The organism is Candidatus Contubernalis alkalaceticus (assembly GCF_022558445.1).
Classification (GTDB): domain Bacteria; phylum Bacillota; class Dethiobacteria; order SKNC01; family SKNC01; genus Contubernalis; species Contubernalis alkaliaceticus.
In genome coordinates this window covers 519042-634384 of sequence record NZ_CP054699.1, presented here as the reverse complement: position 1 = coordinate 634384, position 115343 = coordinate 519042, and the positions used below count along the sequence as shown (strand labels likewise).

The following is a 115343-nucleotide window of genomic DNA, read 5'->3' as shown; positions in this document are numbered from 1 at the left end:
CACCCCAGTTCCAAAAACAATCTGGTGAGTTCTATTCCGTATCTTTCCGCTCCTCCATAAATACAGCGATTACCGTCAGCTTCAAAATGGCTGGTAGTAAGTATGCTAACAGTTTTTTTTCGCATAATTAACCTCCATGAATTTAAGTAGGAGCCGGAGCAACCGGCTCCGGGTAGTTAAATTGGGCTTTGGGTTGCTACAAACACAAAGTCCGTCAGTATTCCTACATCCTGCACCAGGTTAGTAGCATCCTGCTCAGCCAAAGCCAGGGTAAAAGTAAGGCCTTCAACGGGATCAGCTAATTCTAGTAATTGGCCGCCAGACGGCTGGTTAATCAATTGTGACAGCTTACCAATAAAAACCTCCTCATCATCGGGGCTGGTTACTACGCTGACTGTTAACCGGTTAGCCAGGATGGTAGCCATTTGTATGGAGGTACCTGGAGATTCTCGCCAGTCGGCGGAAATAAAATAGAATATATCTACGTCGCTGTTATTGGATACTTCCAATGAACCTGAATCTTCCTGTCCCCCGATAAAGTTAACAGCATTGATAATGCTGTCTGTAGGTGATACGACGATATCAATATTGGCTGTATCAAAACTATTGTTTAAGTTATTGGGACTGGCTTCCTGGGTAAAAGTAAATGGCATTTTACTCACCTCTTTTCCATATATAATTACTTTAATGTATGTCATTAATTTAATAAAGGTGAGTGCAATTCTTTATATATTTTTATATGTATATGGCTCTATATCGTTTTTTTTTAACGGTATATCACAGTAAGGGCTTTGATTCATATCATAAATTAAATCAAATTAAAGGAGAATAAAGAAATGGCTGAAAAAACCATTAGAGTATTATATCCTCCGGGAATGCAGTGGGAAATGATGATACAGCGGCCTCATCACCTTTTAAAGCTGGCCGCAGAAATAGGCTGGCAGGTGGTATGGTGTGAGGTAGGCCCTTATGGAAAACCTGTGGAAGTATTACCTAACTTTTGGGTAATTAGAGATCTACAATCCATGAAAGCATTTGCTCCATACCATCTGGCCTATATTACCGATCCCTTACAGTTAAAATATATTGATTCACGGATTCGGCCAAAGCTTTTGGTTTACGACCGATGTGACCCCCGGGGGCCGGCAGAATACCGTCTAATGAAAGAGGCAGATTTGGTCCTGTCTACTACCTCTTATTTAATGAAAGAAGCCCAACAGCATGCTGCCGGTAAGGTCCTTTTGGTACCCAACGCCGCAGACCCCAAACATTTTAAGGATGGCGAAAAGCGGAAGCCGGGTAAACCGCCGGTAATCGGGTATGTTGGAGTGCTGGCGGCTCACCTGGATTATAGGCTGCTGAATGATTTAATCATTGCCAGGCCCAATTATAACTGGCTTTTTGCCGGCCAAGAAAAGGCAGTGCATTTACCACAGAATCCTGCTGTGCGAAGGTTAGGACACGTACATTATGAGGAGCTGCCGGCACTGTTAAGTCAAATGGATGCAGTCATGGTACCTTTTTTGGATACTCCCCATACGAGAATAGTAGAATCAGTAAAAATATTTGAGTATTTAGCCGCGGGCAAACAAGTTGTGGCGTCCCAACTAGCCCCCCTGGAAAAGCGGGACTGGCCCTTAAGGTTGGCTGCTGACACTCAGCAGTGGTTGGAATCTTTAGAGGCGGCCCTTGAGGCAGGCCCCTTTTGTGAACAGGCGCAGGCCTGGATAAAGAACCACACCTGGCGGCATCGGTTTGCACAAATGTACCAGGCAGTAATGGAGGTTTTATCCTAAAATAAGTCCTCCTACCTAATACAGCGGTAAAAAGGACGAGTGTATGTTTTCCAACGATAGCTGTCCCGGGTATAGCCTTTTAGCTGGATACTGGAAAAATAGTCATTCTTAAAAAGAAAAGAATAATCTTTTAAACCGGTGCCGGAGTGGCCTTCTAGATAGAGCACCTTTCCGGTGTTTTCTAAAATAGTTTCCACTAGAGCTCGGGCATTCCTTACATGACTGGTCAAAGAAAAGCAAAACACAGTATGGTATTTTTTAACTGTTTTAAAAGGTGTATTTAAATCGTGGATCAGGAAATCACAGGGCAGAGCATAGTAAGCATTGAGGCGCAGGGCTGCCATAATTAACCGGGGGCTGACATCGATCCCTACAGCTTTCTGGATCTGGAACTGTGCCGCCAGGAAACAGTTCATGCCCAGGTTACAGCCCAAATCAAGTAAAGTCTGATTTTTTAAGTCCTCTGCTTCTATTAGATTCATACGTTCCAGCAGATCAGGCCGTCTTCCCTTCACCATCACCTGTTTCCCCTCCAGTATACTTTGATAGGGGATATGGTTGTTCCCGGAACCGTAAAACTCATTTTCAACCAGACTGGTTCTACCCAGGTATTCCCGGGGGCTGATCTCTACTATCGGTAAAGTCATTTTCAGTGCCAGAGCAGTTGAAGCCCGGTGATTTCCATCCACAATAATTTGCCTGCCGTCCGGACGGGTGCAGATCATCACGGGTTTTAGAATTTTTCCTTTTTGCTTTATATCTTCATAAAGGTTGATAAACTTTTTAATTTGTTTTATGCGCCGTTGGTGAGAGTTAAGGGCACTGCCTAAAAGAAAATCCCAGCTGCGGCACAGGTAATCATAGTATATATGGCAATCCAAGGGGTTTTTATGCAGATGATTGACGAGGAAAAGATAATGGGGCATTTTGGATAACGGGACAGTATGGTAGTTTTCAAACTTTTGAGCAAAAAAATTTTTGGTGCCTGGATGCTGCTGGCCAAAAATTAGATTTTCTAACTCTAAACCTGAAATCATTTTTGGTACACCCTGATCATGGGTTATCATTTAATACCTCCTGTGAAAAAGATATGAACCTGCTTATCTGCTATTAACCTGGCAGATGGACACATTTATGGGTGAGATGCCTCAGCTTATTGCAGTAAAAATCTCTTTTATTCGAGATACGTCTGCCATAATGCTCCGGGTTTGCCACTATTATTTGGCTTAAGGATAGAATCTGTTCCGCTAGGTTCTCAGCCTCTGTTGAAATAACCAGTTCTTCAACTTCCAAAGACTCGGCAAAATCAAAGCATTTAGAACGATAACCCAGACAAATAAAAGGGTTACCCATGGCTGCAGTAAAAACGTTGGCATGCAGCTTAAAATTGATAGTGAATAAACATCCCTTTAACAAAGTGCATAAGAAGGGGAGAGAGGGGACACTTTCACAGATCATTACATTTTTTGAGGTACCTGCCTCATTTGCCAGTTCACTTAAAGGAGTAAGATCCGGGGGCCATACTGCATATAGAATCACCTTAAAATCCAAGGCCAGCTCACTGACTACCTGGGCCAGCTGCACGCGTACTTTCCTTTCACTGCCGCCAATCAATCTGTTTTGACTGGTTCCCCAGTTAATGCCCACGACAGGTATGTCATCACCAAAAAACTGGTCGTAATAAGCCCCTGGAGCCGGTTCACTTAACAGTAGACCGGGGTCACCACTCACCTCCAGGTTTTCAGCACACCCCAGGGCCCGCAGGTAGCTTAAAGTATGGGGGCCCCTTACTCCCACCTGCTTACAGTTGTTGATAACATGCCTGATCAGCTCTGCCTTACTTTCCTGTATCCGTCCCAGGTTTTCTCCTGACTGTATCCGACCCAACATTTCCGGTGAAAGATTGTCTACCCCTGACCCCCACACTGCGGTGGGAATACCATGCTCTTGGGCCCACAAAAGGGGAACCAGGTAATACGGGTCCACTAAAGAACCCCCTCCTAAGACCACAAGGTCCGGCCTATTCTTAATAAAATCATTGGCATTAATTTGCTGTGGGGACACTGTTTCTATACTCCAACTATTTCCCTCATACTTATTGATTTCATCTATAAAAATATCCCCGCAGAGGTCGTCTCCGAGATTTCCTTGGTCCACCCATCCAATGTAGATTATACGCCTGGGCATTTTATCATCTCCTGTTTTATTTATCTAAAATGGCTGCTGCCCTTTACCCTGTTGTTTTTCCACAGAAAGTGTCTACCTTACTGTGGAGCAGATCCAGGGATACTTCTGCCAACCCGTTCAGAGTAGGAGCCCCCGGCACGGGGCCAAGGTGTCTGTGCACTTCTTTCTGTAAAAGTTCAACTCTTTTATTTCCTCCATGGTCTAAAAATACTACCTCCACTTTCACCAGGTAACAAACCTCAAAGGAAATCAACCTTCTGGACCTTAAGGGGATAACCCGGCATTCTTTTACCCGAACTTCCTTTACTTCGCAGGAAAGTATCTCCTGCGGTAAAGAGGAATTTTCACTGCAGCAAGGATAATTCCACTGTAAGTTAATCAACTGCTTTTTGCGGTAGCATCGGTAGATTTTGTCAACCATAATGCAGACGATTTCTCCCGGTCTTTTTTTTACCACAAATGAGTTACGCTTGTTTACTGCCAGATTGGTAAAAGTCATTTTTATTCAAGCCTTCCAATTTATTACCATTATTCCCACCTCAGCCAGAAGTTGACAAAATCTTTAGTGTAGTAAACCTTTCTTCTACTAGCTGCTGTTCTTGTTGGCTGTAGGTGATTAACCTTTAGGTTATCCGGAAAATATGAGAGAACACCTTGGGCATTTTACAGTAATATTGCTGTCTATGGTAACGGATTCTTGATATTTGCACCGGGGGCAGATTATGATTGTATCCTTAGCTGTTTCTTTTCTGTTGATATACACAACAAAAATTGTTTTACAGTCGGGACAAAACACATTCCATTTTCCCCAAGCTTGGATATTTTCTGTTCGATTGCATTTGGGACAGCGAACTATGGTCATAGTAACCTCTCTTAACATTTAAGGATGAGTTTATAATATATAATATGACATATCTTTTATATTGTTAAAGCAGTTTCAGGAATTATGAATTTATGTTATTAGTCAAGGATGCCAAAAATCTGTTCTAAAATATCGGCTATCCTTTTACAGGCAAAACCATCTCCATAAGGATTACTGGCATGACTCATCTTTTTATAGTCAGTTTCATTTTCAAGCAGCAATTTGAGAGCCTTATAAATAACCTCTTCATCTGTTCCAACCAACTTTAGTATTCCAGCGGCTATTCCTTCTGGCCGCTCGGTTGTCTCCCGCATAACAAGTACCGGCTTACCTAAGCTTGGAGCTTCTTCTTGAATGCCACCACTGTCTGTCAAAATTAAATAACACCTGGAAAGGAAGTTATGAAAATCCAATACATCCAAGGGCTCAATCATTCTTATTTTGTCACAATTTCCAAGAATGTCATAAGCTATTTCTCTAATAACCGGGTTCATATGTATAGGATAAATGACCTTAATATTCGGTGTCTCGTCTATAATTCTCTTGATTGCTCCGAACATATTACGCAGCGGCTTCCCAAGACTTTCCCTACGGTGTGCAGTGAGCATAATGAGCCTGCTATCAGATGCCCATTCTAACTGCTCATGAAAATAGGTGTTTTTAACTGTAGTTTTAAGCGCATCAATAGCCGTATTCCCAGTTACATAAATGGTAGCAGGGTCCTTACCTTCTCTTATAAGATTCTCTTTGGACATATCAGTTGGTGCAAAATTATATTTTGCCACAATGCCTACAGCTTGTCGATTAAACTCTTCTGGATATGGAGAATAGACATTATAAGTCCTAAGCCCAGCCTCAACATGACCAACTGGAATCTGCATGTAAAAACAAGCCAGTGCTGTAACAAAAGTTGTAGTCGTATCACCATGGACCATTACAACATCAGGCCTTACTTTTTCCAAAACTGCCTTAATTAGTTTTAAGATACCTATAGTCAAATCAAACAATGTCTGTTTGGCTTTCATGATGGAGAGGTCATAGTCAGGCACTATATTAAACGCATTTAAAACTTGATCAAGCATTTCTCTATGCTGCCCTGTAACACAAACAAAGGGTTCTAAGTTATCTCTTGTTTTTAGTTCTTTCACTAAGGGACACATTTTGATGGCTTCGGGCCGAGTCCCAAAGACTAACATTACCTTTTTCTTCATCTAGTTCAACCTAATTTAATAATTTATACACAACATCAAAGTTGCCTATATTTTTAATATATTCAATGTAACCTTTTCTTTAGCTTTGTCCACAATATTTAAATAGGGTAATGGCTATAATGCCGTAAAAAGGAGCAGATAATTTAAGGATTCCCGCTTTGTGATTGTTAAAAATATGTTAACATAATAGTTAGGTTAAAAGTTTTTTAATGAATTCATTGGTTGCTCAGAGAAGTAGTTTCGCTCGTATATAGGGTCAGTTTCTTGCTAAAGTAAAAACACAACTTTTCAGTTGTGTTTTCTTTCACCATTTTTTTTCTATTATTTTCTCAAGTATCTTTATCCTAAAGTCATGATATCATTTAGAAGATATATGATGGACCCCAATGTCAAGACACGATTTTTAACTTTTTAAGCGACACGGGGACCTCCTTTCTTGTTTAGTCTTTAGGTCTTTAAATCTTTTAAAATATAAAAGTCTTTTTGTAAGTAGCAGAGGCTGTGGATATGTGGGCAACACGCAGTGTTGTCCAAGCAGGTGTGGAGCTTGTGGATAACCCTGCTTTTTGGGTTATCCATAAATCCACGCCTGCGGCATATCCACGGCCCAGGTTACGCAATCTGTTTCTGCTGCCAATAAGAATGGGCATAGTAGATATCTGCGGGTTTGCACTTATTCAGAGATTGATGCCCTCGCTCATAATTGTAGTAGCGGATAAAATCATCGATTCCCTGGCGGAGAGCTTTTGGTGTTTCATATTGCTTAATGTAGATATCTTCCCATTTAATAGTTCTAAAAAACCTTTCTGTAATCGCGTTATCGAGAGCCCTGCCTTTACCGTCCATACTTATCTTGATGCCGTGTTGTTTTAATGTATCGACATAGGTGGAGCTGGTGAATTGACTGCCCTGATCTGAATTAAGAATGATCGGCGCTCCGTGGTTGTTAACTGCTTTATTGACAGCTTTGATTACAAATTCTTTATTCATGGTTTGAGATAATTCATGTCCCACAATTTTCCGTGAATACCAGTCAATGATTATGACAAGATACATCCATCGGCCCTGCATAGCACAGTATGTAATGTCTATTCCCCAAACATGATTGGGGTGAGCCGGCGTAACGCTCCGCAGCAGGTAAGGGTAAACATATTGTGCCCTGTTGCGTTTGCTCAGATTGGGGCCGGGGCAAATGACTTTTATGCCCATATCCCTCATATAGCGTTGGATGCGTTTGCGGTTTACCTTAAAGCCCAGTTTCATGTCATTGATGTCATCCCTGATGCGCCTGGTTCCTTTAAATGGATGTTTTGTGTGAATTCTGTCGATCAGGTGCTTAATCTTAACTTCCAGTTCCGACGGTTCTTTCACTTTACGATACAGCCCTGTGCGGTTTAAGCTGAGAAGCTCAGCTTGTTCCTTAATGTTAGGGTCTGAATTATCCCAGTCTACCATTGCTGCCCGGTCCCTGACGGGGTATAATTCCTTTAGATTTTTTTTTCAGCCATTCCAACTGCGTAGTTAGACGGCCAACTTGAGAGTATAGGTTTTCAATTTCTTCTTCCTGCTGTTGTTTCTCTTTAGCAGCAGCTTTAGCGTTCTTAGAGGCGGCAAAAACTCTATCCGGATTTTCCAGCAATTCCTTCTTCCAGCGGTGGATCACGCTGGGATGGATATCATAATCTGAAGCAATATCAGTAACAAGGCGTTCTTCTTTAAGGGCCTCAAGGACTATTTTTAATTTTTCTTCTGGTGAATATTGGTTCTTTGGCATTGGGATATGCTCCTTTCCGGTTTGTCGTAATACTTCAACATCGGTGTCGCTTTTCCTCTGCCAAATCGTGTCTCATTTCCTGGGTCCATTATAATAGTCTCCCACTTATTTTCCCTGCCACACAGCGATTTGTATAATTATAGTGAGTCAGAATGAGATTATTGTGGTTTTTTTAAGCACACTATTTTTTCTTATCTCGAAGGTTATTGATAGAACGGGAATACACTTTAATTAGATCCTTCATATATTCCCCGGAGGGAACGCCCTTAAAGTTTTCTATTTCAGTAAAACGCCTGGGAATTACCGTTTCTTCCGGTGTGAATCCCGTAGAGAACTTAACCCTCCAGCGTAATCGGCGGATTTCCTCACCTAATTCTTCCAGGCTCTTCCCCTGGTTTTTGAGGCCAACTGCCTCCAGGGCCTCCTGCAGAACCTCCGGTGTATAAAGTTTTCGGGCGAACAGGCAGGCTACCATGGAGGTTAACAGCACTCTCTGCCTTTCTTCCTTCTCTAAAAGTTCCACAACCCTTTGAGGAGTAAATTCCTCGCGCATCTGGTCAAGCTGGTATCCCGCCGTGTCCAGGTGTGAAAGGCGAAAACCCATGGCCTGGGATACGAAGAAAATTGGCCCCGTGGCATAACCGGCCATTTCCTGACCTAACACGCAGGCAAAATCCTCACCTCCGTAATTAGATGCAGCAGCAGAAACCCCATCCCCCAACAGCCGGTAGAATTCATTAGTTCCTTCGGACAGGTACTGTATTCCCTCCAAATATTCTTTGCTGCTGCCGAACTTAAAGGGAGCCAGAGTCTCTTCCTTTGAAATTAATCCCTTCTCCAGGGCTTCCGTTGCCCAGGCCAGGGCCACTCCGGCGCTAATCACGTCCAACCCGAATTTCTCCACCTGGTCCAGCAGGGTGATGACTTCTTCCGCCCGGGAAATTCCCAGCATGCTCCCCATTGCAAAAACCGGTTCATGGTCATAGGAAACCTGACGGTAGCAGTATTCATGCTCCTCCCCAAACTTTTCCCGCAGCAGGCCGATATGTATACAGCCAATGGGGCAGCCGATACAGGCAATCTGCCTCAGGAGCAGTTTGTCGGCAAAGTATTCTCCGGAAATTCCTTCTGCTTCAGGGAAGGTCGTGGACTGCAGGTTTTTCACCGGCAGGGATTTCATCTTCTCTAAGAGAAGAACGTTTCCCGTTGTCCCAAGACCGTGGTATTTCGTCATCATATCTGACCCCACCAGCTCCTGGAACAGTTTCTTGTAAAGCTTTTTATAGGAAGGGCCAAAATCCAGATCAAAAGAGGAGTCCCCAATAAGCATTATGGCTTTAAGGAATTTTGAACCCATGAGGGCACCGGCCCCCAGCCTCCCAAAATGGCGAAAGGTGTCCACGTTAATACCGGCAATTTTAACCAGGTTTTCCCCGGAAACACCAATCCTCAAAATGCTGCGTTTCCCATGGCCCCTGGCTTCCTTCTGCCGGATCAGGCGGGCTGTTAAGGTAGTGTCCAGTCCCCAAAGGTGACGGGCGTCCTTTACGTTCATTTCCCGGGAACCCGCAACCAGGTAAGAAGGCCTTTGGGCCTTCCCCCGGATAACCAGGGCATCAATATCCGCAAAACGCATTATTGTACCCATGCGCCCCCCGGCATGGGTTTCGGCATAATGCCCGTTGTAGGGGGATTTAAATCCCAGCACTACCTTGCTCATCAGGGGGAAAAGTCCATTTAGGGGCCCTATGGCAAAAATCAGGGGTTGGTCCGGATGAAAGGGTGATTCTTCCGGAAGGCCGTACTCCTGGTACAGTGCTGCCGCCAGGCCGCTTCCCCCCAGGCAGTTTACCAGGTCCTCCCGTTTGATAACCCTCCCTTTTCCCTTGTCAAGGTTTACCTCCATTATTCTAACATAGCCATGAGAAAACACTATACCACATCTCCTTTGGTCTTTTTATCCTCCGTCATAATCAGACAGCTGTGAGGACAAAAAGGGACACAGCGTCCGCAGTGATAACAAACCACGGGTTCTCCGGTTTCCCGGTCCATGATTATGGCCTCCACAGGGCAGGCCTCCTTACAGGAGCCGCAATAAATACAGGCTTCCCTGCTGTACCGGACTCCTCCCTTTCTCTGACGGAAAGCACCGGTGGGACAGGCTTCTGCACAGGGTGCCGGCAGGCAGGCCAGGCAGACCACCGCCTGGAATCCCGCAGTCAAGCCTCCCAGGGTGCGAATGTGAATACCGGAACGATCTAAAGAAAGAGAGCTGTGTACCTGTCTGGCACAGGCCAGCATACAGCAGTAACATCCTATACATTTTTCCATCTCTGCAGCCCTCATTATTTTTGCCAAATCAATTCTCCTTTCCCGGGTTAACATACAATTTACTAAGCCATGGTTACTTAAATAATCTTCTTAAACCTCTACCTGTAGCTTTTCCTGTAGTCCTTCTGGCAATCCTTTTTGCATACCTATTGGACGTCGAAGTCTTTTAAATTATTTGTTAAAAAATGTAGAAACTATTTTTACTCCCCACTCTTCACTGATTACAAGTGACTAATTAATGTATTATTTTCTAATTACATTGTATTTCTACATACATACCGTAATCCCTTTGCAGCAAATTGTCTAGTTTTTGTTTTAAGAGACTTAATAGGAGTTTTAGGTAAAAACATGGGATGTTTGGAAAAATACAGTCTCGTAAACCGCAGTTTAGTCGAAAGGCTAATTGATCCCGATAATAGAAGGTATGTAAAGATAAGGTTAACTGAGGAAGGAGAGGGCGCTTTTGCCAGTATCAATACAATCTTTGATTCATATCTAAAAGGCATCTTTGAAAGCATCCCGGAAAACAAAAGGGCACAGGTTATGGAAAGTCTTGAAATATTAATTGAGGCTTGGGTTCAATATTAGGACTGTCATTTGGTTTTGTTGCTTTTAAGATAGTTAATAAGCTGGGATGGTACGAAAAACATTTATGGGAATAAGATTCAGAAATTTCAATTCCCCTGAACAGATGCTCCCCAGTGTTCATGCCAGGCTATGATAGTTATCCATTCTCTTTTGGAATTAATTTGAGATAATATATCCACAAGGGGTAGAGAGTATCTACCCTGCTTTTCAATTATCCGCACTGCTGGTCAACATGTGCACAATTTCCAGTACCAGGCCTGCCGTTTGTTCAATTTTGCGGGTATCCAGCAGGTCAATGGTATCATTTTCTGTGTGGGTAACCCTACCCAAGAGTTCCATACACATGGAGGTGAAAGCTAAGGTAGGAATCCTCAGCGGCCAGAAAAACCCGTGGTCACTTTCATAAAACGGTCCCTGAACAAAATCCCCATATGCTTTAGCGGTTTGGCTGATCCGGGCTGTCAGTTCATCGGAACATCCAAAAATAGCCATGGTAGTGCTGGCATTCACTGCACCGACGCCGTCAATATTAATGGCTGCGGCAAGGTCATCCGGAGGAAATTCTTGGATATATAAAGCATCTCCGGGAAACCAGCTGTCTTCACCCCCAAAGGCAACCAGCTCCACTGCCGCTTTGGTTTTCAACTTTCTCAGCTGCCATGCCAGCAGCAGTAAAGCCGCAACCCCTGACGCGTTATCCATTGCCCCCGGTGTCCCAGGTTTTGTATCATAATGAGCACATAACAGGATCTTTTTTCCCCCCTGCCCCCACCGGCCAATCACATTGGAACCGGTACCGGCTCTCCTCCGGGTAACAATTTTCAGTCTGGCCTTTTCCCCTGCACTTTCAACTACAAATTTCCCTTCATCCCTGTATACTGTCACCGAAGGAATATCCAATTCGCTGTCTTCAATTACCGGCAGCGGAATATCATAGTGGGATACGGTTATTACGGCAGCGGGCCTGCCTTTTTCCAAAAGCTCTATAAACCGATCCTTATTTTCATCCATGTATAAACGTCTATCGAAGTTTTTAGGCATAAAGCTGGTGGCCGTAATCTCTCCGTGAATCACAGCGATCCTGCCGGTTAAATCAAGGTTTTGAAGTTCCTCCACCGAAGTGACTGGAACCAGTTCTGCTTCCATATCACAGGAGGGAGAAAAGGTGTTTATAACTAACGGGACCTTTTTCCCCGCCACCGTCAGCTCTCCGGAAACAGCCTGCCAATCAGGGCAGGGGTACTTCTGCTCAACCACCTGGTATCCCGCCTGCTTCATTTCCCCGCCTATAAAGTCTGCCGCCCTCCTGTTGGCCTGTGACCCGGCCGGCCGGGCTCCAATTTCCACCGAAAGCCGATTTACACAGTACTCAACATACTTATCATGATTCATGTACATTTTTAATACCCTCCCTTTAGCTGATTTGCACTTTAATATTACATCAAATACAAACCCTGGTGCGCTAATGGAGGGTTTTTAACTCAAGGGGGAGGTCATCCTGTTGTGCCCAGGTTTATAATTAGTGATAATTAATGATTCGTTCCAGGCACTCAATCAATTCCCCGGCAGCCTGTTCTATTTTTTTAATTTTAGTAAGCCACCGGTTGGTATTATATACGATGTCCTCCTCCTCCGGAGGAAGCTGGTCCAAAATCCCGGTTAGCCCCTTTCTTACTCCCCGGTCATACTGCCTGAACATATGATGAATGGACATCAGGCTGAACCTTGCCTTGCGCAGCGCGCGAATTACATACAACCTGTGAAGCTCATCCCTACCATATATACGGTATCCGTTTTCAGGGTCCCGGGGAATATTTATCAACCCGTTGCGTTCCCAACTTCGAAGCGCATCTAATGTGATGTCCAGCAGTTCCGCTGCTTTATTGGTCTTCAAATACTGCCCTGGCAGCTCTATACGTTCATAATTATTTACAGCCCAGGCTTCTAAAATTTCAGCAGCAATTTCCGCCTTTTCTCTCTCCTTCTGCACCAGAGTCAGGTGTTCCAGTGCCCTCTCTACTGCCTGGTCAAAACTGCCGGCAGCAGATAGCTGCAGCACCGATAGTGCTTTTTTACGGATAGCACCCCCCAGCCAGGTACTGCAAAATGCTATTTTTACCATGCGAACATGCTCGAGATGAAGCCTGCTGAAAACCCGATAGCCGTTTTTTGCCCTGGGCACCGGCGGAATAAAACCCAGCTCCTCGTACTGCCTGACCGTATTGGGATGAATTTCACATTCAGCCGCAACCTGAGAGGTTGTAAAGGTATCTCCTTTTTCAAAACCTTGTTTCTTCTTATTTTTCATGATTTCCAGCATATCCTCTGCGCTGTTTTTAAACATTAGTCTATGGTTTTACACGATTGTAATTTTTGATAATCTTCTTCCGATAACATATCCCTTGCAGCCAGTAAATGCTTTAAATATTCTTTGCTGGGTTTCAGGCCAAAATATTTCAGCACTGCTTCTACTCCTCAGGCTAAGTAGCTACTGTTCCGATCTTTCATTCTTCTTGGGAGGAAGGTCCGTTTGAGTTATGCCCTTCAATCATTTTAGAATAAATGATCTATATGTTCCGGTGAACCTAAAATCACCAGGCGCGAACCCTTCTGCAATGAATAATTTAACGAAGGTTCCATAGCTTTATTGTTTTCCACAATGCATATTATCTTAAAATTCTCCGAATTTTTTATTGCCAGTTCCTGAATAGTTACCGGTTCACCTTTCCAGGTTACTTCCCGAACCACGTAGTTTGAAAGCTTTGGCAGTACACCCATCTTTACCATGGCAATCTGCAGAAGCTGAAAGCCAAGCATTGATTCCGAAAGGACATGATTGCTGCCTGCCTGGCGCTGGCGTTCGATGGCATCCACGTGGATAGCCCGGGCCATAATATTGATATGGGGGTTTATCTGCCTGGCGGCCAGAACGGAAAATATGTTGAGGCTGTCGTCATTAATGGTAACAATGAGAGTATTGGCTTTGTCTATGTTGACCTCCTGCAGGACATGAGGTTTTGTTGCGTCCCCCACTACCAGTTTACCCCGAAAATAAAGGGGGCGCCTCTTAATGTCTATTACATGGGGCTCAATGCCGGTATCATTTAATCTTTTTCCTGCTTCCTGCCCTACTTTTCCCCCACCAATTACAACAACATGCTCTCCGGGTCCGGGGCCGCCCATAAGGGAAGCCAGCCGGTCAACATTATCATGTGGCCCCAATACCAAAAGAGTAGATTCATTAAGCAGGCTTGATGGCGAAGGGGGGGATATAGTGCCGTCCTCCTCCCAGATTGCAGCTATGGTGGCCCCGGTTTCCGTGCGCAATTTAGCGTCACCTATTGTCTTTCCGCTGAATTCACTGTCGGCTCCCACATGGATGATACTTGGTTTTAACTGAGCCACAATCTCAGAGGGCACTTCCACATTTAGCAGTTCAAGGAAGCTTGTGGGGCTGGCATCGGCACAAATCCAATCCACCAGCTGCCTACCCAGCTCTTCTTCCAGGGGAACCACGTAATGAGCCCCTGCAGCATAAGCCAGCTCAGCCCTGTTTTCGTTTTCCATCACCGCCAGGATGAGAGTATCGCTTATGTTGGAAATACCTAAAGTGATATTGATATTTTCTGTATCTTCATTTACGGCCACAACGAGTCGGGCGTTTTCTATATTCAGTTTTTTCAAACCTTCATTATACCTGGGATCGGCACAGATACTTTGAATTCCCCTCCGCATCAGTTCCACAGCCTCAATTTGTTCCCTGGCAGCCACCACATAAGGGATATGGCAGCTCTCAAGCAGGGTAATAGTGCGGGCTACAGTTTCGTTATAAGAAGTGAACACCACGTGGCCCGCCTGATTCGTAAAAGTTGGAGCCCGGGGAGTGATGCGGCTTTCAATGAGGGAGGCCATCAAGGTTCCCGCAGTCATGAAAATTAGAAAGACCCCGGATATCATTAAGAGTATTGATATCATCACCATGGGAAATGAATGGAAGGGAAGCAGTTCCCCGTATCCGGTGGTGGTAATGGTTTGAAATATAAAAATCGCTGCCTGGCCGGCGGTTATTTCCCTACCTTCAAAAATGAGCATAAATTTTTTTACTACGGGAATAAGTATAAGAATCCACAGCACTGCCAGGAACAGGATTCGATACAGCAGACGCTTCGTATAGTCCGCTACTCGAAAATATTGGGCCTCTGTCCCGTCAAAGTGTTCCATCTGCTTCTGGGGAAAAAATAGATCTTTTAATGATTTCATAGTTTTGGCCTTTTCCGTAAGATATAATGATTGCAGGAAAATTCTGCTGTAAATATTATATCACAAGTGCATCATTACAAAAATTTTTCATTTACCGGATAAAGCTATATTTAGATAGATAATAAGCATTGACCTATACCCTACAAAGATGATCTTGACCGAATTTATATGCTGCACGTGCAGCACCAACCGCTTGCAATGAGCAGCTACAGCCAATTATTGTTGTTCAACGAAGAAAACCGCTGGAGGCTGCAGTATTGTATGAAAATTTTAGCGAGGACAGGTGGCTAGACTAAAAGGAAATAACCAGTAATTGCAGGCTGGTCCTCCCTTAACAAATTAGACGTTATTTTTTCCCTGGTATTCTAACAGCTCAGATACCGTTTTAAACGTATATCCCTCTGCCCTCAACGTATCAACAATTTCTTCAATGGCGTTCAACGATTCCATTCTACTTTCATACATGATATGTAAAAGAACTATTGATCCGGGCTTAACATTTTCAACAACATGATCAATAATTTTTTGTGAACTGGAGGCAATCTCTGGATATGAATCCGGCTCTATATCCCACATTATGGTTTTCATATCATTTTGTCTTAAAATATAGGGTAACAGAATTAGCTTTTTCCCATTAGGAGGCCTGAAGTGAATATCCCCTTGATACCCTGCTTCTCTAATCAACTGATTTGTTAATTCAATTTCTTTTCGTATAAATGAGGGCGATTTTAATACCATTCGTTTATGCGAATAAGAATGGTTTCCCAACTCATGACCGGCTAATACGATATTTTTCCCTTCCTCTTTATACTGCTCTAATTCCCTGCCGGTAACAAAAAATGTTGCTTCGACCTCCAAGCCCTCCAGGAGTTCTAAAATTTCACCGGTTTTCTCCGTAGGCCCATCATCAAACGTTAATGCCACTACTTTTTCCTGTGTATCAACCTGCTCTATTAAACCGCCAAAAAACTGAAAAGACCTGGAGCTGCTTATTTGTAATCCCGCAAAAGATATAACAAATACAATAGCAAACAGAGTTACTAATATTATTATATTTTTTTTCATGGCTTCCCCCTTTAATTTTTTGGCCTGCCACTAAAACAGGCCTGTCCTTTTCTTTCTGCTGCTTCGATAAAAACCCTTAGGGCTTTTGATACATGGATAACGCTGACTTAATAACCACCTGTTATTGAGGGAGCAGATTTAGCAAGTCGGAATCCAAGATCATCAATGCAAAATGATGGATGGCTGCGGCGTCGGCATGTTGCCCCACAACCTCTGGCCTTCTCTGCCCAGCCACCGCCACGAAAAATTCGATAGGAACCATACACTTCTTTATCATATATATCCCAACACCATTCCCAAACATTCCCTAACATATCATACAGGCCCCATGCATTTGGTTCCTTTCTGCCTACTTCTTGGAGTTTGCCTCCTGAATTATCTTTAAACCATGCAATCATATCCAGCTCTCCATATCTATACCCTGTTGTTCCTGCTTTACAAGCATACTGCCACTCTGCTTCTAAAGGAAGACGATAACCTTCTGCTTCCCAGTCACAGATAATATCTTTACCAGTATAATCTTTAGAATAACATTTTTTCAATCCTGCTTTCTGAGAAAGTAAATTACAAAAATTAATTACATCATTCCATGAAACATTTACCATTGGCTTCTGGTTTCCATCCAACGGAAGGGATGATTCTTTTGTAATAGCTAAAAATAATTCCTTAGTCACGGGATACTTTGAAAGAAAAAATGGTTTTATTTCAACTGTCCATTCTTTTTTTGTTCTATCATCTCTTAGTTGTATTTCTCCTCCATGAATTTTTATCATTCCATTATCAATATAATTCTTTATTTCATTGGACAACTCTACTGCCTCCTCAATTATTAATACATACTTTACTCTGAAAATTTTCAAGAGGGATTGGGCCTACCTACCTGCTGTCCCTGCTGGCATTCCTGTTATCCCCCATGACAAAAATATGGTTTTTAAGGAACTGCAATTACTTCGTCAATACAAATAATTTCTTCCTTAAATATAGTCCTCCACCAACAATAGACCATTTCGAAATACTCTGCCCTATCTAAATTCTAATATGTCACCTGACAGACCGACAACTGGTTTAATCCAAATATAATCGCGGTCAACGCCCGATATTTTGTTAATAATTGGGGCATTAACAATTTCGTCTTTAAAGATCCTTTCTCTTTCAACTCTACTGTCAATCATCACTATACCATCATAATCAGGTTCAAATTACCCGCCAAATTAAAAATTTATTTATTAAGGGAGAGCTGGAACAGATCCAGGCACTGCCTCCATTCGAAGCCTGGCTAAGATTTAACCTAAATTAGCAAGTCTTTTTAAATACCTGTTTTCCTATTTCCTCCCATATGGGCAAACATATAAACACATTCCACAAACTTCTATCTGGCTTTTTTCCTTCATTTTTTCAAAATATTTTTTACACTTTCTAGCGTCATATCTTTCTTCTCGAGGCTCTTCTTTGTGAAAAGGTTTACCAGTAAATGCTTTCATTGGACATACATCTACGCAAGCCGAACAATCGCCACATTGCTCTTCCATGAGTTGTCCAGTTGGTTCAATTGAAGCATCCGTCAAAATTGATACCCACCTTACTCGAGGTCCACTATCAGGCGTAATTAATAAGCAACTCTTACCTATCCACCCCAGTCCTGATAGACTTGCTCCCATCTTATGGGAAAAAGAGGCACAAATTCGTTCGTCATCAATTCGTTTTGATGCTGGAACAGGAAGTACAGTATACCCCTGTTGTTGTATGAAACTACTTACTATTGATGCAACCATATCTAACCGTTGATTAATAACATCAAAAGCATGGTGCCTATAGTTAAGTGCTGCAGATCGTTCAGATCTTCTTGGTAGTTGATCAACAATATGATTAATTAACGAAATACCTAAAGAAATAGAATAGGGAAAACTCGCAATCTCCGAACCACCTTGACTAAGAATGGCTTGTTTCGCTTTTGATAAATCCGCAACGCCAAAATAAGTAACACCGTTTTGAAGTGCCAATTCTTTTATTTGCTCGGTTAAATCCACTTTAATCATCCTTTCTACCCAAAAAAGCTTAAGAAATTAGAGTTTTGTCTTACTCGATTAAATTATTTAACCAGGAATTAGTATTTGATTTACCAAATATTTACTGCATGAAATAAAAAAAGGCAGACTAACTGCCCTTTTTTCTCCTCTGCTTTACACATTCGGTCAATAAATACTCAATCTGTCCATTGATAGAGCGGAAATCATCTTTCGCCCAGGCCGCCAGCTCCTGCCAAAGGGACGGTGATAACCGCAGTAACAGCTGTTTTTTGTTTTTTTCTTTATCCGCCATTCGGTTTACAATCCCTTTTAATTTAATTAATACAGTGAGCCGCTGTTAACAACCGGCTGGGCATCCCGGTTTCCGCACAGGACAACCAGCAGGTTACTGACCATTGCCGCTTTCCTCTCTTCATCCAACTGGACAACATCGTTTTGATTCAGCTTATCCAGCGCCATCTCTACCATCCCTACAGCGCCCTCCACAATCATCTGCCTGGCATCAATGATAGCTGAAGCCTGCTGCCTCTGCAGCATGGCGGCTGCAATTTCAGGAGCGTAGGCCAAATGGGTAATCCTTGCCTCTAATATTTCCAGGCCGGCAATCTCTACTTTATCCTGAAGTTCAACTTTTATCTTTTCTGCCACTTCCTGGCTGCTGCCCCGCAGGGACATTTCATTTTCCTCACCAGGTGTGTCATAAGGAAATTCTCTCACAATATTGCGGAGTGCGGAGTCACACTGAATAGATAAGAATTCCTTGTAGTTATCTACATTGAAAACAGCTTTTACCGTATTGACAACCCGCCAGATTACAACAATACCGATAATAATTGGATTACCCAGCTGATCGTTGATTTTTTGCTTTTCATTATTTAAGGTCATAGCTTTGAGCGAAATTTTCTTGTTTATTGAAACAATATTACTTGCCGCCTGCATTTCTTTTTCCCCGGATAATACGCCGGAGGAGGTAGTTGAAACAGCTGGACTGGCCGACATGACAAAGGGATTGACAAAGAAAAAACCCTCCCCTTTTAGAGTACCGAAATATTTACCAAATAGTGTTAATACCAGCGCTTCTTTTGGTTTAAGAACCTTCAGGCCAATAAAAATAATTGGTCCAACAATCGAAAAATAAATAGTTCCTGCAATAATTAATGCCACTCCCAAAACAGAGTCCCCTTCCCCCGTTAGCCTGATGCCCCAAATAAAAACAATCACTGCTAAAATCATCATAATTATGTTTCCCAGCAAAACCGGCATACCTTTTACTGCTCTTGGTTCAATTTCCTGGTCATGCGTTTGTTCCTGGATTATTTTTTCAGTTTCGGCCATTTTACCTCATCTCCTTTATGTAATTGTTATGATATTAATATAATATCATATTTATATAATATAGCAAATCCTTATAAATGTCAATAATATGTAAGCAGTTCTTGCCTGCTCACCCTGGATTCCAACCAGTGAACTGGTTTCAGCAAGCTTTAAAATCGGAGAATCAGGTGGAGACTCTACTTCACCTGATTAAAAGCCCCACCTACGCTAACGCTTAGAGGTGGGGGTCTTATACCCTAAAAAAAAGAGATAAAGAGCCTGGCTTTTTATTTTTAATAATCTAGCTGTCCGATGCCCATTATTACCTTTGATGTTTATTATAGAAAACGCGCTGCCGTCCCTCAAAAGACCCTCAGGCTTGACTGGTTAGTAACTTAAATTTAGAAAGTTCTCCCCCACAACCAGGACAGTAATTGCTTCCCCACTCTAATTGGAAACCACATGCTCCACAGAAACTTCTTTCTTCGAAAGCTAACCGAATACTAGCGGTTTTCTTTAAACTCAATATACCGCATGAACAGCAGTAAACATTTTCTACGGCATTGTCCTGACCACAATGATTACAGTACATCCTATAATTTCACCCCTTTTACTCTGACAGCAGCTGTCCACACGCAGTACAATATTTGTAACTCTCGTTTACCGGAGTACCACAGCAGCTGCAATTTCCCACAGTTACTTCCAGTTTAGGTTTTTCCACTGGGATGCCACAACCTGCACAAAACTTATCCTCCATGCTTACATTAGCTCCACAACTGGCACAGGCTAGAGAATCCACCTCTCTCTCAAACTCAGCAATTTGCTTATGTAAATTCCAAATTTTTTTATCTACTGCCTTCATATTTTCAGCAATTTCTTGCACTTCTTCATCCTTAAATTCTTTTCTGCGATACATATAATGGATCCGCTGACCAATCCGTGTAAGCTGGAGAGCCTTCTCTGCCTGCAGCTGCTGCAGGTCTTTCTTCATCTGGTTTATCTCTTTGGCTGTCTCTATTTTTTTCTTGCCGGTTTCCAGGCCCTCCTGAACCTTGTTTAATCCACTTCCTACCACACTCTGTAAATCAGCCATTTTAAAACCTCCCTATTTTTTTAACCTTACTGGTTAATAACTTACTTTGGGGCCTCCTGTGGGATCTGTTTGAAGAAGATTACCCCGGTTAAATTGCCTGATATTATTTATATCCCCAGCCTGGTCCAGCCAAAATATCTTGAACTCTTTACTCTCTTGAAAAATCTGCTTCCGGGCTGAACTTCCCTGAATCCCTGCTTTATAGGCAGTATAAATCCCATCCTTCTGCAGGACATAAAAAAAGTTTTCCCCTTCCCGGTCCCAGACCAGCTGCGTTATTTCTCCCCCTGTTTCATCAAAATCCCGTAGAAACATGTGTGACAAATCGTAAATCCATAGGGTCACCTGATTGTTTTCCCGGGCAGCCACCGCCATTGTCTGATTGTTTGGGGATACAGTTATCACGAGATTTTCTCCAGAAATTCCTGTCTCAAAAACAGCTTTTGTCTGCAAATCATAGATATACAGCTCCCCCTGCTGTTGATAAACCAGATAGGGGGAGGAAGGAATCATGGCCACCCCATCTATGTCTTTCATTTTTTCTATCCTTTCTGTTAAAGCATCCAGAACACTTACCTGCATATATCCCAGCCCGCTTTCTTCAAAAAAACCAATCACCAGCTGCGCTGTTTCCGGGTCATACATGGAACAAGAAAAATGTCCCTCCAGAAAAACATTGATTTCTTGTTTCTTCTGAATGTTAAAATCATAGATGATTACGGTTACGGCTGTAAAATTATCATGTAAAAAAACGGCTGTAATATGCTGCTTCTCTTCATCTAACCCCGCCTGAATCAACCGGTTTTCCTGGGGAGCTTCTCCCAATACCTGTCCGGTTTCTGCCTCAATTAGCTGCAGGATTTCACCGGCTTCCCCTCTTTTTTTACATACCAAAAAACTGCCGTTGGGAGAAATATCTACAACTTCCCCCGGGAGAGAAACCTGCCTGTAATCCATTTCGTCACTGTTCAGGTGATAAATTTCCCTTTGGCCTACGATAATCTTTTTGTTAAACCTGTTAAATAACGCTGTCCTGGGGTTGGCAGCCATGTAACGGCTTTCCCTTAAATCTCTCTTCAGTAAATCGTACTGCTTTACACCGTGCTTATTTCCCCGGGAAACCAATAAATTTATGCTCCGGTCCCCCGAATAATATAATGCTTCTACTTTTTCCTCACTGAAAAAGATGGGGTTTAATTTGTTCCTCCCAGGCTGAACGATACCCAGCAGAAAACCATCATTCTCTATCATCACCAGGTAATGGTCTCTGCAAATAATAGCTGTACCGTAGGCAATAGATATAAGAGAAAAAAAGCTAATGATGACCAGTAACAAAAGACAGCACTTCAACTTTCTGCTGATGTTCATATCTTTTTCTCCTGAAAAATTGATCGGAAAAAACGAAAATACTCCTTGCCACGGAAGAACTTATTTTTCCTCCACCGGATGGTCATTACCGTAATATTATCCCTGGCGCCAGCATTTACAGCTTCCTTCACCAGAAATTCGCTTATTTTTTGTAAGGAATAATTATTGACAGTCAATTGAGTTAAAAAAAACATAATATTATTATCTGAAAACATGGAAAAAAACCCATCGCTTGAGAGGAGAAACAGGTCTTCCTCACCAAAACGCCCCGTCTTATGAAAAATGTTTAATTCCGGAGTAATCCCCAGGCACTGCAGCAGTATATTCCTTTTGGGGTGTACCCGGGCCTCTTCCTTGGATAACAGCCCTTTTTTCATCTGGGAAGCCACCCAGGATTGGTCTTCTGTCAGCTGCTCAATACAGAAGTCAGTAATATCACCAGAAGCCGGGTAACCCCGGTATATCCTGCTGTCCCCCACATGAACCGCTAAGTATGAACTCCCATAAAGAAATAATACCGAAAGGGTCGTACCCGTATTTAACTGCTGTTTTTGTTTTAATTCCAGCAGCTTTTTGTTAACCTGACGAAATACCTCGGTCAGGCCTTTGTTTACTTCTTTTAAAAAATCTTCTGTTTTTATTAAAGCCGGAATCCGGTCATCCCACCATTTTTTTACATATTCTACCGCGATACTGCTGGCTGCTTCCCCGGAATTATATCCACCCATACCATCGGCAATCATGGCAATAACGAAACTCTTTTTTTCCGGCCCGGCAGCGATCCTAAGAAATGACCGGTCTTCATTTATTTTTTTTATATTTCCTACGTGAGTAGCCAAACCGTAATCCCAACCACTGTAATGTAAACGCACCTGTTACTTACCCCGTTTTAAAAGTATATTCTGTTTTTGCCAGCCTCAACACATCTTGATCCGTCAAAACATAAAGTTCGTTGGGCACCAGTTTTTGACCGTTTAAAAAGCTCCCATTCTTTGATCCCAGGTCTCTTGCCTGAAATCCTTCGGGGTTATAAATAATCTCCAGATGAATACGGGATATTCCTTTGGTCTCATCTAAATAATTGACCGCAGATAAATTTCGGCCGATCACAAAGCGGTCTCCGGTGATTTCAATCTTTTCAATTTCCTTGTTCCTGTTCACTTCCAGAAAAGCCCTTGCCTGAGAATGGATACTGTCTTCAAATAAAATTTCTGTATCCTCAGTATTAAAAAAAAGTTCTGTTTTATCCCCAGTAAAGTCATCCTCCCACTCTTCTTGATGTAGAACCGGCTGTTTTTCCGGAAGGATTTTTTCCAATACTTTAGGTTCCACATCTTTCTTCTGCACCGGCAGCTTATTTACTTCTTTTTCCTTTTCCCAATTTACCGCCATATACACTATACTGAGAACCAGAGTTACGGTTAAAGCCAAACCTAAAAATAGATTCTGTGTAGTCTGATTCCTGAGATAAAACACCCATGAAGCCACAAACAATACCAGAACAACGGAATATAACAGTAATTTATTTTTTTGAGAATTCATAATAGGCTTCGCTTTCACCCCCTGTCTAATTGATTGCTCCCCTCGCCTCGTCTTTTACCTCATAATACCGATTTAATATAACCATTTCAATATTTTTTGACAACCTGCATGTTTTTTGGAATGAACAGCAGTATTTGCCTCTGGTAATAAACGACCCTCTTTTTCTTCCTATTTTTTTATTCACTATCTTTCTTCTTTTTTTTCTATGCTCCCTAACATATCATGCCTGCTGAAGAACAGTATGGATGTTATCAATTCATTGATTAATAAATCCAACCCTTTGCTTTCAGTTCATTAATTTTATTTCTAGCAGTTTCTACTTCTCCCGGATTTTGATTTAGCTGTACCGTTTTGTTCAAGTACTTATAGGAGTTCTCATAGTTTCCGTTCTTTAATTCAAAAAGGCCGTAAACCAGGTTTGCTCTAGAACTGTTATCATCCAACTCCAGCGCCCGTACAAAAGCCTGGCGGGCATCCGGCAGCTGGCCTAACTTATCATATAAGATGCCAATGTTGACCAGAAGAGCCGAATCTTCAATACCCAAATTTTTTATTTTGTTAAAGGCCACCAGCGCGTCCCTGAACATCTGCTCACTTATGATGGGGTCCAGAGTCTCAAAAAACAGCCCCGCATCATAACAAATTCTCCCCAGGTCATTCAGGATGGTAATATTATTGGAATCTAACTGCTCCGCTTTCATTAAAAGTTCTATAGCATTTTTACAGTAATGCTGTTTTTCAGTGCTGCTGATACCCTGACTGCTCAAGAGATGATACAGCCTGGCTAAACTGAGAAGATACCTGGTATTAGAAGGATCCAGCTGTACTGATAATTTAAATTCATTTTGGGCTTTATCATAGTCCTGCTGAGCCAGGGCCAGCTCGCCCCTGACATAATGAATAATATGAACCTGTTCGTTTCTCCGGCTGAAAATTTCCTCCAGGACTTTCTCCGCATTTCCAAACTCACCCACTTTGCCATAGCTGACCGCCAGGTCCCGATAGGCATGGTCGCTCTCCGGCCCAGGATCATATTGGGTAACAGCCTGGTTAAAATACCAGATTGATTTTCGATAATCCGCAAGATTGAAGTAAGCAGTACCCAAAAGATATTTTACTTCGCCATTCTTCGTTAAAATTCCCTGGTTCATTATATCCAAGAGGTAGTCAACCATGTTTTCCTCACGATTTAACCGCAGCAGAACTCTGGCCAAATTTAAATGAGCCTCTTCCCCATCAAAATGTCCCAGGGCTTCTTCAAATTGCTCCAATGCCCGGGCATAATCCTCCCGGGCATAAAAAGTTTTCCCTTCCTCTATATAATAATTATACCGGGCAATACTCTCCTCAACCCTCTTTTCATACGCCAGGCCCACCAGGTAGTACCCCAAGGAAGCGGTTATTACTAAGAAAACCGCCGCAGCCAAAACTATTTTTTTAATTTTGGAAAATCTATATTCCTTGTTTAACGTGTGAATGTTATTTAAATTCTGCAGCAATTCCCCTGCGGAAGGGTAGCGGGCTGCCGGGTCCCTTTGAACGCATTTTTCTATGATGGTGGCAGCCCCTTCTGATAACCCTGGAAAGTTCCGCACAGAGGTCAGATCATCGAGAAATTCCCTGGGATTTATACCGGTGGCCGCGTGAAACAGGGTAGCCCCTAAACCATAGATATCCGCCCTTGCGTCTGTCCTGCCCGGCGTGTACTGTTCTGGTGCAGCATACCCCCTGGTCCCCACACCATATTCACTGCCCTGACCCTCAACATGTTCTTTCGCAATACCAAAATCAATTAGTTTTACATCTCCATTTTCATCAATAATAATATTGCCGGGTTTCATGTCCAGGTATATTATAGGAGGTTTTAAATTATGTAAGTATACCAATATTTCACAAAGCTGTTTCGCCCACTTTACTACCTCCTGTTCATGACACTTTCCCTGCCTCTCCAGGAGATCTTTCAAGGACTCCCCTTCAATGTAATCTTCTATGATATACAAAAATGAGTTGATCTTAATAATATCTACAATCCGAGGCAGGCAGCGATGATTTAGCTTTTTTAAAATTTCGGGCTCTGCCAACAGATTTAGTTTCGAAGCCCCTGCTGTATTGATCTCTTTGATGGCCCAGTAGTTCCCTAACTTAATGTTTTGTGCCAGGTACACACTGCTCATGCCCCCCTGGCCCAATGTCTTAATAATCCTATATTTTTCGTCTAATATCTCATTTGGCCGTACCATTAAGAATCCCTTCCCGGTCTCTTAATAAACACGATAAATCTTAACTCCTATCCAATACTTCTGTATTATCTGAAAAATATTCTGTTTCATCCTGATCATTCAATAATTCAGTCTCTTCCTCCAGAAATTCTGTTTTATCCTGATCAATTAACAATTCTGGCTCTTCACTGTCATTTAACAACTCGGTTTCTATATAATGTTCCTCGGCTTTTTCTATAATCAATAATTCCGTTTCTTCTTCCAAGGGTTCCTTTTTCCGATCTTGAATATTTTTGCTTTTTCCAGCACTAAGTTTCTGCATTTTTTCTACAAAATTCTGTTCTTCCACCTGCCGCCTTTTTGCGGCCATGATCAAGATACATGCGACAGCCAGACAGCTGGCTCCTAAAAACACCACACCCAGTAAGATATATCGTAAACCCCCGGAATAAAGCCATAGGTAACTCAATATAACTCCCCCATGAAAACCTTATTTCAATCTTTATAATCTGACAGATTAATTTTCTTTTTTCTTTGAAAGCCGCCTGCCTGGTATGCTCTAAAAAGGCTGCCCGATTAAATCCCTTACATTGTCCGAGGAAATGGCAAACACAGAACCACATCCACGGTTACATGAAGCTCATCCAAGCTATAATCACTATAGTAAAATATTGACATGCTGTGAGAAAAAACTATGACAATAAGGCTGGCAATAATAAGGGGCTGAAAAAATAAAAACATTGTGTTTTTTCGGTCGGCCTCTAATTAAAAACAGCAATCAACTGTAGAAACATTACATGAGTTGAATCCCTAAACCAATTTTTATTACTTTACCGTCTTGTATGGTTATGTGTAGACCTATCGAACCCATTCCGCCTGAATGTGGTCCATAGGATATGAATTCCGGTTCTCCTCTGTCATCATAACTAACATAACCATGAATACCATAACCTACACCAGTATCTACATATTCACTAGAATACAAAATTCGTTCATTATTATTTACAGGATATCCTTCATCTAAAAACCTACGAAGGACTGTTTCATAAAAATCCCCCACATGGATATTTCGCGGCCCATTTGCTCCCGGGCTGTGAATAGAAATGTGATAACAGTGATACCTGCCATCAAAATTTAAAAACCATAGTTCCCCCAAGGGATAAACTAGCTGTAAATGATATTCCTCAAACCCTTCGTCGTAGTTAAGATTACGCTGCAGGGGAGCCCCCAGTACAGCAATAATCTCATCTTCATCGTCCAGTAACTGTATTCCATAGGCTGTATTGTCATTTTGATTTAAAGGTTCCGTGCTTTGAGGTATGTCCTCCTCAATTTCCTCCGGCTCCACTCCCAGTTCTCTCAACCTGTCTAAATATAGTTCATCTCCTGTGAGCTCATATAAAAGCAGGTAACTTTCATAGACAAGTTTATCTATGGATAGAGCCCGCGCTGCCAGTTCAACAGCTTTTACATGATCCCCTTTATCTTTAAAGTAGTGGACTAAATCTAAAAGTATATTGGTCTCATCTAACGCATCAATATCCAAAAGGCTGATGAGTTCTTTTGCACTGTTTATCTCTTCTTCCCGTTGATAAGCTAAGGCCGCGAGAGACAGGACTTTCATACTTTCAGTTCTCTCATAAAGGTTTTCATACATATAAATTATTTCATTATACTGCTCCAGTTTAAATAGACTGTAGAACTGAAACATTAATCCTGTAAGGCTGTCGGGTTCTCCTTCTAACATCCCGTAAGCTTCCACCTGTAGTTCATCGAAGCTCTGAGAATAAATACTGTCCAGGACATAGAAAACATTATAGTGATTAATATCCAGTTTCAGGGCTTTCTTTACCATCTCCAGGGCTTTTTCAGCCATGTCATTTACCACATACGCTTCCGCCAACAGGCTATAGTTCTCCGGAAATTCCGGGTTCTTGCTTATGGCCTGCTCCAAAACTTCTATGGCTTTCCCTACTTCATGACAACGCTTGTAAACCCCGGCCAGGCCCCGGTAGGCTGACTGTTCGTTTTCATCTTCTTCAAGAATTTTCAGGTATTCTTTTTCCGCCTCTTCATATTTTTCCTGAGTCACATAGATATCTGCCAGGTCCCGGCGCAGGGGAATCTTTTGATCTACAATTTGAATCCCTTCGATTAAGACTTCTTCCGCAGACTCATAATCTTCTTGGACTGTATAGACCTTTCCCAGACCGGTATAGGCCCGTTCTTCTTTAGGAGCAATGTCTATGACTTCCCGGTAGGCTAAAATGGCCTGTTCATATTCCTGGTCCAGCAGATACTTCTCCGCCAGGGCCAGCTTATCCTCCATGGCTTTTTTCGTGCCGGTAGTTACCGAGTTTCTGGAGGCCAAAAGTACCAGGGGAATGATGATTAGAGCCGCAATAAGTATGAACACCGGCTTTGTTTTATTACTTTTGGTTTGGGCCACAGGCTGAACCGGGCCCTCTTTTGTTGGATAATTTTGAACAGAAAATCCGCAGCCTGCGCAGAACTTATCTCCTGGTTCCAGTTTGCCGCCGCATGAGGGGCAATATTGGTTGTTTTGTGACACCATAAATACCTCCAGTTTAAAATACATCTAATCATTACAATAATAGCATTAATTCAATTATTTGATAGTATTATCGTCTATAATCACGATTTAAGCGCTTATAATAACGATTATTATGATTAAAGTAAAAAACATACCCCCTTATTCAAAATAAATTCAACACACCCAACTTACATCTTAGCATTCTATATATATCTAACAGCAGACGATACTCATAATCACCAGTTTACCGCTTATTATTACAGTTTAAGAAATTAATATTGTTGACAGGTTTTCAAATATATCTAAATTATTGTATTATATGCCTCTGTTACGATTTTTTTTTATTAAAACAATCATAAGAAGGAATTATTCAATTTTGTAACGAAGGATAAGTATTACCATTAAAATGCAAATGAACCAATAAAACTTTGCGTTAAAATTATTATTGTTATTTCTAAATATAAATTATCTATCCCTATACGGAGGAAACAGATGCACCTTGAAGTTATTCGTTTTTTCGTTATTTCTCTTCCCCAGGCTATTTTCCCACTTATAGCAACTTTGGTTTTATTTCAAGAAGATGTAGTAAAGTTATGGAAGAAGGTGGTTTGCGCAAGTTTTTTATTTGCATTAGTAACTTTATTTAGCTTTAACTTTGTTAAAATAAATTCATTAAAAATGGCAATAGATATAATTTTTGTTATAATTATTTTAAAAATTTTGTTTAAAATAACCTGGCTTCGAACTTTACTGCTGGCTTTCGTTTATTATGTTATTACATTTCTTTCTACTGCAGGTGGTTTTCTGATTGCTGTATACTGTTACAAAGCACCCTTATCTGAAACAGTAATGGATCTATCTAATTTATTAAAAGCTTTTTTCCCATCATTTTTGATTACAATACCAATAGCATATGTAGTACGACCTCTGGGAAACTCAATTTATTCAATATTTGTAAAAGTAAATCTTTTAAAAACATCTACTTTTTATTATCTGCTGTTAGCCATCTTACTGCAGTTTTTTTTATCTTTGGGTATTTTTTCCCATATTTTTGAAGAAATAGGCTTTTACGAACCTTCTTACACAACCCCTTTGTTTACTTTAGCATTATTTGGTTTGATTATTTATTTCTTTTTTAAATTCATCAGCCTTACTGAGAAACGAGTCATGGCTCAAAGCCAGGAGGCTATCTCAGAAAATATTACAGGATTAATCAATTCCGTTCGCAGCCAACGACATGATTTCCTAAACAGCATACAGATCATAAACTCTCTTGTTCACAGCAAAGACAAAGAGGGACTAAAACAATATTTGTCCCAGGTAACTAAAAGCGTGTCTTTTTATAACACCCTGGCAGCTATAAACGAGCCCGTAATTTCCGCTATGCTGAACAGTGTAATTACCCGGGCCGAAACAAAAGGAATACTAGTGAAAATTCATAATAACGCTGATCTTTCTATCCTTTCAACGATGGCTTTTGATATTGCCCGTATATTAGGGATCTTGTTGAATGATGTAATGGATAAATTAAGTGATTACCAGGAGGATAAGCGATGGATTCAACTGATTATCGAGGATAAACATCTTCACCTTCATATTTCTATAAGTAGTCCAGGGGGTCTCCCTGAATCCATGGAAGATGAAAATTCTAAATCCTTTTTATATACCTGTAGTGATAACTACTTCAGAAATAAAATTCAAGAATTACAGCTTATCGCTAAAAAGGTAGGTGGAAGGATTGAATATAACGATGCAGATAATTTTAAACTTACCATATCCCTTATTTTAAAAAAACCTTAATTGTTTTTAACAGGTATTAAACTTAACTATTTGTTAACAGTGGAGGTCCAAAAATGCTGACTGATATTTACCGCTCCTTTTTCATATCCTTCTCCCAATTATTCTTTCCTTTACTGGCAGCACTGCTCCTGCTAAGGGAAGACATACAAAAAAACTGGACCAAAGTATTTTATACCAGTTTTTTTAGCGCTTTATTGGGATTGTTTACTATTCTATTTTTTAAAATAACTGACTTTATCACTTTTTTTAATATTCCTTTTGTAATTATTTTTATAAAAATATTTTTTAAGATAAAATGGTTTGATGTTTTTAAATTTGTTATAACTCAGCAGATATTTGTATTTAGTTTTACTGCAACAGGCAGTATGTTAGCTGTTTATTTATATAATGTCCCAACATCTGAAGCTTTCCTGGACACATCTCTTATGTTGAAAATATTCCTACCATTGTACATCCTTACAATTCCGGTTGCCCTGGCGATAAGACCGCTAACACACCCTCTAAGAACATTATTGACCAAAGTTGAAATCCACGGCAAACATTCCACCTACTACACCTTGATGCTAGCTATCATATTACAGTTTTTTTTAGTTATGATTATATTCGCTGAAAGTATGGGAAGCGGCCCTTCTAAATTCATCAACATTCCTTATATTAATATTTTCCTTTCCATATCATTATTTATTTCGATAATTTTTGTTTTTTTAAAATCGACAGAGCTAACAGAGAAGCGGGTTTTGGCCCAGAGCCAGGAGGCTGTTACCAATAATGTTATAAATTTAATCAATACAGCCCGAAATCAAAAATATGATTTTATAAACCATATTGAGGTAATTAATTCCCTGGTTGAAAATGATAAAGAAGATGAGTTAAAAGAATACGTGTCTAAATTAACTAGAAGCGTGTCATTTTATAACACTCTGCTGAACATAAATGAGCCTATAATCAGCGCCTTCCTAAACAGTAAAATGGCCCGGGCAGAGGCTAAAAAAATAAGATTTAAGATAAACATAGAAGCTGACCTGTCAAGGCTTTCTTCCCTGGCTTATGAAGTTATCCGGGTGCTGGGAAATTTAATTGACAATGCTTTAGATGAGGTAAGCCGCCAAAATGAAAAAGACCAGTGGGTTAAGTTAGTTATAGAGGAAAAAGGACCGCTTCTAATCTTCTCAGTAACCAACCCGGGGAGCATAACGGAAAAAGTTAAAAAACATATGTATACGCCAGGGTTCACCACAAAGGATGAATGTCACAGTGGGTTGGGCCTTTATATTTGTCAAGAATTAGCTGCAAAAATGCACGGTAAAATATATTGCAGTCCTTCGAATGAAGGGAATATAACCTTTTCTTTTATTCTGCCCAAGCCCTAGTTAGAAGAAGGTCTTATGTCACCTTGAAACCCCTAACTTCCTGAATACTAACGGTAAGCACTATTATCAGGAGTATTGTTAAAGTAGGAATTTGTATCCGGTTGAGGGGTATTAAAATTTGAACCTTTTTCTATCCAGATTGCTCCCCCGGTGCCTCCTGCATGATTATCATTTATTGTATTATCTTCCAGGTAAAGAACTGCTTCTTTCCCAATAAGAATTCCTCCGCCCTGCCTTTCAGAGCGGTTTCTGCTGATTATATTGCCGGTGAAATTATCCAGGGATAGTTCCATAATGTAAGCTCCCCCACCATATTCCGCCCAGTTATCAGAAATATTATTATGCCGGACTGCAGCTCTTGAATCAAATGCCAGGTACATTCCACCCCCGGATTCATCCGAGGTATTATTGGTTATATCGTTATTGGAAATAACGGGCGTAGAATCAATAATAACAGCTGCGCCGCCTCCTGACTTACTGGCAGAATTGCTGTCAATAACATTATCCGTAATGGTGGGCGAAGAACCATACCAAACAATGATTCCACCGCCAAAACCTTCCACGGCGTTATCTCTAATTGTATTGTTTGAAACTGTGGGTGAGGAATGATTTATGATGGCAATTCCTGCACCCACCCCCAGTATTTTTTTAGAATCAGCTTTTACAGTATTTCCTTGAATTACATTTCTCTCAATGGTAGGAGAACTTCCGTCTCTGACCAGAATCCCTCCGCCATAATACCTTTGATAATCGTATTTCTCACCCTTCCTGATAAAGCTGTATTCCCCATAGGTGCCGCTGCCCCCGGTGATGGTGAATCCCAGAAGGCTGGAACTATTCTGCTCACCACTTTGGAAGGTAACTGTTGAACCCTTGTTCCCACCATGGATAATGGTTGATGATACGATATAGGAATCATGAGGATCAGTGCTTCGTAAAATTACTTCTTTCCCCTTAAAATCAATATTTTCATAATATGTACCCGGCAGCACTTCAATTACGCTTCCCGCTGCCGCAGCATCGATGGCTACCTGAATGCTGGCGTAATTAGTCGGGACAACCAGCAGGAACGGATCAACTTCTGGTGATAATTCATCATTACTTTCCTCCTCCACCGGTTCATCATCCCCTGTATTCTCCTCTTCCACACTGCTTTCTTCAAGATCAGCGTTTTCTTCCTGCCCCCCGGCAACTTCTGACTGTTCGGAATCTTTAATAAAAAAGTGATAATATGTAAATCCCCCCGCCGTCAGCAGGAGAATCATGCAGACAGCAATTACCCAGGTCCAGCGCTGAACCCTTCCGGCAGCCGCAGGAACTTTCGCCTGAGTATCCAGGGACATCCCACAGTCAGGACAAAAATTGCTGCCGGTTTTTAAAGCCCCTCCGCAGTTTTTACAATATTTCAAAAGGGTTCCCTCCTTTCAAGGTTACCTGTTCTATTGAATCGGATTTCCACAATTATTACAGAAAACAGCCCCTTCTTTAAGTTATTTTCATTAAAACTGAATATTGAGTCCTGAACTAAGAGGGAATTTCTTTTTACCGTCTGTTTTCATTTTGTAAAGACTATTATATTCATTATTAGCATCATAGGCTAAATAATAAATCCAGTTCTCTGCAATAACAAATTTTTCAGGATCCACATTTCTGCGTAAAACAATCATATCAGTTCCATCAGTTCTCATTTTATACAAATTCTTAACATAAAAAAAAGAAAAAACATCTTAAAAAATACGGGCCTGTTCAGTGAAAGTGGAAAAGCCCGTTTTTTTTGCCCGGTAAATATTTAATTTCTTATTAAGATTGTGTTTGAAATGTAGATATAATTTCTGCCTTAATCTTTTCTTCCCTCTTTTTAATCTGGTTTCCCAGGGTAAATAAATCCCAAATAAGAAATATGCCCAGAACAAAGAAAAAGATAAGTCCAACACCGATAGGCAATGTCAACCATCCTAAGATATTTAAAATCGCATAAATAATACCAAATCCCCATTTACCCAGGTAAAACTTATGTACACCAAAACTGCCCAGTAAAATTAATAAAATATATCCCATTCCAACACTTCGCTGTTCCCTGGCAAGTTCTCCGTTTAAAATTGTCAACTGCTTTTCCGTCAGCCGTTCTTGAATTCTGACATCACTCATAACTTAAACTACCTCCTCTACATTTTTTGATTTTTAAATATCCATAAAAAATCTGTTTTGTGGCACCCTCAAAACCTCCATTTTATACATAAAATTCTTTTAATTTATTTATAAACTCAACCCTTTCTTCATCCTCATAACCTCTAAAAAATACCTCAAAGATATCTTCTTTATTAAATAAAAACTGGTACTCGGCTCCTAGATTTCCTTCCGGATATAAAACACCTACATAATCATATTCTATGTCATCATTGTCAGCATCTGTCTGTTTAATACCAAAAATCATGATTCTCTTCTGTCCATCTTTTAATAAAACTACAGAACCTATGGGCAGCAAATCCTCTACCATTTCACACAGCTCCTTTAGCCATTAGTAACCAAGCTCAGCCTTCCACTTTCCAATAGTAGGCCTTTGGGGATTATTGATACAATTAGTCGCGTTATTAAATGCTTCTTTAAACATGTCGTCATACGCCGCAGCAGCTGAATTCATCCTATCGATAGCCCATTCCCCTCCGTCAAGAATAAAATCCGATGCAAATTCAGTAAACTTTTTTTCTTCCCCGGCAAATCTATTGGTTGTATATTTTGTTCCACCATCTATCAATCCACCAGCGATGCCGGTGCCAGCTACAACTAATATTACCGGCGCACACTTTATGGTAGCCGCAAGTCCTGCAGTAACCACAGCTCCAACCAGGACAGTTTTACCAATATCGATAGCCGTTTCCGTAATCGTTTCAGCGACTGCACGCCTGGCAGATATTTTCCCGCTCTTAAATTCTTGTTTATTATCATATGCATTTGATATCCCAACTACTATTGTACTACCCCAGGCAAATGCAGCTTTTGCACCACCAGCGGTATAGTTTGCAACTGCCCCTTTTACCCCACTGCTTTTAAACCTGGTTATGGAATTATCAAGCTTATGGAAATTATTATAGAATCTTGTTCCCCACTTTCCTGCTTTCGAAGCACTGCCTTTCATAATATCATTTGTTCCAATCCATCTGGCCCTGGCTATTTTCTTCGCCTGCTCAGGCAGCATTCGAGAGAGTTTATTCAGCTGGGCGTTACTTTTATCCCACTCCCAAAAATGTTTAAGCACTTTGTTTGTAGATTTAAAAATATCCACAACTCTGCGGGCTCCTGTATTTGTAGAATAATCAAAAACACCATGATCAGCCCAATTAGCAAAAGGTTGAAGGGCGAATTTCATTGCCCCGCCTATCTGTCCTAAATTGCCAAGCCCTGACAGGGCAGCATTCCACGTAATTACCCTCTTAGATGTTTCAAAAGAATTATAACAATCTTTCTCTGCTTTCAGATACAAGTTGTTTATTTCCAAAACAACATTCCCCATGGATGTTACGCGTCCAGCAGTGGCAGAGATATCTTTACGGCAGCCTTGTATTTGGATTTTTAACAATGCCATGCTGCTGTTGCGACCATCCATTGAATTAGCAATAGAATTCAGGCTGCTTTCCAGTTCAACAAGCGTCTTGCCGATATTGTGGAATGGTGCGTCCTGACTTTGCAAATCATCATACCGGAGATAATATTTAACCATAACCTTCTCCCCCGACAAATTAAATGAAAGTAAAAAAATTACTCCTTGTTATCTTTTATGCCGAATTTATAAACCAGCTGAGCAAGCCAATCTTCCACAACTAAATCACCCCTGCTAATACAGGCTGTTGAAATGTTTATTGGATTAATGTTCTTTACTCCACTCATAATAGCGCTGGTACATCCTTCAACCAGCCCTACGGGCAGTTCCTCAACCAGACGCAGGGCATTATTTTCAGCCATGTAATACACATCAATTATCTGGTCCAGTGCAGAATGCATATTAAAGATGCGCATCACAACTTCTTTAATGTCCGAATTAGCCGCTGCTAAACTCTTCTGCAGGCTTTCATAAGATTTTATTTGAGAATCCAGCGAGTTCAAAACTGCGGTAAGCTCATGGGACAAAAGCTGAAGCTTGTTCCCTATTTTATGAATTTCATTATTTTGTGCTGATATATCGAAACAATTGTATTTTATGTAGTCCATAAATACCTTTCCTTATCTTTAGCGCAGCGGGCACACCTGATATTCAGGCGTGCCGTGCGTAATTACCTGGTTACACTCTGAAAACACCATCGGTGGGCAGCCCTTCTGCTTCACTCTTTGCATTTTTTTCCGCTGTAGAATAGACACTTGCTATTTCGTTTAAATCACTGATATATTCGGAAACAATCGCCAGCATATTATCAATGTCATTATATATCTGCTTGAACCGGCCTTGATACTCATCAGATGCCTGGCTTTTCCATACCCCGGCTAGAGAGTTAATATTGCTCTTGGTCTGATCCATAAGTCCCATTATGGTAGTTTTTTCGGTAGAAAGCTCTCCAGCCTTTGCAATCAATACGTCTGGTTGGACTTTTAAAGTAATATCCATTACGAAATCCTCCTTTTTCTGATTTTACCGGATTTTATTTGTATTCAGGATGTTGAGAGCATCGCTCTCGGCTTTGGCATAGATGGCGGCATCTCGCCTCAGAACTTCAACATAAGCGGTAAGCATCCTGGTCATAGCGTTAAAACGCTCCCGGTCGTTCCCGAGAGTGGCCATGAATTTGCTGCTGGCATCCCCATCCCACATGCCATCAATTTCTGCACCAATCTGATACATTTTAGTGACCGATTGGTTATAACGTCCAATAATATCCTCAACGTTTTTGGCAGCTTCCAGCATTCGGCCGGTTAATACTTCGGTTCCTGACATAATATATTCACTCCTTTAATATAATTCAGAAAAAATATAATGGTTACTGTACTAACGGCTAACGTCCGCCACCTCCTCCGCCGTTGGAAAAGTCATTTGCTTTGGCGGCGGCTGCCTGCTGACGCTGCAGCTCCCCTGCCCTCTCCTCAGCCTCCGCAATAATCCTTGCTACAGTTCTAATTCGAGCCGCCAGGTCCTGCAGCTTGTTAGCCTGGGTACGTATGTCTACTTGAGTACTGTGGCAGTAATGAAGAAATTGCTCTGAAGCATCTCCTCTCCAACAGGCCCCGATAGAGTTAATTGCTGCTTGAAGTTGTGTGTTTGCTGTTGTCAGCATTTCGCTTGCCACTGCATCCACCTCCCTGGACTGATTTATCGCTTTATTATAATTAAAATTAATTATGGTCATTTGCTCACCCCTTTACTTAAACGAGGAATACGCCATCAGTTGGCAGTGATTCTGCCTCCTGCTTTGCCTGTGTTTCACCTGCTTTATAAATCCCCGATACGTTCATTAAGTCTTGACTAAAAGCCAGTAAAACTTTCTCCATGTCCTCCCCTTGAACGCTTAATTCATTGATTTTATCCATATACAAATTAGAACTGTCACCCTGCCAGCTGGCTGTTAAGTTCTGGGATTTTCTCTTAATGTTTGCTATACTCCGGGTAAGACGTTGGTGCTGGTTTACCAAATTAACGGCAACAGCTAAAATCTTTTCCGGGTCAAATTTTATAAACACACTCATTTCTACCACGAAGCTGTAACCTCCTCCACTTTACCTGGGTATTTTCATTATTCTCTGCATTACGGAATCACCGGCTTTTTTATAAGTGCTGCCTGATGCTTTAAGCTGCTTGTTCAGGTTTTCGTAAGTACCCGCCAGTTTATTAAAAGCCTTCACATAATTATTAAGCTGTTTTTCAAAACTATCCTTAGCGGTCCCCTGCCAGTATGGGTTCAGATCTTTCATTATGTCACCAGATAGAACCGCACTAATGGATAACAGCTCATGAATATCTTCATCAATACTGCTGGATGTGTTTTGTATAGCCGTGCTATCTACATCAGTTATTTTAAAACCAGGCACATCCCTCACCTCCATTTGCTAACTTCATCATACTCAGGTAATTTAATCATTTCAATAGTTTTTGACAACCTGCATGTTTTTTGGAATGAACAGCAATATTTGCCCTGGCCAAAGGTTTCAATAATATTAAACACATTTTATTACATCAAATAAGCAAGTGATTGTGGACGAACTTACTTCTTACACAGGAGAAACAGAAGAATTTATATAATTGTCAATCAATAATTCCTCGCAGCCTTTAAAGTAGGGGAAATCTACTCCTATGATTAAAGTGGAAAAGATAGAGAGAAAAATAGACATCATAAAAAAATATGGGCCTGTTCAATGATAAGTAGAAAGACCCATATTTTTTATTTTTTGTGCAGTAATATTTAATTCGCCGCTGCTACTTCCCCAGCTGATTTCAAACTTAGCTTATCCAGTTCCTCAAAGATTCTCTGCTTCCTGGCTAAAGCCTTGTCACGGACTTCATAATAGTCCTGCAGTTTCAGGTCATAGCCAGGTTTTATTAAGAAATGATATACTGAATAACCGGCGGCAAAACCTAATATTAAGCTGAAAAAACCTGCTACGCTAGAAAAGATTCCCCAAGTTAAAGCGAATGCACCCATCATAAGAAACCATTGAAATCCAGTAATGTCTGGCTTTTTTGAAATATGAATGGAGTGGTACTCACTTTCAAGTTCTCTGATTTTATCCAGGTTAGGCAAATCCAAATCCCTGCAAAATGCAAGTTTAATATAGTGCTGTGAATTTTTAATCTGGTAAATTGAATCGCCCCTTTGTTCCAAGTAATTATCTATCGTTTTTATTTCCTGTGTGCTCATCATATTCCAGTGGAATTTTTGCATTAAATCAATTTGGGATTGTTCATCTTTTGGATGAACTTGAAATGATACGCTTTCAGTTCTTCCCATAATCTCACCTCCATTTTTAACCTCATGATACCGGGTTATTTAAATCATTTCAATAATTTCTGACAACCTGCATGTTTTTTGGAATGAACAACAGTATTTGCCCTGACAAAAGGTTTCAATAATATAAAACACATTTTGTTACATTAAATAAGCAAGTAATTGTGGATGAACTTACTTCTTCCACAGGCGAAACAGAAAAATTTATGAATTGTCAATTAATAATTCCTCGCAACCTTTAAAGTAGGGGAAATCTACTCCTTAAATTCTTAATATCAGCTGCCTACCAGTTTTAAATACCCTGAATCATCATCATTGATCTTTGTACGGCCACTGCCGTCCAAGCGAATTTTGTAGATACTCCCGCCATCGTCATAGTTTTTATAGTATATCCAGTCCCCGGAAAGTATAATATACCCTAAATAATTATCATTGATCTTTGAACGGCCGCTGCCGTCTGTGCGAATTTTGTAAATACAACAGTAATTTATTCCGTAATCGTCAGCGCTCCCATAGTATATCCAGTCCCCGGACAGTGTAATATACCCTGAAAAATCATCATTGAGCTTTGTACGACCGCTGCCGTCTGTGCGAATCTTGTAGATGCTATAGCCATCGTCAAAGTTACTATAGTATATCCAGTCCCCGGACAGTGTTAAATACCCTGAAACATCATCATTGATCTTTGTACGGCCGCTGCCATCAGTGCGAACTTTGTAGATGCTCCCGTCATCGTCAGCGTTCCCATAGTATATCCAGTCCCCGGACAGTGTTAAATAAAATGAAACATCATTATTGATCTTTGTACGGCCGCTGCCGTCAGTGCGAATTTTGTAGATGCTCCCGCCATCGTCATGGTTTCTATAGTATATCCAGTTCATTTCTTCTTCAGCAAGGTCTGCTATTGCCACAACCTTCTCGCTATTTGTGGCTTTGTATAATTCTTCATACAATGAGATTACTTCCTCATACCGGCCCACTTTAAAAAGCCCGTAAAACTGCAGCATCCTGCCTGTCAGCCTATCAGGATTTTCCTGAATCATTCTTTCGGCTTCTTTCAGCAGTTCATCCCATCTATCTTCATAGATAAGATCTAAAACATCATACACATCATCGTGATTTATATCCAGCTCCAAAGCTTTTATTACCATCTCCAGAGCTTTTTCATCCATCTCATTATACACGTACGCCTCTGCCAGGAGGCTGTAGTTTTCTAAAATATTGGGGTTTTCAATTATCACAACTTCAAGGATCTCAATGGCTTTACTCATTTGATTTAAACGTATGTAAACCAGGGCCAGACCCTGGTAGGCCAATTGTTCATTTTCATCTTCTTCCAGAATCACCAGGTACTGGGCTTCCGCCTCTTCATATTTTCCCTGAATCACATAGATATCTGCCAGATCCCGGCGCAGGGGAATTGTTTGTTCTACAATTTGAATCCCTTCGATTAAAACTTCTTCCGCAGACTCATAATCTTCCTGGACTATATAGACCTTTGCCAAACCGGTATAGGCCCGCTCTTCTTTAGGAGCAATGTCTATGACTTCCCGGTAGGCTAAAATGGCCTGCTGGTATTCTTCATCAAAGAGATACTTCTCCGCCAGGGCCAGCTTATCCTCAATGGCTTTTTGGGTGCCGGTGGTTACCGCCGTCCTGGCGGCCAGGAATACCAAGGGGATGATAATTAGAGCCGCAATAAGTATGAACACCGGCTTTACTTTACTCTTTTTCTGTACATCAGGCAGAACAGGGCTCCCTTTTGTTTCATTTCCCTGAATTGAAAAGCCACATTTAGCACAGAATTTATCTCCTATGTCCAGGTTACTACTGCAAGATGGACAGAATTTACTGTTTTGTTCCACTTAAAACCCCCCGATTCTAGAAATCACTTAATAAACCCGCTGCCTTTCACTACCGTCAGTCCTCATTTTATAGAGTCCTCCCACCGGGTTCCACTAACGGCCAATCGCCTCCATATTAGTAAATCCAATCTCCCGCTACATTTAAATATTGAGTCCCATCATCATTTATATGAGAATGATTGCTTCCATCTATTTGTATCTTATATATTTTTTCATCTTCTCTGTTTATGTAATAAGCCCAGTCCCCTGCATCCAGTTTGTTCCAGCGCTTTCTCCCTCGAATATAGATTTTTTACTAACATACTGGTTTATTGAAAAATATGAGCAATCTCTTCCCCTTGGGGTATAAGCTCAATACTATAAATAACGTGTAAGAAAAGATCATGATAAGAGTCATAATGTTTTTGGGAAGCCATACATCTAATTTCATATAATATAGAATCAAAATAAGTAATGCCTTCCATCACCATGACTTCCTTTCCCTCGCTTAGATATTTGTATTCAAATCTTCTTCCTTTTAACGTGATTGGTTTTTTTACTTGCATTCCATCTTTCATGTAATCTACTATTAAGTCTTTACTAATTTCTACGTCTGAAATTAACTCATACCCCTCTAATTCTTCCAAAATTTCAAAACTCCATTTCATGTATTCTTCAAAACCCATCTCTAAGGCTGACATTCCATGGGAACCCCAAACCGCTATATTAATATCTTCACGGGGATGCTGGAAACTTCTCCCATCATTGTTTTCCGGAGAGGAGGAAACAACCCATGTATTTGGAAATAAGACAGTAAAGCCAAATCTATGATTAACATATCGATTAAAGTCATTACTTATCAATTGCCCGGCTGATTCTTCAAGCTCATTTAAATATTTGTCAACCAGGGCCAGGCCCTGGTAGGCCAATTGTTCATTTTCATCTTCTTCCAAAATAACCAGGTAATGGGCTTTCGCCTCTTCATATTTTCCCTGAATCACATAGATATCTGCCAGGTTCCGGCGCAGGGGAATTGTTTGTTCTACAATTTGAATCCCTTCGATTAATACTTCTTCCGCAGACTCATAATCATCCTGGACTGTATAGACCTTTGCCAGGCCGGTATAGGCCCGTTCTTCTTTAGGAACAATGTCTATGACTTCCCGGTAGGCTAAAATAGCCTGGTCGTATTCCTCATCAAAGAGATACTTCTCCGCCAGGGCCAGCTTATCCTCAATGGCTTTTTGGGTGCCGGTAGTTACCGCCGTCCTGGCGGCCAGGAATACCAGGGGAATAATAATTAGAGCCGCAATAAGTATGAACACCGGCTTTGTTTTATTACTTTTGGTTTGGGCCGCAGTATGAACCGGGCCCTCTTTAGTTGGATCATCCTGACAAGAAATTCCGCAGCCTGCGCAGAACTTATCTCCTGGTTCCAGTTTACTGTCGCAAGAGGAACAGAATTGGTTATTTTGTGACACCATAAATACCTCCGGTTTATAATACATCTAATTCTTACAATAATAGCATTAATTTAATTATTTAATAGCATTATCGTTTATAATAACGATTTAAGCGCTTATAATAACGATTATTATGATTAAGTAAAAAACATACCCCCCTCATTACTGCAGATCTGGATTACGGAGGATGGAGTGATAACTTCCGAACCTGCCACCCGCTTCCCATTTACAAAAGTACCGTTAGTACTATTTTAATCATAAAGAATATATTGTCCCGCTTCATGTTCAATTCGTGCATGATTTCTGGAAACCATGGGGTGGTTCAGTACAAAGTCAATAGAGTGATCCCTGCCTATGCTTATGGTTTCCCGGACAGACAGAACCCGGGTATGATCCTCCTTTCCCTTTTGGGGACGACACTTTTCACCGGTAATGCTTTCCGATATGCTGTAAACTTTCATTTGAATACTGCCCCCCCGGAATATATCACCCGAGGAGAGAAAAACAGGTCCCTCAATCCTACGTTTCTTAACATAAATACCGTTCGTGCTGCCGCAGTCTTCAATCTGTACATTTCCATCGGGCAATATAATCAGTTAAGCATGAACCCGAGAATTCCCCTGCCGGTGACTGGAAACTGGCTTACGTCGGAATCCCGCCCAATACAGACTTGTTCCGACGTAAGCTCCATCTTTTTCCTTTTTTCAGTTCCGCTTATAATTTCCAGCCACCACTGCATTATATTCACCCCTGGTTTGTGGAAGAAGTATTTCTAATAATGGTTATTTCATTTAATGGATACAATTACTTACTCGGAAAATAAGTGAACCGAGAGAATTTATAATTTTAAGACCTTACATATCACTAATCAGCAAAAGCAATTCTTATATCACTTACCAATTCATTTTCTATCCTCAACCAAAGTACAACGAAGTCCTGTTTATAAAGAACTAAAGCAGGCTTTCCAGTTTTTTGATCATAATATACTCCCCCGCCATTTTCACCATGATCCAGGGAACCATATAAAACTTTATAGGTTTCATAACCATTATTAATTATAGGGTTATTATTATCCGGGAATTTCCTAATTACTGATTCCATGGTATCTCCAACTTGTATACCCCGCGGCCCCGGAACCCCTGGGGTATTCACTGATATGGCAATTACTTTAATAGCGTTTTCCAGGTCTGGAGCTACACTTACTTCTCCAAAGTTATAGACCATATCATCAATAAAGTCATAGTACCCATCTTCATCATACCGGGTGGTCGTGATCGGCTCACCTAAAATTTCTTTCACTTCATTCACAGTCATATTTAACCTAATAGCGGCTGCTGTAAAATCATCTCTGTTGAAGGGAAGGGGTACATTTGTTTCTTCCGAAGCCTGGTTGTTTTCAGGCTCCCTGGTAACCGGTTCCTGTTCCTGTTCCTGACCGTTACCCAGGGGAGCAAAAATTTTCTGCCGTTGAGAACCGTCCAGTTTCATTCTATATAGACTGTTATCAAGATTATTTGAATAATACAGCCAGTCTCCAATAATATTTATCGAATCTGATGCATCATTATTCAGTTGGGTACGGGAGCTGCCGTCCGTTTTCATTCTGTATATTGGGCCATAGTAAGGATCACCAATTATGAAATACACCCAGTCTCCAGCAACGTTTATGCTTCTTGACCAATCGTCGTTAAGCCGGGTACGGCCGCTGCCGTCAAGATTAACTTTGTAAACTCTGAATTCGTCTTGAAAGTGACAATAATATGCCCAGCCATCTGCGATAACAGTTTTTCCCCAATCGGAGTTTACAGCGGTATCCCCTGAACCGTCTATTCTTACTTTATACAATGCCCCACAATAAGAAAGCATGTGTTCATAGGTTGTGTAATATACCCAGTCTTCCATAACCATCATGGAACAGGCACTTCTATCATTCAACCTGTTACGTTCTGTTCCATCCGTTTTCATTTTATAGATTCTGGTAGCTTCATAACCATCATAATCACCATATTCAATATAATAAACCCACTCTCCAACAACGTTAATACTCCTGGAATAATCATCATTAAGCCGTGTGAGGCCGCTACCGTCTGTCTTTATTTTGTAAACTTTATAATCATCGTCGACATTTGCGTAATAAACCCAGCTTCCTACGACATTAATATATTTAGAATTATCTTCGTTTAAACGGGTGAGATCGCTGCCGTCGAGATTCATCCTGTAAAGCTTTCCACCGTCACCCTCGTTAGAGAAATACACCCAATTTCCCTGCAGGGCAGCCAATCCGTAATTGCTAATATTACCAGTGGTGTTGCCCCGCACCCATTCTTCTTTCCCCAGTACCATTAATAACTCCAGGTATCTTTCATCCTCCGTCAACTCAAACATTAGTAAATAGAAATAGTCTGTGTAAGAGTCCAGGTATATCGCTTTAACTGCCATCCGCTGGGCATTTGCCTGGTCACCTGTCTCCAGGAAGTAATGAGCCAGATAATTAAGGACAATTAGACTCTCCACGTGCTCAATATCTATTAAGCCTACAAGCTCTTCAGCCCTGTTGTCGTCATCCCTTCGCAGAAAGGACAGGGCAGTCAAAACAATTTCTATATCACTGCTGACAGCATCATGCAGTTCATCATGCAGGGCAGTTACGTCCTCATAACACTGGCTCTTGAAAAGGCCGTAAAATTTAAGCCTCATGCCCACAGCACTCTGTTTTTCCCGGTTTAGAATGCCTTCTGCCTCTATAAGAAGTTCCTCCCAGTTCCCCCCGTAAATCATTTCCAGAACAGCATAAGCATAATAATCTTCCATATCCATATCTAAAGCGGTTTTCACCATTTCCAGGGCCTCTTCAATCCTACCCTGCTTTACATATGCCTCCGCCAGCAGGCTGTAGTTCTGTGAATAACCAGGGTTTTCAAAAATGACCTTCTCCAGAATTTCTACCATTTTATCTATATCCCTAAGGGACTCATAAACCCGGGCCAACCCCCGATAGGCAGACTGTTCTTTTTCATCATCCTCCAGAATTTCCAGGAACACTTCCCGGGCTTCTTCCTGTTTTCCCTGTCTTAAGTATATCCCGGCCAGTTCACTGCGGAGGGGAATGGTGTTTGGAACAATTTCAATACCCTGTTTTAATACCTCTTCGGCGGAATCCATATTCCAAAGCCCCACATGGGCCTTAGCCAAACCAGTATAAGCCTTTTCCACCCTGGGATCTATTTCTATAACTTCGTCATAAGCCAGTATCGCCTGTTCATATTCCTGGTCCAGTAGATACTTCTCCGCCAAAGCCAGCTTATCCTCAATGGCTTTTTTGGTGCCGGTAGTTACCGCAGTCCTGGCGGCCAGGAATACCAGGGGAATTATAATTAGAGCCGCAATAAGTATGAACACCGGCTTTATTTTATTACTTTTGGTTTGGGCCTCAGGCTGAACCGGGCCCTCTTTAGTTGGATCATCCTGACAAGAAATTCCGCAGCCTGCGCAGAACTTATCTCCTGGTTCCAGTTTGCCGCCGCATGAGGGGCAAAATTGGTTGTTTTGTGACGCCATGAATACCTCCGGTATAATTTTATAAGAAGGTCTATACAATAAATATTTAATAGTCTGGTCTTTCTAATAATACTTTTTGTTATAATTCACTTCTATTTCGCCTGCGTTTCCGAAAGAAGACTTTCCATAAATATAGCCTTTCAAAGTATTTTCTTGTAATTGAATGTACCCATTCCTGATATCCACCATCTCATAATTTACGGGTTGCTCTATCCATTCCACTCCTTCTAAATCAAGACTATCACTTAGTTTCCCCGACATTTTAAATTTCCCGGATGGAATAGTAGGATTTCCCTCATGGGGACCAAAGTCGAATATCGAATTAGTTATTCTACCGTTTTCATCTACTTCAATTATTGTAAGTATTACTGCCGTTTTCCCCTGGCTTGCAGTATAAAACCCAACCCAATCACCAGTTAAGTCAATAGTAATTTCTGGTTTAGTATTTTCAGCTCTTTCTATATTGATTAATTCACAGAAGTTATCATTAACACGAAAAGTACAGTTGTATTTACCCGTAATATTAGCTATTTTGCTTTGTCCAAAATAATCTACGGTCATGAAATACAGCTTATCATCTGGTAATTCTTTTATGTCTAAAATTCTAATGTTCTCTACATCAGATTGTGTAATTTCCCAATAAAGATTATTAAATGAATTATTAACATCATAGATATCTAGTTCATGGCCGATGAAAATTTTTTTAATTTCGTTTTGATCTAATTCCCTTAAGGAAGAAGGCATTCTCTCGTCAGAAGCAAGTAGATCTGTGGATGTTAAAACATAGATTGCCAGTGGTATCATAATAACCACCATTAATAGAAACAAGTATACTAGTTTAAATCTTCTAAACGATTGTCCCGAAGTTCTCTCGCTTGTTTCTTCGACTGCTGCCCCTTGTATTGATCCACCACAATGAGGGCAGAATTTGTCTCCTGCTTCTAATTTACTACCGCATGAGGAGCAGAATTTACTTTGTAACATCTTAAACCCTCCGTTTTAAATTTAAGGATTTCCTCTGCCAGCAGGCTGTAGTTCTCCGCAATAACAGGATTTTCCACGATTCCACACTAATGTTATCAGAGTAGCTTAGTTTGTTGTTAGTAAATCCACTCCTTCAAAAATCGTTAGTGTCAGTACAACTCTTAATTCTTCATCAACCCATTTCAAAATATCCATATGCTTATATATTAATCCTGTATTGATTGAAAGAAATAATATAAAAAGGAAATCAACTCTAAGAAGATTGAAAAGTTTGAAAGAGCTGGTTTTGGGTGCCATCCATCCTCATTTTATAAATATCATCAAAACCATCGAAAGATGTAAAGTAATATATCCAACCATCTAACACGCAAATAGAGAAATCAGTTGATGAATCATAATTAAGAATGGTTCGACCACTGCCGTCCGTTTTTATCTTGTAGATTCTCCAACTGTCATCCCAGTTAACATAATATATCCAGTCTTCTACTACGTTAATATAAAACGATTTATCATCATTTAAACAGGTAAGACCGCTGCCGTCCGTTTTCATTTTAAATATTTTAAAATCCTGGTAAGGGTCAACATAATATATCCAATCACCTACCACGTTTATTTCGTGGGCAGAAAGACAAATATCATCGTGAAATCTCATTAGACTGCTTCCATCGGTTTTTATTTTATATATTCCAGGTTCAAACTGGGTACTATAATATATCCAGCCGCCTACTACGTTTAAACACAACGATTCATCATCATTTAACCGGGTACGACTGCTGCCATCGGTTTTTATTTTATAAATTTTATCGCCATCATCACCATTACAGTAATAAATCCAGTCATCCACTACATTGATATAGTATGATGAATCATTATTAAGTCGGGTACGACTACTGCCATCGGTTTTTATTTTATAAATTTTATCGCCATCATCACCATTACAGTAATAAATCCAGTCATCCACTACATTGATATAGTATGATGAATCATTATTAAGTCGGGTACGACTACTACCATCCTTTTTCGATTTATAAAGATGATGACCTTCGAAAAAATATACCCATTCATTATGTTGGGCCACCAAACCAAGGTTAGAAATGTTCCCTACCGTATTTCCTCGCTGCTCCACTTCAATAAGTTTGTTCTCTTCTCTTACTTCACCGGTGGCCTCCTTAGCATCTATCTGAGCTAGATTCTCTGTACTATTTTCTTTGCTGCCTAAGCTTGAAAAATCTACTGCCCTGACAGCAATAAATACCAACGTTATTATTAGAACAGCAATTAATATAAACACCGGTTTTGCTGTAGCTCCTTTAGTAGCTTGAACATTTTGAATTGCTTTTCCTTGATTTGAACTCCCACAGCTTGAACAAAATTTATCCCCTGCCTCCAATTTGTTGCCGCAGGATGAACAGAAATTATTTTGAGACACCCTCATCACTTCCATTTCATAGATATGGCTAGATATTTAAAAAACTGGTTGTAAATCTCCGCCATCTTTCTTTATTTTGTATAACCGGCCGTCAACGCTGTTTTCATAATACAACCATTCCCCTGCTATTTGAATATTCAAAGCATAATGATCACTTATTATTATAAATCCGCTGCCTTTCACTACCGTCAGTCCTCATTTTATAGAGTTCTGCCCACCCGGTTTTAATTGACAATAGATACATTTTACGGTTAGCTGTATGTTATTGAACCAAATTTCCACAACTGGTACAGAATAAAGCCCCTTCTTTTAAAACAGCCCCGCATTTTAAGCACTTCTTTTCATGATCCTGTAATTCTGTATCCGGAGGGGTGCTGGAATCAAGAGGCTCTTTATGAATCACTGCAGCAGGGATATTTTCCTCTTCTGCTCTGTCCACTGGAGAGCCTTCTACCACCTGGCCGCAGCCGGTGCAAAATTTTGCACCGGACTTTAACGCTGCCCCGCATGTATTACAGGCATTAACCTTCGCCGGGGATGACAGCACTTCTCCACAGGATACACAAAATTTAGAACCGGCTTTATTGCTTTTCCCACATTTGGCGCACAGTGAGAAACCGGCGCTTTGAACCGGCGCCGCTTTTTTTGTTTTGCTGAACAGTGCGGATATTGAATCGGTATTGCTGTAAACCGTAAATCCTAAAAGTGCCAGCATAGATAAAGACAGAGCTAAAAAGACCAGGGAATAAATCCAGTAATAATCGTCTAAATAGGGTAATGCCAGGGGCGCATAGGCATGGTACCCAATGACAGCGATGAATAAATATATTATGTATTTTATAATGGTACCGCCCTGGGGAAAGTCTTTGTGAATAAAGCCCAGGCGGAGCTCCAGACGCCTGCCGAAAACTCCCAGCATCCAGATTAAAATTGTTAAAATCAATGCCGTTAACAATTCGCTCAAACTAAACTTCAGGGGAAACTGAATATCATCCAGCATGGGCAGTATGGATATGATATACCAGGAGGCCAGGAGAATGGCCACACCGGTCCCCGTTTGTATAACTAGGGGCATAACTGCACCAATGGTTCCATTTCCCTGTGATTTTACATCCATAATATAATCACTCCTGTCAATAAAATAAATAATAATAAACTTAGTTTGATTCCTGGTAGCTGGCGTAGTAAGTACCCGTTAAACCTGTAAGAAAACTAATGATACCGATAGTTAACAGGGATTTTATCATGGGAAATCCAAAAATATAAAGGGCCTTTCCAGGAACCTGTTCCCCCATCATGCCCAACAGGGAGGCCGCCCTGCTCAAATCCAGGTGGCCCGTTACTTGTGAAACCAGGGCCACCGCCACAAACAACAGCGTGTAACTTATGGAAAAACTTAAGGCATTTTTCCAGGGAGCGCTTTTCTCCGGGGAATATTTTTGAGATTGAAATCCGCCGGCAAAACCTAAAATTATGGGCACCAGCAGTAACAGAAATAAATACCAGTACCAATAGGTATCATAAGGTGTTTGCACTCCTGTAAATAAAGAAGCAGAAATCGCATCGCTTTCCCCCGGCATAATATAACCCATCTGAAATACTGCTCCATTTAGTAAAAGCATTACAAAAGAAATCCCGTTAACAAATAGCAGGATACTAAAAATCAGTCCTGGAACAGCTCCAACAAACTCAAATACAGATTCATTAATTTCTAACGATATAATTGCTCCCAGGATTACTAATCCCGACAGCATAATGAGATATTTAAACATTTGAAAAGCTGCTCCAATACCGCTGCTGAAAACAGAATCATAATATCCGGCGATCCTCGCAAAGTTAAATTTTACTGAAGAGTAAACCGCACCGGCAGTGCTGAACAGGCAGCCCCAAAAAACCCCTAGAAACAGAGTATGGAAAAAAGGAAAACCGCTGGTAACCATGCCCGATGCTTCTGTATACCGTACTACTTCCATCAGTCCAAACAAATCCGCCACCTGGTCCATGGGCAGGTGAATTAGCCTTCCCAATAGTTTACTTAATATAGCTAATGTGATTCCATACAGCAGACCCTGCCCCAGCGCCAGCCTGATCCGGCCTGATAAGTCATTTTTATTCAAGTGCCCAGAATTGATATAGGCAGAAAAAAATAAAGCTAAAAAAGGAATAAACATTAACATTATAAGGCCAATACGGATAGTTAATGAAGCAGAAGCCTCTGATCCAAAAGCGTATATTCCCCCCTGCACATGCAGAGGAGCCCCATGGGCCTGGAAAAAGAGTGCCAGGGGGTTTACCTTGAAAAAGCTGCTGGTGATATAAAACTCCCTTAAAATATTCGCAACAAACTGTTCAAAAGCCAGCCCCACAAACCAGGCCAGAATAAGCCCAAAGGCCAAAGCCCCGACGGCGCCGAAAAAAGAACGCAGCAAAAAGCTTAAATCTTGAATCTCCCACCGGAGGGGTGCCAATCCCTGCCGCTGAACAGTTTTGCCTCGATTAATATTGAGCTTAATTGAACTCGGATCCGGCTTCGCTGATTCAAGAGTTAGTTTTGAAAGATCTTCCCCACAGCCGGGACAATATAAACTTCCCGTGATTAATTTAAAACCGCATGCACCGCAGAAACTCCTTCCCTCAATAGCTGACCTGATGTTTACCGTTTTTTTATAAACCAGTACCCCACATAATAAACAGTAAAGATTTTCAACATTGTTCTCCTGTCCACAATTATTACAAAACATCCTGCAGTGTCACCTCCTTCTAACTGCAATTTCCTGGATTACTTCACCCTGAAACTTTTTACAACTTCACAGAAAATGAGACCTCTGGCTGATCAATCCCCCTTTTCATTATTTTTATGGAATTAATTAAAAAAACCTGTATGCTGTCAGGTGAAGCTGGAATTAACATAGTGCATCCGTTTTCTAACCTCATGATACCGGGTTAAATCAATCATTTCAATAATTTTTGACAACCTGCATGTTTTTTGGAATGAACAGCAGTATTTACCCTGGCCAAAGGTTTCAATAATATAAACCACATGTTATTACATTAAATAAGCAAAAGACTGTGGCCGCTTTTTATCCCGGCATTTCTTAACGTCTCAGCCTCATCAAGCTGCTCCCTGGTATCTAAATTACAGAGCATGGTTTTTCCCAACTTTAACGTAATATTTCCACTCTCCAACTCGGTAATCTCATCAATCATCCTGGATTTGACCTGTCCTACAGTCATGATATTATCCAATTGAAATTCATAGGTTTTCCCGTTACCGGGAGTTATCACATCAACAAAAATTTTCGCCATAATGGTCCTCCTCCAGCCAGTTAAAGCTGCCGTCTGGTTTAATAATTTGTTGTCTGCCATCATCAGAGATAGTGGTTATTTGAACCACTGATAATATGTCATGATTATCCTTTTTTAGCTCTGCAGCATTAGGATATAGCGTAATCTTCCACGTTTCTACAGCTGGTGTGTAGTGAGTAATCAGTAAAAACAAGTGATGCGTACCAACAATCAGGATCGGTTCTGCCATGTCCATACAGTTCACTATCCACAATCGGTTCATAAATAATATTGATTTAACAATAAGTTCAATTACCGGCTCAATGATCAGTTTTCCTGATTCCTTATGAGCCATCTTTTTGGAAACCAGGCTTTCCAAATCATCTTCCGTCCAAATGCTGCCCGCCAGGTATTCCTCCAGAATGTAACGTGCCGGAAAAGCTGGTTTGACCGTCACAAAGCAGCTTAAAAGCAGCTGGACTTCACTTTTTGTAAGTATATAGGAAACCTTAAATTCCTGCACCTTTAGACCCCCTTCCCGTTTAAGAGGACTTTGATGTCATCCCGGTATGTACGGGAAATGGGTATCGTGCACTTGTCTTTTAAAGTTAAGTTCATGGATGTAAAACTCGCCTGCACTATCTGTTTAGTATTAACGACGTAGCCCTTGTGACAGCGTATAAACCAATCGGGGAGCTGTTCCAAAATAGCACTAAAATTTGAATAAAAAAGAATTTCCTGACCCCTGGTTTTTACAGCAATTTTCTTGCCCTTGCCTTCGAAAAAAGATATATCCTCCGTGTCAATAGAAAAATATTCTCCCCCGCACTTGATTGTGAAAACAGGCTGTTTCTCACGGCTGATGATCCGCATATATTCCATATAGATTTCCTTGATAGTTTGGTAAACTTTCAATTCATCCAACGGGATAAACAGAATACCTGCGGGACGAACGGAAGGACGAACACAAAAAGAAATATCTGTTTTATTGTTCACAACAAATATAATAAAGACGTTTTCTTTTTTACGTCGCAACGATTGCGATATATCTAAGTATTCCTGCGTAATCCTGCTAAATGATGCAATAAAGACATTGCACTTCTCCATGTGTTCCTTTGCTCGCTGCAGGAGCGGCAGTAACTCATATACAACCGCAAGGCTCTTAATTGGCAGTTCCCGCCGGACATATGCCTTTTTTAAAATACTCGAAATATTATTATCTTCTTGGTTAAGGGTATCCAATACGACCATATTGAGCATACCACCCCTCCTCTCCACATATACTGGCCTACCAGGTGGCATTGAACATTCTTAGCAGGCTATCACCCGTGATTTTGCGGCACAACCTATACTTCCGGCGTGACCACCTTCTTCGTCACCCCGTCTATTATAGTTTGCCCAATACCGGAGGGCAGTTTTTTGGAGCGTTCCATCACCGGAACATCGAAGTCAAATAACCGCTGATGTTCCACGTCACCACCAAGGTGGATGCCCTCTTTCCAACTAACAAACCCACGCATGAGACGTTTCATACTCAGTTCACCCAGCATATCGCTCTGGGATATACAGGCAAACAGATACACTATATGCTGGTCACCGCGGGAAACCATCTGTTCCATAAAGCCCTTCATATCCCGCTGACTTGAATACACCGCCTCACAAAAGGCCGTTATCTCCCCTATGAACAGGTAGATTTTTTGCTCGCTTTTGAGATACTCATCTACATCCTTGCGGCCGTTTTTAATAAACTCAGCTTTACCCTCGTTGCGACGAGTAAACTCTGGCAGCAATGTCATCTGCATGAAGTCGAACAGTTCATCAGAAGTAACCATATAATTATCCGTGGCGATTTCCCAGGAAAAGCTTTCCAGTTCCCTGGCGGTACCATCAAAAACATAAACCTTACTCCCTTGGGACTTGGCCATAATCATGAAAGCTTTGAGGAGATTAGTTTTACCGCTGCGTCCTGTACCGCTAATCGAGTAACAGTAGGTCTTTGCAAGATCAATACTTTCCAACGATGCTCCAGCCAAATCATATCCCAGCGGCAGATAACGGCTGCCTTGTAAAATCTTTGCAACCTCGGGCAGCAGCAAAAAACTGTTCAATGACATGTCCTCAGGTACTTGCGGGATAACGGGCGCTTTTTTACCCTGCCACGAATTTGTTATAATATCAAATTGTTTTTTTAGTGTCATGTTCAATTCTACGGCGTCACCTGCAGACAGGCACAAAGCCGTCTGAAATTCAAGGGGTTTTGGATAGCAAACTAACCCGCGCCCTGGAATTTTATTTTCAGCCGTAATATCGGTCTTCTCGTTCAGCACTTCTTCATATTCAAACCTGTCCGCAAGCTGCAAACCAATGCCAAATCCAATGTTTTGCCGTATTTTGTTTCTAATGTCATTTATATTTGTACAGGTTATGACAAGATAAATTCCATAACTGGCCGCCTCCCGCGAAAGCATTACCATATTATCCTCCTGCATGGGGCAGTTATCATTAAAGGCTGCGAAGTTGTCAACTGCCAATACAATGGCGGGAACATCGTCATACAGGCGAACATATTCCTTGAAGGAACCGATTCCCTTTTCTGAAAAAACCACTTTGCGTTTGTTTAATTCCTTTATCAACATGGCTATAAGCTTATTTATTTTGTCGGTCTCGTTGTCAAACACCACACCACCCACATGGGGAAGTACACCGAATACACCCATAGTCCTGCTGCCGTAGTCCGCTATGTAAAGGTTAAACCGATTCGGTGAATAAGTGGTCACCAGTGAATATAGTAAGGTTTGAAGAAAAGTGGTTTTGCCTCCTGAACCGGAAATTAATAAATGTCCCTCGGTTAACAGGTCAATAATCAGTGGAATTTGCCTTTGATTAACGGGGTCATCTACAATACCCACAGCAGGTTTAAGCTCCCATGGGGTTTTTTCCCAGGCACCATTGAAAAAAGCTCTTTCTGTGTATTCTTCAATATCCTGTAAACATATTCGAACAGGGAGCGGCGGCAGCCAGATATTATCAATGGGTCTTATGTTCTGTTTTTCCGAAATTTCAGCAATATGCAAAACAGCAGCTTCAAGCTGGGTCTGTTTTTTCGCTTTCTCTTCTTGGGGAGCAGTTTTTTTGCTTCTGACCACTTGAGGTTTTCCCCAAAGGTTAATTATTTTAACATCTCCTTGTTTTTCATCACTGTACTGTGTCTCAGGCTCATAAGGCGCTCCGCTCCAACCCGATTGAAAAGCTTCAAAGATTTCGTCATTTCCTACCTGGAAAAAACCTCGTCCGGCATTTGTGATATATGCTGCATCAGGGCGCTTTATCATCTCGTTGCTATCCTGCTTATCCTGAACCCGCAGACAAAGACGGGACTTAGAGTTACCCCAAATCTCATCATCAACTACCCCGGAGGGTTTTTGTGTTGCCAATATTAAATGTACTCCCAGGCTGCGTCCCACCCGCGAAGCACTCACAAGCTCTCGCACAAACTCCGGTTGTTCCTTTTTTAATTCGGCAAATTCATCGGCAATAATGAGTAAATGCGGCATGGGTATGGTGGCCTTGCCTGAGCGATATATTTCAATATAAGTATCAATATGCTTAATTTTGAATTCGTTGAAAATAGCCTGCCGCCGCTTTATCTCGCTGTTAATTGAAGCAAGGGCACGGTTCGTTTGGTTGCCTCCCAGGTTGGTGATGATGCCTGCCACATGGGGGAGTTTTTCAAAGCTGCCTGCCATTCCGCCCCCCTTATAATCAATTAATATAAAAGAGACCTCGTAAGGATGATAGTTAAGAGCAAGGGAGAGTATGTAAGTTTGCAGAGTTTCACTCTTACCCGAACCCGTTGTTCCTGCAACCAGTCCATGGGGACCGTGATACTTTTCATGAATGTCAAGATATAATGGGGTATCTGCGCCGCGATATCCAATGATGGCCTTCATACTTTCATAGGTTCGATTTTCCAGCCATCGACGCTGGATGTCGATATCTTCCAACCGGGTAGTTTTATACATATCTAAAAAGGTAAGCATCTCAGGAATAGCTCCTGCAGAATGTACCTCTCTAACCCGAACTCCGGACAGACCCCGGGCAAAGCTTGAAAGCATGGTTTCCTCCACATAATCAATGGTAACATCTTCATAACCTGTAAATGAGCTATCAAGGCTGTAGTATCCACTGTATTCATTATCATTTTGTATAATAACCGTACAGTTATTTGGCAGCTGTCCTATCTGCCCGTAAAGAAGAACCGTTGATATACCCATCTGCTCAGTGGGAGCCAACAGATGTTTCATTACTGCTTCATTCTCCACCAGGGAAGGATCTGTAATAAATACCACATAATGAGGAAGCGGGCGAACTGCCTCAGCGGGATTATCCCGCTCATCCAAACGCTGCCGCAGTAAATCTGAAAGGTGATAGAATACCTCCCCCACGCCATTAGAATCACAAGCCATCATGCGGAGGCTGCCATCAAGACTCCAGGTATGCGGCAGCCATTTAGGAAACTCAAAAAGGGCTGTATCCTTCTCGTTAAAAATGAATACCATTTTTACATCGGTATAACAATGATAGGCAGCGATCTGCGCCGCCATAACTTGAACTGTTGATATGCAGGTATTCATACTATCTCCGATTACTCCTACAAGTAAATGTTCTCTAAGGGAAATGCAGACCGGAATTTCCTTTAGTTTTCGGTATTCATTTTTAATATTTAATGGTTCTTCTGCAAGCACATCGTCGATAAGCGAAAAACGCTCTTTTGGTATAGTAACAGCATTTGGGGAAATCATATCTCCCCTGCCCAGCCGAATTGTCAAAAAATCTAAATGGTTTACGTTACGCTCCCAGAGCCTCCGGCTGTTCACCTGCATAAAGCGCAAGCATTCGTGAGTCTCAGGGTATTTCTTATCTAAAATCTCTTTGTTGTAACTATGTTTTTGAGAAAGCAAGCGGCGTATTTTGTCTAAATATTTACGGAATAAAACACATCTTCGTTCTTCACTTTCCCGTTCTATACTCTTATTGTAATTGTAGTTTGTAAGTGCCCAAAAGACACCGATAAAAGCAGCTGTTACGGAGGTAATGATCCCCATGAACATAAAGGGACTTGTCATCGTATGATTGGTCTGCTGCACACTCCACATGGCAAATAAAACACCGGTAGCCATGGGAATAACCATTGTCATCGAAGGACCAATGGTAAATATGAGAGGTTGGCGCCGGCTGAGGTTAGGGTTAGGAGGAGCTTCAATCTCAATAGTCTCATCATCAAGCAGTTCAATTCGGCGGGGAGATTGTTGGTAATACTCGTCTTTGAATGCTGTGCCGGCTTTCAGTTCTAATGACCCGGGTACCTGATACAGGTCAAACCCTTCCATTTTTGCAGGATTCTTAGGCTGGTTAATTGCAATTAAATCTCCCATATAGACAATTTTCAACCCAATAATATAAATGACATCCCCATAACTTAATTTATGGCTTCCCAAAATTCGTCTTCCATTTACAAATGTACTGTTACTGCTTTTCTGGTCAATAACAAAATAATTGCCGTTTGCATCTCTCTCAATTACAGTATGTTTTCTGGAAACCAGGTTACGGTTGTTGTATATGATGGAATTGCCCTCAGCGCTTCCAATTGTAATACGGGAATGATTCAAAATGTATTTATTGAAATCAGAATAACTCTCATAGCTTTCTTCTACAATAATAGAAAATTTTTGGCCGCTTGGGTTATGTTCACAGGCAAGTCTCAACCCTGCTTCCAGGGGACAGGGTGAGAGAATTCCTCCCGTTTTTAAAAATGACACCGACTCATTTTCTAATATGGTCCATGCATTGTTCCAAATCTCCAAAGAAAGCGGAATATCTACTGCGTAACCAGATTTGCTGGATGGGATTTCCATAACGACCTTTCTGTTATTAAGGCCCGGTAAAAACACTTCAAAAAAGCTGTTTTTGAAATGAACTGACATCACAAAGCTCATAAACGCTCCCCTTTAACTTAAATATAATTGCTCCAGGATGTTCTGTTTCCATTTTCCTCGCTGCAGTAATAATTCCAATCCCCCCTGTAACTATTGAACCGGATTTCTATAATTGGTACAAAATACAGCTTCTTGTTTTAAAATTACGGCGCCAATAGTACCGTTTTCTTGTTGTTTTATTTCCATAAAATAATCATTCCTGTCAGAAAACTTATAAACCCAATAGTACAGGGATCTTAACTATTTCAAATGATTGTGTTGAAAAACAGCGTTACTTTACAATTATAATCATAGCATTTTATTAAACATTTAATATCAAAAATGTACAAAATCACGATTATAGTGCCTAATATTACGATTTGTGTGTTTATTTAAGCATTTTTTGAAGAAATTATCTTATTTTAATGAATAAGGTGAATGTATGAATAAAACGATTCATAAAAGAATAATAGCTGCTATTGCCGAGGATCAGATTCCCATCCCAAAGCTACCTCAAACCTACCTGGAAACATTCTCTCTGTCATATCAGGAAAAACCCTATCCCCGGACAGAGTAATACAGGCTACCCTGAACCTCAATTCAAACATCTTTAAAAAAAACGCAGCCATTCAATGAAAAAATTTGAATGGCTGCGTAAACCTTATACGTCTCATGGCCCAACCGGCCCTGCCAGCCACTTAACTTAATCAACCACTTGATCTTTCCGCCACAGCGCCAACGTAGAAATCACGTAGAGTACAATTACGAAGGCCATCAGGACGAACCAGTGGCTGCTCATATCCCCGGTTAACGCTTCTACAGGGGTGTCCAGAGCAACCCTGCTGTTCACTTCAACTACAGCACCTCCGATTAATTCATACCCCCATTTACTGATGGCCAGGTAAAAAATATACTTGATAAACTCCGGGGAAATATCTTCAATGGGCACTAATGTCCCTGATAAAATCAGCTGGGGGATCAGCAGCAGAGGAGCAGCGCTGGTAGCTTTATTGCTGTCTGAAGAAATGGCAGATACCGATAGGCCCATCAATACGCTGGCCAGTGCAATGAGAAAAAAAGCAGCAAAATTTCCCCAATAATTGGGTAAATTTAATCCGTATGAAATAATGGTCACAAAGATTACCGTTTGAAAAAAAATCACAATAGACATCACCGTTATTTTTGAAAGCAGATAAGGGGCAATCTGCAAGTTGATCAGCCGTTCCCTCATATATATGTGCATCTCTTTTACGATTTCCCGGACTGTGTTGGACATCCCCAACCAGATTCCAGATAATATCATGGAAAGGATAATATTAATCATAAAGGAGCGCCGCCGGGTTTCCCCCTGGTTTGATTCCATCACTTCCTCCATCTGGCCGGACAAAACCACATCCTCCGTTACCTGCAGCTCTTCCGTTTCATAATCGCTGTAATTAAATATTGGTTTGCTGTGGGAAAAAACCATGACAATAAGAGCTGCGATAAGCAGGGGTTGAAGAAATAAAAGCAGTGTATTTTTTCGATCAGAAACCATAATATGTGCGTACCGCCTGGTTAAGGTCCACCACTGCCTCAGGGAGGAGGTCTTGACTTTCCTGCCAATGGGTTCTTCCATTCTTTTTTTCCCCGGGAGAGAAGGAGAGGAATGGGTCAACTTGCTCCTCACATGTCCATGGGACAGCGGTGATTCCATATACGCCTTCTTCCACCCCTGCGGCGGCTCTTCGGTAGATATTTTTTTATAAATTTCTGCAAAATCCCGGGCTCCAAAATAGGAAAGAGCCTCCTCGGGGGTACCATAGAAGGCCAGCTGCCCGTTTTCAGCCAGTAGAATTACCATATCACACATGTCTATATTACATGTAGCATGGGTTACCAAAATAATGGTCCGTCCCTGGTCGGTAAGTTCCCGTAAAAGCTCCATCATTACCTTTTCCAAGCCTGGATCCAGTCCGGAGGTGGGTTCATCCAAGAAAAATAAACTGGGCTTGGTCAGCAGTTCCACCCCTATACTCACTCTTTTCCGCTGGCCCCCGCTGAGGTTTTTCACCAGAACCTCCCGGTGCTGACCTAAATCCAAAGAGGTCATGACTTCTTCCACCCTTTGCTCTATTTCCTCTCTGGAGGTATCGTCCGGCATTCGAAGCCTTGCGGAGTATGTCAGTACATCTTTCACGGTTAAGCTCTCATGCACAATATCCTGCTGGGGGACATATCCGATCATACTGCGAAAAGAATCGTATTCTTTATAAAAATCCCGGCCGTTCACCAGGATTTCCCCTGAAGTGGCAGGCCTCATGCCGGTCAGGGTCCCCATCAGGGTAGACTTGCCGGAACCGCTGCCCCCTAATATGGCCACAAACTTTTGAGGTTCAATAACCAGGTTTATGTCAGTCAATAAATTTTTCTTTTCTTTGGATGGAAGAGTCACAGTCTTATTTATTTTGACTGCTTCAATTTTAATCCGGCCGGAGGTTTCGTCATATTCAATAAAAGCCTGTCCATCGAAAACATACCGGTAGCTGCAGATCTGAATTACAGAACCTGGGATAACAACCTCCGAACCCTCTACCCGCTTCCCGTTAACAAATGTGCCGTTGGTACTGTTTAAGTCGTAAAGAATATATTTCCCTGCTTCCTTTTCAATGCGGGCATGCTTTCTGGACACCATGGGATGGTTCAGCACAAAGTCATTGGAGGGATCCCTTCCTATACTTATGTTTTCCCGGGCAGACAAAATCCGGGTATGATCCTCCGTTCCCCTTTGGGGATGAGCCTTTTTACCAGGAATGCTTCCCGTTATCCGGTAAACTTTGATTTGAATACTGCCCACCCGGAATACATCCCCCGAAGAGAGGACAACAGGTCCCTCAATCCTACTGTCTTTAACATAAGTACCGTTGGTGCTGCCGCAGTCTTCAATCTGAACATTTCCATCAGGCAGTATAGTCAGTTTAGCATGAATCCGGGATATCCCCCTGCCGATGACTGAAAACTGGCTTACGTCGGATTCCCGTCCTATACAGACTGCTTCTGAGGTAAGCTCCATCTTTTTCCCTTTTTCAGTTCCGTTTATAATTTCTACCCACCACTGCATAGAAACACCTCTGATAATCATATATACTTAAAAAATCTCCTGCTTAGTTAAGCTGAATTACTAAATTAATATTGCTCACATGGCCATCTTGTATGGTTAGGTAGAGAGCAATAGAACCAAACCCACCACTATTAGGACCATAAAATATAAATTCCGGTTCTCCACTGTCATCATATTGAACATAACCCCAGATACCATAACTTACACCGGTATCCACATATTCATCATCATACAAAGTTCTCCTGTTATTAATCACGGGATGACCTTCATCTAAAAACCTGCGAAGGACTGTTTCGTAAGAATCCCCCACCTGAATGTTCCGCGGCCCATATGCCCCCGGGCTGTGGATAGAAATATTATAACAATTATAGCTGCCATTCCAATTTTCTAAAAGCCCTATTTCTCCGAAGGGATAAACCAACCTTAAGTTATGCCTTTCAAAATCTTCCCAGTAGTCAAGATGGCGCTGCAAGGGAGCTCCCAGGGCAGCGATAATCTCATCTTCATCGGAAATTAGTTTTACATCATAAGCTGTATGGTCATTTTGACTAAAAGGTTCTGTGCTTTGCGGTATTTCCTCCTCAATTTCCTCCGGTTCCACTCCCAGTTCTCTCAACCTGTCTAAATACAGTTCATCTCCTGTGAGCTCATATAAAAGCAGGTAAAATTCATAGACAAGTTTATCTATGGATAGAGCCCGCTCTGCCAGTTCAACGGCTTTTACATGATCCCCTTTATCCTTAAAGTAGTGGACTAAATCTAAAAGAATATTGGTTTCATTTAAAGCATCAATATCCAAAAGGCTGATGAGTTCTTCCGCCCTGTTTATTTCCCCTTCCCGTTGATAAGCTAAGGCCCCTAAAGACAGGACTTTCATACTCTGAGTTTTTTCATAAAGGTTTTCATACATATTTATTATTTCATTATACTGCTCCAGTTTAAATAGGCTGTAGAACTGAAACATCAGTCCTGTAAGGCCGTCAGGTTCTCCCTCTAACATCCAGTGAGCTTCCGCCTGTAGTTCATCCCAGCTCTGAGAATAAATACTGTCCAGGACATAAAAAGCATTATAGTGATTAATATCTAGTTCCTGGGCTTTCTTTACCATCTCCAGGGCTTTTTCAGCCATATCATTAAGCACATACGCTTCCGCCAGCAGGCTGTAGTTCTCCGGAAATTCCGGATTCTTGCTTATGGCCTGCTCCAAAATTTCTATGGCTTTCCCTACTTCATGAAAACGCTTGTAAACCCTGGCCAGGCCCCGGTAGGCCGACTGTTCGCTCTCATCTTCTTCCAGGATCTCCAGATATTCTGCTTCCGCCTCTTCATATTTATCCTGCTTTATATATACATCTGCCAGATCCCTGCGCAGGGGAATCTTTTGATTTACAATTTGAATCCCTTCTTTTAAGACTTCTTCCGCAGAATCAAAGTCATCCTGGACTGTGTAGACCTTAGCCAGGCCGGTATAGGCCCGTTCTTCTTTAGGAGCAATGGCTATGACTTCCCGGTAGGCTAAAATGGCCTGTTCATATTCCTCATCAAAGAGATACTTCTCTGCCAGGGCCAGCTTATCCTCGATGGCTTTTTTTGTACCGGTAGTTACCGAATTTCTGGAGGCCAGGAGTACCAGGGGGATGATGATTAGAGCCGCAATGATTATGAATACAGGCTTAATTTTTGAACTTTTGGTTTGTATTTCATGGGAAACCCGGGTCTCTCTAGTTTCTTCCTCCGAAACAAGGTTTCCGCAATTAGCACAGAACTTATCTTTAGCTTCTAAACTGCTGCCGCAGGAAGAACAGAATTTTTGTAAAATTTTAAAAACCCCCTTTTAGCCCCATTTAAAAGAGCTATGTAAATGAAGCGTAAAAACTTAATTAGAATACTTTTAGTTTGTAGCCGAAGATTCTATAACCGTAAAACTAAAAGAATCATCATTCCAAATATATTTTTTACTAGTTTTTAATTCTTGGGATACAATCATATCTGTTTTATGAAATTTGGTTATATTTGTTAATTTATATTCAAAATCAGTTAGAGGGCCTGTAATTTCCGAAGTTTCCTCGTAATACAAATGGTCAAAAGGATAATCAGATTCCCTTGAATAAATAGTTAGAAAATCTAATACATGTCTTAATTCCTTTCCGTCCCATCTCCAAAGGTCCATATACTCCACTAATATCCCTGTACCTCCACATCTTCGAATAATTCTCAAAAATCCATCAGAAGTAACTGCCTCGCTGCCATATTTCCCTCCGATTTCCTCTAAAATTATGCAATACTTTCCATAGAAGGATCGAACTACCACAATATAACTCCACCATTCAGGTGTAATTACCGCCTCATCCCGTCCATCTCCAGTCACGTCCATATAACTAATAGTGTACTCTTCATTAAAATGATTGAAAGCATCGAGTCCGCCATAATAATCTGGGAATATTTCCCTTAATGCTTGATCAATAACAAATGCTGTTAATTTTTCCTTGTCGTAAATATCCGGGCCTAATAATAGACTATCGGGTTCAACAATGCCCTGAAGTTGATTATAATAAGCTTCATCACCAGTTAACTCATAAAGCAGCAGATAAAAATCAACTATAAATTTATCAATTCTCAGGGCTTTTTTCGCTAAATCTATTGCTTTACCCTTATCCCCTGTTTCATTAAAATAATAAACAAGGTCTTTTAAAATATTTGTTTCCTCCATCCGATCAATATCAATTAAATGTACCAGTTCCCCTGCTTTTCTAGATTCTCCCGTCCGATGAAAAGCCAGGGCCGTAAGAATTAAGACTTTATCACTTTTTGAAGCTTCGTATAATTCTTCATGCATGGAAATCACTTCATTATATCGCCCCAGCTGGAAGAGGCCATAAAAGCGCAGCATTCTGCCTGCAGCAGAGTAAGACTCTTCACTGAGAATGCTATCCCCTTCAGCAATCAGGCCTTCCCAATTCTTTTCAAATATTCCGTCAACAACATAAAAAATATCATAATAATTAATATCCAGCTGCAGAGCTTTTTTCACCATCTCCACTGCCTCTCCAAAACGGTCAACTTTCACGTATAATTCCGCCAGCAGGCTGTAGTTCTCCGGGACATCTGGATTTTCCATGATGGCCCGCTCTAAAATTTCCATGAGCTTCCCCGTTTCATCAGTGCGCTTGTATACCCCTGCCAGACCCCGGTAGGCCAGTTGTTCGTTTTCATCTTCTTCCAGAATCACCAGGTACTGGGCTTCAGCCTCTTCATATTTTTCCTGAATCACATAGATATCTGCCAGGTCCTGGCGCACGGGAATCTTTTGATCTACTATTTGAATCCCTTCTATTAAGACTTCTTCCGCAGATTCGTAATCCTCCTGGACTGTATAAACCTTTGCCAGGCCGGTATAGACCCGTTCTTCTTTAGGAGCAATGTCTATGACTTCCCGGTAGGCTAAAATGGCCTGTTCATATTCCTCATCAAAGAGATACTTCTCTGCCAGGGCTAGCTTATCTTCAATGGTTTTTTTTGTGCCAGTGGTTACGGCGGTCCTGGCCGCAAGAAATACCAGAGGGATGATGATTAGAGCCGCAATAAGTATGAACACCGGCTTTACTTTACTCTTATTCTGTACATCAGGCTGAACAGGGTTCCCTTGTGTTTCGTCTCCCTGAATTGAAAAGCCACATTTAGCACAGAATTTATCTCCTATGTCCAGTTTACTACCGCAAGATGGGCAGAATTTACTGTTTTGTTCCACTTAATACCCCTCGATTCATAGAAATCGCTTAATAAACCCGGTGCCTTTCATTACCGTCAGTCCTCATTTTATAGTGTTCGCCCACCCGGGGCCACTGACAAAATATACATTTTCCGGTTAGCTGTATGTTATTAAACCGGATTTCCACAACTGGTACAGAATAAAGCTCCTTCTTTTAAAACAGCCTCGCATTTTGAGCACTTGTTTTCCCGATCCTGTAATTCTGTATCCTAAGGGGTGCTGGAATTAGCAGGCTCTTTATAAATCACTGCAGCAGGGATATTTTCCTCTTCTGCTCTGTCCACTGGAGAGCCTTTTACTACCTGGCCGCAGCCGGTGCAAAATTTTCTATCAGGTTTTAATGATGCTCCACATCCAGCACAGGTATTAGTTTCTTGTTGAGAAAACACAGGCGGAGCTCCAGGCGCCTGCCGAAAATCCCCAGCATCCAGATTAATATAGTTAAAATCAACGCCTTTAACATTTCACTTAAACTAAACAGAAGAGGAAACTGGATATCGTCCAGCATAGGCAGCATGGAGATAATATACCAGGAGGCCAGGAGAATGGCTACACCAGTCCCCGTTTGTATAACCAGGGCATTACTGCAGCAGCTGTACCACTTCCCTGAGATTTTACTTCCATAAAAAATCACTTCTCTTTAAAATAATAAGCTTAACTGGAACCAAATGAATAGGAGAAGACTTAAAATAATGCCAGAACCGGCTCCCAATTCCAGGAATAATGACTCTTTGACTTCTAACCACATAATTCCGCCCAGGATTGCGAATCCAGAGAAAATGATAAGGTATTTAAACATTTAAAATGCAGCCCGGATGCCGCTGCCGTAAGCGGTATGAAAATAATCATTGATTCTGTCAAAACTAAATTGCACAGGAGCGTGGACCGCGCCGGCTGTGCTGAACAGGCAGCCCCAAAAAACCTCAAACAGCAGGGTTTGGGTAAAAGGAAGGCCGCTGTTCATAATACCTGCCGTATCTGAATATCTCAATACATCCATAACTTCGACTCCAAAAAAATCCGCAACCAGCTCCATAGGTAATTGAATGAAGCTTCTTAAAAAATGATAGGATTTATATATTTTTTACCTGGCCAGGGCATTGAATACGGCCTCCATAATACCATTACTGCTCATGGTAGCGCCGCTCACAGCATCCACCTCATAGTTCTGGTCATTAATGATAGCCTGGGGAACAACTCGAAAGGCAGGATCCGATAGGACCGGAGTTTCGCTATGGCCCAAAATATCAATAGTAATAATTTTACACTCCCAGATAGTTACCTCAACGTGAATATCTCCACCATATCCAGTCCCTGTTCCGATGTATATTCCGTCCGCTAAAGCATTTAGATTCCGTTCCGGCCATGTAATTCCTAAGAAGACAGCTCCAATTTCATCTAAAGCGTCCCTTACGGCCGCAGCAACGGCCCTGCATGAAACAGTGGCCCCGGAAATATTGTCAATATCTGTACCGATGCTTATTGGGTCATTAATCCCTTTCCCAATAAACTGGGCAAGCCAGGACTGCTCTTCGATCTTGTCTCCAAGGCCCGGCGTTTCAGTGTGACCCGTGACTTCTACCGCAATCACATTCCCTTCCGTATCGGCAGTTACGTTAACCCTTACGTCACCACCGTATCCAGGTCCCCTGGAATCCAACATAATATAAGCTATTTCCCTGCCGCCATTGAGTGCTTTGTAAAATGTTTTCCCGTTTATTTCTAAGCTTTCGAATCTGTCAGCATCCGGCACATATGCATATAAAAAAGCGGGCACCTCTTCCTGCTCAGTATCTTTAGCAGACAGTAAACCAGTGGAAGTTGCTGCATAGATTGCTAGGGGCACCATAATTAACGCTGCAATTAATAGTAAATAGATCGGCTTAAAAGTAGACCTTTTTGGAGATTGAATGCCGGGTTTTTCAGACTTTTCATGAACTTCTGTTCCTTGAACAGCTCCCCCGCAGCCGGGACAGAATTTATCTCCTGCTTCTAATCTGCTGCCACAGGAGGAGCAGAATTTATTTTGTGACATTATAAGAACCTCCATCTCATAATCTTTGTTTGATAGATCAATCATAGCATTAATTCTATTTCTTAACAGTAATATAATTTATAATCACGTTTTAGATGTCTATAATCACGATTACCCTGTTTAAAAGGTATATGCTCTTCTATCCTTCACTTTTACACCTTATAATCGTGAATATAAGCGCCTAAACCGTGATTTTATCGAAACAATCTAGAAATTTGAGTGGTTAAACGTTACAGTTGTTATGGCTTATCTAAGATTTAAAAAAACGGGAGGGATTACAATTGAATAGAAATATCCTCAAAGTAATTTGCTTGTTGGTCCTTATTTTTTTTGTTTTTCCTTTTTTTACGGTATCATGCGGCAGACAGGAAATAGCTACTCTATCCGGGCTCAATCTGGTAACCGGCACCACCGTTCGAGGAGACAGGGTAGATGCTTCCCCATTTATGATTATTGTTTTTCTACTGGCTGCGGTGGCATTTGTCTCGTCCCTGGTAAATACTCACAAGGCTTTGTTAGCTCCGGCCGCCCTTGGAGCGGTTAACTTAATACTTCTTTTGGTATTTAAATTACATCAGACGCTTATGAGCAGGGCCTTTATGTAGATTTTAAGTACGGCTATTATTTGACAATACTTATGATGATCGCCTCCGCCCTGTACAGCGGATACCTGTATTTCACGGAAAATGAGTCAACGTAATAAATATCATAATATAATGAAAGAGCTTGTACTTTAAAAATGTATCGAATAATTAAAAAGAGACTCAGTGGAAAAACGAGAGTCTCTTTTTTAGTTCAATAAGTTGTCGGTCATCTACTGTGTCATCTACTGTATTGTAATATGTGCCGGTTGCACCAATTTTACAGCCTTTAAAAAATTATAAATATCAGCTGTCTCCTAGTATATCATTGTTGACCTTTCATCCAAGTTGGCATAATACACAAATCATCCGTTACATTATGTTAAAATCAGTTCTAAGCTGAAGATATATTAAAATACTGGCTGAAAATCACTCCCATCTGTTTTGATTCTAAACATATTGACATGAAAATAAATCCAATCTTCTATTATTTGAATGTCATCTGAGTAGATATCTATTAAACGGCTGCGCGCACTGCCATCAGTCCTTATCTTATATAGAAAATGTTCATCATCTGAATTAGAATAATAGATCCAATCATCCTTTACATTGATAAACCATGAATGATCATTATTTATGCGACTACGTTCGCTGCCATCCGTCTTTATTTTGTAAATCTTGTCTCCATCGTCCTTGTTAATATAATAAACCCAGTCATCAACTACGTTAATACAAATTGGATGGTCTTCAATTAATCGGGCTCGCTCACTTCCGTCCGTTCTAATCTTATTTATTCCATCGCTGTCATAATAAACCCAATCATTAACTACGTTTATACCATATGATTTGTCATCATTTAAACGAGTAAGTTCACTACCATCCGTTCTTACCTTGTAGATTCTCCGACTGTCATCTAGGTTGGAGTAATATATCCAATCACCTGACACGCTCACACAACATGCTTCTTCTTCAAGGAATCGAGTACGACCACTTCCATCTGTTTTAATTCTATAAATTCCTTTTTCATTCTTGGTACAGTAATAAATCCAGTCACCAACAACATTAATAAAGTAAGGTTTATCACTACTTAATTTGGTACGGCCACTCCCATCTGTCTTAATCTTATAAAAGCCTGCTTCATAAAAGCCTGCTTCATCATGGAAATTACCATAATAAATCCAATCATCCAGTTGTGCTGCTGTTCCTCCATTGACAATATTACCTGCAGTATTTCCCCGTTTTGATTCTTTTGCAAACAGATCCGTAGACTGGAGCTTAGATATACCAGGTGTATCTTTTAGAAGGAATATGCCTGTGGACTTAACTGCATAGATTACCAGGGGCACTATAATTACCGCCGCAATTAATAGTAAATAGAACGGCTTAATAGTAGACCTTTTTGGAGTTTGAACACCGGGTTTTTCAGTTATTTCATGAGCTGTTGTTCCTTGAACAGCTCCCCCACAGCCGGGACAAAATTTATCTCCTGCTTCTAATCTGCTGCCACAGGAGGAGCAGAATATATTTTGTGACAATATAGAAACCTCCTTTCTATATTCTTTGGGTTTATATTTAATCTTTAATCCACATACCCTCATTCTCATCATAAATTTATGCCCTGAAATTTCCCACTGAAATCAAACCAAACGCCCACTTGAGAACGATTTAGTTAATCCTTAAAAGAAAACAATCCTTCTCGCTGATAGTCACTGCTCCATAAAATGTAGCAGCCCATTGATTAAAAATAAATCAACAGTTCATAATTTCACAATACTTTAATAAACTAACTGTCTTTGGGTACCATCTATCTTTATTTTGTAATTGTAAGGCCAAGAACCGATAGGAGAGTGATAATATATCCATTCTCCTACAATACTTATTCTAAGCGGAATATCAAATTCATCATATAAACTGGCGAAGTTGCTGCCATCCGTACTGACTTTATTAAGATAACTTGTGTCATTACTCCAATAATAAATCCAATCTTCTACTACAATGATAATCATTGCGGGTTCTTCAGTCAGACAGGTCCGGTCGGAACCGTCTTCTTTAATTTTATAAATTCTTTTTTCATCACTGTCGTTGATGAAGTATACCCAGCCGTCTACTACATTTAAATCTGAGGTTTTATCAAAGTTGAAAGCGTTACGGCTGCTACCATCCGTCTTTATTTTGTAAATCTTGTCTCCATCGTCCTTGTTAATATAATAAACCCATTCACCTGTTACATTAAGACCTCTAGATGAATCATTATTTAACTGTGTACGGTTACTGCCGTCGGTACGAATTTTAAAGCGTTTAATTGTTGCGTTTTCCATAATAGGCAACTCAACAAGTAAGCAGGCTGGTGGTAATGCTGTCTTAAATGACGATATTATCGCATTGTAATGACTGGCAGTTGCAAGAGAATTATTTTTAGGTGAGCGATAACTTTATTAAACATGCTATATTTCTCCTTGTATACTATGAGCAGCAGACGATTTGGACGTAAATTTCCAGTTCGGATGGTGCTCATTTGTTCTTTGAAAACTTTATACAGAATCAAATCTTGTTATCTAACTTACTTATGATCTTTTTAAAAAAAGATTAAAAAAATTAGTAGTAGGGGTTGTGAATATGTGGTCAACGCGAAGCGTTGTCCAAGCAGTTCGTGGGGTCTGTGGGTAACTCGAAGAGTTATCCATCAGAATCCACAACTGCGGCATATTCACAAGCCTATCAAACAATACGTTTCCGCGTATCATGTCAAATTAATTGAAAAAAGGGTTTACAGTTCTGGGATGTCTTTGGGAAAATATAGCCATAGGTGTCTACCAAGGGAATGTTCAATTTTCTCCCGTTGCCCCGTTATCGGGTGTCTTCCTTTTTAAGAGTGTTCCCCTGGCCCCATGTTATAGACCAACACGCTGACTGTTTCCCGGTTGCCCCTCTCTCCTGCCAGCAGAGGGAGACCAGTGCACCGAGGGGAACCGGTGTATTCCAATAGCTCGCAAGGCTGTCGTTCATGGGTTTCCCAGGGACATCCCAGGACTGTAGACATCACATCCTTTTTCTAAGGAGGTGAAAACGACGATGACTATCCCTTTGTTTGTCGGTATTGATGTAAGCAGCAAGGAAAATGTAGTATGCTGTTTAACCGATGAAGAAGAGAAACGAGCTTTATGCCGCTTTACTGTTCTAAATAACCGACCCGGTATCATGGAGCTGCAGAAACGGATTAATCAGCTGGTAGATAAGCATAGTTTTGATGAAATTCGTTTTGGACTGGAACATACCGGCTGCTACTCGACTCACGCCGCCATATACTTACATCGGCATTTAGATTTTGGGTGCTCTAATGTTAAAGTCTATATGTTTAACCCGAGCCTAATTAAGGAGTATAAAAAGTCTCATTTCCTTTCCCCCCCTAAAAATGACCGGGTGGATGCCTGGTATATTGCCGCCAAGGTTCGGTCCGGCCACTTACCTCATCCCTTCACCTGGAGTGAACCGATGATGGCACTGCAGCGGCTGACCCGGACCAGGTACCATCTCATGAAGGCACTGGTAAGAGAAAGTAATTTCCTTATGACCAACCTGTATTTAAAATGCAGCGATTACACGCTTGTTTTTGAAAACAAGCTGTCGGCAACTTCTTTGGCCGTCATGGAGGAGTTTGAATCCACAGAAGCTTTAGCAGAAATCTCTGTGGACCAGCTGGTGGAATTTTTAATCCAGCATGGTAAAAATCGATTTGATGATCCTCAATCTGTGGCTAAGGAGTTACAGAAAGCAGCTCGTTCTTCTTACCGATTATCTAAGGCTATGGCTGATTCTGTTAACCTAGCTATGGCCTCCAGTATTCGGGTCATTCGGACAATTCAGGAACAGATTAAGTCTATAAAAAAGGCTATTGAAGACCATTTAAAAACGATTCCTCAAACTCTAGATTCTGTCCCGGGTATCGGTCCTATCTTTTCTTCTGGTATCTTGGCTGAAATTGGTGACATCCACCAGTTTGCCAGCCATAAGCAGTTGGCTAAGCATGCGGGCATTGCCTGGACTGAGAATCAATCGGGAAACTTTACGGCCAGCCAAACACGGCTAATTCACTCTGGGAACCGCTATTTACGATATTACTTAATGGAGGCGGCTAACAGTGTTCGGGTGCACGACCCTGTTTTTGCAGAGTATTATGCCAAGAAAAAGGCAGAGCCGAAACAGTTCGCCCATAAACGGGCCCTTGCTCTTACAGCACGTAAACTGGTACGGTTGGTCTTTCATCTGCTAAAGACGAACCAACTCTACCAACCGAGAGGAGGAAACCAACAAGAAATATTATAAAGATTAGCTGCGATTCCATCCACCCATAATTTACCGTTAATGTAATTTTAGTACTGTTAATTTGGGTGGCTTAGTTAAGTGATGCCTTTTTTGGGCATTAACTACTTGACATCACACCGCTGCTCTTTAAAAATAAGTATGGCTTTACTGATTTGATTTGAGCGTATGTAAACTAGGGCCAGCCCCCGGTAGTCTGACTGTTCCTTTTCATCTTCTTCCAGGATCAGCAGATACTCTTCTTTTGCCTCTTCATATTTTTCCTGAATCACATAGATACCTGCCAGGTCCCGGCGCAGGGGAATCTTTTGAACTACAATTTGAATCCCTTCGATTAAGACTTCTTCCGCAGACTCATAATCCTCCTGGACTGTATAGACCTTTGCCAGGCCCCGGTATAGGCCCGTTCTTCTTTAGGAGCAATGTCTTTGACTTCTCGGTAGGCTAAAATGGCCTGTTATATTCCTGGTCCAGCAGATACTTCTCCGCCAAAGTCAGCTTATCCTCGATGGCTTTTTTCGTGCCGGTAGTTACCGAGTTTCTGGAGGCCAGGATTACCAGGGGAATGATGATTAGAGCCGCAATAAGTATGAACACCGGCTTTATTTTATTGCTTTTGGTTTGGGCCGCAGGCTGAACCGGGCCCTCTTTAGTTGGATCATTCTGAACAGAAATTCCGCAGCCTGCGCAGAACTTATCTCCTGGTTCCGGTTTGCTGCCGCAGGAGGAACAGAATTGGTTGTTTTGTGCCACCTTGAATAACCTCCGATTCCCAAATACTAACGGTAAGCAGTATTATCAGGAGTATTGTTAAAGTAGGAATTTGTATCCGGTATAGGGTTATTAAACCGTGAACCTTTTTCTATCCAGATACCTCCCCCGGTAGCTCCCGCATGATTATCATTTATTGTATTATCTTCCAGGTAAAGAACCACTTCTTTCGCAATAAGAATTCCTCCGCCCTGCCTTTGAGAGCGGTTTCTGCTGATTATGTTGCCGATGAAATTATCCAGGGATAGTTCCATAATGTAAGCTCCCCCGCCATATTTCGCCCGGTTATCAGAAATATTATTTTGCCGGACTGCAGCTCTTGAATCAAATGCCAGGTACATTCCACCCCCGGCTTCATCCGAGGTATTATTGGTTATATCGTTATGGGAAATAACCGGCGTAGAATCAATAATAACAGCTGTTCCGCCCCCGGACTTACTGGCAGAATTGCTGTCAATGACATTATCCATAATGGTGGGCGAAGAACCATACCAGACAATGATTCCACCGCCATATCCTTCTACGGAATTATTTTTAATTATATTGTTTGAAACTATGGGTGAGGAATGATTTATGATGGCAATTCCTGCACCAACGCCCAGTATTTTTTTAGAATCTGCTTTTACAGTATTTCCTTGAATTACATTTCTTTCAATGGTTGGAGAACTTCCATCTCTGACCAGAATCCCTCCGCCATAATACCTCTGAAACTCGTATTTTTCACCCTTCCTGATAAAGCTGTATTCCCCATAGGTACCGCTGCCCCCGGTGATGGTGAATCCCAGAAGGCTGGAACTATTCTGCTCCCCACTTTGGAAGGTAACTGTTGAACCCTTGTTCCCACCATGGATAATGGTTGATGATACGATATAGGAATCATGGGGATCAGTGCTTCGTAAAATTACTTCCTTCCCCTTAAAATCAATATTTTCATAATATGTACCCGGCAGTACTTCAATTACGCTTCCCGCTGCCGCAGCATCGATGGCTTCCTGAATGGTGGCGTAATTTGTGGGGACAACCAGCAGGAATGGATCATCTTCTGGTGATGATTCATCATCACTTTCCTCCTCCACCGGTTCATCATCCCCTGTATTTTCCTCTTCCACTATGTCTTCTTCAAGATCAGGGTTTTCTTCCTGCCCCCCGGCAACTTCTGCCTGCTCAGAATCTTTAATAAAAAAGTGATAATATGTAAATCCCCCCGCTGTCAGCAGGAGAATCATACAGACAGCAATTACCCAGGTCCAGCGCTGAACCCTTCCGGCCGCCGCAGGAAATTTCGCCTGAGTATCCAGGGACATCCCGCAGTCAGGACAAAATTTGCTGCCGGTTTTAAGAGCCCCTCCGCAGTTTTTACAATATCTCAAAAGGGTTCCCTCCTTTCACTATTAACCTGTATATTATCCCAAATTTATAGAGAAACCTGTTTACTTAATTATTAATAAATGTACTACTTTTACCATTATTAATCATAGCATTTTATAAAGGATTTGGTACCCTTATTGCGTGAAATCACGACTTTAATGCCTATTATTACGATATGTGTGTTTATTTGTTATTTTTAAAGGAATTATCAAAATATTTATTGAATATAATATATAAAAATTTTATATACATAAGGTGAGTATATGGATAAGAGTATGAATAAAATAACTGTTGCTGTTGCTGAGGATGAAACCCCCATCCGGCAGTTACTACAATCCTACCTGGAAACTTTCCCACAAATTGAGATTACTGCAGTTGTTTCCAACGGAAACGAACTTATAAAAGTGATTAAAGAGCATAAAGTAACTGCTGTTTTTCTCGATATAGAAATGCCTGGTCTGGATGGGTTATCCACCGCTGCCAGAATTAAAAGACATCAACCCGATGTCTTTGTTGTGTTTGTAACGGCCCACCCTCATTACGCAGTGGATGCTTTTCAACTGAAAGCAGTAGATTATTTAATTAAGCCAATCACCAGAGAAGCCATCGCCGGCACAATAAAAACCTTAGAAAAATTTTTGCAGCTAAATATACCGGGTTACTCTAACGAAATCCAAAAGCGTATTTCCATAAAAAATAATCATGAACTTTATTTCGTAAATCCTTTTGAAATCATTTTTATAGAAAAAGAATTAAGAAAAACAGTTCTTCATACCACCCGGGGCAAATACCTTTCTACAGAGCCTCTGAATGCCCTGGAAAACAATCTGAGTGAGAATTTTTTCCGCTGTCATAAAGGTTTCATCATTAACCTGGATCGAATTGAAAAAATAATTCCCGTCGCAGACCGGATGTATGAAGTCAGTTTTTATGAATACTCCGGCAAGGTTACCATGAGAAGAAAGAAATACGAGGAACTGTGTAAAATTATGATTTCTCAAAATAACTGTTTATAATAATCGGTCTCTACATTGAACAAGTAACTCAATATAACTCCCACATCAAAAACATTTCAATCCTGATAACCTGACCGTTTGATATTTTACTTAAGGGCCACTTGTCGAATCTGTTTTTAACAGGCTGTCCCAATTAAATTCCCGGACATTCTCCACATTAGCACCATAATCCGGCCAAAATATATTAAACTCTCTGGTTTCTTGAAAAATCTGCTCCCGGCCTGTAGTTCCCTGGATTCCAGTTCTGTAAGCAGTATGAATTCTTTACTGTAAGCCCCTTCAACCAGCATTGTATATTACACCAAAAACGGTAGCAGTAAATATATAACTACATCGGCAGAAAAATGTGACAGCACCACCGGGTTACTATTTCCACCCGTTGAGAGATGACGAGAAGATGCAGAGCTCTGGTGTTATAAAAAGCAAATATTTGTTTGATTCTGCTAACTAAGGGAACGAATGCGGGAAGCTTACCCTCCTGGTTTACCGCGTTTTCCCTAATATTTCCCCGACAGTATTGATGCCCCTTTTTTAATATTTTGCAAAATCTCTCAAGGAAATTAATAGCGAGGCATAATCTGAATAATCCGAAGATCTTTTAGGTTTTCCAGCGCTTTTTCACTCCTAATCGGAATCATCGGCCAATAAGAGCTCAGGATTGAATTCTTTAACCGGGCCTTTGTACGGTTCTCCTCTTTTCAGGTTATGAGGTTTATTCATATACGTAATTGCTGACACTGGACAAAAACTGTAACAGCGAAGGCAAAGAATACAGATACCTTTCGTTTTCAATTCTTTGCCCTCAAATATCAGGTTTCCGGAGGGACATAAACGGGCACATTTCCTGCACCGGATACATAGACTTTTCTCATAAAAAATATCATCCCGTAATCGCTCAAAAAACCGCCGAAACGGCACTCTCTGAAATGCCCCTGAAGCCTCTGATATTCTGTTGAAGCCCCGGCGAAAAGGCCGCTCATTCATAATTTTATGGATGAAACCTCTAATCCTTTTTTCCGTTTTGGCCAGGGTTTTAGATATTTTCATTCTATCATTTGTATAGGGTAAAAACCTGGTGACTGAAACACAAACATTAGAGGGCATAAAAAAATGCTCTGCCCAGAAGATGTTAAATTGCTTTTCATCAAGGAACTCTTCCGCCACTCGGGCCCCATCCCCCGACCACATCCATTGAGTACAAAAAATAAAGGTTCTTTTATTCTTAACTGGAGGGAGTTCTTGAAAAAACTCCTTCATAATAAAGGGCAGGTCAGAACCATGGGTGGGAAAACCAAAACCAACCAAATCACTTTCGCTGATTATCCTGCCTGCTCTTGAACCATTTATTTTCTCTACAGAGTACGCTGACGCAGTGATTCCTTTTTCATTGAATATCCTAACAAATGTTTCCGAAACCCACCAGGTATTCCCTGTCCCAGAAAAATAGAATATAGAAGCTTTCTTCATCCTTGCTCCTTTCACAAAAAAAAAGTGAATTGCTTTCCCTGTTTCAATCATATACTATTTTTACTCTACTTAATACTAATTTTCAGCATATTAACAGGCAGCTTCTTCTTGCAGATATCCCGCACTTCTTGTGAACTCGTTTCAGCAAGCTTTAAAATCGGGGAATCAGGTGGAGATTCTACTCTTCCTAATTTTAGAGGAAATTGAGATGAACAATGTCCGGACAGTCAATGAATTTAAAGATGATTTAAAGGTTCTAGAAGAGATGTGGGCGGAGAAGTTTGATGCAGGAAAGTCCTATTAAGCTGTCTAAGTTGAGTCAAAGAACCGTCCCTGAATCAACTGACTCGATGATAATACGATATTGTTTACTCATCAAAGATGTGATAGCATTTATATTAGAATACAGCCTGAAACTTTAATAAATTAACTGGAGGATTGTTAAATGACCACTTTAATAAATCCCGCCCCTTTGAGCCCCAGGGGGAAAGTCATGGTATTATTGAATGTCTTAGGATTAATTATCATTTGGGGCATTGGTATTTACGCATTTTTTGTTTTTACTGACCCGATTCCTACTCATTTTGACGCAGCCGGGAGAGTCACCACCTATGGTAGTAAAACCACTTTTTTAATCGTTTCTGCGGCCTTTAGTATATCACCGGCCTGTTTTATTCTGCTGACTAAATACCGGTTCACTCTCATTAACAAATACCCTTACCTGGTTAACCTACCTGCTTTCTTTTTAAATATTAAAAATTTATCCCCGGAAAGACGCAGTTTCTGGACAAATCAATACTTTGAGTTGATGTTAATGTTAGGGGCTCTGCTGTCATTTTACATGGTTGCCCTGACTGCCATGATATTTCAGGGAACAACAGCGGGAAGCTTATTCTCCTGGTTTACCACATTTTCCATAATATTTCCCCTGGCAATATTGATTCCGTTTTTTATTGTTATGCAAAATCTCTCCCAAAAAATTAAAAACGAAGCGGAAGTTGAATAATCCTCGCCCCTGATACCTTGATCTAGTTACAATAATTAATTGTTCAGTGGATCTGGACTGTAATAACCAATTCATGACAAAAGAAAACCTCTTTGGTTATACGCGCTTCCCTATAGTCCAAATCTGTTGTGCTAACCCCGCCAGCTACCATAACATATGGTATATTTTGGTTGACAATATCTGTCCCAAATAATATAATGACATTAATTAGGGTGCCGGATATACTCATTAGTCATTTCAATTTTTATCTCAGAAGATTCGCAATAAAGTAGTACAACCTTCTCCAGCGCCTCAATGTACTGACCCTAATCTCCAACTGCATTTAGAGCACCTGTTAAACGGCGGATTGGTTATTCTTAGTAGGGAGGGGCTGCTTGTGGTGAAAAAAGAAAAACTAACTTACAGCATTGTTATTCTAAGTGCATTAAGTTTAATTAAAAGCAAATTTGAAAAAGCCGGCCTGGAGCTGGATACCCGCTATATGGACTATTTTGAGGAATGTCCGCGCTGCGGGAATACTTTCAAGATCTACCGGCAAGAGGTAAAAGATGCCGCTACTGTATCTGCATTTTTAAATATGGAACAGCAGAAAGGAATTGCTTATTGCCTTTGCAAAAAATGCGTACAAGAGATGTCCATATTCACTGCTAAAAGGGATGCGGAAATCACGGAAAATCGAATATTTGAAAAAATACACGATTTAAGACGCTCAAAAAAACCAACCAGAGCGGATATTCAACTGGAAAAACGAATGTTGCAGAAAATTTACGGTTTTTAACGCTCTTACTTTATAGATTAATGAAGAAGGTTGCAGTCATCCACCGGGGCAGGCCCCTTTTGTGTATAAATCAGAAAAGCTTAAGTTTATCTTCTGGTTTCTCTAACAAGCTGTTTCAAAGAAGGAATTATTAATAAAAACTTCAGGTTTAGTTATAATTCTAATGAGTAATAATAAGTCCTGCTTCGGCAGTTTCCAGAAACTCCTAAGGGGTCAGTTACTTACCAAGAAAGTAAAAACACAACTTTTCAGTTGTGTTTTTTGTTATCATTTTTTTTCTATTTTTTCCTCAAGTATCTTAATCCTAAAGTCATGATCATTGAGGCGATAGTCATGTAGATCAGTTTTTTCAAATAAAGCTCTGACTTTTGTACTCGAATCATTTTCCATCCTTAAGACAATTCGCTCTAATCTCTCTTGGTTTTGCCCAAAACTATCCAGCTTTTCATTTAGACCAGGAAATGGATTTAATGTCTCCTGGTCTCCTTGATTTGATTATCCCCTTGATTCCTACAGATTTTCTTCCTTCAATGCCTCCATAATATTTTCATTTTTTAATTTTGTACTGGAGTGTATCATGGTTATGAATACAATTATAAATACTCCGGCCACACAGAACAGGATTTCTTTCCAGGGCAGTACAAAACCGAATACAAACATGGCGCCAAAGGAGTTGTACATCCAGTAACTGATTAAAATGCTGACGGGCAGGCCGTACAGCAGAGCTTTTAAACCATAAAACAAACTTTCACACCGAATCATTTTATTAAATCCCCCCGGTGTCATTCCCACCGATTTCAACATGGCAAACTCCTGACGGCGCAGGGCCACATTGGTGCTGATGGTATTAAAAATATTGGTAACTCCTATTAACGTAATTAAGGTCACAAAGCCGTAAAGAAAAATTGAAATAACTGTGGTTGTTCGTTTCATGTCCTCCTGCTGAGCCGATATGTTCTGGAGATAAAGAGAGCCGTTAGGATATTTTATATCTAAAGTTTTTACCTGTTCTACAACTGAGCCTGCACTGCTGCCGGATTCAATATACAGCTGGGGGGAGATACTTGCGTGAATACTGTCAAACATCCGCAGTATTTCCTCCATTACTTCATCCGACACTACCATGATAAAGTTGGAGTATGCGGTATTCCCTGAGCTGATCATATGGTCTGAATGCAGGACGCCGAAAGGCAGGGTTTCAGTTATTCCCCCAATCTCCACAGGAAAATGAACGGCAGTGGCTTCTTCAGTGCTGTAGTCATATGTTGTTAAAGAAATCCGCTGGCCCTCTTTCATGTTCATCGGCTCATATTCCACATACTTATTCACCATAAGCATACCCTGATTAACCAGGATGCCCTGGAAATTTTTAATGTCTTTAAAGGCCGGGCCTTCCAGCCCATTTTCTTTCGCATATCGATTAAATTCTTTTTCACCCAAAGAAAGTACTCTAAAACTGATGTTGAGGCTTCCATCATCATTCTCAGGAAATAAACTGTTCTCCTTATTAAGATGGTTTTTCTGCAGATAGGAACCCAGATGAGAGGGGTTAAAACTTTCCGCATCACAGGTAAGGTTCCTGACTAAGGTATATCTTTTTATGCCGTCAAGAGATAAAACATCAGAAAAAAAGTTCAGCTGTTCCTCAATAGGTGTGTTGTATTTTGCCACCACTATATCATAGGGAATGTCTTCATAATACATTTCACTGCTTTTAAAACTGTAGGTCATAAAAGAGGAAAAGGTTATGAAGAGAACAATACTGATGAAAAGGGAGAACACCGTAGCCCGGTACCTTCTCCGATTTCTCTTTAGATTCTTCAGGGCTAATTCCCCTTCTATACCGAAGAGAGACCGGGTGACTCTGGAGGTTTTTAATATTTTCCTGTTTACTTGAATATCCTTATTCAGCCTGATGGCATCAATAGGAGAAATGCCGGCAGCCCTCCTGGCAGGAATGAAGGCAGATAAGAATATAATGAAAGATACAAAGAAAACAGTTAAAAGGATCGTTCCGGGAGAAACCACAAGCCGTAAGATAATGTTCTCACTGAACATGGAACCTATCATTAAACGATTTACCACAGAAAGGGTGATACCGATGCCGGTGAAGCCCGACAGGATTCCCAGGGGGATCCCCGTTAACCCCACTAAAAAACCCTCATAAAAAACCATCCTTCTGATTTGTCCAGGGGATGCCCCTGCACTGGACAGCATGCCGAATTGTTTTTTCCGCTCACTGACAGAGATAGCAAAAGAGTTGTATATTACGGCAATTGTGCCTACTGCTATCAAGAGTATGATAATCCGGGTAATGGAATCAAACATCTGGTTTGCCTGGTCACTTTGAGAGATACCCAGCCATTTCAGCAGTTCTCCGTTGTAAATATAGTTTTCGACCTCTGCATTATTTGCCATTTCAGGGACCGTTTCAAATATCTTCTTCGGAGCTTTCCCCAGTATAGATACATTTACAACATCCCCTGCTGTTAAATTTTTTTCCTCCATATAGGAAATAATTGTATAACCCGGGGCAAGGCCTCTTTCAAAACGAGGCTTTTCAATAAACCCGGTTATGGTGTATGTTTTGGCTGCAGTATTTTCCAGGTTTTCCGTTTCGGAATATTCATCATTGTAAAGTATCATTCCGTTATCATTTCTTTTGCCTATGTCCAAGGAGACGGTCTGGCCTATGCTGTAACGGTCCCCTCCCATGGAGTAAATTTCATCAGAAATTACCGCTTCCCCCTCCTTTACCGGAAATCTTCCCTTTACCAGGGTAACAGGCATATGGGTGAAGGCGGTATGATCATATTCTTTGATTTGGAAATATGGTTTGGATTCATTTTTAGATTCTTTGAAAAGCGCATAACCCAAATCCCGGCTCAGCATAGATTCTTCCGTGTGGGAACTGCCGGTAATATACTTTACTTTATCCATGCTGACATCATAAAACGTGGCGTGAAAATTCCCATCTGTTTCTATGGCTGATTGTACAAAAAGATCCTGGAAACTTGCGGAAATTGCAGAGGTTCCGCAGACCATGGCACTGGCTATAATAATTCCAATTATGGTAACAATGGTACGCTTTTTGTTAAGCTGCAGGTTTCTTAGAGTCAGCTTGTTTAAAATGTTCACAGCCGAATCACCTCATCTTTGACAATACGGCCGTCTTCCAGGGTGATGATTCTGTCAGCCTGCAGGGCAATTTCATGTTCGTGGGTGATGGTTATTAGGGTTTGATTGAAGCGCTTGTTTGAGTATTTAAGAAGTTCGACGATTTCCCTGGAATTTTTGCTGTCCAGGTTGCCGGTGGGTTCGTCCGCCAGAACCAGAGCGGGATGAGTGATCAGGGCTCTTCCGATAGAGACTCTCTGCTGCTGTCCTCCGGAGAGCTCATTAGGCAGGTGGTGTACTCTTTCAGTTAAGTCCAAAGTCTTCAGAATTTCCTCCAAATCTTTTTTTTCTACCTTTCGCTGGTCCAGCAGCAGGGGCAGTGTCATATTTTCTTCTACGTTTAGTATGGGGATTAAATTATAAAACTGGTATATGAGGCCAATCTGCCTGCGCCTGAATATGGCCAGGTTAGTTTGATTCAGCTTGTATATGTCGGTATCCTCAATAAATACCCGGCCGCCGGAGGGGCGGTCTACACCCCCGAGGGTATGCAGAAGAGTGGATTTTCCCGAGCCGGAGGGCCCGACAATAGCCAGAAACTCTCCCCTGTTTACACAGAAAGACACATTATCCAGGGCTTTTACCTCTGTTGTGCCTTTCCCATAGGTTTTGGACAGATTTTCTACCCGCAGTATTTCCATCATATCTTACTCCTTTTCTTTTGATGTCTTTATTATATCTGCCCAATATGACTTTACGGTGACTATTTTGGTGACATTTTTGTTATATTCATTTATAAAATTTAACTGTAAATTCCGATCCCTTTTCCCTGTCACTTTTGACGGTAATATCTCCTCCCTGTTTTTCCACGATGGCACTGGCCATGGCCAGGCCGATGCCCACACTGTCCTCTCCCGCATTTTTGCCTTTGTAAAAACGGTTAAAAATATAAGGGATATCTTCTTTATCAATTCCAGGGCCTGAATCAGATATGGTAATCATCGTAAAAATTGGATTTTCTGTAAAAGATATATTTATAGATCCCTTTTCCGGAGTATGTTCTATGCAATTTTTCAATATATTTATAACGGCTTCACAGGTCCATTTATAATCTCCGGTGAAACTGGTGTTTTCCTCACCGGTTATAAGAACCTGCTGCATTTTTATGTCCAGAGGTATCTCCATGGTTTCCAGCACTTTATTCACCAAAGTTTTCATGTAAACTTTTTCTTTTTTCATGGTGATGGTTCCGGCATCCAGTTTTGAAAGTGTAAGAAGAGAAGTGACAAGCCACTGGATTCTTTCAAGCTGTGATTTCATCCTGTCAAGAAACTTATTCTTCACTTCCGGGGACTGGACATTGTACAGCAGGTCATTTAACATCAGCAGGGAGGTCATAGGAGTTTTAAGCTGATGAGAAATGTCTGCCAGGGAATCAGCCAGAGCAATTTTATCTTTTTTCTGGTGTTCTGCCTGTTTCTTCAGCATGGTAGTGATTTTATATATCTCATTTTTCAGTATACTTATATCCCCTTCATTGTTGTCCCGAATATCCAGGCAGTAATTCCCTTCCGCCGTTTGACCGGCGTATCGGGTAATCTCGTGAATTTGGCCATACTGTTTTTTTAAAAACCTCCCCATTACCAGGGTAACGGTTCCCCCGGTTAAAAGGGCCAGAAACAGGTAAAGAGCTGTATTTAATACAAAAATGTTTTGTATTGATTTTGTATTAAGCAGTATGTCGGGGGAATTAATACCATATCTCGTCAGCACAGCCTGTCCCATTGAAACAGCTTCGGGGTCGTCAGAAATAATCAGCCGGATGACATCTTGTTCCGCCTGAGGATAATTTTCTGTGACGGTACCCACCACGGCAGCATAGTGTCGGGTGATATTGGTTTTAATATATCCGATACTTATAATGCCTGCCACCAGTGTGAGTGTGGTAAATATGGCAAAGCAGATAATAAGAGTTTTTAATAATCCTGCCACTTCAGGGTTTTTCGTTAGTTTCATGCTACTCACCCACCCTGTAGCCTAAACCCCGAATGGTCTTAATTATTTCAGGTTTTCCAGGGTCATCTTCTATTTTTTCCCGAAGGCGTTTTATGTAAACTGTAAGGGTGTTGTCGTTGACAAAGTCTCCGGGAACATCCCATATGCTTTCAAGAATCTGATTTCTGGACAGCGTCCGGCCCCGACTTCCTGCCAGGATAAGTAAAAGCTTGTATTCCAGGGTGGTCAGGAGTATGCTTTTCTTCTTTTTATAAACTTTCGCCTCAGCGGTATTGATTCTGATATCGCCGATAATAATTTCTTTATCAAGAGACACTTGATGGTTATACCTTCGTAAAACACTTTTAATGCGAGAAATCAGTTCTCTTACCCTGAATGGTTTGGTAATGTAATCATCTGCACCTAGATCCAGCCCCATAATCACATTGACCTCTTCATCGCAGGCTGTTAAAAAAATTACGGGAATACTGCTATTCTGCCGGATCAACCGGCATAACTCGAATCCATCTCCGTCAGGTAGGGAAATATCCAAAATTACCATGTCAAAATTCTTATGATTGAGAGCCTGCCTGGCACTGTCAGCAGTATGACAGACACAGGTGTTAAACCCTTCCTGGACAAGGGAATACTCGACTCCCATGGCAATCGTCTTATCATCTTCTACCAGCAAAATAGAGCCCATATTTATTAACCACCTCTTAATCTTTAAATCCATAGATTAATGCTACTACAGTGTAATGCAGCAATTAGCTTCGCTGCGGAGACGGGTCCAGCGTCTTCCCTTCGGACGTAGTGATTCAAGATTCACAGCACCTTATATTGTCATAGGGTGTTATTTTTTTGCTCTATTGTGAATTTAAATAGTTTTCGATATCTTTATCTACTTCTGCCATCAAATCATTGTAAATTTTTCCAGCATCATTACTAAGTATATCACTTACTTTCTGAGGTACATAAGGAAACTCAGGAACTTTTATGTCATAATAATTTTCATATATGTATAAATTATCTTCTTTTTTAAATCCAATTTCACATAAACTACTTCCATCGGATACAGTATTACCATTTGTGTCTACCCATGTAGAGATAACCCAAGCGTATACAGTTACGCTTGAAGAAGTTTCTAACGTATCAATAATTCTATATCTTCCAGTAAAAAAGTTTCCCCTACGACCCATTGAAGGTTCTATCTCCCACAAATAATAATCCATAGCTTCTTCTAAAGTTTTTCCACCATTTATCTTTAAATTTTCTTCTGTATGTAGTGAATTTTCAGGTGCGTTTATGTTATGTAAGCGTCAAACTGTGCCCACATAGTAATCTTCCATAAAATATGCGATAATTTTCCTCAAGTAAACCAAGTGAGGAGGATTTGCATTTATGACAAAAGAAGAACTGAGAAAAATGTGGGAAGCACGGGTATCGGCTTTTAGAGTCAGTGGGCAGAGCACCACAGAATGGTGCGCTACACATGATATTAAACTTCATCAGTTACGCTACTGGCTTCGCAAATATAAAAACATAGAAAACTCTGCTGCTCCAGCACAATGGATGTCAATAGAAATAGACAGTTTAGGTTCCAACCCTGGGAACGCCATGCTAGTAAGAATAGGCAAAGCAGCCATAGAAGTAAAACCAGGATTTGACAAACAGCTACTCTCAGACCTGGTAATGACATTAGCAGACATATGCTGAACGAAAATACCGTAGAACGGGTATACCTGGCCTGCGGAAGCACGGATTTGAGAAAGGCGATCGACGGATTGGCAGTTCTGGTAAAAGAAGGCTTTGAACTGGACCCCTTCTCCCCCTGTTTATTTGTATTTTGCAACAGAAAGAGAGATAAGCTAAAGATTCTTCATTGGGAACACAATGGTTTTTGGCTATATTATCGACGTTTGGAGCGAGGCAAATTCCAATGGCCGGAACAGCCCAGCTTTAAGCCGATAAAAATCAGCTGCCGTCAGCTGCGCTGGTTACTGGATGGTCTGTCCTTAGATCAGCAACAGGCTCATTCGGCAGTAACAGCTCGTACGGTCATATAAAACATAGCAATTTCACAAAAAACCACTGTTTTTAGGAGGAATTAGCCTTATATTAGTCGAATTAATAATATATGAAAACAAAACCTAAAAATACCGCCAATTCTATAGATTACTATCAAAAACGCTGCGAAGAACTGGAAAAAGAAAATGCCGAGCTTAATGCCAAGGTAAACTGGTTTTTAGAACAATTTCGGCTCAACAAACAGCGGCAATTCGGATCATCCAGTGAAAAGACCAATCCAGATCAAATGCAGCTTTTTGATGAAGCAGAGGTAGAAGCACAGCCCCTTCTGGCTGAGCCTACAATTGAAACCATTACTTACCAACGACGTAAGAAAAAGAAGGGCCACCGTGAGGCCATGTTAAAAGATCTGCCCGTGGAGACGGTAGAGTACCGCCTGCCAGAAGAAGAGCAAATCTGCTCTTGTGGTCATCCTTTGCACGAGATGAGCACGGAGGTCAGGCAGGAGCTTAAAATCATTCCCGCTCAGGTAAAGGTAGTAAAGCATGTGCGCTATGTCTATTCCTGCCGAAACTGTGAAAAAAATGAGACAAACAACAGTCCTATAGTAACTGCTCCAATGCCTAACCCTGTGCTAAAGGGGAGCCTGGTTTCCCCGTCGTTCATGGCCTACGTTATGAGCCAAAAGTATTTAAATAGCATGCCTCTTTATCGGCAGGAACAGCAGTTTAAGTACCTGGGAATTGAATTATCCCGTCAGACCCTGGCCAACTGGGTGGTCTACGGAGCTGATAAGTGGTTAAAACTTCTATACGACCGTATGCACACTCACCTACTAAATCATGAAGTGCTACAAGCAGACGAAACCACCTTGCAGGTGCTAAAGGAACCGGAACGGCCAGCAGAATCAACTTCATACATGTGGTTGTATCGAACCGGTCGGGAAGGGCCGTCCATCGTCCTCTATGACTACCAAGAGACACGGGCCAAGGTCCATCCCCACAAGTTCCTTTCCGGTTTCAAAGGTTATCTGCAGGTTGATGGCTACGCTGGCTACAACGGTTTATCGGACGTTACCCTAGTCGGTTGTTTGAGCCACGCAAGACGGAAATTTGATGAGACGCTTAAGGCTCTGCCTAAGTCCAAAAAAAATGCTGAAGTAGCAGCAAAGAAAGGCCTGGACTTTTGCAACCGCCTATTTGCTATTGAACGTGATTTAAGCGAAAAAACCTTTGATGAACGTTATGAAAAACGCCTGGAGCGCAGCCGTCCTGTGCTGGATGCTTTTTTAGCATGGCTTAATCAACAAAAACCGCAGGTGCTCCCAAAAAGCTCTTTCGGTCAAGCTATTAATTACTGCCTAAACCAGTGGGATAAGCTTGAAGCTTTTATGCTGGATGGTCGCCTGGATATTGATAATAATCGTGCTGAGCGCTCCATCAAGCCTTTTGTAATCGGAAGAAAAAACTTCTTATTTGCTAATACCCCCCGGGGGGCTAAGTCCAGTGCTACTATCTACAGTGTCGTTGAAACGGCCAAGGAAAATGGATTAAATCCCTTTAATTACTTGAACTATTTGTTTGAGAAACTGCCTAACATAGATATTGAAAAACAGAATATTCTGGATCAACTGTTACCATGGTCTGATACTTTACCTGATAGTTGCCGGTTAAAAAATAGGTAGTTTAAATACCCTGCCTTAATTAAGGTGGGGATTATTTTACGCTTACCTTTCTGAGGTACATAAGGAAACTCAGGAACTTTTATGTCATAATAATTTTCATATATGTATAAATTATCTTCTTTTTTAAATCCAATTTCACATAAACTACTTCCATCGGATACAGTATTACCATTTGTGTCTACCCATGTAGAGATAACCCAAGCGTATACAGTTACGCTTGAAGAAGTTTCTAACGTATCAATAATTCTATATCTTCCAGTAAAAAAGTTTCCCCTACGACCCATTGAAGGTTCTATCTCCCACAAATAATAATCCATAGCTTCTTCTAAAGTTTTTCCACCATTTATCTTTAAATTTTCTTCTGTATGTAGTGAATTTTCAGGTGCGTTTATGTTATTACTACAAGCAGATAATAAAAAAGCAAAAATTATAGTGATAACAAAATATTTGGATACCCTTTTTCTCATGTCCGTTTCTCCTTGAATTTATAAGACTTTGAGGCGATATCTATAAGCTCTATTCATAGCTTTTCACCTTGACTTTCAATATATTGCTTGACAACTTCAATAGGTGCAACACCACTAGTAAGCAAACAAAAACTTCTTGCCCAAAAGTATTCTTTCCAGAGAAATTTGCGTAATTGTTGATTTTCTTTTTTAATCAAGCGAGATGATGCACTTTTGTAGGCATTGATGAATTTTGATAATTGGGTATTGGGATGCGCTTTGAACAAGATATGTACATGGTCTTTATCGTGGTTCCATTCTTGTAATGTAATGTTATACTTGGGGGATATATACTCAAATATATCTTTGAGCCTACTAGAAGTTGCTTCATCAATTACTTCTCTGCGATATTTTACAACAAGAATAAGGTGATAATACATGAGGAATACTGAGTGATTATTGCTGTCTAACTTCATTGACATGTCTCCATTAGTTGTTATTACTACTGACTATATTTTATCTTTTTCAAGATGGTTTATCAATAAGTATTGAGATAAAAAAGCAGCAATTCATCTCCCGCCTACACACTCACTAGCGTGAAGCAAGGTAGGCTTAGAGGCGGGAGACTTCTTGCTTTATAATGTTAAATAAGTGCTATATAATAAAAAAGAGCATTGACAGTCAAGCGGGGTTGCTCTCCGGTATGCTATCCTGTTTGTAAGGAGGTGCTTACATATGCACGCATGGGAACAAATACAAAAAACCGTTGACTACATTGAGGAACATCTCGCTGAGGAAATAAGAATTGAACATCTGGCAAAGCTTGCTTCACTTTCACAGTTTTATTATCAGAGGCTCTTTAGCCGCTTAGTTAAAAAGCCGGTAAATGAGTACATCAGGCTGCGCCGCCTGGCAAAGGCAGCCGAGGCTTTGCAAAATAAAAACAAACGAATTCTCGATATTGCCTTGGATAATGGATTTTCCTCACATGAAATACTAACCAGAAGCTTTAAGGATGCATTTGGGATGACACCGGAAAATTATCGTGCAAACCCTGTACGGCTGAATAACATTGCAAAACCTCAGCAGCTCTTGAATTACACACTGATTGATGAGGACGTACCCCTAATTGCCGATGGGATCATTCTTGAGGTTACACGCAAAAAGATTTTAAAACCACAGTACTTTATTGGGCTTACAGCGGAAGAACCGGTTGATCAAATGCCCGGCGGCGGCGAAACAGGAGTGGACACACTGGGACAACTATGGGATTCATTTCATGAAAAGAAAGCTTCTCTCTCTGAATTGACAGCAAACGGTGACGAACTGGGTGTTGCCTCTGCCGGCACAAAAGAAGGTTATTACCGCTATTTTGCCGGTGCTGAAGCTGTAACGGAGAAAACGCCTACAAGCTTAACCTCCTGGGAGTTGTCTGCCGGAGAGTATATTGTCTGCTCTTTTGAGGCGGAGGATTTCGAGCATCTTATTATGGATGCGGTGTACAAAGCTCATAAATACCTGTTTGAGACATGGCTTCCCAAACATAAGCTCAATGTCAAACCATTTGCTGCGGAACGCTATGCCAGCCATAGGCCAGACACTACCCGCATGGAGATATGGGTAATGCCTGAGATTTAAGATTTCAGTGTCTTGACTGCGTTACGAGGTATTCGCAAAGTCAGAGTAGATGAACTAGTCCAGCAAGCAAACATCTCTTAAGGTGCTTTCTACAAATTCTTTGATTCTAAGGAAGATCTATATTTTGCTCTTCTTGACGAAGCTCTAGAAAAGTTTAAAAGGGGTATTCTTGATGCAGCAAAGAATACCCCTTCTGAAGCAAAAACCTCCCTAAATACAACCGAACTAATTACCTGCTGCTTCGGATAATGCCGCAGATCCTATGTAGGAATATAATCTTCCCGGACCGGGGAAAACACTTCAACAGCAACTGAATCCTCCACGATCTCTGCACTGTGTTCAATATTTCCGTGGATTATCCAGCTGTCCCCGGGACTCATGTCAAAGCTTTCCCCGTCAATGGTCAAGATTATATGCCCGGAGACTAAATATCCGGTCTGTTCTTGAGGATGCTTGTGCACCGGCAGTTGTTTTCCTCGTTTCAGCCTAAACTCAGTGAGCAGTGTTTTTTCCCCGTATACCAGTGTTTTACGCTTAATCCCTTCCAGCACCTGAATAAACCCATCCTTTGATGCTTTTGCAGTAACATTATGTTTCATTTTTCATATCCTCATTTCAAAATATTCCTTAAAAGATATTCTAACACAAAAAAGTCCCAAAAATTTTTTTAAAATATATTGACCTGAAAATAATTTCCGTATATACTGTATATATAATCTATATACAGTATATACGATATGCACGGGAGGGGTGCCTTACTTGAAGATAATTATCTCCAATTCGTCACAGGAACCTATTTATGAACAGATTACCCGCCAAATTAAAAATTTAATCATTAAGGGAGAACTGGAACAGGTCCAGGCACTGCCCTCCATCCGAAGCCTGGCCAAAGAACTGCAGATTAGCGTCATTACTACCAAGAGGGCTTACCAGGAACTGGAACGAGAGGGTTTTATTGAAACGGTCAGCGGAAAAGGCTCTTTTGTGGCGGCACAAAATAAAGAGCTGTTAAGGGAGAAAAAATTAAAGTTCATTGAAGAAAAACTGACAGAAGTTGTTTCGGAAAGCAAACTGCTGAAGCTATCCGAACAGGAACTGACGGAAATGCTTCAAATCTTATACAGAGAGGTTGATTGAAGGTGGAAAATTTACTGCAAATAAATAACCTGAACAAAAGCTTTTCGGACTTTTCTTTAAAAAACATTTCGTTTTCCCTGGATAAAGGTTATATCATGGGTTTTATCGGACCCAACGGTTCCGGGAAAAGTACTACCGTCAAATTAATTATGAATCTTATCAGGAAAGATTCCGGGGAAATTAAAATCTTTGGATTAGACCATATAGAACATGAGAAAAAAGTAAAAGAAAAAATCGGTTTTGTCTATGACCAAAACCATTACTACGAAGAGCTTCGAATTGAGGAAATGAAAAGAATTATATCCAGGTTCTATAACAGCTGGCAGGAGGAAACTTTTAAAAGATATATGAAAATATTTAACTTAAAACCTCAACAAAAAATTAAAGAGCTTTCTAAGGGAATGAAGATGAAATTTTCTCTGGCCGCAGCCCTGTCCCATGATGCTGATTTTATTATTATGGATGAGCCCACCTCAGGCCTGGATCCTATCGTACGATGCGAATTTTTAGATATTCTGTATACCATTATTCAGGATGAAAATAAGGCCATACTTTTTTCCAGCCACATCACCGCTGACCTGGATACCATTGCTGACTATATTACCTTTATCAATGATGGTGAACTGGTGTTCAGCAAACCAAAAGATGATGTATTAGAAGAGTACCGAATCATTAAAGGGGGAAATGATATCCTGACCGATTCATTAAAGAAACTTGTGGTGGGCATTCGAGAAGGAAAATTCGGTTTTGAAGCGCTGACCAAAAACATATCTGAGCTGAAAAAACTATGTAAAGACAATATCATAGTGGAAAAACCTACCCTGGATGATATCATGGTATATACCGTAAGGGGGAAAAAGCAGTGTTAAATTTGGTATTGAAGGATTTTATTGTCCAAAAAAATTATTTCCTTTTTGCCCTGGGATACAGTTTTTTTATCTTTTTCACCTTCGGATACAAGGGAGGGCCGTTGGCCTCCGCCGCTTATATTATGGGTACCGTAGCCATTATCTATATGTTCGTCCAAAACAGCTGTGCTGTGGATGAAAAAAATAACAGCGAAATAATCCTGCTGAGCCTGCCCTTAACCAGAAATAACATTGTCATATCCAAATACATTTCCAGCGTGATGTTCGCCCTGTTTACCCTGGCAGTCATAAGTATTGTGGGATTTGGGCTTCATACCCTGGGGGTGGGAGAAATATTAGCTATCACAATTCTGGAGACATCAGCAGCTGTTCTGCTCACAAGTTTTTTTATCGCTTTATACCTGCCTGTTTTCTTTAAGTTGGGGTACCATAAAACACGGTATGTTAGTATGTTTATGTTTTTCTTTTTATTTTTCGGCCCCAGCACCTTCATTAGTTATATCATAGAAAATCCTGAAATACAGTGGATTTTTAATGTAACAGAGATGCTGGTAAACTGCCCTGAATGGTATTTCTTAACAGCCGGGCTGGCTGCCGCAGGTTTTCTGCTAACCCTTTCCATACTGTTGTCTAACAAGTTTTATAAACACAGGACGTTTTAACTTTACAAACACAGGACTTGTAACTTCATCCTGCTGTTTTTAGAGCCCCCGGGGTATCACTGCCGGGTTTTAAGCCTCTTTCAGCACAGCCTGGAAAAAGCAAGCTAAGAGCTTGATATTTACAATATTTAAGGTTATGGAAAACAGCGGTGTAGTGCAGGTAGACAACCGGAGCACCTAAAAAAATAGCTATGGAGGAGTATATGTATGATTTATCTCATTTTAAAAGATATTTTAGTCCAAAAAAAGGCTTTGCTGGCAGCGCTTGCTTACAGTTTCTTCTTCCTTCTGGTTCTTGGCTGCCAGGGAAATCCTCTGTCTATTGGGGCCTATATAATTGGGGCCTTGGCCATTAATTATATGTTTGTCCAAAACAGCTGTGCCGCTGACGAAAAAAACAGCAGCGACATTGTTCTTAACAGCCTTCCCATCACTCGCAGGGATGTGGTAGTTTCTAAATATCTTTCGTCTATTCTTTTTATTATTTATAATATTTTTATCATAAATGCTGCGGGTTACTTTTTATCCACATTAAACATCGGGCAAATCACTCCCATGACCATCCAGATTGCAGCCATTATCTTCCCCTTAGCCGTATTTTTTACTGCCTTTTTCCTGCCGATTTACTTTAAAATAGGGTATGAAAAATCCCGACTTTATGTCATGTTCGGATTCCTGTTTTCCATATTCCTGCCCAGCTACCTGATCAGTTATATAATCGAAAACCCATCTGCAGCCTGGGTTATCACCTTACAAACATTTTATGAAAACAGCCCTGCCTGGATCATGGGGTTAATGGGAACAGCAGCCGTATTTGCCTTGTTCCTGCTGTCCATTTTCATTTCTATCAGATTTTATTTGAAGAGAGCTTTTTAGCATTATTTTTATTTTCTGTTCTATTTGATACTGGCTCTTTGATGGAAACACTGCTGCAGCCGATAAGCACCATGCCGATAATAATCAATACCCCGCCCCACCACTGCTGCCATCCCATTATCTCCACTAATAAAACTACAGACAACAGCATAGATGTAAAGACTGCCACCTTCATAAACGATGGCACGTTCTCCGCACCCACACGGATGTTCAAAACCCACCCCTGGAACAGGCGGCTTTAGCCGAGTTTTTACGAACAAGAAAATTTGATCGGCATGTCCAAAAAATGCGAAAAATATACGGCCAGCGGCGGCTGCTGCTGGATACGCTGCATGAGACATTTGAATGCCGTTGGTGCTCCTACGGCGACGCAGCAGGGCTGCACTTAACTATAGAATTTCCGGGCATGCGTTTTGATAGCTCTTTTAGAAAAAAGTGCCTTAAAAACGGTATAAATATAACCCCTGTGGAATACCACTGCATCCAAAAAGGCCGTCATGTTGACAAGCTGCTTATTGGCTACGGACATCTGGAACCTAAAGAAATTCAAAGCGGGATAAAACTGCTGCATGAACTTATCACACAGCAGTGAGTCAGGGAACGGTTCCTTGACTCACTGCAATTTATTCAAGCCTATAAGAATTTACACAAATGCCTGTATTACATAAAGCTAAAGGAGTGACCTTATGGGTGAATATGAAAAAAATCTGCTCAGCGAGACTGAGCATTTAGAGCAAACCCTGTCTATTATAAAGACTCAAATAGAAAATGAACTTGTTGAAACCGCAGAAAAAAAGAAAAAATTAATCGCATTCAGACGAGATATGTATGAAAATACGTCCCATTTTTCAAATGACTTCGATAAGCTAACTGAAATGGTTCAATACCTGAGCCCCCTAGAGGTTCAAACATACGACTATGAAGCGTCTCAAAAAAGAATTGAACAGTATAAGAAACTCTTATACTCCCCCTATTTCGCCCGCATAGATTTTATAGAAGAAGGCTTTGACAAAGAATGTATTTATATCGGTATGGGTAACCTGACGGATCATGAAACCATGAACACCTTTTGGACAGAAAAAAGACCACAACCTTATTTATGAGAAAAAGCTTCCGATCTTCCTATGAAATAAGCACATTTAGTTCTCAATTTGTGGACGGTGACACTGACATACAAGCCTTTGATAGGCATGGGAGCAAACCAAGAATAGTTGGAAAATCCTGTATAAAAGAACTTGACTATGCTGTCATACAGGATACAATAGAGTGTCAACAATCTGGCTGTAACTCAACAGCTATCCTTTGCAAAAGTATGAAGCAGGCCGGGGATCTATACGAAAGGATTAAAGGTAAAATCTCTGTGGAATTGCTAAACGAAGATACTGCCAATAAAACATCAGGAGTATTTATAATGCCAATATATATGGCAAAAGGGCTGCTAACCTTCTCTCTTGCCTCCTAACCGATTTTAAACTATTGCAGACTGTTTTGTTTTGTTCTTGCTATAGTTCCATTATCTATCTTTCTATCTCTGAGTGCTTCCACAGGATTCGGCTTATCCTCATATCTATAATCTTGGCCTTTTAAGTTCACCCTCTGGTTTCTTTATTGATGATATCCTGAAGGATAGCCAGGCCGCAGGCATAGACAGCTTCCAGTCCGGTCAGTCCCAATCTTCTGCTGAGCAGGCTTCCCCTTAAATTGTAAGGGGTATCGGAAGTATAATGCAATAACCCCAAAGAAAATCCATGCGGCATGCATGATTTCAGGTTTTTGTCCACCAAAGGTTTGTTGTTAAAAGTCTGCTCCAGAGAAACCATAATAGGTCCAGCCTCCATCTCAATTCCTGTAAAATCCTGTGAAATAAACTTGTGCACTGATTGCCGGCTATGTAGAAAAGCGCCGTGAACCGTTAAGCTTCGCTGCTCTCCAAATACAGCAATATTTTCTACAAAGGGCAGCACATTGCGCAGCCCAAGGCAATTATTCAGGATAAAGTGGTTGCCGGTATGAGAATCAAATACCTCACAGGGTATCAGGATATCTCCCAGGCGCCCTATCATAGCGGCGCTTTTACCCATAATATATAAGCCCTTCCATTCTTTCAAGCGGCTGGCCGCTTCATTAATCAAATGGCCGGCGGCCAAACCCAGGGGATAATCAAGATTAAGGATTACCGCACGGCTTTTTTCAAGAGAGTTCACCTGTGGCAGGTTTATCCTGGGATCCAAAAGTTCAGGACGCAGATGAGCCAACTCCACAATTTGAGCTTCAAGCATCAGGGGATGCCTGATGAATATTCTGGTCAGGCCGGCCTCCTTTTCAGCCTGGTAACGAGCTTTTTTTATCCGGGGTTGTTTTTGCTCCAACAGGTGGAGGAGGTAGTAATTCATATTGCGCCTTTCTCCCGGTAAAGCCTGTTTTAACCGGTTAAGCGCTGCTGCTAATTCCGGTTGAGGTTTGATTTCAGCCGACTGGATACCCTCTTTTTCATATGCCGGTGCAAAGCCTGTTACCAGGTTAGCCAGGGCATGGGTATTACTTGTAATCAAATAGACCGGGCGGCTTTCCAAATCAAACCGGGCTAGTTTATGAAAAAGCTTTTCCCACCATTTTGAAGCCGTCCGCCGAAAGTCCCCGACTGACACGGGAAGCATGGTCAGGGCAAAGTTTTTTGGGCCGGCGGCTATCCGGGCGACAAACCCTTGCCAATTATGGCCCTGAATATTCTGCAGGGCCTCAAAATCGGCCCGGCCCAATCCCAGAATCTTTCTCAAGGGTTCGGCAACCTGATAAGCTGAAATGCTGTTGTTTGCCAACATGACACCCAATTGATGACCGGCCAACAAGCGATGTATTTTATTCCATTCAATTTGGTATGCGCACAGGGCGGTAATCAAGTCATCCAAATCTGAAAAACTGGCAATTAAGATAGACAGTGTGTCCACACCGTCAAAGTAAATTGTTCTACGTCTGGCCTGGGCTTGTATCTTCTGCCAGTTGTGACCCGCTGCCAATGTCTGAAACAGAAATTCCTGATTACCCGATATCAGGATCCGGTTGGCCTGGTCAATGACTTTTGGCAACCGGGCCGATGAATAAAGAATGGCCGAAGGAGTAAGCCCGGGTTCACCGGCCCCCCGGTGGAGACTTGAATCAAGCCTGCAGTGTAACTTATGCAGGCTTTCCAGGTTCATTTCTTTAACTCCCTTTCCTATGAAGCGAAGAGATTTGAGATAATCGTTAACCGTCTGGTCATCGGCCATTGCCTTCTTTTCTCCTGATCTTATTATCTTTTTGCAGTCTTCTATCATCATTACTCTCTCGTTTCTGACCTGGACAAATCGGTAAAAGTGGATTATCTCCCGGCTTTTCAAACCTTGAGCGACGGGCAGGGACACCTTTAATGTGAAAACCCTGAACATGCCCTCCGCCTTTGGCGAACGGGTATCCCTAGTAAATTAAGGACTAATGTCCGTATTTATCGGCATTCAATAATAACCACAAAGCCACGGCATTAAGGAAAAGCATCACCGGGGTAATCCGGTTGAACTTGCCTCCAGCCACCTTAAGGAGGGTCCAGCTCAGAACGCCCCAGATTATGCCTTGGGTAATAGATTGGGTTACAGGCATAATAAACATGGCCATGAAAAAGGGAACTGCTTCATCAAAACGTTCCCAGCGAACATAAATAAGGGGTTTCAACATATAAACCCCGGCCAATATCAAAAGGGGAGCTGTAGCCAGGGACGGAACCAGGGTTAAAAGAGGCGAAAAAAACAATAAAGGCAGAAACAATAACCCGGCAATCACGGCGGTTAGTCCAGTGCGCCCTCCCACCTGGACTCCGGTGGCAGACTCGATATATGCGGTAGCCGGGCTACTGCCTAAAAGACCGCTCAGCGCCGCCCCGACAGCGTTAGCCTTCAGGCTCAGCTCCAGGTTATGCGGATTGCCTTGAGTATCTACCAGATCTCCGGCCTCACTGACTCCCACGAAGGTTCCCAGAGAGTCAAACAGGATACTGAAGGTAAGCATGAGAATAAAGGGCCAGCAGGCCGGTTGGGCCGCCCCCATCAGATCCATCCGGCCAAAGAGACTCACATCAGGCCAGGCCAGCCAGCCAGTATAATTCACAACCGGCTCCATTTCTCCCCACCAGCGTCCCAGGGGCCAGGCCAAAATGCAGGCCGCAAGAACTCCCAGAATTAAACCACCGGAAACCTTACGTAAAGCCATCACTAAAGCAATTACCATCACTATCAGAAAAGTCCAAAAATGGGCGTTTAAGGGCCCCAGGGATGTGCCTGTTTGCGGATTATAAACAATAAATTCTGCGGATTTCAGACCTAAAAGAGCAATAAACAGTCCGATACCCCCGGCAAAACCGAATCTCAGACTGTGGGGCACAGCTGAAAGAAGACGTTTTTTCCGGTCAACGGCCAGAATTATCAGCAGCAGCAGGCCAGCATAAAAAACGCAGCCCAAAGCGCTCTGCCAGGAAATATCTCCGGAACTTACCACTGCAGCCACAAACAGAGTATTAAGCCCCATTCCCGGAGCAATCAAAAAAGGATTATTACTGTAAAGACCCATACCAATACTGCCCAGAGCGGCAATTAGAACAGTGGCGGTCAGAACTGCTGCCGGAGGCAGACCCGCTGCGGCCAATATCAACGGATTAAGAGCAACGATATACATAGCCGACAAAAATGAGGTTATTCCAGCCAGAAATTCGCGGAATACATCACTTCCGCAATTTTTTATCTCAAAAAAATCCCTGATCATGATTTGTTTCTCCTTGAAAAACAGGATATACGCGATTATGTTTTCTATGCTGCTATAATATATTTTTTCTTCGTTTTCCTTCCCCGTTAGCAGCTTGCATGGCATAAACTACCATTTGTGGGGTAATCTCTCCTGCTTCATGATGAATACTTTCACCCGCAATACAGGCTTGGGAGGCAACTTTCCAAAGGTCATCCAGCGAAATGTCGGTCAATCCTATCTCGGCCAGGGTAGTTGGCAGACCTACACTTTCGCAGAAAGAATAGACTTCGTCAATTTGTGATTTTGATTTGCCCGTAAGAAATAATGAAGATAAAACCCCCATCGCCACTTTTTCGCCATGATAATAATTGTGTGTCTGGGGAAGAACCGTCAACCCGTTGTGAATGGAATGAGCCGTGGCCAGCCCGCCGCTTTCAAATCCCAGTCCGCTTAACAGGGTATTGGCTTCAATTACATGCTCCAAAGCAGGTGTAACGGCATTTGCCCGACAAGAGGTTATGGCGGCAACTCCGTATTCCAGGAGCGTGTCGTAACAAAGCCTGGCCAATGCATAAGCAGTAATAGAACCTAATTCTCCCGCCGCATTGTTAGACTTTGTTTTTTGGCAAGATTCAGCTTCAAACCAAGTTGCCAAAGCATCTCCCATACCGGCAATAAGAAAACGAACCGGCGCATTGGCAATAATCCCGGAATCCACCAGTACAAGGTCAGGGTTTTTTTTCTGGTATTCGATTCGGGTTACAACCCCTTCTTCACTATATACTACCGCACAGGCACTGCAGGGGGCATCCGTGGATGCAATTGTAGGTACTACCGCTACCGGAACATTCAGGCGGTCAGCGACAATCTTTCCGGTATCAATAGTTTTTCCTCCACCAATGGCAATGATAAATTGGGCCTGGCGTTCTCTTCCGATGTTTGCAAGCTGCTCAATTTCAGCGTCACAGCATTCCCTGTTAAATTCCTCAATAAATAACTCTACATTTGATGATTGTCCCTCCAACCTGTCCTTTAGCAAACTGAAGGCCGAAGGAGCCATAACAGACAAACCCCGTTCGCCAAACCTGGATAATGCACTTCCCAATTGCTCAATTACATCTGTTCCTTGTATGTAACATCCGGGAAACAATGTTTTAGTAATTATTGAAAAAACCTCCTTTTTAGATGTGTAATTATAAACGTTTTATTAACAAAACCATGAATCCTCAAGGCATCTCATGCTGCCTAATGTAACATATTCGCTTTTTTCCAAGGTCTGTTATGAAGAGAGAATATTGTAACACACTTTGTTTCATTTTGGTTGTTGCTATCAAACTAATTATACCAGAATACACGCCTTTTTAAGTGTGTTTTTACATATAATCCTTCCTTTAATGCAATTAGATGCCATTTTTAGGCTCTCAGAACTTTTTAATTTATGAAAAAATATAAATATTCTTGTCTGTTTAATCACCCACCTTTTTTAACAACTGCCTTTGAGGCATAAAGCCTATATAATAAAATACCAAACATGGCAAAAGAAATGGTTACAGCAAATAATATACTGTAATAAACCTGTTCTGTTATTATCCTTTGGACAGCAATACCGATGAAAGCCCAAAAGAAAACCAAAAGGAAAGCAATGTCCTTATGTATAAATGTGTTTATCGCAGCTAACAGGGCTCCTGTCAGTATTATCAGCACAGCCCAAAAGGCATCAGGCAGATTAAATCCCTGCCACTGAATACTAACTAGGTAAGTTGTTATGTTAGCTATCATGGCTATAGAAATCCACCCAAAATATACACTGAAAGGAATATGAAAGAAAATTAATTCTCCCCTGGAAGGTTTCTCTTCAACCTTCTTTATTCGTATATAAATCACCGCCAGGGAGATAAAAATCAGAAACATAAAAATGAGGGAAAGTCCTATTAGCCTGTAGTGCCAGGCAAAGACCCAGGCTATATTAAAAATAGATGATGCTGCAAAAAATATAGAAACCTTCTTCAAGACACCTTTAAACACAGAGCTTTTACGAAACAGGCCCTTTGCCTGATAAACTACAAAAGCTGCTAAAAGCAGGTAAATAACAACCCATATGGCAAAAGTAAACCCTGCCGGGGCAAAAAGATTCGGATATGAATCTGATACATCTCCTGTTGTAACACCATTAATGGGCAGGGTATTTGCCAGGAAATTAACTATAACCACCCCAGCAAAAGTCACAATATTAGTAATCTGTAATGATACCCAATTGTATTTCATTAAAACACCTCCATCATTTTTACTTAATGATATACCTTAACTGTGCAAACATTGCGGAGATCTTCTTCAAAATTACCCATATATTTTCCCCCACTGGGCCAGGTTATTATCCCTTTTCCATGTTTTTTACCATTTTTCCATTCTCCCTGATAGAGGGCACCTTTAGGATTAATTCTGCAATTATATTGTAATTCCTCTTATTTAATAATATTTATTATTTATATAAGTTATTTTTTTTTGAAGAAGAGGAAAATCTTTTCAGTGGAGCAGACCTGGAAGATCCCCATAGTGTGCTGGATGGTACCGGTAAGAAAATACTGCGTTCACCGGAACAGGCTGAGGAGAAGCGTGGCGCACCGCAAAGCTTGATAGAATGAGCGTCAAAACTGAATGATTAATACGCAGATAAAAAGGACAAGAAACCTTTCTCTTGTCCCGCCTTCACAATATTTAATCTGTACTTTGTTTTATTCTTTTATTATAACGCATTATTTGGATAGTTATAAAACCCATCATTATACTTGAAACGAAATGTAAAGGGATTAAAGATATCAAATAAATTTTATTAAAAGAAATAAAATGCAGCTGTACATCTAAAATCATCATAATTAAAAATGCCAGCGAAATAATAAAAAGAGTTATAAATTGAGGAAGAAGCCTGCTGTTCCTATCTATCAATGATGCTTTGTCTGTATATATATCTGGTTTTTCATTTTTATAAGGCTTTCGCCAAATATACCAGCCCCCGACTCCTTCCCTAAATAATTCCCAATTATCGTCCGTGAAAAGTGAAAAATAATTATCGTCGACTTCTGTTTGAAAATCTACGCAGTATCGAATTTGTCTTGCTTCTCCCTTTTGAAAATGGAACCTGAGTGAAAGATAATCAACTTGAAAAAGGTTCCATCCCTTTTTCTCCATCTCTTCCAGCCAGCATTCTATTTTTTCTGGATTCCAGCCCCACCACAAACGCCATTTTGTTTTAATGGACTTCATTTGAAATTCACCTCCTTCCTTTCCTGCCGTTTTCCAGCAATTCCTGAAGCCTGAACATTTCCAGTTCAAGGAGCTTCTCTCCCTGGCTGCTGATTATATAAATTTTTCTCCGGTCTTCCTCTTCTACGGGAACAATTATCTGGTCTTTTTCCATTTTAGACAAACTGCCATAAATGGTCCCTGCCCCTAACTTTACCCGTTGATTTGTAATTTTTGTTACATGCTGCATAATTCCATATCCGTGACGTGGTGTAACTAATGCAAGCAGGATATAATAGGCTGTTTCTGTCATGGGCAGGTATTTTTTAATTAATATTTCATCTTTCATAACTACATTCCCCCCCCCTCTATATCACGTCATGATATAATTAAATATAATATAACATTGTGCAATACATCATGTCAAGATATAGTGTAAAACTTTTTAAATAATTATTTAGGGGCTGCTTCTAACTGCATTTGTGATTAAAAAGCAAAAAAAACTTATTATATACAGTGAACTCGTTTCAGCAAGCTGAAACGAGTTCACTGTATATTTTTAACCAACGTTTCACACCCCTGTTGTTTTTTACTAATATTTGCGTTACACTTATTTACGAAAAGGTGATTGTTTGAACGTATCAAAACATAACTCTTTCCATACCTGTTAGAATACATCAAAGAAATAATACCTTTTTTTGGGACCAATGATAGATGCCAGTGCTAAACAAATGAAATACGAAATTATCTAGACAGAATAATTAATCATAATCAAATATACGAAGGAATAGGAGAATTTAAAATGGATTATAATACAGACAGAAGTGATTTGATGTCAACATCTTCCCTTTATCCCCTTACAAAAGAAGATATTCCCAGAGCTGTTGAATGCCTGAAGGATGCCTTTAAAGATGACCCTCTCTGGAAAGAGGTATTCAAAAATGACCCTGACAAGGATAACGCATTGTCAGGTTTTTTCACATGCCCTTTATTATACGGAATGAAGTTCGGAAAGGTATACGCTGCGTCCCCAGAAATAGAGGGAGTAGCTGTCTGGCTTCCCGGAAAGTATGCTGATATGACAATGTGGCGTATGCTGCGCTGCGGCGCCTTGTCGTACGGAGCTAAGATGGGAAAGGAAACCATAAGCAATCTTTCAATCGTATCAAAACAACTTGGGTCCGAAAGGAAAAGGTTGATGAAGAACAAGTCATATGTATACTTAACCATTATCGGAGTATCTTCTACAGCACAAGGGAAAGGGTTTGGAAGCAGGCTCATGAATGCCATAACAGAAGAATGCAGCAGAGAGGGGCTTCATCTCTATCTGGAAACGGAAAAGGAAGAAAACCTGACGTTTTACAAAAAGCACGGATTAACCGTGCTAAAAGACATCATGTTTGAAAAAATCAATTTGCCAATGTGGCTAATGAGCGTAAGCCTATAAACAAGAGAATACATTGTCATGCTCTCCCCCTTTTCGCCGGGAGTACCCGTATTCTTGTGTAAATGGGACTTTCACATATTTTCAGGGTATACTATTATTGGCTCTTACCTGCCAGAATCTCATAACGCCCACTCCAAAACCTTATCCCATTGCTGCCGGCTCACCGGCACCACGGAAAGGCGGGCCTGGCGAACCAGCTCCCAGTCCGGGAAAAGGCTGCTATCCTTAATCCTTCGAAGTGTAACCGGCCTGTTTACATGTTCAAATGGAACCAGATCAATTACCAGACGGCGGGGGTCACTTTCAGATGGGTCTTGATAAGGATTTTTAACAACACGGGCAATTCCTACTACAGCCCGCTCTGATCCGGTATGATAGATAAAAGCCAGGTCATTTACCTTCATACGGGAAAGGTTTTTTAAAGCCGCTGGTGCTTTTACCCCATCCCAAACAACCTTTTTCTCCTGTAACATATCCTCCCAAGAGTATTCACCGGGTTCTGTTTTTAAAAGCCAATAAGTCTGCATATAATTACCTCTCTATATTAAGTTTAAATATCTTCTTTTCTTAAGGATATGATGTTTTCTGTTAAAGCATCAAAGGCATCATCATGGCTAATTACAAAAAGCTGATCAAAGCCCGAGGTACAGTTTTGGATGGCCGCAGCCAAGTTTTGACGCCTGGTAACATCCAGGTTTGTGGTGGGCTCATCAAAAAAGCCAATTTTAACATCAGATAACATTTTCATCAGAGCCAGCCTAATAGCTAAAGCTGCCGTCATCTGCTCGCCACCGGAAAGCTGTTTAAAGACACGGGTCCTTTCTTTAGAATGACGGTTATCTTTAAGCTGCAGTTCATACCCTGAGGCCCATTCCAATTGAATATTTTCATTAGAAACTTGGCGGTAGATTTCATTAGCTTGAAATGAAAGATGCCGGCGGTAAACTTGAGCAATGGGGTCGGCCGCATCTTTTAGAGTATTCCTAATGATTTGAGCAAGCTCCTTAGTCTTTTTCTTAACTAAGAGCTTTCTTTTATTATCTTCCCATTCTTCTTTCTTTTTTAATAAACCCTCCAGTTGTTTTTTTAAAATGTCAATATCCTTCTTAATTTGCTGAAGGGAATAATTAAGTTCGGTTACTTTGGTGGTCAATTCACTTAATTCCCTTTTAAGCCCTTCATGTTTTTCCGGTTCATATTTACTAAATAATTGTTCCAGTTCTTTAATTAAGCCTTCAATCTTCTTAGTAATTATTACGGCCTTGGACTGGCATTTTCCCATATCCTGCTCTATTTTTCCTAATCTTTCTGAGGTTTGTATGTTTTCCTTATACTTATCATAGTGTTCTTGATCCCCTTCTAGCCCTTTCTTAAGGGTATCTACCATACCTTCTACCTGGTCAAATTGTGCTAAATCCCCTTTAAGCTTCTTAATCTCATCCTTTAATGCTTCTAATTTTTTGCTTCTGTTATCCAGCTCCGCTTTCTTTCTCCTTAATTCCTCAACTTGTCTGTAATTATTATCCATTTCCTTGAGACAGTGTTCTTTCTGCTGTCTGATTTTTTGTACTCTTAATTTTACATCTTGAAGAATATGATTAAGCCACTGTTTAATCTCTTTAACTTCCCCCTGGCCCTTTTCTAACCATCTTTCAACTCCTGCTTCAAGCCGGTCCCACTTTGTAAGCCAATCCCGAATTTGATCTGTATCTTCTGTATTAGAGCCGCTTATTTCTTTAAGCAGGCCTTGGCATTCTTTTTCATTTAACCCCTTACAAGTAAAAAACGCCTGGGCAACAAAGTCTTTAGGCTCAACCCAATGATTAATTTCCTTAACTAAGCTTTCCAACCTTAAATATTCACTTTGGCCTTTATATACTAGATCAGATATTTCTTTTAAAGATACAGATTTAAATGACTTGCTCAAATCTTTTAGTTTATCATCTATGGTTTTTCTAAGGCCCTGCATTCTTTTTTCTTCATCTTTAGCTAATGCAACCTCTGTTTTTAGTTTCTCATATTTGTCTTTTTGCTCTTTTAAAAGCTCTAATTTTTCTTTTATATTTTTTAAACCGGATTCTATTTCTGTTAATTCTTTTGCAAAGAAACCACTTAAATCCCCGGCTACTTTTGTGCTGGGGCAGGCCTCCTGGATTATAGGGCAGCGGCCTTCCAATAAGTGGGATTGGTTTTGTCTTAGAGTTTCCTTTCTGGCCTCCAGAGAAGATTTTTCCCGCTGCAGTTCTTCACCTTTTTCTATCACCGTTTGAAGTTCTGCTAAATCTTTCTCCAATACGGGCAAACTTTTAAGCTTTTCCCCGGTATTCTGCATTTGAGAAGCCAATTCTTCAATGCTTTGCAAATGATATAGAGCATCTGCTGCTAACTTTTGTTTAGCATCGAACCATTTTTTTACAATATCATAAGGGTCACCTGCCGATTTGGTTTTCTCTTCCCAGGTGTTTATCTGAGTTAAATCTTTCTCTATTTGTTCCAGGCTTTGGGAGTTCTCGGACTTATATTTTTGCAGCCCCAAAAGTTCTTTTGTTAACTCCCCTTCTCTCTGTCTATTGTTTTCGGCTTCTACGTTTATACCTTTTTCTTCTGCAGTGTAAGTCCTTACTTTTTTCTCAAGCTCAGCATTAAAACAGTCTTTTTCTTTTTTCCTTTTTTCCCATTCCTTTAATTTCTTTTGATTTTGCTGATAGCGTTCATAGGCCTCGCTTGTTTCTTTTATAACCTTTCGCGCAGTTATAGCTTCTTCTTTTTGTTTATTTAAGGAATCTATGTTTTCTTTTAAGGAAGAAAGCTTTTGTTCCAGCAGCTTCTTCTCATGTTTTTTGGCTTCACTTAACTCTTTTAATTGAGCCCATTCCTTTTCTTTCTCCTCCCACTGCGTCTTCTTTTGTTGAGCTATTTTTAGCTCTTCAGTCCTCTCTTTTTCTTCCTCTATCTTTTTCACTGTTTCTTCTTCTTTGGCTGGAACCTTTTCAACCTCTTTTTCTAAGTAATCTATTTTCGCTTGTAGTTCCTTTTCTTCGCCTTCAATAAAGTTTTTAAGAGACCTGCTCTTCTCAAAGGCTTCACGGTATCCCTCTACCTTTAGGATTTCATCAAAAATCCTTTTACGATTGGCATTAGTTTCTAAAAAAGGGGCTGTAAAGAGCCCCTGGTCAACCGCAATAACCTGCTCAAAAATTTTAGCCAGGCTGTCTTCAGGATCTACTCCAATGTTTTCTTTTATCCAGCGGCTGACATCATCAACCCCTTGCAGTTCATTTAGAACTGCCTCCGTTTCTTCATCGTAGACTTCCCATTTAACAATTTTACTCTGCTTATTAAATTTTCTAATTATTCTATAAAGCCTCTCATCCTTTGCCTCTATTAAGACCTGGACTTCACCGCTATTTTTACCGTCCCTGACAAACTGTTTGGCATTATAGGGTAAATAATTAAATAAAGCAAATCCAATGGCTTCAATTATAGTTGTCTTTCCTGCTCCATTCACACCGGAAATAAAGTTAATTCCTTCTTCAAAGTTGATAGTTTTATTTTCATAACATTTACAATTTTTTAAGTGAACTTCAAATATTTTCATCCCATTTCACTTCCTCATTGTAATTGGACTCCAGGGCAGCAGCCACTTCACTCTCCTGCTGTACTTTTTCTTGTGTTATGGTTTGTTCCTTTACTTCTTCTGCTACAATTTTTTCTGCCAAATTTTCAACCAGGACTGAAATGGATTGATCTGCTGCCTCATTATGTATAAGTTCTTTAATCTGCTTGGAAATATCCACCATCTCATCCGCCCAAAGATTTAGTCCACCATTGTTTAAAAAGATTTGACGCAAAACTTCTCGTTCCAGGTCTTCTCGATTCATTTCAGCAGGGTTATCAGTCAAAGCCTCCTGCTCTCCTTTCATCACAGTGTTATTAACTACTTCCACAATAAGACAGTCATGTGCATTTTTTATTCTATCTTCTAATAATTTGGTATCAATAGAAAGGGGGCTAAAAGGAGTGGAGCCTTTAATAACCAATTGGACTATGGGATTAGAACCTTTCATAACGTCTAATTTATCTATCTCCTTATCACAAAGGTTATAAACATCTTTCACCTCTTCACAACCGGTGACATTAACGGCACAGGAATGAACGGGGCGTCTTACACCAGGTATATGGGAGACTTTTATCTCTCCCTCTTCTAAAACTACATGGTAAAAGCCTTTTTCCTTAGCTCCTTCTCCCACATCCCAGCACTCAGGACAGCCCGGGTTATAAATCCAGTCCTCAAGTTCATAGCGGTGATGAATATGGCCCATAGCTACATAATCAATTTTATCTTTTAAAATAGCAATATCCTCGTTTTTTATCCCTCCAAGATGCATCAGCATATCAACGGCTGAATGTAACATAAGAATGGTTGGATCTTCTGACTTTTCCAATTGCTCATTAAGTTCATTCACCCTGCGGCTGGTCATTGAGCCCTGATAGCCAAGGCCCACAAATCTTACCCCTGGAAAGGATACTAAATTTCCTCCCTGCTTTTCCTTATATGATTCCAAAACCAGGGAACCCTCCTCAAAGCGTGGGCTTAACAGGTAAAGGTACCCTTGTTCATTTAGAAAATGCAGCCATGATTCAGCTCCTTCACCATAAGGGGCCTTATCATGGTTTCCTTCAACGACAATGACCTGTATATTCTTTTCTTTTAGCTTGCTAAGTTCAGAAATGGCCTGACTTAAAGTTCTGGGATTTATACTGCGCCTGTTGAAAAAATCCCCGGTTACAATAAAATAATCTACTTTGTTTTCAATAGCATAATTCACTATGTATGCAAAAGAGCGGTGAAAGTCATGAAACCTTTCTTCATTATTATATTGGTTAAATCCTAAATGAATATCTCCGCAATGAATGATACTAACAGGCAATCTGTTCTCCTCCTTTATTACCACCGAATCAGGAAAAAAAGGTTTTTATGTTCACTTACTTCTTCGCTTACTAGAATTAGAATGTTTGCTGCTTCTTTTATTATCTTGCTTACTAGGTTGGTTTCTTCCATGTTTTTTTGCTGGCTTTTTTCCCTGGCTTTCTTGTTTCTTTAGAGCTTTATCTTGATATCCTTTAGCCCCTTTAACGCCTTTAGCCCCTTTTCCCCTTTGTTTCTTAATTTGATTTAATTTGTTTTCACCAACAATTGTCCCCTTTGTTTCAATTGTCATGCCAATACCTTTTTCTATTGCCTGTAATTGAAAAGTATTTCTTGGTGTTGCTAAAGTAATCGCTAACCCTTTTTCTCCAGCTCTTCCGGTCCTGCCAATACGATGAATGTAGCTATCTGCATCCTCAGGGACATCATAATTAAATACATGAGTAATACCTTCCACATCTAAACCTCTAGCTGCCACATCAGTTGCCACAAGTATTTGAAGTTTTGCTTCTCGAAAACGCTTCATAACCTGCTCTCGTTTTGCTTGAGATAAATCCCCATGTAATTCATCAGATAAATAGCCTTGATTAAGAAGGGCTTCGTTAAGTGCAATAACCCTTCTTTTTGTACGACAGAATATCAATGCCAAGTATGGTCTATGCTCTTCAATTAGTTTAAATAAAGTTTCCTGCTTCCCTCGGTCAGTAGTAGCTACAACCACTTGTCTAATCTCATCTAAGGTGATTCTTTTGCTCTTTATTTGAATATCCACCGGGTTCTTCAGGTAACGTCTTGCCAGGGTACGTATATTTGCCGGTATTGTTGCCGAAAAGAGCATAGTTTGTCGTTTTGGTGATGTCTTTCTAATTATATCCTCGACATCAGGCAAAAAACCCATGTGCAGCATTTGGTCAGCCTCATCAAGGACTAACATTTTTACCCCGGAAAGGGTTATGGTCCCCCGCCGGATATGATCTAGAATTCGCCCTGGTGTACCAACAACCATATGTATTGATCCCTTTAACTTCTTGATCTGTCGTTCAACATCCTGCCCGCCGTAAGCAGCCAGTACATGGGCATTAAGATCTAGTTTTTTTAATTCAGAGGTAATCTGTATTGCTAGTTCTCTTGTGGGAGTAATTATTAATGCCTGAATATAAGGCTTGTTTTCATTTATTCCTTGTAAGATCGGCAGTAAAAAAGCAAAAGTCTTGCCGGTGCCTGTTTGAGCTTGCGCCACGATATCCTTTCCCGAGAGTAGAATTGGAATTGCCTGTATTTGCACGGGAGTGGGAACATTGACCCCCTGTTTTTTTAAGATTTCGTTTAGTTCAGTTTTAACCCCTAAGGACAAAAAGTCAGTTGGCACTTATCAATTACCTCTTTTCTTTTTTCATATTTAACTAATATACTCCAAATTTGATGTATATATTTACCGCAGCGGACGCTGCAGTAAGCATATGGGCGGGGGCTTCTTGTCTAAAAATATATTCTATAGGATTCCTCAGGAGGCCTTTTCCTTTGGACCATAGTTCCAGCCTGGGTTATATAGTCAAGAATTCTGTGTCTAGAAAAACAAAAAGGACAAGAACGGGACAAGGGGACAGGTCCCTTGTCCCTCTGTCCCACCTTGTCCCTCTGTCCCACTTCCTTTTTAAAATTTACGTCCGCCGCCGCCGTGGGTTCTGCCGCTGCTGGAGCGGTGTGTTGTGCTTCCTAGTCCCCCTGAACCTCCAGAGCCGCTGGAGGACTGTATTTTGGCCTGGGTTACGTTAGTATTGATTAACCTGTCACGCCTGCTAATAATATTTACTGATTTTTCATCCAGGTAGGTTGTTGATGATGTTTTGATGGTGCCGCGGTTTAGTGATGCCATGATACCAACTACCAGAGCGGAGACAGCCATGCTGATCAGTATATAAACAAGTGAGTTGGAGAGGGAACTCCTTACCCTGCCGGAAAAGCTTAGATCCCTTTCAGCCACGCGGTATTGGCCCTCCGGAATACCCGCCCGCACATAGCTGGAGACGTTATCTAAAAAAACAGTGCAGGCCCTGTAGTAATCGGCATCTGCTAAGTAGGGAATTATGTCGTCCAGGGTGGATTCTATACGGGCATCGATAAAGTAGTCAATAGCAATGCCTGTTGTGGAAATATATGCTTCCCGGTGATCCATATTAAGCAGCAGCAGCAGCCCGTCGTATTCGCTTCCTATACCAAATCCATGGTCATCATAGTAATCATCGGCATAATCCCTTGATGTTTTTCCTGCGGCATCATTAGTTGTCACAACAACTATATCCATCAACAGTTCGCCCTTAAGTTGACTAATTCTATCTTCCAGCTGTAAAACCTCTTCACTGGTCAACAGCCCGGCCATATCAAAAACTCTCTGCTCGGCTGCGCTCATAGTTGAGGAAAAGGCAAATACCAACAGCAGTGCCACTGTGAGAAAAATAAGCAGCAGGGTTGTTGACCTTTGGCGTACAGCCCTTTTGCTTTGTTCTTTTCTACTGATGCTCATCATATAAACATCCCCCCTACAACTAAAATCAAATAAAGTCCTGCAGAAATACCAAGAAAGTAGCGGGCCATTTTATTCCTGCACAGAGGCAGCTTGCCGGCTATTTTGCTGGTTTGCCCATTCATGACAAAAAAGAAACTTTTTCCATTGTAATGATATGTAAGCATCCATACCGGTAAGAGGGCATATTCCACTTTGACATTATTAAATATAACTGTGGAGCCTTTTTCGGAAACGCTGTTATATCCTGTAATAGAATTTCTTAAGATTGTATTGGTATATTTTTTGACCCGTTCTTTAACTCTAGTAAAAGCACTCTTGCTGTCTACATCATATTTTTCTGCCTGAAAGCCTGAGAGATAGGACATGGAAAAAGGCCTGATTTCATCAAAATCATAAGGTTCAATAGTTTCCATCAGTTTGTCATCTGCTTTGATAGAGCCGTCAGCGGGAACTCCTCCAAAAGAGGCTTTAATCTCCCGAAAAACATCATATGTTTTTGTCTCGGTATAGCGGGTATCACCAACACTCCAGGTACGCACATTTCGGGCTGTAGCATCCATTTTTCCATTAACGTCGCAGTCATAAAGCCAGTAGGGAATATATATCCCCGTTAATTTTTCGATTTGATAGTGAGAGCTAAAACTGGTTGGCAGCAGCGGTTTGGTTTTGCACCACTTTAAAAAACGATCCACAACCTCTTTCTTTGGATAAGTAAAAGGTATGATTTTGGAAGGCTTATACACTCCGGAAAGCTGCTGGGGCAGGATTGCTGGACTATGGCAGTAGAAACAAAAAGTGGCTGCTGTTGTTTCATCGGTAATTATTTCTGCCCCGCACCCCTTACAGCTATAAGTTTTGATATCAGCGTTGAATTCTGCGTCTTCTGACGCACTTACGTAAATCTTTTCTTCCTCCGTCTCCTGCTCCATCTGCTGCTCTTTAACTTGATCGTCTTCGCTTTTTTCTTCCAGGTCACTCTTGACATAAACACTACCACAAAATTCACAAGTCCAGTCCTGGGATGTAGCATTAAAGCGCAGTGCAGAGCCACAATTGCGGCAGTAATATGTTAAAACCGGCATACTAAAAACCCCTTTCTGTAGTATTTAAAAGATTTTAGAATAAAATATCCATGATCCTCAACTACTTCCGGCTCTTACCGCAGCCTGCAGCACCTTTGCCGCCACAGGAGCAGCCGCCCTGCGTCCGGTACCTCCGTTTTCGATTACCACCACAAAAGCTAGAGGAAAATCTTCTCTATCCAGAAAACCGGCAAACCACGCATGAGGCTTTTCACCTCCACCTACTTCTGCAGTACCGGTTTTAGCACAAAGTTCAAGGCCCTTGAAACTTTCGTCACCATAGGCGCTTACGGTGTTGTTTCTCATCAATTTCTTAAGTTTTTCTGCTGTCTCTACCGAGAGCACCCGCTTCTGTTCATTAGAAGTAGTGATAAATGAAAATATACCCTGGTCTGCCAAAATTCTTGGGGTAATGCGGACACCATCATTAGCAATGGCTCCCATGAAAGCCATGAAGTTCAACGGATTTGCAGAATTGGTATACTGCCCTATGCCGGCCCAGGCAAGATTTGCTCCCGTTACATCTTCCACATCCACTCTACCTGCCGTTGTCTTTATGCCATCAACCTCCAAACTTGAGTTGAATCCCGCCAAATCTGCATATTTCTGAAGACTATCTGCTCCCAGTTCTAAAGTGATTTGGGCAAAGGCCGCATTACACGAATTAGCCAGCGCCTGTTTCAGCGTAACTTCACCATGGGCTGACTGACAGGTCACTGTATCACCGCCAATTTGCAGCTTCCCATCACAGTAATACGTATTGTTCTCAATGTTATTAAGATTATCAATGGCTGCGGCAGCTGTCACCAGCTTAAACACCGAGCCAGGAGTGTATGCGGATGAAAGGAAACGGTTAATATAGACCCCTTCGTATTTATCAGCATTTGCCTTCACATCGGGAGGGTTCCCCGGGTCAAAAGAGGGCGTGCTGACCATACATAGAATCTCTCCCGTCTTATAGTTATATACGCCCACCGTCCCCTTTCGGCCGTCAAGTTCCTTGTACGCCGCGGCACACAGGTCGGCATCAAGGGTGAGGGTGAGGTCACTGCCGGAGCTTAATTTGTTATTGAATCGATATGCCCCGTTGACTATATCCCAGCCGGTCAGATGATCCTTGAAGGCTGCTTGACAGCTGGTGGCTACGTTGCCGTTCACGTCCCCGGTTGCATGCATAACAGCGGTTCGCACCGTCTTATCCTTATGGAATTCCGTGGCTCCCTCCACCATCTGCATAAGAATGCTGCCCCAACGGTCATAAATGATTCCCGATGAAACCAATTTCCCGTCTGCATGCAAATGCCTGTTGGAAGGATGCTGTACCCATACAGAAGCATTGTTAAAATACTTTTCAGTGAAGGTCATAAGGCCCCACACCAGCAGCAGTGAATAAATCAGCACCACAGCTGTTCGGGTTGACAACAGCTTCATACAAATCACCTGTTCCTCTTAATAGTTATCTTTATCTAACCTGATGCGGTCATCAGCAGATTTAATAAAGGCCAAAAGGCCCCAGGAAGCAATCATGGAAGAACCTCCATTGGATACAAAAGGTATGGTTATTCCCGTTAAGGGTAGAATGTCTACTGAGCCCAACACATTTAATGCCGTCTGGATCAAAAAAATGGACGCCGCCCCACAGGCAGCAATTGCATAGAAAGATGACCTGCAGTTTTTAGTCAGAAAAACAGTATAAATCGCCAAAAACACAATGGTCAAAACCACTATAAGGGCAATCAGCAGCCCCCATTCCTCACTGAGCAGACCGAAAACCAGGTCTGTATCCGCCGCAGGAATATTTTTAAAAAACCCATTTCCGCCGCCTACCCCTAAGAGGCCGCCGCTGGCAGATGCAATCATAGTTCGGGTCTGCTGGTAGCCGGTAGTATTTGCCAGCTCCCAGACATTTCCCCAGGTGGCAAAGCGAGAAGCAATATACGGCATAAATGATACTACTGCTGTAGATGCAAATATGGCTCCTGCCGTTATTAGGGCAATAGTCCTCAAATCTCCTGACTGCATAAATGCTATCACAATAAAGGTGCCAAAAATAACTACGGCCGTGCCAAAATCCCTTATAAGCACCAGCGTACCGATACAGGCTGCGGAAAATGCGATAAAAGCAGTCATATTACGTGTAGTGAGCAGCTTATCCAGGGTGGCGGTACCGGCCATCACAAAAGCAATTTTTACGAACTCCATGGGTTGAAAAGACACAAACCCCAGGTTTATCCATCTCTTTGCACCAAAATATGTGTCCCCTATGGCCAGATTCAATGTCATAAGCACCAGAGCCATTGCCATAAGAAAATATTTTAGTTTGTGAGCAAGTCCAAGGTTCCCAATTAATACCATTATTAAAGTATACACTGCTATACCTATAAGAATCGCCACGAGCTGCTTATTTAGAGAGTTAGGGTCTGCTGAAGCAACAATGAGTAAGTTAAAACCACAGAGAAAATAGCACAGCAATTCCAGTTCAAATTTTTTCTGACTGAACCAACGCATGATAAGATAATGAAAACACATGGTAAGGATAAATATGAGAAAAACTAAAGGCAGGGCCTGACTGGCCTCAGGACCCATGGAAAAGTAAACCTGCATGCCTCCTAGAAGTTGAAATATCAAAATTAAAAACAGGGTCATACCGGTGCTGATGTGTCTGCCGGAATCTGCAAACCTTGACGTATCATTTTGATGAGATAAGCCCTTTTGTTCTCTATCCGCCGAGTCCAGCACCATTTCCACGCCTGAAAGGGAGATGGTGTCCCCGTAATTTACAACTTGGGAACTTTCTACCTTTATCTCGTTAACTTCTACTCCACCTTTTGAGCCTAAGTCTGCAATAGACCAAATCCCATTATAAAATGTAAGCACAGCGTGGCTTCTAGATACAAAGGGCAGATTAATCACAATATCACAAAATTTGCTTCGCCCCATTAAGTTTTCCCAATTTTTAACAGGCTCCCGGGTGCCGTCTCTCATACACAGGTAACCCCAAACCTTATTTCCCTTCCCATTATGCAAAAGCGGAAGAATGCAGCGTAAAAATATGGTTAATGCCAATATTGGGAATACCCACCTGACAACCAGGGTGTATAGTTCCGCTGCCCATTTTGAAAGCTCAGGAAAATTCCCCACACTAACGAACATATCAGCAAATTTTGCTAATAACATGTCCAAAAGCTGTTGGGCAATTTCTAAAATATCAGTCATTTTAATTTTCCTCTAACAAAAGGATTTAATATTCCACTACGATTATAGCGTTTGTCTTATTATATCACTTCTTTTTCAAGAAAAATTTTTCCAAATGCTAACAATATCCCCTATAATTGCACAATAACGCATATTTTCTCCTTCTATCTAAAAAAGTAATATTAAATACCTCTTAACAAATTCTGCATAATAGAATTTTCTATTCGTTTAGACTTATTACATAAACCTTCTCTTGTAGCTCTTGGAATAATACGAAAGAATTTAACATGAAGTGCCAGGCCTCAAAAAATATTTCTTGATTAGCTACTGCTTAACATCATGACAACCTATCTAAATATTAGCTAGCAAATTAGTATGCAAATTGGCATTATTTCTATTTCTTTACAGTTGTTTATTCAACTTATTTTGATTATTTCCTTCTTTAAATAAAGATAAGTGACAAGGCTAAACTGGGTAAGCAGTGTTTTTCTCCGTATACCAGTGTTTTACGCATAATTCTTTCCAATACCTGGATATACCCCTCCTTTGATGCTTTTACAGTAGTTTTATGTTTCATTTTTTCAACCTCTTTTCATGTATCATTTTACCATATTCTCTGTTTCAAAAATATTCTAACACATAATTGAACTTACCATTTCAGGCAAAAAGCTGGCCTTCATAAAATCAATTCTATGAATCAAAAAAACACTGCATCCTTTATTAGCCGGCTGAAGTGTTTTTTGTCAACAGTTATATGTTTTCTTAACTTATTCTTTGCCCGGTGCAAACGAGACTTTACAGTTCCTATAGGAATCCTTAAAATGTTACCAATTTCTTCTAATTTTTTTTCTTCAAAGTAAAACAAAAATAAAATTGTAAAAGAAATACTGTCCAAAATATCCAGGCTTGACTGTAATTCCTTTCTTAATTCTTTATTGCTTAAAGCTCTTAAAATATCTTCTTCAATGCAATATTTTTTTAATTCCAGTATATCTAATGGGATTTTGACAAAGAATCTTTCTCTTTTATTAACATTGAAAGCCTTATTTACAGCTACTTTATACAACCAGGAACCCATGTACGAATTATTTTTAATGGTAGGGTAACACTCAATAGCCTTTAAAAAAACATCCTGAAGTATTTCTTCCGCCAAAGATTGGTTTTTTACAATGTTTTGAATTACATGGTATAAACCCTGATTGTACTCCAAAAATAGTTAGTGTATTTCATTTCTCACAATCATTCACCTTTTCTGATATTAATTTAATAATATCATTATAAAGCAATTTAAAGGAAATATATATAAAATATTGGGAACTTTTTTTCATCTTAATTGTCTTAATAGTTGAAAAGATAAAAGAAAGGTTAGCCTTTGTGATAAAAGAGTTTATAAAATAAAAAAAAGAGTACGGTGGCATTACCCTATGCTCCTCACTAAGTTTTATGGTTGCGATAATGTTAACCTTTGTTCTAGTGAATAGTATCTATGCTGCTAATGCAACTGTTAACATTAAGAAAGGTCAAGGTCCAGTCCAATCTGCTTCTATTACAGCAAACAATGGCGCAAAATATAGCGGCCGAAACTATTCTTCTTCTGAGCATAGCCTTTATATTGATTTACAAGCTTCTAGTGGAAGTGGATGGGCAAATGTTAAAACATCATTAATGGCTATCGGCTCAAGTGCTAGTGGACTGTCAACTATGTCTGGTGCTTTATTGTGGAGAGTACAATTAAACCCCCAGTATTTGTTTACGGACTGTAACGGTGAAGGAACAGTATCAAATCGCTAGTATACTTTATTATAGGGGTATTTCTTATACCCCTATAATAAAGTATACCCTTTCTTGGGGAGGATTTTGGTGTGAGAAAATTATATAAAGATTCAATATTGGTATTTTTACGGAGTAAAAATTTGAGCATACCATATTTTGTTTTGTTAGCTTTAATCCTGATATACATTGGCTTTTGCTTCAATAATTACTTGCAGTATAGTGATATATTTTCTGTTACCATTTGGTTGGTACGCCCCTTAATTTTCTTGATTGCATTTTTCATTTATATCGGTTATGAACATACAATCAAAATATATGACAACAACATGGTGGAGTATTTTAACACATACCAGCAGGGATTATTAAAAATTTATGGGGTAATACTGTTGTGTTTATTAACTATCGTTGTGATACCTTCTATTATCATTTTAGCCTTTACTGTATTCATGTATTATTACATAGATGTTCAATATCTCCCCTTTTTGATTCACCTAAAAAAATTATCTGTCCTTTATTTCGGGTTATCTTTTATAATTGGTATTATGTTAGGAACAGCAATGGCCGCCAAGCTGAAAACCAAAAGGCTCGCAGTATATAGTCTTACGGTTATTTTTATTTTGTTAAACACTACTTTCACAGATATTCCTTTCAGAATACCATATTCACTTTTCAACTCTTATCTAACTGAGAAAATGCTTTACTATTTCAAGGACTTTTTTTCTGTTGTACCTCATGAGTTAGGGAACAGCTTTATATTAGATCCTATATACGGGTTTCCGATGGAGCCTATCCGATGGATATTAGCAGTTTTTTGGATTATATTCCCTTTAACACTGATATTGACTGAATGTTTCTTCCAGAAGACTAAAAAAGCACTGATAGCCACCAGCT

Annotated in this window: 116 protein-coding genes and 3 pseudogenes (2 of these 119 cut by a window edge); 25 read left to right on the top strand and 94 right to left on the bottom strand. The window is 40.9% G+C overall.

Annotation, left to right across the window (positions count from 1 at the left end; translation table 11 throughout):
• Both HUE98_RS03045 and HUE98_RS03040 read right to left on the bottom strand, forming a co-directional pair.
• Positions 1-125, bottom strand: partial view of a glycosyltransferase family 4 protein gene (locus HUE98_RS03045; RefSeq protein ID WP_241422416.1) — the 5' end (the start) only. It extends 1027 nt beyond the left edge of the window; only the first 125 of its 1152 coding nucleotides appear in the window; it begins with the start codon at positions 123-125; its stop codon lies off the left edge, out of view.
• Positions 126-176: 51 nt separating this feature from the next.
• The gene (locus HUE98_RS03040; RefSeq protein ID WP_241422415.1) at positions 177-653 is read right to left on the bottom strand and encodes a hypothetical protein; all 477 of its coding nucleotides are present in this window, start codon (positions 651-653) and stop codon (positions 177-179) included.
• A gap of 183 nt (positions 654-836) precedes the next feature.
• On the opposite strand from HUE98_RS03040, the gene HUE98_RS03035 reads away from it, so the two are divergent.
• Positions 837-1796: a glycosyltransferase gene (locus HUE98_RS03035; RefSeq protein WP_241422414.1), complete on the top strand. Its 960-nt coding sequence runs from the start codon at positions 837-839 to the stop codon at positions 1794-1796.
• An 11-nt stretch (positions 1797-1807) separates the two neighbouring features.
• On the opposite strand, the gene HUE98_RS03030 is transcribed toward HUE98_RS03035, so the two are convergent.
• From HUE98_RS03030 to HUE98_RS03000, 7 genes are all read right to left on the bottom strand, one after another.
• Positions 1808-2863, bottom strand: a complete 1056-nt coding sequence (locus tag HUE98_RS03030; protein WP_241422413.1) for a methyltransferase — start codon at positions 2861-2863, stop codon at positions 1808-1810.
• A gap of 43 nt (positions 2864-2906) precedes the next feature.
• The gene (locus HUE98_RS03025; RefSeq protein ID WP_241422412.1) at positions 2907-3983 is read right to left on the bottom strand and encodes a polysaccharide pyruvyl transferase family protein; all 1077 of its coding nucleotides are present in this window, start codon (positions 3981-3983) and stop codon (positions 2907-2909) included.
• 43 nt (positions 3984-4026) lie between these two features.
• Complete coding sequence (locus HUE98_RS03020) at positions 4027-4482, bottom strand: hypothetical protein (RefSeq protein WP_241422411.1); 456 nt, start codon at positions 4480-4482, stop codon at positions 4027-4029.
• Positions 4483-4943: 461 nt separating this feature from the next.
• On the bottom strand, positions 4944-6056 hold the full coding sequence (gene wecB, locus HUE98_RS03015; protein WP_241422410.1) for a non-hydrolyzing UDP-N-acetylglucosamine 2-epimerase: 1113 nt from the start codon (positions 6054-6056) through the stop codon (positions 4944-4946).
• 612 nt (positions 6057-6668) lie between these two features.
• A protein-coding gene (locus tag HUE98_RS03010; RefSeq protein ID WP_407080262.1) for an IS3 family transposase occupies positions 6669-7830 on the bottom strand; the annotation gives its coding sequence in 2 pieces (ribosomal slippage) (positions 6669-7557 and positions 7556-7830; 1164 coding nt in all).
• Between the two features lie 181 nt (positions 7831-8011).
• Entirely contained in the window at positions 8012-9763 is a 1752-nt protein-coding gene (locus tag HUE98_RS03005) for an aldehyde ferredoxin oxidoreductase N-terminal domain-containing protein (protein WP_241422409.1), read from the bottom strand.
• Positions 9763-10176 carry a 4Fe-4S binding protein gene (locus HUE98_RS03000; protein ID WP_318036537.1) on the bottom strand — a complete coding sequence of 138 codons (414 nt, stop codon included), beginning with the start codon at positions 10174-10176 and terminating at the stop codon, positions 9763-9765. Before HUE98_RS03000 ends, HUE98_RS03005 begins: the two co-directional genes overlap by 1 nt.
• A 333-nt stretch (positions 10177-10509) precedes the next feature.
• On the opposite strand from HUE98_RS03000, the gene HUE98_RS02995 reads away from it, so the two are divergent.
• Positions 10510-10749 (top strand): MarR family winged helix-turn-helix transcriptional regulator, encoded by a 240-nt coding sequence (locus HUE98_RS02995; protein ID WP_241422407.1) that lies wholly within the window; start codon positions 10510-10512, stop codon positions 10747-10749.
• Positions 10750-10956: 207 nt separating this feature from the next.
• On the opposite strand, the gene HUE98_RS02990 is transcribed toward HUE98_RS02995, so the two are convergent.
• The 17 genes from HUE98_RS02990 to HUE98_RS02915 form a co-directional block, all read right to left on the bottom strand.
• Positions 10957-12147, bottom strand: coding sequence for a M28 family peptidase (locus HUE98_RS02990; protein WP_241422406.1), 1191 nt, complete (start codon positions 12145-12147; stop codon positions 10957-10959).
• 121 nt (positions 12148-12268) lie between these two features.
• Positions 12269-13057: a MerR family transcriptional regulator gene (locus tag HUE98_RS02985; RefSeq protein ID WP_241422405.1), complete on the bottom strand. Its 789-nt coding sequence runs from the start codon at positions 13055-13057 to the stop codon at positions 12269-12271.
• Between the two features lie 245 nt (positions 13058-13302).
• Positions 13303-15009 carry a potassium channel family protein gene (locus HUE98_RS02980; protein WP_241422404.1) on the bottom strand — a complete coding sequence of 569 codons (1707 nt, stop codon included), beginning with the start codon at positions 15007-15009 and terminating at the stop codon, positions 13303-13305.
• A 339-nt stretch (positions 15010-15348) separates the two neighbouring features.
• Positions 15349-16074, bottom strand: coding sequence for a polysaccharide deacetylase family protein (locus HUE98_RS02975; RefSeq protein ID WP_241422403.1), 726 nt, complete (start codon positions 16072-16074; stop codon positions 15349-15351).
• Positions 16075-16181: 107 nt separating this feature from the next.
• Positions 16182-16847 carry a formylglycine-generating enzyme family protein gene (locus HUE98_RS02970; protein ID WP_318036536.1) on the bottom strand — a complete coding sequence of 222 codons (666 nt, stop codon included), beginning with the start codon at positions 16845-16847 and terminating at the stop codon, positions 16182-16184.
• A gap of 103 nt (positions 16848-16950) precedes the next feature.
• Positions 16951-17019, bottom strand: coding sequence for a S26 family signal peptidase (locus HUE98_RS17910; RefSeq protein ID WP_407080293.1), 69 nt, complete (start codon positions 17017-17019; stop codon positions 16951-16953).
• A 377-nt stretch (positions 17020-17396) separates the two neighbouring features.
• Positions 17397-18110 carry a 4Fe-4S double cluster binding domain-containing protein gene (locus HUE98_RS02965; RefSeq protein WP_241422401.1) on the bottom strand — a complete coding sequence of 238 codons (714 nt, stop codon included), beginning with the start codon at positions 18108-18110 and terminating at the stop codon, positions 17397-17399.
• Positions 18111-18228: 118 nt separating this feature from the next.
• Positions 18229-18393, bottom strand: a complete 165-nt coding sequence (locus HUE98_RS02960; protein ID WP_241422400.1) for an Arc family DNA-binding protein — start codon at positions 18391-18393, stop codon at positions 18229-18231.
• A gap of 26 nt (positions 18394-18419) precedes the next feature.
• On the bottom strand, positions 18420-19436 hold the full coding sequence (locus tag HUE98_RS02955) for an SPFH domain-containing protein (protein ID WP_241422399.1): 1017 nt from the start codon (positions 19434-19436) through the stop codon (positions 18420-18422).
• A gap of 352 nt (positions 19437-19788) precedes the next feature.
• A complete protein-coding gene (locus HUE98_RS02950; protein WP_241422398.1) occupies positions 19789-20007 on the bottom strand; it encodes a zinc ribbon domain-containing protein in 219 nt (72 codons plus the stop codon).
• Positions 20008-20025: 18 nt separating this feature from the next.
• On the bottom strand, positions 20026-20508 hold the full coding sequence (locus tag HUE98_RS02945) for a zinc ribbon domain-containing protein (RefSeq protein ID WP_241422397.1): 483 nt from the start codon (positions 20506-20508) through the stop codon (positions 20026-20028).
• A gap of 33 nt (positions 20509-20541) precedes the next feature.
• Positions 20542-21876, bottom strand: a complete 1335-nt coding sequence (locus HUE98_RS02940; protein ID WP_241422396.1) for a TolB-like translocation protein — start codon at positions 21874-21876, stop codon at positions 20542-20544.
• Positions 21873-22748: a PP2C family protein-serine/threonine phosphatase gene (locus tag HUE98_RS02935; protein WP_241422395.1), complete on the bottom strand. Its 876-nt coding sequence runs from the start codon at positions 22746-22748 to the stop codon at positions 21873-21875. Before HUE98_RS02935 ends, HUE98_RS02940 begins: the two co-directional genes overlap by 4 nt.
• Before the next feature lie 7 nt (positions 22749-22755).
• On the bottom strand, positions 22756-23418 hold the full coding sequence (locus HUE98_RS02930; protein ID WP_241422394.1) for an FHA domain-containing protein: 663 nt from the start codon (positions 23416-23418) through the stop codon (positions 22756-22758).
• A gap of 263 nt (positions 23419-23681) precedes the next feature.
• On the bottom strand, positions 23682-25658 hold the full coding sequence (locus tag HUE98_RS02925) for a serine/threonine-protein kinase (protein ID WP_241422393.1): 1977 nt from the start codon (positions 25656-25658) through the stop codon (positions 23682-23684).
• A 40-nt stretch (positions 25659-25698) separates the two neighbouring features.
• Positions 25699-26106, bottom strand: coding sequence for a hypothetical protein (locus HUE98_RS02920; protein ID WP_241422392.1), 408 nt, complete (start codon positions 26104-26106; stop codon positions 25699-25701).
• A 324-nt stretch (positions 26107-26430) separates the two neighbouring features.
• Entirely contained in the window at positions 26431-28212 is a 1782-nt protein-coding gene (locus tag HUE98_RS02915) for a tetratricopeptide repeat protein (protein WP_241422391.1), read from the bottom strand.
• Between the two features lie 471 nt (positions 28213-28683).
• On the opposite strand from HUE98_RS02915, the gene HUE98_RS02910 reads away from it, so the two are divergent.
• Together HUE98_RS02910 and HUE98_RS02905 are read left to right on the top strand one after the other, a co-directional pair.
• The gene (locus HUE98_RS02910; RefSeq protein WP_241422390.1) at positions 28684-29991 is read left to right on the top strand and encodes a Spo0B domain-containing protein; all 1308 of its coding nucleotides are present in this window, start codon (positions 28684-28686) and stop codon (positions 29989-29991) included.
• Positions 29992-30044: 53 nt separating this feature from the next.
• Complete coding sequence (locus HUE98_RS02905) at positions 30045-31361, top strand: sensor histidine kinase (RefSeq protein WP_241422389.1); 1317 nt, start codon at positions 30045-30047, stop codon at positions 31359-31361.
• A 47-nt stretch (positions 31362-31408) separates the two neighbouring features.
• Here the strand turns inward: HUE98_RS02905 and HUE98_RS02900 are convergent, their stop codons facing one another.
• The 27 genes and pseudogenes from HUE98_RS02900 to essC all read right to left on the bottom strand — a co-directional run bounded on the left by HUE98_RS02900 (position 31409) and on the right by essC (position 56846).
• Entirely contained in the window at positions 31409-32770 is a 1362-nt protein-coding gene (locus HUE98_RS02900) for a right-handed parallel beta-helix repeat-containing protein (protein ID WP_241422388.1), read from the bottom strand.
• Positions 32771-32860: 90 nt separating this feature from the next.
• A pseudogene (locus HUE98_RS02895) lies at positions 32861-33061 on the bottom strand (DUF5050 domain-containing protein); the annotation flags it as partial.
• Between the two features lie 100 nt (positions 33062-33161).
• On the bottom strand, positions 33162-33509 hold the full coding sequence (locus HUE98_RS02890; RefSeq protein ID WP_241422386.1) for a TM2 domain-containing protein: 348 nt from the start codon (positions 33507-33509) through the stop codon (positions 33162-33164).
• A gap of 82 nt (positions 33510-33591) precedes the next feature.
• On the bottom strand, positions 33592-33858 hold the full coding sequence (locus HUE98_RS02885; protein ID WP_241422385.1) for a DUF4176 domain-containing protein: 267 nt from the start codon (positions 33856-33858) through the stop codon (positions 33592-33594).
• 21 nt (positions 33859-33879) lie between these two features.
• Positions 33880-35079: a hypothetical protein gene (locus HUE98_RS02880; protein ID WP_241422384.1), complete on the bottom strand. Its 1200-nt coding sequence runs from the start codon at positions 35077-35079 to the stop codon at positions 33880-33882.
• Positions 35080-35117: 38 nt separating this feature from the next.
• Complete coding sequence (locus tag HUE98_RS02875; protein WP_241422383.1) at positions 35118-35567, bottom strand: hypothetical protein; 450 nt, start codon at positions 35565-35567, stop codon at positions 35118-35120.
• A gap of 70 nt (positions 35568-35637) precedes the next feature.
• Complete coding sequence (locus HUE98_RS02870; protein WP_241422382.1) at positions 35638-35958, bottom strand: WXG100 family type VII secretion target; 321 nt, start codon at positions 35956-35958, stop codon at positions 35638-35640.
• Positions 35959-35982: 24 nt separating this feature from the next.
• Positions 35983-36285 carry a WXG100 family type VII secretion target gene (locus tag HUE98_RS02865; RefSeq protein ID WP_241422381.1) on the bottom strand — a complete coding sequence of 101 codons (303 nt, stop codon included), beginning with the start codon at positions 36283-36285 and terminating at the stop codon, positions 35983-35985.
• 58 nt (positions 36286-36343) lie between these two features.
• Entirely contained in the window at positions 36344-36694 is a 351-nt protein-coding gene (locus HUE98_RS02860) for a WXG100 family type VII secretion target (RefSeq protein WP_241422380.1), read from the bottom strand.
• 16 nt (positions 36695-36710) lie between these two features.
• Positions 36711-37031 (bottom strand): WXG100 family type VII secretion target, encoded by a 321-nt coding sequence (locus tag HUE98_RS02855; RefSeq protein WP_241423491.1) that lies wholly within the window; start codon positions 37029-37031, stop codon positions 36711-36713.
• Positions 37032-37061: 30 nt separating this feature from the next.
• Positions 37062-37373, bottom strand: a complete 312-nt coding sequence (locus HUE98_RS02850) for a WXG100 family type VII secretion target (protein ID WP_241422379.1) — start codon at positions 37371-37373, stop codon at positions 37062-37064.
• 371 nt (positions 37374-37744) lie between these two features.
• The gene (locus tag HUE98_RS02845; protein WP_241422378.1) at positions 37745-38290 is read right to left on the bottom strand and encodes a hypothetical protein; all 546 of its coding nucleotides are present in this window, start codon (positions 38288-38290) and stop codon (positions 37745-37747) included.
• A 272-nt stretch (positions 38291-38562) separates the two neighbouring features.
• Positions 38563-40152 (bottom strand): DUF5050 domain-containing protein, encoded by a 1590-nt coding sequence (locus HUE98_RS02840; RefSeq protein ID WP_241422377.1) that lies wholly within the window; start codon positions 40150-40152, stop codon positions 38563-38565.
• Between the two features lie 115 nt (positions 40153-40267).
• Complete coding sequence (locus HUE98_RS17905) at positions 40268-40408, bottom strand: DUF5050 domain-containing protein (RefSeq protein WP_407080292.1); 141 nt, start codon at positions 40406-40408, stop codon at positions 40268-40270.
• 52 nt (positions 40409-40460) lie between these two features.
• The gene (locus HUE98_RS02835) at positions 40461-41615 is read right to left on the bottom strand and encodes a zinc ribbon domain-containing protein (RefSeq protein ID WP_241422376.1); all 1155 of its coding nucleotides are present in this window, start codon (positions 41613-41615) and stop codon (positions 40461-40463) included.
• Positions 41616-41731: 116 nt separating this feature from the next.
• Positions 41732-42181 (bottom strand): annotated as a pseudogene (locus HUE98_RS17900) (FHA domain-containing protein).
• 5 nt (positions 42182-42186) lie between these two features.
• Positions 42187-42333, bottom strand: a complete 147-nt coding sequence (locus HUE98_RS02825) for a hypothetical protein (RefSeq protein ID WP_241422374.1) — start codon at positions 42331-42333, stop codon at positions 42187-42189.
• A 125-nt stretch (positions 42334-42458) separates the two neighbouring features.
• Positions 42459-45152 (bottom strand): DUF5050 domain-containing protein, encoded by a 2694-nt coding sequence (locus HUE98_RS02820; protein WP_241422373.1) that lies wholly within the window; start codon positions 45150-45152, stop codon positions 42459-42461.
• A 63-nt stretch (positions 45153-45215) separates the two neighbouring features.
• Complete coding sequence (locus tag HUE98_RS02815; protein WP_241422372.1) at positions 45216-46136, bottom strand: zinc ribbon domain-containing protein; 921 nt, start codon at positions 46134-46136, stop codon at positions 45216-45218.
• 253 nt (positions 46137-46389) lie between these two features.
• A complete protein-coding gene (locus tag HUE98_RS02810) occupies positions 46390-47565 on the bottom strand; it encodes a DUF5050 domain-containing protein (protein ID WP_241422371.1) in 1176 nt (391 codons plus the stop codon).
• 36 nt (positions 47566-47601) lie between these two features.
• Positions 47602-47748 carry a DUF5050 domain-containing protein gene (locus HUE98_RS02805; RefSeq protein WP_241422370.1) on the bottom strand — a complete coding sequence of 49 codons (147 nt, stop codon included), beginning with the start codon at positions 47746-47748 and terminating at the stop codon, positions 47602-47604.
• A 79-nt stretch (positions 47749-47827) separates the two neighbouring features.
• Entirely contained in the window at positions 47828-48682 is an 855-nt protein-coding gene (locus HUE98_RS02800; RefSeq protein WP_241422369.1) for a zinc ribbon domain-containing protein, read from the bottom strand.
• 40 nt (positions 48683-48722) lie between these two features.
• Positions 48723-50306: a zinc ribbon domain-containing protein gene (locus tag HUE98_RS02795; protein ID WP_241422368.1), complete on the bottom strand. Its 1584-nt coding sequence runs from the start codon at positions 50304-50306 to the stop codon at positions 48723-48725.
• 310 nt (positions 50307-50616) lie between these two features.
• Positions 50617-50871: a ubiquitin-like domain-containing protein gene (locus HUE98_RS02790; RefSeq protein WP_241422367.1), complete on the bottom strand. Its 255-nt coding sequence runs from the start codon at positions 50869-50871 to the stop codon at positions 50617-50619.
• Positions 50852-51373 carry a hypothetical protein gene (locus HUE98_RS02785; protein WP_241422366.1) on the bottom strand — a complete coding sequence of 174 codons (522 nt, stop codon included), beginning with the start codon at positions 51371-51373 and terminating at the stop codon, positions 50852-50854. Before HUE98_RS02785 ends, HUE98_RS02790 begins: the two co-directional genes overlap by 20 nt.
• A 2-nt stretch (positions 51374-51375) precedes the next feature.
• Positions 51376-52110 (bottom strand): LytR/AlgR family response regulator transcription factor, encoded by a 735-nt coding sequence (locus HUE98_RS02780; protein ID WP_241422365.1) that lies wholly within the window; start codon positions 52108-52110, stop codon positions 51376-51378.
• Positions 52111-52196: 86 nt separating this feature from the next.
• Positions 52197-56846 (bottom strand): type VII secretion protein EssC, encoded by a 4650-nt coding sequence (essC, locus tag HUE98_RS02775; RefSeq protein WP_241422364.1) that lies wholly within the window; start codon positions 56844-56846, stop codon positions 52197-52199.
• Between the two features lie 421 nt (positions 56847-57267).
• Between essC and HUE98_RS17545 the strand changes: the two genes are divergently transcribed.
• Positions 57268-57402, top strand: a complete 135-nt coding sequence (locus HUE98_RS17545; RefSeq protein WP_277623701.1) for a hypothetical protein — start codon at positions 57268-57270, stop codon at positions 57400-57402.
• Positions 57403-57528: 126 nt separating this feature from the next.
• On the opposite strand, the gene HUE98_RS02770 is transcribed toward HUE98_RS17545, so the two are convergent.
• Together HUE98_RS02770 and HUE98_RS02765 are read right to left on the bottom strand one after the other, a co-directional pair.
• Positions 57529-59946 carry an FHA domain-containing protein gene (locus HUE98_RS02770; RefSeq protein ID WP_241422363.1) on the bottom strand — a complete coding sequence of 806 codons (2418 nt, stop codon included), beginning with the start codon at positions 59944-59946 and terminating at the stop codon, positions 57529-57531.
• Between the two features lie 22 nt (positions 59947-59968).
• On the bottom strand, positions 59969-61447 hold the full coding sequence (locus HUE98_RS02765; RefSeq protein ID WP_407080291.1) for a tetratricopeptide repeat protein: 1479 nt from the start codon (positions 61445-61447) through the stop codon (positions 59969-59971).
• Between HUE98_RS02765 and HUE98_RS02760 the strand changes: the two genes are divergently transcribed.
• Positions 61446-61763: a hypothetical protein gene (locus tag HUE98_RS02760; protein WP_241422361.1), complete on the top strand. Its 318-nt coding sequence runs from the start codon at positions 61446-61448 to the stop codon at positions 61761-61763. The genes HUE98_RS02765 and HUE98_RS02760 overlap by 2 nt on opposite strands.
• Before the next feature lie 53 nt (positions 61764-61816).
• On the opposite strand, the gene HUE98_RS02755 is transcribed toward HUE98_RS02760, so the two are convergent.
• From HUE98_RS02755 to HUE98_RS02740, 5 genes and pseudogenes are all read right to left on the bottom strand, one after another.
• Positions 61817-63673 (bottom strand): zinc-ribbon domain-containing protein, encoded by a 1857-nt coding sequence (locus HUE98_RS02755; protein ID WP_241422360.1) that lies wholly within the window; start codon positions 63671-63673, stop codon positions 61817-61819.
• A gap of 131 nt (positions 63674-63804) precedes the next feature.
• A pseudogene (locus tag HUE98_RS17895) lies at positions 63805-63873 on the bottom strand (zinc-ribbon domain-containing protein); the annotation flags it as partial.
• A 158-nt stretch (positions 63874-64031) separates the two neighbouring features.
• The gene (locus HUE98_RS02750; protein WP_241422359.1) at positions 64032-64328 is read right to left on the bottom strand and encodes a hypothetical protein; all 297 of its coding nucleotides are present in this window, start codon (positions 64326-64328) and stop codon (positions 64032-64034) included.
• Between the two features lie 165 nt (positions 64329-64493).
• On the bottom strand, positions 64494-64694 hold the full coding sequence (locus HUE98_RS02745) for a hypothetical protein (protein ID WP_241422358.1): 201 nt from the start codon (positions 64692-64694) through the stop codon (positions 64494-64496).
• Positions 64695-64778: 84 nt separating this feature from the next.
• Positions 64779-65729: an FMN-binding protein gene (locus HUE98_RS02740; RefSeq protein WP_241422357.1), complete on the bottom strand. Its 951-nt coding sequence runs from the start codon at positions 65727-65729 to the stop codon at positions 64779-64781.
• Between the two features lie 281 nt (positions 65730-66010).
• Between HUE98_RS02740 and HUE98_RS02735 the strand changes: the two genes are divergently transcribed.
• Positions 66011-66334, top strand: coding sequence for a hypothetical protein (locus HUE98_RS02735; protein ID WP_241422356.1), 324 nt, complete (start codon positions 66011-66013; stop codon positions 66332-66334).
• 386 nt (positions 66335-66720) lie between these two features.
• Here HUE98_RS02735 and HUE98_RS02730 read toward each other — a convergent pair whose 3' ends face one another.
• From HUE98_RS02730 to HUE98_RS02720, 3 genes are all read right to left on the bottom strand, one after another.
• Entirely contained in the window at positions 66721-67845 is a 1125-nt protein-coding gene (locus HUE98_RS02730) for a DUF5050 domain-containing protein (protein ID WP_241422355.1), read from the bottom strand.
• Between the two features lie 240 nt (positions 67846-68085).
• Positions 68086-68628 (bottom strand): DUF5050 domain-containing protein, encoded by a 543-nt coding sequence (locus HUE98_RS02725; RefSeq protein WP_241422354.1) that lies wholly within the window; start codon positions 68626-68628, stop codon positions 68086-68088.
• Positions 68629-69176: 548 nt separating this feature from the next.
• Entirely contained in the window at positions 69177-69350 is a 174-nt protein-coding gene (locus HUE98_RS02720; RefSeq protein ID WP_241421311.1) for a hypothetical protein, read from the bottom strand.
• Positions 69351-69382: 32 nt separating this feature from the next.
• Here HUE98_RS02720 and HUE98_RS02715 point away from each other — a divergent pair, with 32 nt between their 5' ends.
• Positions 69383-70633 (top strand): IS110 family RNA-guided transposase, encoded by a 1251-nt coding sequence (locus tag HUE98_RS02715; RefSeq protein ID WP_241422353.1) that lies wholly within the window; start codon positions 69383-69385, stop codon positions 70631-70633.
• A gap of 101 nt (positions 70634-70734) precedes the next feature.
• On the opposite strand, the gene HUE98_RS02710 is transcribed toward HUE98_RS02715, so the two are convergent.
• The 3 genes from HUE98_RS02710 to HUE98_RS02700 all read right to left on the bottom strand — a co-directional run bounded on the left by HUE98_RS02710 (position 70735) and on the right by HUE98_RS02700 (position 72771).
• Positions 70735-70902, bottom strand: a complete 168-nt coding sequence (locus tag HUE98_RS02710; protein ID WP_241422352.1) for a hypothetical protein — start codon at positions 70900-70902, stop codon at positions 70735-70737.
• A gap of 172 nt (positions 70903-71074) precedes the next feature.
• Positions 71075-71383: a hypothetical protein gene (locus tag HUE98_RS02705; RefSeq protein ID WP_241422351.1), complete on the bottom strand. Its 309-nt coding sequence runs from the start codon at positions 71381-71383 to the stop codon at positions 71075-71077.
• Between the two features lie 26 nt (positions 71384-71409).
• On the bottom strand, positions 71410-72771 hold the full coding sequence (locus HUE98_RS02700) for a right-handed parallel beta-helix repeat-containing protein (RefSeq protein WP_241422350.1): 1362 nt from the start codon (positions 72769-72771) through the stop codon (positions 71410-71412).
• Between the two features lie 261 nt (positions 72772-73032).
• Here HUE98_RS02700 and HUE98_RS02695 point away from each other — a divergent pair, with 261 nt between their 5' ends.
• Entirely contained in the window at positions 73033-73785 is a 753-nt protein-coding gene (locus HUE98_RS02695; protein WP_241422349.1) for a LytR/AlgR family response regulator transcription factor, read from the top strand.
• A gap of 116 nt (positions 73786-73901) precedes the next feature.
• On the opposite strand, the gene HUE98_RS02690 is transcribed toward HUE98_RS02695, so the two are convergent.
• Positions 73902-74075, bottom strand: coding sequence for a hypothetical protein (locus HUE98_RS02690; RefSeq protein ID WP_241422348.1), 174 nt, complete (start codon positions 74073-74075; stop codon positions 73902-73904).
• A 334-nt stretch (positions 74076-74409) separates the two neighbouring features.
• A complete protein-coding gene (locus tag HUE98_RS02685) occupies positions 74410-75252 on the bottom strand; it encodes an EFR1 family ferrodoxin (RefSeq protein ID WP_241422347.1) in 843 nt (280 codons plus the stop codon).
• A gap of 445 nt (positions 75253-75697) precedes the next feature.
• Here HUE98_RS02685 and HUE98_RS02680 point away from each other — a divergent pair, with 445 nt between their 5' ends.
• Together HUE98_RS02680 and HUE98_RS02675 are read left to right on the top strand one after the other, a co-directional pair.
• A complete protein-coding gene (locus HUE98_RS02680) occupies positions 75698-76258 on the top strand; it encodes a DUF1648 domain-containing protein (protein WP_241422346.1) in 561 nt (186 codons plus the stop codon).
• 376 nt (positions 76259-76634) lie between these two features.
• Positions 76635-77036 carry a hypothetical protein gene (locus tag HUE98_RS02675; protein ID WP_241422345.1) on the top strand — a complete coding sequence of 134 codons (402 nt, stop codon included), beginning with the start codon at positions 76635-76637 and terminating at the stop codon, positions 77034-77036.
• Positions 77037-77546: 510 nt separating this feature from the next.
• Here the strand turns inward: HUE98_RS02675 and HUE98_RS02670 are convergent.
• From HUE98_RS02670 to HUE98_RS02650, 5 genes are all read right to left on the bottom strand, one after another.
• Positions 77547-80174 carry an ABC transporter permease gene (locus tag HUE98_RS02670; RefSeq protein WP_241422344.1) on the bottom strand — a complete coding sequence of 876 codons (2628 nt, stop codon included), beginning with the start codon at positions 80172-80174 and terminating at the stop codon, positions 77547-77549.
• A complete protein-coding gene (locus HUE98_RS02665) occupies positions 80171-80854 on the bottom strand; it encodes an ABC transporter ATP-binding protein (RefSeq protein WP_241423490.1) in 684 nt (227 codons plus the stop codon). Before HUE98_RS02665 ends, HUE98_RS02670 begins: the two co-directional genes overlap by 4 nt.
• An 88-nt stretch (positions 80855-80942) precedes the next feature.
• Positions 80943-82169 carry a sensor histidine kinase gene (locus HUE98_RS02660; protein WP_241422343.1) on the bottom strand — a complete coding sequence of 409 codons (1227 nt, stop codon included), beginning with the start codon at positions 82167-82169 and terminating at the stop codon, positions 80943-80945.
• A gap of 1 nt (position 82170) precedes the next feature.
• Positions 82171-82851 (bottom strand): response regulator transcription factor, encoded by a 681-nt coding sequence (locus tag HUE98_RS02655; protein WP_241422342.1) that lies wholly within the window; start codon positions 82849-82851, stop codon positions 82171-82173.
• Positions 82852-83014: 163 nt separating this feature from the next.
• Positions 83015-83347, bottom strand: a complete 333-nt coding sequence (locus HUE98_RS02650) for a hypothetical protein (RefSeq protein WP_241422341.1) — start codon at positions 83345-83347, stop codon at positions 83015-83017.
• Positions 83348-83549: 202 nt separating this feature from the next.
• Between HUE98_RS02650 and tnpA (HUE98_RS02645) the strand changes: the two genes are divergently transcribed.
• The 3 genes from tnpA (HUE98_RS02645) to tnpC all read left to right on the top strand — a co-directional run bounded on the left by tnpA (HUE98_RS02645) (position 83550) and on the right by tnpC (position 85860).
• The gene (gene tnpA / locus HUE98_RS02645) at positions 83550-83864 is read left to right on the top strand and encodes an IS66 family insertion sequence element accessory protein TnpA (RefSeq protein WP_241420451.1); all 315 of its coding nucleotides are present in this window, start codon (positions 83550-83552) and stop codon (positions 83862-83864) included.
• On the top strand, positions 83858-84214 hold the full coding sequence (gene tnpB / locus HUE98_RS02640; RefSeq protein WP_241420450.1) for an IS66 family insertion sequence element accessory protein TnpB: 357 nt from the start codon (positions 83858-83860) through the stop codon (positions 84212-84214). Before tnpA (HUE98_RS02645) ends, tnpB begins: the two co-directional genes overlap by 7 nt.
• 71 nt (positions 84215-84285) lie before the next feature.
• Positions 84286-85860 (top strand): IS66 family transposase, encoded by a 1575-nt coding sequence (gene tnpC / locus HUE98_RS02635; protein WP_241420449.1) that lies wholly within the window; start codon positions 84286-84288, stop codon positions 85858-85860.
• On the opposite strand, the gene HUE98_RS02630 is transcribed toward tnpC, so the two are convergent.
• Together HUE98_RS02630 and tnpA (HUE98_RS02625) are read right to left on the bottom strand one after the other, a co-directional pair.
• Positions 85803-86327, bottom strand: a complete 525-nt coding sequence (locus HUE98_RS02630) for a hypothetical protein (protein WP_241422340.1) — start codon at positions 86325-86327, stop codon at positions 85803-85805. The genes tnpC and HUE98_RS02630 overlap by 58 nt on opposite strands.
• Before the next feature lie 53 nt (positions 86328-86380).
• A complete protein-coding gene (gene tnpA / locus HUE98_RS02625) occupies positions 86381-86782 on the bottom strand; it encodes an IS200/IS605 family transposase (protein ID WP_241422339.1) in 402 nt (133 codons plus the stop codon).
• Positions 86783-87041: 259 nt separating this feature from the next.
• Between tnpA (HUE98_RS02625) and HUE98_RS02620 the strand changes: the two genes are divergently transcribed.
• Positions 87042-87944, top strand: a complete 903-nt coding sequence (locus HUE98_RS02620) for an AraC family transcriptional regulator (protein WP_241422338.1) — start codon at positions 87042-87044, stop codon at positions 87942-87944.
• Between the two features lie 260 nt (positions 87945-88204).
• On the opposite strand, the gene HUE98_RS02615 is transcribed toward HUE98_RS02620, so the two are convergent.
• A complete protein-coding gene (locus HUE98_RS02615; protein ID WP_241422337.1) occupies positions 88205-88543 on the bottom strand; it encodes a cupin domain-containing protein in 339 nt (112 codons plus the stop codon).
• Positions 88544-88703: 160 nt separating this feature from the next.
• Between HUE98_RS02615 and HUE98_RS02610 the strand changes: the two genes are divergently transcribed.
• From HUE98_RS02610 to HUE98_RS02595, 4 genes are all read left to right on the top strand, one after another.
• Positions 88704-89081 carry a GntR family transcriptional regulator gene (locus HUE98_RS02610; protein WP_241422336.1) on the top strand — a complete coding sequence of 126 codons (378 nt, stop codon included), beginning with the start codon at positions 88704-88706 and terminating at the stop codon, positions 89079-89081.
• A 2-nt stretch (positions 89082-89083) separates the two neighbouring features.
• Positions 89084-89950, top strand: a complete 867-nt coding sequence (locus HUE98_RS02605) for an ABC transporter ATP-binding protein (RefSeq protein WP_241422335.1) — start codon at positions 89084-89086, stop codon at positions 89948-89950.
• Positions 89944-90612, top strand: a complete 669-nt coding sequence (locus HUE98_RS02600; protein WP_241422334.1) for an ABC-2 transporter permease — start codon at positions 89944-89946, stop codon at positions 90610-90612. Before HUE98_RS02605 ends, HUE98_RS02600 begins: the two co-directional genes overlap by 7 nt.
• Before the next feature lie 207 nt (positions 90613-90819).
• Positions 90820-91488 carry an ABC-2 transporter permease gene (locus HUE98_RS02595; protein WP_241422333.1) on the top strand — a complete coding sequence of 223 codons (669 nt, stop codon included), beginning with the start codon at positions 90820-90822 and terminating at the stop codon, positions 91486-91488.
• On the opposite strand, the gene HUE98_RS02590 is transcribed toward HUE98_RS02595, so the two are convergent.
• A complete protein-coding gene (locus tag HUE98_RS02590; protein ID WP_241422332.1) occupies positions 91460-91702 on the bottom strand; it encodes a DMT family transporter in 243 nt (80 codons plus the stop codon). The two genes, HUE98_RS02595 and HUE98_RS02590, sit on opposite strands and share 29 nt — an antisense overlap.
• A gap of 72 nt (positions 91703-91774) precedes the next feature.
• On the opposite strand from HUE98_RS02590, the gene HUE98_RS02585 reads away from it, so the two are divergent.
• The 3 genes from HUE98_RS02585 (at position 91775) to HUE98_RS02575 (ending at position 92950) form a co-directional block, all read left to right on the top strand.
• On the top strand, positions 91775-92080 hold the full coding sequence (locus HUE98_RS02585) for an aminotransferase-like domain-containing protein (protein ID WP_241422331.1): 306 nt from the start codon (positions 91775-91777) through the stop codon (positions 92078-92080).
• A gap of 94 nt (positions 92081-92174) precedes the next feature.
• The gene (locus tag HUE98_RS02580; RefSeq protein WP_241422330.1) at positions 92175-92591 is read left to right on the top strand and encodes a hypothetical protein; all 417 of its coding nucleotides are present in this window, start codon (positions 92175-92177) and stop codon (positions 92589-92591) included.
• Positions 92558-92950, top strand: a complete 393-nt coding sequence (locus tag HUE98_RS02575; RefSeq protein ID WP_241422329.1) for a hypothetical protein — start codon at positions 92558-92560, stop codon at positions 92948-92950. The genes HUE98_RS02580 and HUE98_RS02575 overlap by 34 nt, the downstream gene beginning before the upstream one ends.
• A gap of 127 nt (positions 92951-93077) precedes the next feature.
• Here the strand turns inward: HUE98_RS02575 and HUE98_RS02570 are convergent, their stop codons facing one another.
• From HUE98_RS02570 to HUE98_RS02540, 7 genes are all read right to left on the bottom strand, one after another.
• A complete protein-coding gene (locus tag HUE98_RS02570) occupies positions 93078-94913 on the bottom strand; it encodes a DUF6909 family protein (protein WP_241422328.1) in 1836 nt (611 codons plus the stop codon).
• Between the two features lie 43 nt (positions 94914-94956).
• Positions 94957-96276, bottom strand: coding sequence for an NCS2 family permease (locus tag HUE98_RS02565; protein WP_241422327.1), 1320 nt, complete (start codon positions 96274-96276; stop codon positions 94957-94959).
• 52 nt (positions 96277-96328) lie between these two features.
• The gene (locus tag HUE98_RS02560; protein WP_407080274.1) at positions 96329-97408 is read right to left on the bottom strand and encodes a glycerol dehydrogenase; all 1080 of its coding nucleotides are present in this window, start codon (positions 97406-97408) and stop codon (positions 96329-96331) included.
• A 320-nt stretch (positions 97409-97728) separates the two neighbouring features.
• Positions 97729-98523, bottom strand: coding sequence for a TspO/MBR family protein (locus HUE98_RS02555; RefSeq protein WP_241422325.1), 795 nt, complete (start codon positions 98521-98523; stop codon positions 97729-97731).
• 23 nt (positions 98524-98546) lie between these two features.
• Positions 98547-98696: a hypothetical protein gene (locus HUE98_RS17835; RefSeq protein ID WP_241423489.1), complete on the bottom strand. Its 150-nt coding sequence runs from the start codon at positions 98694-98696 to the stop codon at positions 98547-98549.
• Positions 98697-98973: 277 nt separating this feature from the next.
• Complete coding sequence (locus tag HUE98_RS02545) at positions 98974-99519, bottom strand: DUF2812 domain-containing protein (protein WP_241422324.1); 546 nt, start codon at positions 99517-99519, stop codon at positions 98974-98976.
• 7 nt (positions 99520-99526) lie between these two features.
• Positions 99527-99847 (bottom strand): PadR family transcriptional regulator, encoded by a 321-nt coding sequence (locus HUE98_RS02540; RefSeq protein WP_241422323.1) that lies wholly within the window; start codon positions 99845-99847, stop codon positions 99527-99529.
• Positions 99848-100300: 453 nt separating this feature from the next.
• On the opposite strand from HUE98_RS02540, the gene HUE98_RS02535 reads away from it, so the two are divergent.
• On the top strand, positions 100301-100945 hold the full coding sequence (locus tag HUE98_RS02535; protein ID WP_241422322.1) for a GNAT family N-acetyltransferase: 645 nt from the start codon (positions 100301-100303) through the stop codon (positions 100943-100945).
• A 119-nt stretch (positions 100946-101064) separates the two neighbouring features.
• On the opposite strand, the gene HUE98_RS02530 is transcribed toward HUE98_RS02535, so the two are convergent.
• From HUE98_RS02530 to HUE98_RS02490, 10 genes are all read right to left on the bottom strand, one after another.
• Entirely contained in the window at positions 101065-101472 is a 408-nt protein-coding gene (locus tag HUE98_RS02530; protein WP_241422321.1) for an EVE domain-containing protein, read from the bottom strand.
• Positions 101473-101495: 23 nt separating this feature from the next.
• Positions 101496-104543, bottom strand: a complete 3048-nt coding sequence (locus HUE98_RS02525) for an AAA family ATPase (RefSeq protein WP_241422320.1) — start codon at positions 104541-104543, stop codon at positions 101496-101498.
• Positions 104530-105876: a metallophosphoesterase family protein gene (locus tag HUE98_RS02520; RefSeq protein ID WP_241422319.1), complete on the bottom strand. Its 1347-nt coding sequence runs from the start codon at positions 105874-105876 to the stop codon at positions 104530-104532. The genes HUE98_RS02525 and HUE98_RS02520 overlap by 14 nt, the downstream gene beginning before the upstream one ends.
• Positions 105877-105927: 51 nt before the next feature.
• Positions 105928-107244 carry a DEAD/DEAH box helicase gene (locus HUE98_RS02515; RefSeq protein WP_241422318.1) on the bottom strand — a complete coding sequence of 439 codons (1317 nt, stop codon included), beginning with the start codon at positions 107242-107244 and terminating at the stop codon, positions 105928-105930.
• Between the two features lie 285 nt (positions 107245-107529).
• Complete coding sequence (locus HUE98_RS02510) at positions 107530-108402, bottom strand: TPM domain-containing protein (protein ID WP_241422317.1); 873 nt, start codon at positions 108400-108402, stop codon at positions 107530-107532.
• Positions 108399-109484: a hypothetical protein gene (locus tag HUE98_RS02505; protein ID WP_241422316.1), complete on the bottom strand. Its 1086-nt coding sequence runs from the start codon at positions 109482-109484 to the stop codon at positions 108399-108401. The genes HUE98_RS02510 and HUE98_RS02505 overlap by 4 nt, the downstream gene beginning before the upstream one ends.
• 57 nt (positions 109485-109541) lie before the next feature.
• Entirely contained in the window at positions 109542-110915 is a 1374-nt protein-coding gene (locus HUE98_RS02500; RefSeq protein ID WP_241422315.1) for a penicillin-binding transpeptidase domain-containing protein, read from the bottom strand.
• A gap of 18 nt (positions 110916-110933) precedes the next feature.
• A complete protein-coding gene (locus HUE98_RS02495; protein WP_241422314.1) occupies positions 110934-112700 on the bottom strand; it encodes an FtsW/RodA/SpoVE family cell cycle protein in 1767 nt (588 codons plus the stop codon).
• A 421-nt stretch (positions 112701-113121) separates the two neighbouring features.
• Positions 113122-113256, bottom strand: coding sequence for a hypothetical protein (locus tag HUE98_RS17540; RefSeq protein WP_277623700.1), 135 nt, complete (start codon positions 113254-113256; stop codon positions 113122-113124).
• A 120-nt stretch (positions 113257-113376) separates the two neighbouring features.
• Positions 113377-113889 carry an RNA polymerase sigma factor gene (locus HUE98_RS02490; protein ID WP_318036516.1) on the bottom strand — a complete coding sequence of 171 codons (513 nt, stop codon included), beginning with the start codon at positions 113887-113889 and terminating at the stop codon, positions 113377-113379.
• A 245-nt stretch (positions 113890-114134) separates the two neighbouring features.
• Between HUE98_RS02490 and HUE98_RS02485 the strand changes: the two genes are divergently transcribed.
• Positions 114135-114470: a hypothetical protein gene (locus HUE98_RS02485; RefSeq protein ID WP_241422312.1), complete on the top strand. Its 336-nt coding sequence runs from the start codon at positions 114135-114137 to the stop codon at positions 114468-114470.
• A gap of 71 nt (positions 114471-114541) precedes the next feature.
• Positions 114542-115343 carry the beginning of a hypothetical protein gene (locus HUE98_RS02480; protein WP_241422311.1) on the top strand. Its footprint extends 1313 nt past the window's final position, so only the first 802 of its 2115 coding nucleotides appear in the window; its start codon is at positions 114542-114544; the stop codon falls past the right edge of the window.

What these genes read in the sequence shown, in the direction of transcription:
- HUE98_RS03040 (WP_241422415.1), bottom strand. Translation starts at nt 653, where the DNA reads ATGCCATTTACTTTTACCCAGGAAGCCAGTCCCAATAACTTAAACAAT.
- HUE98_RS03035 (WP_241422414.1), top strand. Translation starts at nt 837, where the DNA reads ATGGCTGAAAAAACCATTAGAGTATTATATCCTCCGGGAATGCAGTGG.
- HUE98_RS03030 (WP_241422413.1), bottom strand. Translation starts at nt 2,863, where the DNA reads ATGATAACCCATGATCAGGGTGTACCAAAAATGATTTCAGGTTTAGAG.
- HUE98_RS03025 (WP_241422412.1), bottom strand. Translation starts at nt 3,983, where the DNA reads ATGCCCAGGCGTATAATCTACATTGGATGGGTGGACCAAGGAAATCTC.
- HUE98_RS03020 (WP_241422411.1), bottom strand. Translation starts at nt 4,482, where the DNA reads ATGACTTTTACCAATCTGGCAGTAAACAAGCGTAACTCATTTGTGGTA.
- wecB (WP_241422410.1), bottom strand. Translation starts at nt 6,056, where the DNA reads ATGAAGAAAAAGGTAATGTTAGTCTTTGGGACTCGGCCCGAAGCCATC.
- HUE98_RS03000 (WP_318036537.1), bottom strand. Translation starts at nt 10,176, where the DNA reads ATGAGGGCTGCAGAGATGGAAAAATGTATAGGATGTTACTGCTGTATG.
- HUE98_RS02995 (WP_241422407.1), top strand. Translation starts at nt 10,510, where the DNA reads ATGGGATGTTTGGAAAAATACAGTCTCGTAAACCGCAGTTTAGTCGAA.
- HUE98_RS02990 (WP_241422406.1), bottom strand. Translation starts at nt 12,147, where the DNA reads ATGTACATGAATCATGATAAGTATGTTGAGTACTGTGTAAATCGGCTT.
- HUE98_RS02985 (WP_241422405.1), bottom strand. Translation starts at nt 13,057, where the DNA reads ATGAAAAATAAGAAGAAACAAGGTTTTGAAAAAGGAGATACCTTTACA.
- HUE98_RS02980 (WP_241422404.1), bottom strand. Translation starts at nt 15,009, where the DNA reads ATGAAATCATTAAAAGATCTATTTTTTCCCCAGAAGCAGATGGAACAC.
- HUE98_RS02975 (WP_241422403.1), bottom strand. Translation starts at nt 16,074, where the DNA reads ATGAAAAAAAATATAATAATATTAGTAACTCTGTTTGCTATTGTATTT.
- HUE98_RS02970 (WP_318036536.1), bottom strand. Translation starts at nt 16,847, where the DNA reads ATGATAAAAATTCATGGAGGAGAAATACAACTAAGAGATGATAGAACA.
- HUE98_RS02965 (WP_241422401.1), bottom strand. Translation starts at nt 18,110, where the DNA reads ATGATTAAAGTGGATTTAACCGAGCAAATAAAAGAATTGGCACTTCAA.
- HUE98_RS02960 (WP_241422400.1), bottom strand. Translation starts at nt 18,393, where the DNA reads ATGGCGGATAAAGAAAAAAACAAAAAACAGCTGTTACTGCGGTTATCA.
- HUE98_RS02955 (WP_241422399.1), bottom strand. Translation starts at nt 19,436, where the DNA reads ATGGCCGAAACTGAAAAAATAATCCAGGAACAAACGCATGACCAGGAA.
- HUE98_RS02950 (WP_241422398.1), bottom strand. Translation starts at nt 20,007, where the DNA reads ATGTACTGTAATCATTGTGGTCAGGACAATGCCGTAGAAAATGTTTAC.
- HUE98_RS02945 (WP_241422397.1), bottom strand. Translation starts at nt 20,508, where the DNA reads ATGGCTGATTTACAGAGTGTGGTAGGAAGTGGATTAAACAAGGTTCAG.
- HUE98_RS02940 (WP_241422396.1), bottom strand. Translation starts at nt 21,876, where the DNA reads ATGAACATCAGCAGAAAGTTGAAGTGCTGTCTTTTGTTACTGGTCATC.
- HUE98_RS02930 (WP_241422394.1), bottom strand. Translation starts at nt 23,418, where the DNA reads ATGAATTCTCAAAAAAATAAATTACTGTTATATTCCGTTGTTCTGGTA.
- HUE98_RS02925 (WP_241422393.1), bottom strand. Translation starts at nt 25,658, where the DNA reads ATGGTACGGCCAAATGAGATATTAGACGAAAAATATAGGATTATTAAG.
- HUE98_RS02915 (WP_241422391.1), bottom strand. Translation starts at nt 28,212, where the DNA reads ATGGTGTCACAAAACAACCAATATTGCCCCTCATGCGGCGGCAAACTG.
- HUE98_RS02910 (WP_241422390.1), top strand. Translation starts at nt 28,684, where the DNA reads ATGCACCTTGAAGTTATTCGTTTTTTCGTTATTTCTCTTCCCCAGGCT.
- HUE98_RS02905 (WP_241422389.1), top strand. Translation starts at nt 30,045, where the DNA reads ATGCTGACTGATATTTACCGCTCCTTTTTCATATCCTTCTCCCAATTA.
- HUE98_RS02890 (WP_241422386.1), bottom strand. Translation starts at nt 33,509, where the DNA reads ATGAGTGATGTCAGAATTCAAGAACGGCTGACGGAAAAGCAGTTGACA.
- HUE98_RS02885 (WP_241422385.1), bottom strand. Translation starts at nt 33,858, where the DNA reads ATGGTAGAGGATTTGCTGCCCATAGGTTCTGTAGTTTTATTAAAAGAT.
- HUE98_RS02880 (WP_241422384.1), bottom strand. Translation starts at nt 35,079, where the DNA reads ATGGTTAAATATTATCTCCGGTATGATGATTTGCAAAGTCAGGACGCA.
- HUE98_RS02875 (WP_241422383.1), bottom strand. Translation starts at nt 35,567, where the DNA reads ATGGACTACATAAAATACAATTGTTTCGATATATCAGCACAAAATAAT.
- HUE98_RS02870 (WP_241422382.1), bottom strand. Translation starts at nt 35,958, where the DNA reads ATGGATATTACTTTAAAAGTCCAACCAGACGTATTGATTGCAAAGGCT.
- HUE98_RS02865 (WP_241422381.1), bottom strand. Translation starts at nt 36,285, where the DNA reads ATGTCAGGAACCGAAGTATTAACCGGCCGAATGCTGGAAGCTGCCAAA.
- HUE98_RS02860 (WP_241422380.1), bottom strand. Translation starts at nt 36,694, where the DNA reads ATGACCATAATTAATTTTAATTATAATAAAGCGATAAATCAGTCCAGG.
- HUE98_RS02855 (WP_241423491.1), bottom strand. Translation starts at nt 37,031, where the DNA reads ATGAGTGTGTTTATAAAATTTGACCCGGAAAAGATTTTAGCTGTTGCC.
- HUE98_RS02845 (WP_241422378.1), bottom strand. Translation starts at nt 38,290, where the DNA reads ATGGGAAGAACTGAAAGCGTATCATTTCAAGTTCATCCAAAAGATGAA.
- HUE98_RS02835 (WP_241422376.1), bottom strand. Translation starts at nt 41,615, where the DNA reads ATGGTGTCACAAAATAACCAATTCTGTTCCTCTTGCGACAGTAAACTG.
- HUE98_RS02825 (WP_241422374.1), bottom strand. Translation starts at nt 42,333, where the DNA reads ATGCAGTGGTGGCTGGAAATTATAAGCGGAACTGAAAAAAGGAAAAAG.
- HUE98_RS02820 (WP_241422373.1), bottom strand. Translation starts at nt 45,152, where the DNA reads ATGGCGTCACAAAACAACCAATTTTGCCCCTCATGCGGCGGCAAACTG.
- HUE98_RS02815 (WP_241422372.1), bottom strand. Translation starts at nt 46,136, where the DNA reads ATGTTACAAAGTAAATTCTGCTCCTCATGCGGTAGTAAATTAGAAGCA.
- HUE98_RS02800 (WP_241422369.1), bottom strand. Translation starts at nt 48,682, where the DNA reads ATGGATGTAAAATCACAGGGAAATGGAACCATTGGTGCAGTTATGCCC.
- HUE98_RS02795 (WP_241422368.1), bottom strand. Translation starts at nt 50,306, where the DNA reads ATGTTTTGTAATAATTGTGGACAGGAGAACAATGTTGAAAATCTTTAC.
- HUE98_RS02790 (WP_241422367.1), bottom strand. Translation starts at nt 50,871, where the DNA reads ATGGCGAAAATTTTTGTTGATGTGATAACTCCCGGTAACGGGAAAACC.
- HUE98_RS02780 (WP_241422365.1), bottom strand. Translation starts at nt 52,110, where the DNA reads ATGCTCAATATGGTCGTATTGGATACCCTTAACCAAGAAGATAATAAT.
- essC (WP_241422364.1), bottom strand. Translation starts at nt 56,846, where the DNA reads ATGAGCTTTGTGATGTCAGTTCATTTCAAAAACAGCTTTTTTGAAGTG.
- HUE98_RS17545 (WP_277623701.1), top strand. Translation starts at nt 57,268, where the DNA reads ATGAATAAAACGATTCATAAAAGAATAATAGCTGCTATTGCCGAGGAT.
- HUE98_RS02770 (WP_241422363.1), bottom strand. Translation starts at nt 59,946, where the DNA reads ATGATTATCAGAGGTGTTTCTATGCAGTGGTGGGTAGAAATTATAAAC.
- HUE98_RS02760 (WP_241422361.1), top strand. Translation starts at nt 61,446, where the DNA reads ATGGCCTGTTCATATTCCTCATCAAAGAGATACTTCTCTGCCAGGGCC.
- HUE98_RS02745 (WP_241422358.1), bottom strand. Translation starts at nt 64,694, where the DNA reads ATGGATGTATTGAGATATTCAGATACGGCAGGTATTATGAACAGCGGC.
- HUE98_RS02740 (WP_241422357.1), bottom strand. Translation starts at nt 65,729, where the DNA reads ATGTCACAAAATAAATTCTGCTCCTCCTGTGGCAGCAGATTAGAAGCA.
- HUE98_RS02725 (WP_241422354.1), bottom strand. Translation starts at nt 68,628, where the DNA reads ATGGAAAACGCAACAATTAAACGCTTTAAAATTCGTACCGACGGCAGT.
- HUE98_RS02720 (WP_241421311.1), bottom strand. Translation starts at nt 69,350, where the DNA reads ATGTCTACAGTCCTGGGATGTCCCTGGGAAACCCATGAACGACAGCCT.
- HUE98_RS02715 (WP_241422353.1), top strand. Translation starts at nt 69,383, where the DNA reads ATGACTATCCCTTTGTTTGTCGGTATTGATGTAAGCAGCAAGGAAAAT.
- HUE98_RS02695 (WP_241422349.1), top strand. Translation starts at nt 73,033, where the DNA reads ATGGATAAGAGTATGAATAAAATAACTGTTGCTGTTGCTGAGGATGAA.
- HUE98_RS02690 (WP_241422348.1), bottom strand. Translation starts at nt 74,075, where the DNA reads ATGCTGGTTGAAGGGGCTTACAGTAAAGAATTCATACTGCTTACAGAA.
- HUE98_RS02685 (WP_241422347.1), bottom strand. Translation starts at nt 75,252, where the DNA reads ATGAAGAAAGCTTCTATATTCTATTTTTCTGGGACAGGGAATACCTGG.
- HUE98_RS02680 (WP_241422346.1), top strand. Translation starts at nt 75,698, where the DNA reads ATGACCACTTTAATAAATCCCGCCCCTTTGAGCCCCAGGGGGAAAGTC.
- HUE98_RS02665 (WP_241423490.1), bottom strand. Translation starts at nt 80,854, where the DNA reads ATGGAAATACTGCGGGTAGAAAATCTGTCCAAAACCTATGGGAAAGGC.
- HUE98_RS02660 (WP_241422343.1), bottom strand. Translation starts at nt 82,169, where the DNA reads ATGAAACTAACGAAAAACCCTGAAGTGGCAGGATTATTAAAAACTCTT.
- HUE98_RS02655 (WP_241422342.1), bottom strand. Translation starts at nt 82,851, where the DNA reads ATGGGCTCTATTTTGCTGGTAGAAGATGATAAGACGATTGCCATGGGA.
- HUE98_RS02650 (WP_241422341.1), bottom strand. Translation starts at nt 83,347, where the DNA reads ATGGGTCGTAGGGGAAACTTTTTTACTGGAAGATATAGAATTATTGAT.
- tnpA (WP_241420451.1), top strand. Translation starts at nt 83,550, where the DNA reads ATGACAAAAGAAGAACTGAGAAAAATGTGGGAAGCACGGGTATCGGCT.
- tnpB (WP_241420450.1), top strand. Translation starts at nt 83,858, where the DNA reads ATGCTGAACGAAAATACCGTAGAACGGGTATACCTGGCCTGCGGAAGC.
- tnpC (WP_241420449.1), top strand. Translation starts at nt 84,286, where the DNA reads ATGAAAACAAAACCTAAAAATACCGCCAATTCTATAGATTACTATCAA.
- HUE98_RS02630 (WP_241422340.1), bottom strand. Translation starts at nt 86,327, where the DNA reads ATGAGAAAAAGGGTATCCAAATATTTTGTTATCACTATAATTTTTGCT.
- tnpA (WP_241422339.1), bottom strand. Translation starts at nt 86,782, where the DNA reads ATGAAGTTAGACAGCAATAATCACTCAGTATTCCTCATGTATTATCAC.
- HUE98_RS02620 (WP_241422338.1), top strand. Translation starts at nt 87,042, where the DNA reads ATGCACGCATGGGAACAAATACAAAAAACCGTTGACTACATTGAGGAA.
- HUE98_RS02615 (WP_241422337.1), bottom strand. Translation starts at nt 88,543, where the DNA reads ATGAAACATAATGTTACTGCAAAAGCATCAAAGGATGGGTTTATTCAG.
- HUE98_RS02595 (WP_241422333.1), top strand. Translation starts at nt 90,820, where the DNA reads ATGATTTATCTCATTTTAAAAGATATTTTAGTCCAAAAAAAGGCTTTG.
- HUE98_RS02585 (WP_241422331.1), top strand. Translation starts at nt 91,775, where the DNA reads ATGCGAAAAATATACGGCCAGCGGCGGCTGCTGCTGGATACGCTGCAT.
- HUE98_RS02580 (WP_241422330.1), top strand. Translation starts at nt 92,175, where the DNA reads ATGGGTGAATATGAAAAAAATCTGCTCAGCGAGACTGAGCATTTAGAG.
- HUE98_RS02570 (WP_241422328.1), bottom strand. Translation starts at nt 94,913, where the DNA reads ATGTTCAGGGTTTTCACATTAAAGGTGTCCCTGCCCGTCGCTCAAGGT.
- HUE98_RS02565 (WP_241422327.1), bottom strand. Translation starts at nt 96,276, where the DNA reads ATGATCAGGGATTTTTTTGAGATAAAAAATTGCGGAAGTGATGTATTC.
- HUE98_RS02555 (WP_241422325.1), bottom strand. Translation starts at nt 98,523, where the DNA reads ATGAAATACAATTGGGTATCATTACAGATTACTAATATTGTGACTTTT.
- HUE98_RS02545 (WP_241422324.1), bottom strand. Translation starts at nt 99,519, where the DNA reads ATGAAGTCCATTAAAACAAAATGGCGTTTGTGGTGGGGCTGGAATCCA.
- HUE98_RS02540 (WP_241422323.1), bottom strand. Translation starts at nt 99,847, where the DNA reads ATGAAAGATGAAATATTAATTAAAAAATACCTGCCCATGACAGAAACA.
- HUE98_RS02535 (WP_241422322.1), top strand. Translation starts at nt 100,301, where the DNA reads ATGGATTATAATACAGACAGAAGTGATTTGATGTCAACATCTTCCCTT.
- HUE98_RS02530 (WP_241422321.1), bottom strand. Translation starts at nt 101,472, where the DNA reads ATGCAGACTTATTGGCTTTTAAAAACAGAACCCGGTGAATACTCTTGG.
- HUE98_RS02525 (WP_241422320.1), bottom strand. Translation starts at nt 104,543, where the DNA reads ATGAAAATATTTGAAGTTCACTTAAAAAATTGTAAATGTTATGAAAAT.
- HUE98_RS02510 (WP_241422317.1), bottom strand. Translation starts at nt 108,402, where the DNA reads ATGATGAGCATCAGTAGAAAAGAACAAAGCAAAAGGGCTGTACGCCAA.
- HUE98_RS02505 (WP_241422316.1), bottom strand. Translation starts at nt 109,484, where the DNA reads ATGCCGGTTTTAACATATTACTGCCGCAATTGTGGCTCTGCACTGCGC.
- HUE98_RS02500 (WP_241422315.1), bottom strand. Translation starts at nt 110,915, where the DNA reads ATGAAGCTGTTGTCAACCCGAACAGCTGTGGTGCTGATTTATTCACTG.
- HUE98_RS02495 (WP_241422314.1), bottom strand. Translation starts at nt 112,700, where the DNA reads ATGACTGATATTTTAGAAATTGCCCAACAGCTTTTGGACATGTTATTA.
- HUE98_RS17540 (WP_277623700.1), bottom strand. Translation starts at nt 113,256, where the DNA reads ATGAAACATAAAACTACTGTAAAAGCATCAAAGGAGGGGTATATCCAG.
- HUE98_RS02485 (WP_241422312.1), top strand. Translation starts at nt 114,135, where the DNA reads ATGTTAACCTTTGTTCTAGTGAATAGTATCTATGCTGCTAATGCAACT.